The sequence below is a fragment of the Arthrobacter sp. UYCu712 genome (assembly GCF_040547005.1).
Classification (GTDB): domain Bacteria; phylum Actinomycetota; class Actinomycetes; order Actinomycetales; family Micrococcaceae; genus Arthrobacter.
The window spans coordinates 1-101,637 of the sequence record NZ_JBEPOZ010000015.1; the positions used below are offsets into that span (position 1 = coordinate 1).

Annotated in this window: 93 protein-coding genes, 5 pseudogenes and 2 riboswitches; of the genes and pseudogenes, 59 read left to right on the forward strand and 39 right to left on the reverse strand. The window is 66.7% G+C overall.

What is annotated here, in order from left to right:
* The first annotated feature begins 421 nt into the window (after positions 1-421).
* On the forward strand, positions 422-1,882 hold the full coding sequence (locus ABIB51_RS14610; RefSeq protein ID WP_354189217.1) for an HNH endonuclease: 1,461 nt from the start codon (positions 422-424) through the stop codon (positions 1,880-1,882).
* A gap of 73 nt (positions 1,883-1,955) precedes the next feature.
* On the opposite strand, the gene ABIB51_RS14615 is transcribed toward ABIB51_RS14610, so the two are convergent.
* Genes ABIB51_RS14615 through ABIB51_RS14625 form a run of 3 tightly spaced genes read right to left on the reverse strand, consistent with a single transcriptional unit; the run spans position 1,956 to position 5,627 of the window.
* Positions 1,956-4,505 carry an MMPL family transporter gene (locus ABIB51_RS14615; protein WP_354189219.1) on the reverse strand — a complete coding sequence of 850 codons (2,550 nt, stop codon included), beginning with the start codon at positions 4,503-4,505 and terminating at the stop codon, positions 1,956-1,958.
* A 1-nt stretch (position 4,506) separates the two neighbouring features.
* Positions 4,507-5,199: a TetR/AcrR family transcriptional regulator gene (locus ABIB51_RS14620; protein ID WP_354189221.1), complete on the reverse strand. Its 693-nt coding sequence runs from the start codon at positions 5,197-5,199 to the stop codon at positions 4,507-4,509.
* A 38-nt stretch (positions 5,200-5,237) separates the two neighbouring features.
* Positions 5,238-5,627 (reverse strand): YbjQ family protein, encoded by a 390-nt coding sequence (locus tag ABIB51_RS14625; RefSeq protein ID WP_354189223.1) that lies wholly within the window; start codon positions 5,625-5,627, stop codon positions 5,238-5,240.
* Positions 5,628-5,794: 167 nt separating this feature from the next.
* Here ABIB51_RS14625 and ABIB51_RS14630 point away from each other — a divergent pair, with 167 nt between their 5' ends.
* Complete coding sequence (locus ABIB51_RS14630) at positions 5,795-6,364, forward strand: hypothetical protein (protein ID WP_354189225.1); 570 nt, start codon at positions 5,795-5,797, stop codon at positions 6,362-6,364.
* Between the two features lie 99 nt (positions 6,365-6,463).
* On the opposite strand, the gene ABIB51_RS14635 is transcribed toward ABIB51_RS14630, so the two are convergent.
* From ABIB51_RS14635 to ABIB51_RS14655, 5 genes are all read right to left on the reverse strand, one after another.
* Positions 6,464-7,912, reverse strand: a complete 1,449-nt coding sequence (locus tag ABIB51_RS14635) for a dicarboxylate/amino acid:cation symporter (protein ID WP_354189227.1) — start codon at positions 7,910-7,912, stop codon at positions 6,464-6,466.
* A gap of 183 nt (positions 7,913-8,095) precedes the next feature.
* On the reverse strand, positions 8,096-9,133 hold the full coding sequence (locus ABIB51_RS14640; RefSeq protein ID WP_354189229.1) for an endo-1,3-alpha-glucanase family glycosylhydrolase: 1,038 nt from the start codon (positions 9,131-9,133) through the stop codon (positions 8,096-8,098).
* A 164-nt stretch (positions 9,134-9,297) separates the two neighbouring features.
* Positions 9,298-10,992 (reverse strand): DUF885 domain-containing protein, encoded by a 1,695-nt coding sequence (locus tag ABIB51_RS14645; protein WP_354189231.1) that lies wholly within the window; start codon positions 10,990-10,992, stop codon positions 9,298-9,300.
* A gap of 74 nt (positions 10,993-11,066) precedes the next feature.
* Positions 11,067-11,312, reverse strand: coding sequence for an acyl-CoA carboxylase subunit epsilon (locus ABIB51_RS14650; protein WP_354189233.1), 246 nt, complete (start codon positions 11,310-11,312; stop codon positions 11,067-11,069).
* The gene (locus ABIB51_RS14655) at positions 11,309-12,892 is read right to left on the reverse strand and encodes an acyl-CoA carboxylase subunit beta (protein WP_354189235.1); all 1,584 of its coding nucleotides are present in this window, start codon (positions 12,890-12,892) and stop codon (positions 11,309-11,311) included. Before ABIB51_RS14655 ends, ABIB51_RS14650 begins: the two co-directional genes overlap by 4 nt.
* Positions 12,893-13,130: 238 nt before the next feature.
* Here ABIB51_RS14655 and ABIB51_RS14660 point away from each other — a divergent pair, with 238 nt between their 5' ends.
* From ABIB51_RS14660 to ABIB51_RS14695, 9 genes and pseudogenes are all read left to right on the forward strand, one after another.
* Complete coding sequence (locus ABIB51_RS14660; protein WP_354189237.1) at positions 13,131-14,021, forward strand: SDR family oxidoreductase; 891 nt, start codon at positions 13,131-13,133, stop codon at positions 14,019-14,021.
* Positions 14,022-14,094: 73 nt separating this feature from the next.
* Positions 14,095-15,036, forward strand: a complete 942-nt coding sequence (locus ABIB51_RS14665) for a biotin--[acetyl-CoA-carboxylase] ligase (RefSeq protein WP_354189239.1) — start codon at positions 14,095-14,097, stop codon at positions 15,034-15,036.
* Positions 15,029-15,640 (forward strand): PH domain-containing protein, encoded by a 612-nt coding sequence (locus ABIB51_RS14670; RefSeq protein WP_354189241.1) that lies wholly within the window; start codon positions 15,029-15,031, stop codon positions 15,638-15,640. The genes ABIB51_RS14665 and ABIB51_RS14670 overlap by 8 nt, the downstream gene beginning before the upstream one ends.
* Positions 15,630-16,949: an adenylate/guanylate cyclase domain-containing protein gene (locus ABIB51_RS14675; protein WP_354189243.1), complete on the forward strand. Its 1,320-nt coding sequence runs from the start codon at positions 15,630-15,632 to the stop codon at positions 16,947-16,949. Before ABIB51_RS14670 ends, ABIB51_RS14675 begins: the two co-directional genes overlap by 11 nt.
* A gap of 103 nt (positions 16,950-17,052) precedes the next feature.
* Positions 17,053-17,871 (forward strand): annotated as a pseudogene (locus ABIB51_RS14680) (transglutaminase domain-containing protein); the annotation flags it as partial.
* Entirely contained in the window at positions 17,868-18,203 is a 336-nt protein-coding gene (locus tag ABIB51_RS23255; protein WP_502916140.1) for a zinc-ribbon domain-containing protein, read from the forward strand. The pseudogene ABIB51_RS14680 and the gene ABIB51_RS23255, both read left to right, overlap by 4 nt.
* Complete coding sequence (locus ABIB51_RS14685) at positions 18,119-19,276, forward strand: RDD family protein (protein ID WP_354189245.1); 1,158 nt, start codon at positions 18,119-18,121, stop codon at positions 19,274-19,276. Before ABIB51_RS23255 ends, ABIB51_RS14685 begins: the two co-directional genes overlap by 85 nt.
* Positions 19,273-20,226 carry a PP2C family protein-serine/threonine phosphatase gene (locus tag ABIB51_RS14690; protein WP_354189247.1) on the forward strand — a complete coding sequence of 318 codons (954 nt, stop codon included), beginning with the start codon at positions 19,273-19,275 and terminating at the stop codon, positions 20,224-20,226. The genes ABIB51_RS14685 and ABIB51_RS14690 overlap by 4 nt, the downstream gene beginning before the upstream one ends.
* Complete coding sequence (locus ABIB51_RS14695; RefSeq protein ID WP_354189249.1) at positions 20,213-21,562, forward strand: hypothetical protein; 1,350 nt, start codon at positions 20,213-20,215, stop codon at positions 21,560-21,562. The genes ABIB51_RS14690 and ABIB51_RS14695 overlap by 14 nt, the downstream gene beginning before the upstream one ends.
* 125 nt (positions 21,563-21,687) lie before the next feature.
* Here the strand turns inward: ABIB51_RS14695 and ABIB51_RS14700 are convergent, their stop codons facing one another.
* The 3 genes from ABIB51_RS14700 to ABIB51_RS14710 form a co-directional block, all read right to left on the reverse strand.
* Positions 21,688-23,175: a gamma-aminobutyraldehyde dehydrogenase gene (locus tag ABIB51_RS14700; protein ID WP_354189251.1), complete on the reverse strand. Its 1,488-nt coding sequence runs from the start codon at positions 23,173-23,175 to the stop codon at positions 21,688-21,690.
* 11 nt (positions 23,176-23,186) lie between these two features.
* A complete protein-coding gene (locus ABIB51_RS14705; protein ID WP_354189253.1) occupies positions 23,187-23,612 on the reverse strand; it encodes a cupin domain-containing protein in 426 nt (141 codons plus the stop codon).
* Positions 23,613-23,861: 249 nt separating this feature from the next.
* On the reverse strand, positions 23,862-24,542 hold the full coding sequence (locus tag ABIB51_RS14710; protein ID WP_354189255.1) for a TetR/AcrR family transcriptional regulator: 681 nt from the start codon (positions 24,540-24,542) through the stop codon (positions 23,862-23,864).
* Positions 24,543-24,718: 176 nt separating this feature from the next.
* Here ABIB51_RS14710 and ABIB51_RS14715 point away from each other — a divergent pair, with 176 nt between their 5' ends.
* The 6 genes from ABIB51_RS14715 to ABIB51_RS14740 all read left to right on the forward strand — a co-directional run bounded on the left by ABIB51_RS14715 (position 24,719) and on the right by ABIB51_RS14740 (position 33,119).
* Positions 24,719-26,416 carry an amidohydrolase gene (locus ABIB51_RS14715; protein WP_354189257.1) on the forward strand — a complete coding sequence of 566 codons (1,698 nt, stop codon included), beginning with the start codon at positions 24,719-24,721 and terminating at the stop codon, positions 26,414-26,416.
* Positions 26,413-28,128: an ABC transporter substrate-binding protein gene (locus ABIB51_RS14720; protein ID WP_354189259.1), complete on the forward strand. Its 1,716-nt coding sequence runs from the start codon at positions 26,413-26,415 to the stop codon at positions 28,126-28,128. Before ABIB51_RS14715 ends, ABIB51_RS14720 begins: the two co-directional genes overlap by 4 nt.
* Before the next feature lies 1 nt (position 28,129).
* Positions 28,130-29,161: an ABC transporter permease gene (locus ABIB51_RS14725; protein WP_354189261.1), complete on the forward strand. Its 1,032-nt coding sequence runs from the start codon at positions 28,130-28,132 to the stop codon at positions 29,159-29,161.
* A complete protein-coding gene (locus ABIB51_RS14730; protein WP_354189263.1) occupies positions 29,158-30,015 on the forward strand; it encodes an ABC transporter permease in 858 nt (285 codons plus the stop codon). The genes ABIB51_RS14725 and ABIB51_RS14730 overlap by 4 nt, the downstream gene beginning before the upstream one ends.
* A complete protein-coding gene (locus ABIB51_RS14735) occupies positions 30,012-31,616 on the forward strand; it encodes a dipeptide ABC transporter ATP-binding protein (RefSeq protein ID WP_354189265.1) in 1,605 nt (534 codons plus the stop codon). Before ABIB51_RS14730 ends, ABIB51_RS14735 begins: the two co-directional genes overlap by 4 nt.
* Before the next feature lie 84 nt (positions 31,617-31,700).
* Positions 31,701-33,119 (forward strand): NAD(P)/FAD-dependent oxidoreductase, encoded by a 1,419-nt coding sequence (locus ABIB51_RS14740; protein WP_354189267.1) that lies wholly within the window; start codon positions 31,701-31,703, stop codon positions 33,117-33,119.
* Position 33,120: 1 nt separating this feature from the next.
* Here the strand turns inward: ABIB51_RS14740 and ABIB51_RS14745 are convergent, their stop codons facing one another.
* Both ABIB51_RS14745 and ABIB51_RS14750 read right to left on the reverse strand, forming a co-directional pair.
* Entirely contained in the window at positions 33,121-33,303 is a 183-nt protein-coding gene (locus tag ABIB51_RS14745) for a hypothetical protein (RefSeq protein WP_354189269.1), read from the reverse strand.
* A 439-nt stretch (positions 33,304-33,742) separates the two neighbouring features.
* Positions 33,743-36,382 carry a non-ribosomal peptide synthetase gene (locus ABIB51_RS14750; protein WP_354189271.1) on the reverse strand — a complete coding sequence of 880 codons (2,640 nt, stop codon included), beginning with the start codon at positions 36,380-36,382 and terminating at the stop codon, positions 33,743-33,745.
* A gap of 36 nt (positions 36,383-36,418) precedes the next feature.
* On the opposite strand from ABIB51_RS14750, the gene ABIB51_RS14755 reads away from it, so the two are divergent.
* Positions 36,419-36,625: a hypothetical protein gene (locus tag ABIB51_RS14755; protein WP_354189273.1), complete on the forward strand. Its 207-nt coding sequence runs from the start codon at positions 36,419-36,421 to the stop codon at positions 36,623-36,625.
* Between the two features lie 153 nt (positions 36,626-36,778).
* On the opposite strand, the gene ABIB51_RS14760 is transcribed toward ABIB51_RS14755, so the two are convergent.
* From ABIB51_RS14760 to mmuM, 4 genes are all read right to left on the reverse strand, one after another.
* Positions 36,779-36,988, reverse strand: coding sequence for a type II toxin-antitoxin system RelE family toxin (locus tag ABIB51_RS14760; protein WP_354189275.1), 210 nt, complete (start codon positions 36,986-36,988; stop codon positions 36,779-36,781).
* Positions 36,989-37,393: 405 nt separating this feature from the next.
* Positions 37,394-37,546: a DUF8462 domain-containing protein gene (locus ABIB51_RS23260; protein WP_502916143.1), complete on the reverse strand. Its 153-nt coding sequence runs from the start codon at positions 37,544-37,546 to the stop codon at positions 37,394-37,396.
* Entirely contained in the window at positions 37,547-37,846 is a 300-nt protein-coding gene (locus ABIB51_RS14765) for a hypothetical protein (RefSeq protein WP_354189277.1), read from the reverse strand. It lies immediately after the preceding gene.
* Positions 37,846-38,892, reverse strand: a complete 1,047-nt coding sequence (mmuM, locus tag ABIB51_RS14770) for a homocysteine S-methyltransferase (RefSeq protein WP_354189279.1) — start codon at positions 38,890-38,892, stop codon at positions 37,846-37,848. The genes ABIB51_RS14765 and mmuM overlap by 1 nt, the downstream gene beginning before the upstream one ends.
* Before the next feature lie 114 nt (positions 38,893-39,006).
* On the opposite strand from mmuM, the gene ABIB51_RS14775 reads away from it, so the two are divergent.
* From ABIB51_RS14775 to ABIB51_RS14785, 3 genes are read left to right on the forward strand one after another with little or no spacing between them, the layout of a single operon-like run.
* The gene (locus tag ABIB51_RS14775) at positions 39,007-39,477 is read left to right on the forward strand and encodes a YqfO family protein (RefSeq protein ID WP_354189281.1); all 471 of its coding nucleotides are present in this window, start codon (positions 39,007-39,009) and stop codon (positions 39,475-39,477) included.
* The gene (locus tag ABIB51_RS14780; protein WP_354189283.1) at positions 39,474-40,226 is read left to right on the forward strand and encodes a cyclase family protein; all 753 of its coding nucleotides are present in this window, start codon (positions 39,474-39,476) and stop codon (positions 40,224-40,226) included. The genes ABIB51_RS14775 and ABIB51_RS14780 overlap by 4 nt, the downstream gene beginning before the upstream one ends.
* A gap of 32 nt (positions 40,227-40,258) precedes the next feature.
* Entirely contained in the window at positions 40,259-41,023 is a 765-nt protein-coding gene (locus ABIB51_RS14785; protein WP_354189285.1) for an IclR family transcriptional regulator, read from the forward strand.
* A gap of 8 nt (positions 41,024-41,031) precedes the next feature.
* Here the strand turns inward: ABIB51_RS14785 and ABIB51_RS14790 are convergent, their stop codons facing one another.
* Positions 41,032-41,832 (reverse strand): IclR family transcriptional regulator, encoded by an 801-nt coding sequence (locus ABIB51_RS14790; RefSeq protein WP_354189286.1) that lies wholly within the window; start codon positions 41,830-41,832, stop codon positions 41,032-41,034.
* A gap of 70 nt (positions 41,833-41,902) precedes the next feature.
* On the opposite strand from ABIB51_RS14790, the pseudogene ABIB51_RS14795 reads away from it, so the two are divergent.
* A pseudogene (locus ABIB51_RS14795) lies at positions 41,903-42,425 on the forward strand (IS21 family transposase); the annotation flags it as partial.
* 2 nt (positions 42,426-42,427) lie between these two features.
* Entirely contained in the window at positions 42,428-43,216 is a 789-nt protein-coding gene (istB, locus tag ABIB51_RS14800) for an IS21-like element helper ATPase IstB (RefSeq protein ID WP_354189381.1), read from the forward strand.
* A gap of 43 nt (positions 43,217-43,259) precedes the next feature.
* On the opposite strand, the gene ABIB51_RS14805 is transcribed toward istB, so the two are convergent.
* The 3 genes from ABIB51_RS14805 to ABIB51_RS14815 all read right to left on the reverse strand — a co-directional run bounded on the left by ABIB51_RS14805 (position 43,260) and on the right by ABIB51_RS14815 (position 46,559).
* Positions 43,260-44,438 (reverse strand): MFS transporter, encoded by a 1,179-nt coding sequence (locus ABIB51_RS14805; protein ID WP_354189288.1) that lies wholly within the window; start codon positions 44,436-44,438, stop codon positions 43,260-43,262.
* Positions 44,435-44,959 (reverse strand): Chromate resistance protein ChrB, encoded by a 525-nt coding sequence (locus tag ABIB51_RS14810; protein WP_354189290.1) that lies wholly within the window; start codon positions 44,957-44,959, stop codon positions 44,435-44,437. Before ABIB51_RS14810 ends, ABIB51_RS14805 begins: the two co-directional genes overlap by 4 nt.
* A gap of 160 nt (positions 44,960-45,119) precedes the next feature.
* On the reverse strand, positions 45,120-46,559 hold the full coding sequence (locus tag ABIB51_RS14815) for an amino acid permease (protein WP_354189292.1): 1,440 nt from the start codon (positions 46,557-46,559) through the stop codon (positions 45,120-45,122).
* Between the two features lie 298 nt (positions 46,560-46,857).
* Between ABIB51_RS14815 and ABIB51_RS14820 the strand changes: the two genes are divergently transcribed.
* From ABIB51_RS14820 to ABIB51_RS14830, 3 genes are all read left to right on the forward strand, one after another.
* Positions 46,858-47,907: a homoserine dehydrogenase gene (locus tag ABIB51_RS14820; RefSeq protein ID WP_354189294.1), complete on the forward strand. Its 1,050-nt coding sequence runs from the start codon at positions 46,858-46,860 to the stop codon at positions 47,905-47,907.
* Positions 47,900-49,315: an aldehyde dehydrogenase family protein gene (locus tag ABIB51_RS14825; protein WP_354189296.1), complete on the forward strand. Its 1,416-nt coding sequence runs from the start codon at positions 47,900-47,902 to the stop codon at positions 49,313-49,315. Before ABIB51_RS14820 ends, ABIB51_RS14825 begins: the two co-directional genes overlap by 8 nt.
* 101 nt (positions 49,316-49,416) lie before the next feature.
* Positions 49,417-50,826, forward strand: coding sequence for an aspartate ammonia-lyase (locus ABIB51_RS14830; RefSeq protein ID WP_354189298.1), 1,410 nt, complete (start codon positions 49,417-49,419; stop codon positions 50,824-50,826).
* A 4-nt stretch (positions 50,827-50,830) separates the two neighbouring features.
* Here the strand turns inward: ABIB51_RS14830 and ABIB51_RS14835 are convergent, their stop codons facing one another.
* Positions 50,831-51,298, reverse strand: a complete 468-nt coding sequence (locus ABIB51_RS14835; RefSeq protein ID WP_354189300.1) for an Lrp/AsnC family transcriptional regulator — start codon at positions 51,296-51,298, stop codon at positions 50,831-50,833.
* 74 nt (positions 51,299-51,372) lie between these two features.
* Here ABIB51_RS14835 and ABIB51_RS14840 point away from each other — a divergent pair, with 74 nt between their 5' ends.
* Positions 51,373-52,116: an HAD hydrolase-like protein gene (locus tag ABIB51_RS14840; RefSeq protein ID WP_354189302.1), complete on the forward strand. Its 744-nt coding sequence runs from the start codon at positions 51,373-51,375 to the stop codon at positions 52,114-52,116.
* Between the two features lie 128 nt (positions 52,117-52,244).
* Here the strand turns inward: ABIB51_RS14840 and ABIB51_RS14845 are convergent.
* A pseudogene (locus ABIB51_RS14845) lies at positions 52,245-52,367 on the reverse strand (PDDEXK nuclease domain-containing protein); the annotation flags it as partial.
* Between the two features lie 520 nt (positions 52,368-52,887).
* Between ABIB51_RS14845 and ABIB51_RS14850 the strand changes: the two are divergent.
* The 9 genes and pseudogenes from ABIB51_RS14850 to ABIB51_RS14890 form a co-directional block, all read left to right on the forward strand.
* Entirely contained in the window at positions 52,888-53,736 is an 849-nt protein-coding gene (locus ABIB51_RS14850) for a hypothetical protein (RefSeq protein WP_354189304.1), read from the forward strand.
* A 339-nt stretch (positions 53,737-54,075) separates the two neighbouring features.
* Positions 54,076-54,459, forward strand: coding sequence for a hypothetical protein (locus tag ABIB51_RS14855; protein WP_354189306.1), 384 nt, complete (start codon positions 54,076-54,078; stop codon positions 54,457-54,459).
* 277 nt (positions 54,460-54,736) lie between these two features.
* A complete protein-coding gene (locus ABIB51_RS14860; RefSeq protein WP_354189308.1) occupies positions 54,737-54,934 on the forward strand; it encodes a hypothetical protein in 198 nt (65 codons plus the stop codon).
* Between the two features lie 156 nt (positions 54,935-55,090).
* The gene (locus tag ABIB51_RS14865) at positions 55,091-55,354 is read left to right on the forward strand and encodes a hypothetical protein (RefSeq protein WP_354189309.1); all 264 of its coding nucleotides are present in this window, start codon (positions 55,091-55,093) and stop codon (positions 55,352-55,354) included.
* 106 nt (positions 55,355-55,460) lie between these two features.
* Positions 55,461-57,776: an NAD-dependent DNA ligase LigA gene (gene ligA / locus ABIB51_RS14870; RefSeq protein WP_354189311.1), complete on the forward strand. Its 2,316-nt coding sequence runs from the start codon at positions 55,461-55,463 to the stop codon at positions 57,774-57,776.
* Positions 57,773-58,600 (forward strand): inositol monophosphatase family protein, encoded by an 828-nt coding sequence (locus tag ABIB51_RS14875; RefSeq protein ID WP_354189313.1) that lies wholly within the window; start codon positions 57,773-57,775, stop codon positions 58,598-58,600. The genes ligA and ABIB51_RS14875 overlap by 4 nt, the downstream gene beginning before the upstream one ends.
* Before the next feature lie 96 nt (positions 58,601-58,696).
* Positions 58,697-59,200 (forward strand): GNAT family N-acetyltransferase, encoded by a 504-nt coding sequence (locus tag ABIB51_RS14880; RefSeq protein ID WP_354189315.1) that lies wholly within the window; start codon positions 58,697-58,699, stop codon positions 59,198-59,200.
* A gap of 88 nt (positions 59,201-59,288) precedes the next feature.
* On the forward strand, positions 59,289-59,810 hold the full coding sequence (locus ABIB51_RS14885; protein WP_354189317.1) for a hypothetical protein: 522 nt from the start codon (positions 59,289-59,291) through the stop codon (positions 59,808-59,810).
* A 78-nt stretch (positions 59,811-59,888) separates the two neighbouring features.
* A pseudogene (locus ABIB51_RS14890) lies at positions 59,889-60,118 on the forward strand (RidA family protein); the annotation flags it as partial.
* A gap of 23 nt (positions 60,119-60,141) precedes the next feature.
* Here the strand turns inward: ABIB51_RS14890 and ABIB51_RS14895 are convergent.
* Entirely contained in the window at positions 60,142-60,813 is a 672-nt protein-coding gene (locus ABIB51_RS14895; RefSeq protein ID WP_354189319.1) for a response regulator, read from the reverse strand.
* Entirely contained in the window at positions 60,806-62,533 is a 1,728-nt protein-coding gene (locus tag ABIB51_RS14900; RefSeq protein ID WP_354189321.1) for a sensor histidine kinase, read from the reverse strand. Before ABIB51_RS14900 ends, ABIB51_RS14895 begins: the two co-directional genes overlap by 8 nt.
* A gap of 171 nt (positions 62,534-62,704) precedes the next feature.
* Between ABIB51_RS14900 and ABIB51_RS14905 the strand changes: the two genes are divergently transcribed.
* From ABIB51_RS14905 to gatB, 4 genes are all read left to right on the forward strand, one after another.
* Positions 62,705-64,132, forward strand: a complete 1,428-nt coding sequence (locus tag ABIB51_RS14905) for a CitMHS family transporter (RefSeq protein WP_354189323.1) — start codon at positions 62,705-62,707, stop codon at positions 64,130-64,132.
* 240 nt (positions 64,133-64,372) lie between these two features.
* The gene (gatC, locus tag ABIB51_RS14910) at positions 64,373-64,669 is read left to right on the forward strand and encodes an Asp-tRNA(Asn)/Glu-tRNA(Gln) amidotransferase subunit GatC (protein ID WP_264356623.1); all 297 of its coding nucleotides are present in this window, start codon (positions 64,373-64,375) and stop codon (positions 64,667-64,669) included.
* A gap of 4 nt (positions 64,670-64,673) precedes the next feature.
* Complete coding sequence (gene gatA / locus ABIB51_RS14915; protein ID WP_354189325.1) at positions 64,674-66,266, forward strand: Asp-tRNA(Asn)/Glu-tRNA(Gln) amidotransferase subunit GatA; 1,593 nt, start codon at positions 64,674-64,676, stop codon at positions 66,264-66,266.
* The gene (gene gatB / locus ABIB51_RS14920) at positions 66,266-67,771 is read left to right on the forward strand and encodes an Asp-tRNA(Asn)/Glu-tRNA(Gln) amidotransferase subunit GatB (protein WP_354189327.1); all 1,506 of its coding nucleotides are present in this window, start codon (positions 66,266-66,268) and stop codon (positions 67,769-67,771) included. Before gatA ends, gatB begins: the two co-directional genes overlap by 1 nt.
* Before the next feature lie 3 nt (positions 67,772-67,774).
* Here gatB and ABIB51_RS14925 read toward each other — a convergent pair whose 3' ends face one another.
* Entirely contained in the window at positions 67,775-68,683 is a 909-nt protein-coding gene (locus ABIB51_RS14925) for a LysR family transcriptional regulator (protein WP_354189329.1), read from the reverse strand.
* Positions 68,684-68,860: 177 nt separating this feature from the next.
* Between ABIB51_RS14925 and tdh the strand changes: the two genes are divergently transcribed.
* The 7 genes from tdh to ABIB51_RS14960 all read left to right on the forward strand — a co-directional run bounded on the left by tdh (position 68,861) and on the right by ABIB51_RS14960 (position 76,996).
* A complete protein-coding gene (gene tdh / locus ABIB51_RS14930; RefSeq protein ID WP_354189331.1) occupies positions 68,861-69,907 on the forward strand; it encodes an L-threonine 3-dehydrogenase in 1,047 nt (348 codons plus the stop codon).
* 75 nt (positions 69,908-69,982) lie between these two features.
* Positions 69,983-71,194, forward strand: a complete 1,212-nt coding sequence (locus ABIB51_RS14935) for a glycine C-acetyltransferase (RefSeq protein ID WP_354189333.1) — start codon at positions 69,983-69,985, stop codon at positions 71,192-71,194.
* A gap of 806 nt (positions 71,195-72,000) precedes the next feature.
* Positions 72,001-72,528: a SulP family inorganic anion transporter gene (locus ABIB51_RS14940; protein ID WP_354189335.1), complete on the forward strand. Its 528-nt coding sequence runs from the start codon at positions 72,001-72,003 to the stop codon at positions 72,526-72,528.
* Positions 72,453-73,940 carry a carbonic anhydrase gene (locus ABIB51_RS14945; RefSeq protein WP_354189337.1) on the forward strand — a complete coding sequence of 496 codons (1,488 nt, stop codon included), beginning with the start codon at positions 72,453-72,455 and terminating at the stop codon, positions 73,938-73,940. Before ABIB51_RS14940 ends, ABIB51_RS14945 begins: the two co-directional genes overlap by 76 nt.
* A gap of 2 nt (positions 73,941-73,942) precedes the next feature.
* A complete protein-coding gene (locus ABIB51_RS14950; RefSeq protein ID WP_354189339.1) occupies positions 73,943-75,064 on the forward strand; it encodes an NAD(P)/FAD-dependent oxidoreductase in 1,122 nt (373 codons plus the stop codon).
* Between the two features lie 11 nt (positions 75,065-75,075).
* On the forward strand, positions 75,076-76,287 hold the full coding sequence (hutI, locus tag ABIB51_RS14955; protein WP_354189341.1) for an imidazolonepropionase: 1,212 nt from the start codon (positions 75,076-75,078) through the stop codon (positions 76,285-76,287).
* Positions 76,288-76,354: 67 nt separating this feature from the next.
* Positions 76,355-76,996, forward strand: a complete 642-nt coding sequence (locus ABIB51_RS14960) for a TetR family transcriptional regulator (protein ID WP_354189343.1) — start codon at positions 76,355-76,357, stop codon at positions 76,994-76,996.
* A 48-nt stretch (positions 76,997-77,044) separates the two neighbouring features.
* Here the strand turns inward: ABIB51_RS14960 and ABIB51_RS14965 are convergent, their stop codons facing one another.
* Entirely contained in the window at positions 77,045-77,725 is a 681-nt protein-coding gene (locus tag ABIB51_RS14965; RefSeq protein ID WP_354189345.1) for a histidine phosphatase family protein, read from the reverse strand.
* A gap of 98 nt (positions 77,726-77,823) precedes the next feature.
* Here ABIB51_RS14965 and ABIB51_RS14970 point away from each other — a divergent pair, with 98 nt between their 5' ends.
* Positions 77,824-78,591, forward strand: coding sequence for a CPBP family intramembrane glutamic endopeptidase (locus tag ABIB51_RS14970; protein ID WP_354189347.1), 768 nt, complete (start codon positions 77,824-77,826; stop codon positions 78,589-78,591).
* Between the two features lie 127 nt (positions 78,592-78,718).
* Here the strand turns inward: ABIB51_RS14970 and ABIB51_RS14975 are convergent, their stop codons facing one another.
* Positions 78,719-79,357 (reverse strand): VOC family protein, encoded by a 639-nt coding sequence (locus tag ABIB51_RS14975; protein WP_354189349.1) that lies wholly within the window; start codon positions 79,355-79,357, stop codon positions 78,719-78,721.
* Positions 79,358-79,550: 193 nt separating this feature from the next.
* A riboswitch (SAM riboswitch) is annotated at positions 79,551-79,666 on the forward strand.
* A 59-nt stretch (positions 79,667-79,725) separates the two neighbouring features.
* Between ABIB51_RS14975 and ABIB51_RS14980 the strand changes: the two genes are divergently transcribed.
* The 3 genes from ABIB51_RS14980 (at position 79,726) to ABIB51_RS14990 (ending at position 84,061) form a co-directional block, all read left to right on the forward strand.
* Positions 79,726-81,042: a bifunctional o-acetylhomoserine/o-acetylserine sulfhydrylase gene (locus tag ABIB51_RS14980; protein ID WP_354189351.1), complete on the forward strand. Its 1,317-nt coding sequence runs from the start codon at positions 79,726-79,728 to the stop codon at positions 81,040-81,042.
* A 117-nt stretch (positions 81,043-81,159) separates the two neighbouring features.
* A riboswitch (SAM riboswitch) is annotated at positions 81,160-81,275 on the forward strand.
* Between the two features lie 11 nt (positions 81,276-81,286).
* Positions 81,287-82,477 (forward strand): homoserine O-acetyltransferase MetX, encoded by a 1,191-nt coding sequence (metX, locus tag ABIB51_RS14985; protein WP_354189353.1) that lies wholly within the window; start codon positions 81,287-81,289, stop codon positions 82,475-82,477.
* A gap of 201 nt (positions 82,478-82,678) precedes the next feature.
* Entirely contained in the window at positions 82,679-84,061 is a 1,383-nt protein-coding gene (locus tag ABIB51_RS14990; RefSeq protein ID WP_354189355.1) for an MFS transporter, read from the forward strand.
* A gap of 127 nt (positions 84,062-84,188) precedes the next feature.
* Here the strand turns inward: ABIB51_RS14990 and ABIB51_RS14995 are convergent, their stop codons facing one another.
* A complete protein-coding gene (locus ABIB51_RS14995; protein ID WP_354189383.1) occupies positions 84,189-85,088 on the reverse strand; it encodes a LysR family transcriptional regulator in 900 nt (299 codons plus the stop codon).
* A 202-nt stretch (positions 85,089-85,290) separates the two neighbouring features.
* Here ABIB51_RS14995 and mmsB point away from each other — a divergent pair, with 202 nt between their 5' ends.
* Together mmsB and ABIB51_RS15005 are read left to right on the forward strand one after the other, a co-directional pair.
* On the forward strand, positions 85,291-86,193 hold the full coding sequence (gene mmsB / locus ABIB51_RS15000) for a 3-hydroxyisobutyrate dehydrogenase (protein ID WP_354189357.1): 903 nt from the start codon (positions 85,291-85,293) through the stop codon (positions 86,191-86,193).
* A gap of 60 nt (positions 86,194-86,253) precedes the next feature.
* Positions 86,254-87,738: a CoA-acylating methylmalonate-semialdehyde dehydrogenase gene (locus tag ABIB51_RS15005; RefSeq protein ID WP_354189359.1), complete on the forward strand. Its 1,485-nt coding sequence runs from the start codon at positions 86,254-86,256 to the stop codon at positions 87,736-87,738.
* A 90-nt stretch (positions 87,739-87,828) separates the two neighbouring features.
* On the opposite strand, the gene ABIB51_RS15010 is transcribed toward ABIB51_RS15005, so the two are convergent.
* The 4 genes and pseudogenes from ABIB51_RS15010 to ABIB51_RS15025 all read right to left on the reverse strand — a co-directional run bounded on the left by ABIB51_RS15010 (position 87,829) and on the right by ABIB51_RS15025 (position 90,078).
* Positions 87,829-88,413, reverse strand: coding sequence for a hypothetical protein (locus ABIB51_RS15010; protein WP_354189361.1), 585 nt, complete (start codon positions 88,411-88,413; stop codon positions 87,829-87,831).
* 58 nt (positions 88,414-88,471) lie between these two features.
* Positions 88,472-88,720 carry a hypothetical protein gene (locus ABIB51_RS15015; protein ID WP_354189391.1) on the reverse strand — a complete coding sequence of 83 codons (249 nt, stop codon included), beginning with the start codon at positions 88,718-88,720 and terminating at the stop codon, positions 88,472-88,474.
* A gap of 185 nt (positions 88,721-88,905) precedes the next feature.
* Positions 88,906-89,178 (reverse strand): annotated as a pseudogene (locus ABIB51_RS15020) (DNA glycosylase AlkZ-like family protein); the annotation flags it as partial.
* A gap of 24 nt (positions 89,179-89,202) precedes the next feature.
* Positions 89,203-90,078: an SGNH/GDSL hydrolase family protein gene (locus tag ABIB51_RS15025; RefSeq protein ID WP_502916142.1), complete on the reverse strand. Its 876-nt coding sequence runs from the start codon at positions 90,076-90,078 to the stop codon at positions 89,203-89,205.
* A gap of 70 nt (positions 90,079-90,148) precedes the next feature.
* Between ABIB51_RS15025 and ABIB51_RS15030 the strand changes: the two genes are divergently transcribed.
* Complete coding sequence (locus tag ABIB51_RS15030) at positions 90,149-90,799, forward strand: alpha/beta hydrolase (protein ID WP_354189363.1); 651 nt, start codon at positions 90,149-90,151, stop codon at positions 90,797-90,799.
* A 21-nt stretch (positions 90,800-90,820) separates the two neighbouring features.
* Here the strand turns inward: ABIB51_RS15030 and ABIB51_RS15035 are convergent, their stop codons facing one another.
* Positions 90,821-91,057 (reverse strand): RNA-binding S4 domain-containing protein, encoded by a 237-nt coding sequence (locus ABIB51_RS15035; RefSeq protein ID WP_354189365.1) that lies wholly within the window; start codon positions 91,055-91,057, stop codon positions 90,821-90,823.
* Positions 91,058-91,090: 33 nt separating this feature from the next.
* Between ABIB51_RS15035 and ABIB51_RS15040 the strand changes: the two genes are divergently transcribed.
* From ABIB51_RS15040 to ABIB51_RS15050, 3 genes are all read left to right on the forward strand, one after another.
* Entirely contained in the window at positions 91,091-92,065 is a 975-nt protein-coding gene (locus ABIB51_RS15040; protein ID WP_354189367.1) for a DMT family transporter, read from the forward strand.
* Positions 92,066-92,231: 166 nt separating this feature from the next.
* Complete coding sequence (locus ABIB51_RS15045) at positions 92,232-93,617, forward strand: glycine--tRNA ligase (RefSeq protein WP_354189369.1); 1,386 nt, start codon at positions 92,232-92,234, stop codon at positions 93,615-93,617.
* A 2-nt stretch (positions 93,618-93,619) separates the two neighbouring features.
* Positions 93,620-94,621, forward strand: a complete 1,002-nt coding sequence (locus tag ABIB51_RS15050; RefSeq protein ID WP_354189371.1) for a GNAT family N-acetyltransferase — start codon at positions 93,620-93,622, stop codon at positions 94,619-94,621.
* A 73-nt stretch (positions 94,622-94,694) separates the two neighbouring features.
* Here the strand turns inward: ABIB51_RS15050 and ABIB51_RS15055 are convergent, their stop codons facing one another.
* The 5 genes from ABIB51_RS15055 to ABIB51_RS15075 all read right to left on the reverse strand — a co-directional run bounded on the left by ABIB51_RS15055 (position 94,695) and on the right by ABIB51_RS15075 (position 98,284).
* Positions 94,695-94,943, reverse strand: coding sequence for a TIGR00366 family protein (locus ABIB51_RS15055; RefSeq protein ID WP_354189387.1), 249 nt, complete (start codon positions 94,941-94,943; stop codon positions 94,695-94,697).
* Positions 94,943-95,611, reverse strand: coding sequence for a TIGR00366 family protein (locus ABIB51_RS15060; protein ID WP_354189389.1), 669 nt, complete (start codon positions 95,609-95,611; stop codon positions 94,943-94,945). Before ABIB51_RS15060 ends, ABIB51_RS15055 begins: the two co-directional genes overlap by 1 nt.
* A 173-nt stretch (positions 95,612-95,784) precedes the next feature.
* A complete protein-coding gene (locus tag ABIB51_RS15065) occupies positions 95,785-96,660 on the reverse strand; it encodes a lysophospholipid acyltransferase family protein (RefSeq protein WP_354189373.1) in 876 nt (291 codons plus the stop codon).
* A 2-nt stretch (positions 96,661-96,662) separates the two neighbouring features.
* Positions 96,663-97,532: a DUF1295 domain-containing protein gene (locus ABIB51_RS15070; RefSeq protein ID WP_354189375.1), complete on the reverse strand. Its 870-nt coding sequence runs from the start codon at positions 97,530-97,532 to the stop codon at positions 96,663-96,665.
* The gene (locus ABIB51_RS15075) at positions 97,532-98,284 is read right to left on the reverse strand and encodes an alpha/beta hydrolase (protein ID WP_354189390.1); all 753 of its coding nucleotides are present in this window, start codon (positions 98,282-98,284) and stop codon (positions 97,532-97,534) included. The genes ABIB51_RS15070 and ABIB51_RS15075 overlap by 1 nt, the downstream gene beginning before the upstream one ends.
* Before the next feature lie 403 nt (positions 98,285-98,687).
* Here ABIB51_RS15075 and ABIB51_RS15080 point away from each other — a divergent pair, with 403 nt between their 5' ends.
* Entirely contained in the window at positions 98,688-100,061 is a 1,374-nt protein-coding gene (locus tag ABIB51_RS15080; RefSeq protein WP_354189377.1) for an FAD-binding oxidoreductase, read from the forward strand.
* 168 nt (positions 100,062-100,229) lie between these two features.
* Positions 100,230-101,637: YibE/F family protein (locus ABIB51_RS15085; protein ID WP_354189379.1), on the forward strand; the 1,408-nt coding region annotated here is incomplete at its 3' end.

The window sequence follows — 101,637 nt, forward strand, 5'->3', positions numbered from 1 at the left end:
GTGAATTTACGTCTTGTCGTGCTCACAAGAACACCTTCCCGCAGAATCCAAGGATCCCGCTACTTCAGGTGTCCACCAACAGAGGTTAACCCCAATTGTCGTAGGTCGCTGGGAGAGTTGGGTTATGGACGGAAACCACGGACCGGAAGACGAACTCCGCAGCGTGATAGGCATGTGCAGCCGCGCGCTTGAGGGGTTCACTCTGCCCGAGAGTAGCGCGGGGCTCCTTGAAGCCTGGCGGCGGTTGGACGAGCTGGGTTCCGCATTGGCCACTCTCAAGACCCGCCTTGAAGTGGCGGTGGTCCTTACGCGTGTGCCGTTGTCTACCTCCGGATTGGGGACCTCCCCAATGGCTTCCGAGGCGGTTGACCGGCTTATTCTGGCCGTCAATAATGTCATAGCTCTCCGGGAGACTTGAGCTATGGACGGTACTCAGTCGGCCGGGGCAGCAGTGGGGTGCAATTGCGCCTGTAGGTGCGGGAAGAGTCTGACCACTAAAGATGAAGGCATAGCGCTGTGCGGCGACGTGCCCGAGGTGGACGATGCGCGTTTGATTGCTGAAATCCGGACCCTGGAAGACAGAAAGTCTGCCTTGGCTGCCCGCCAGGCCCGCCTGTCCGTCGCCTTCGATCTGCTCCAGCGTCGTGGACAGGCCGCCGCCGGGATGCCCGCGGCCGAGTGCGGGACCGGGGTCGCCGCGCAGATCGCCCTGGCCCGGCGCGAATCCCCGGCCCGCGGCGGACGGCTCCTGGGCCTGGCGAAGGCGCTGGTCACCGAAATGCCCCACACCCTCACCGCACTGGACACCGGCCAGCTCAACGAATGGCGTGCCACCCAGCTCGTGCGCGAAACGGCCTGCCTGACCGCGGCGGACCGGTCCGCCGTGGATGCCGAACTCGCCGCCGACACCGGCACGTTCACCGGCGCGGGCGACCGTGCCCTGGTCGCCGCGGCCCGCGCCGCCGCGTACCGGCGGGACCCCCGCACCGTCACCGAACGGGCCAGCCACGCAGGGACCGACCGGCACGTCAGCCTCCGGCCCGCCCCCGACACCATGACCTACCTCACCGCCCTGCTCCCCGTCGCACAAGGCGTCGCCGCCTACGCCGCCCTCACCCGGCACGCCGACACCGCCCGCGCCGCCGGCGACCCACGAGGCCGCGCCCAGCTCATGGCCGACACCCTGATCGAACGGCTCACCGGCACCCCGCACGGGATCGCCGGGATCGAAATCCAGCTCGTCATGACCGACCGGACCCTGCTCCAGGGCGACAGTGAACCCGCCCGGCTCCCCGGCTACGGCACCGTCCCCGCCGGCTGGGCCCGCCAACTCCTCAAAGGAGGCGAGAACCAGGCAGCCGAGAACCCCCTGTCCGTCTGGGTCCGGCGGCTCTACACCGCCCCCGGCACCGGCGACCTCACCGCGCTGGACTCCCGCGCCCGGCTCTTCCCCGCCGGGCTCCGCCGCTTCCTGCAAACCCGCGACGACACCTGCCGCACCCCCTACTGCGACGCCCCCATCCGCCACCACGACCACATCATCCCCTGGCACCACGGCGGACCCACCACCCACACCAACGGCGCCGGACTCTGCGAAGCCTGCAACCACACCAAAGAAACCCCCGGCTGGACCGCCACCCCACGCCCCGGACCGGCCGGCACCCAAAAATACAGACACACCATCGAACTCACCACCCCCACCGGCCACACCTACCACTCCACCGCCCCACCACTACCCGGCACGTCATTCGATGACACCCCGGGCCGGGACGCCCTGACCCCGGACGCCCTGACCCCGGACGCCCGCCATCACCGACGGATACAGCGACACCACGCCAAAACGCTCAAACGGGTGCGCGCCCACCAACCACTGGCGGCCTGAACGCACGAAAAAGCCGCCCGCCGATCGGAATGATCAGCGGGCGGCCCAGAAAAACTGCTGCAGGCCGCAACAGTCAGCGCGCGCCGACCTCTTCGGGCTCAGGCTCGGCCTCGGCTTCGGCCGAAGCTGCTGACGCCGCGGGCCGGAGCTTCGTGCCTTCGACATCCACGTCGGGCAGGATCCGGCCGAGCCAGCGCGGAAGCCACCAGGCCTTATCACCCAGCAGGTACATCACGGCCGGGACGATCGTCATGCGGACCACGAACGCGTCCACCAGCACACCGAACGCCATCGCGAAGCCCAGCGGCCGGACCATGTTCAGGTGCGAGAATACGAAGCCGGAGAACACGCTCACCATGATGATGGCGGCCGCGGTGACCACGGCAGCGGCATGGCTGAAGCCGGAGCGGACCGCGTGTTTGGCGGATTCGCCGTGCATAAAGGACTCGCGCATGCCGGCGGCGATGAACACCTGGTAGTCCATGGCCAGCCCGAACAGCACTCCGATCAGGATGATCGGCAGGAAGCTCAGCACGGCGCCAGGGTTCTCGACGCCGAAGACGGCCCCCAGCCAGCCCCACTGGTACACCGCCACCACACCGCCGAAGGCCGCGGCGAGTGAGAGCAGGAAGCCGCCGGTTGCCAGGAGCGGCACCACGATCGAGCGGAACACGAGCAGCAGGAGGATCAGGGAGAGTCCCACCACGATTGCCAGGTATGGCGGCAGTGCATCGCCGAGCTTGCTGGAGACGTCCACGTTGCCGGCGGTCTGGCCGGTGAGTCCGATGCTGACGCCGGTGGAGTCCTTGATAGCGCCCTTTTCGGCTCGCAGTTCGGAGACCACCTCGACGGTGCTGGCGCTGGCCGGCCCTTGCTTCGGGATTACCTGGAACACCGCGGTCCGGCGGTCTTCGCTCAGGGCTACGGGCAGCGCCGCGGTGACGTTGTCGGTGCGGCGCAGGATGTCGGCGACGTCGAGCTGTTTGGCCTCCGCTTCGGCGTCGCTGAGCCCGTCGGGGAGATCGCCGACGACGACGATCGGGCCGGTCATGCCGGCGCCGAAGCTGCGGCCGGTGACGTCGTAGGCCTTGAAGGCCTGCGACTCGACCGGTTCGGACCCGCCGTCGGGCAGGGCGAGCCTGAGCTGGCTGGCGGGCAGTGCCACGATCCCGAGGAGCAGGACGCCGGCGAGCGTGGCCATTACGGGGTGCCGGGTGACGAGGCCGCCCCAGCCGTGGCTGCCGCGGTATTCGTCCCGGGCGCGGTCTTCCGTCTCGTGGCCGGCCTCGGTGTTGTGCTTCTCAGCCTTGGCCCAGGCCCGCTTGGAGATCAGCTTCCGGCCCACCAGGGAGAGGATGGCCGGGGTCAGGGTGAGGGCGACGACGACGGCGACGGCCACCGTGGCGGCCGCGGACAAGCCCATCACGGCCAGGAAGGGCAGGCCCGGGATGACGAGGGCGGCGAGGGCGATGATGACGGTCAGGCCGGCGAACAGCACCGCGTTGCCCGACGTGCCGGTGGCGAGGGCCACGGATTCCTCGGGGTCCATGCCGGCGAGAAGCTGCCCGCGGTGCCGGTTGACGATGAACAGCGAGTAGTCAATGCCCACGGCGAGGCCCAGCATAAGCGCCAGCATGGGGGAGATGGAGCTCATGTCCACAAGGCCGCTGAGGGCAAACGTGCCGCCCACGCCCACCGCCACGCCCACGACTGCCATCAGGAGCGGCAGCCCGGCCGCAATGAGGGTGCCGAGCATAACGATCAGGACGAGGGCGGCGATGGCGATGCCGAGGATCTCGGAGATGCCGAAGAGTTCGGACACGTCCTCGGTGATGTCCTTGCTGGCCAGGGCGGTGACACCCGCGGAGGAAACTTCCTGGGCGATGTCCTGGACCTCCTCACGGACCTTGGGATCCAGGCCGTTGATCGAAGTCTTGAACTGGACCTGGGCGATCGCGGCCTTGCCGTCCACTGAGACGAAGCGCATGTCCTGCGACGCTTCGAGCTGGCGTTTGCCGAGGGCGAGCTTGGCGTTGCCTTCCGCGAGTTCCTTGGTGCCGGCGTCGAACTCTGCCTGTCCCTCGGCCAGGACTGCCTTCTGCTGGCCCAACCGGGCCGCGATGGCCTCCGGCGACATGCCGGCGGCAGTCATCTGTTGCTCGGCACCGTCCAGCTGGGCCTTGCCCGCCGCCAGCTGCGCGGCGGACGCGTCCAGCTGCGCCTTTCCTGCGGCGGCCTGCTGCCCGCCGGCGGTGAGGTCCGCGGCGGCCTGGTCGAGCCGGGCCTGGGTGGCGAACGGATCAACCGTCCCCTGGACGTCCGGGAGGGTCGCCAGCTTGGCCAGCGCTGCGGAGACCGCGTCCTTGCCGGCCTGGCTGAACCGGGCGTCGTTTGCCTCGAAGACGATGCTCGCGGAGCCGCCCGAGGAGGCGGGAAGTTCTTTCTTGAGCTTGTCCGCCATCTGCTGGGTTTCGGTACCCGGGATCTGGAAGTTGTTCGACATGGTGCCGTGGAAGGCTGCGGCGGCGCCTCCGACGGCCAGCATGACGGCCAGCCACAGGGAGATGACCAGCCAGCGGTGGCGGTAGGAGAACTTGCCGAGGCGGTATAGCAGAAGTGCCATGTCAGTGCCGATCTGGGGAAGGGGCGGAAGGGGAGCGGGCGGCGTCGAATCCGGAACCCAGGAGGCTCAAGGAGTCGATCAGGAGTTGGCGCAAAATGGTCAGGGAGGCCGGGCTGAGGTCTGCGCCGCAGCGGGCAAACCACACGTCCATGGCGGCCTTGCCGCAGGAAATGACGGAGCCGGCGAGGGCGCGGAGATATAGCTCGTCGACCTCGCCGCCGCCGGACAGGGCGACGCGCTCCCGGGCTGCGTCGATGATCTGGACGGCGCAGTGGTCCCACGCCTCGAGTTCGGACCTGACGAGCTGCGGGTTGGCCTGGCTCAGGCTGTAAAGCTCGGCCATCGGGGCGACAGTCATGGGGTCAGCGAGTTCCATCAGCGCGGCTCGGGCCGATTCCAGGATGGGCTCGCCGGGCGGACGGAGCCGGAACTGCTGCAAGGCGGTGTCGAGGAACCCGTAGGTCAGCGACCCGATGGCTGCCTCGGTGCTGCCGAAGTAGTTGAAGAACGTCCGGCGCGAGATTCCGGCGGCGTCGGCAATGTCCTCGACGGTGAAATTGCCGAGTCCTTTGCTGCGGAGCAGGTGCACGGCGGCGTCAGTGATGGCCTGGCGCGTGGCTGCCTTGTTGAGCTCGCGGCGGGAGGGTATGGGACTCTCCGCAGGCGGAGCAGCGGGAATGGCTGGGGCGGGCATGCGCTTACACTACGTGCATGTTTGCACTCCGGGCAAGTTTATTCGGGTTGCAGTTTTCCCGCGCCGGCGAGGTAGATGGACTGGCCTGTCGCGCCGGGTTCCCCCTCGGCCAGCGGGATCGCGAAAACTGCCGTGCCGTAGGCACATACTTCCGTCCAGTTCGGCCCGAGCTCCGAGGTGTCGAAGCGCATGGCAACGATGGCGTTGGCGCCGCGCTGCTCGGCCTCGGTGACCATCCGGGCCATGACCTGCTGCCTGCTCTCGTAGAGGGCCCGGGTCATTTCGGGCAGCTCCCCGCCGCCCAGTGAGCGGAAGCCGGCCATCATCTGGGCGCCGATGTCCCGGGAACGCACAGTCAGCCCCATCACCTCGCCGAACACGGCGTCGATCCGGTGGCCGGGGATCTTGTTGGACGTGACGATCAGCATGCCCTGAGCCTACCCATACCGGGCGCCGCGGGGCCGGAAATCTTCACAGGAAGATGAAAGCTTCCCGACAGCTCCCGCTGGAGCGTCCGGGGCAGACTGGAACTACGCCTTGGAAGAGACCCAAGCAGACGGAGCCGTCAGTGCACGGCAGATCCAGGAGACAGTACATGTCAAGCACAAAGAGAATTACTCTCGGCATTTCCGCCGCGGCTCTGGCCCTCGGCGCGGGCCTTGGAGTCACCGGGATGGCCTCCGCGGCTACCACCCCGACTCCCAGCCCCAGCTCGACCGCCTCGCCCGACAGCTCCACCGGCACCGCCGATGGCCAGGGCATGCGCGGCGGCCGCGGCCATGGCGGAGAGCGCGGCGGCCCCGGCGGTGTCCGGGCAGCTGAGCTCGCCACCAAGCTCGGCGTGGACGAGGCAAAGGTGACCGATGCCGTGAAGGCATACCGTGACGCCAACAAGCCGACCACCCCGCCGGCAGAAAGTACCAAGCCGGACCGCGCCACCATGGAGGCGGCCCTCGCGAAGTCCCTGGCGTCGTCGCTCGGGATCGAGGAGTCCAAGGTCACCGCGGCCCTCGAGGAACTCCGCACCTCGGCCCAGGCCGACCGCGCCGCTGCCCTGAAGACCAAGCTGGACAAGGCCGTCACCGACGGTACCTTGAGCCAGGCCGAAGCCGACGCAGTTACCAAGGCCGTCGAAAAGGGCGTCATCGGCGGCGGCGGCCGCTAGGTCCCGCAGGATTCGCGCCGACGTCTAAGCCGACGTCGCTTAACCAGAGAAGTCCCCGGGATTCCCGGGGACTTCTCCTGTAAACGCTCGTTGCAGCCGTTACGCTTTCGCGTCCGCCAGCTCGTGCTCGTCCCGTCCAGTCGCGGGAACGGCGGCAGCCGAGGGATCGACGGCGGCAGGGCCGTCGGCGTCGTCGTCGCTGAACGGGTCACCGTTGCGCGGTGCGTTGTAGAGCGACTCGTCCAGGATGCCCTGGCGCTTGGCCACGATGGTCGGGACCAGCGCCTGCCCGGCCACGTTGACGGCCGTGCGGCCCATGTCAAGGATGGGGTCGATCGCGAGCAGGAGTCCGACGCCGGCCAGCGGAAGTCCCAGCGTGGAGAGCGTCAGGGTCAGCATGACCACTGCGCCCGTGGTGCCCGCGGTCGCGGCGGAGCCCAGCACGGACACGAGGGCGATCAGCAGGTACTGGGTGAAGTCGAGCTGGATGCCGAAGAACTGGGCCACGAAGATCGCCGAGATGGCCGGGTAGATCGCGGCGCAGCCGTCCATCTTGGTGGTGGCGCCGAGCGGCACGGCGAAGGCGGCGTAGGCGCGGGGGACACCCAGGCTGCGCTCGGTCACACGCTGGGTCAGCGGCAAGGTGCCCACCGAGGAACGCGAGACGAACGCCAGCTGCACGGCCGGCCAGACGCCGGAGAAGTACTGCCTGACGGACAGGCCGTGGGTGCGGACCAGGACCGGGTAGACGACGAACAGCACGAGGGCCAGGCCCACATAGATGGCTAAGGTGAACTTGCCGAGCGAGCCGATGGTGTCCCAGCCGTAGACGGCCACGGCATTGCCGATCAGGCCGACGGTGCCGATCGGGGCGATCCGGATGATCCACCACAGGACCTTCTGGATCACGGCGAGGGCGGAGGCGTTGAGGTTCAGGAACGGCTCGGCGGCCTTGCCCACCTTAAGCGCGGCGATGCCGACGGCGATCGCGATTACCAGGATCTGCAGGACGTTGAAGCTTACGGCGGTGGTGGCGACGCCGTCGGTGACGGTGGTGCTGGCACCCAGGCCCAGGAAGTTCTTCGGGAACAGGCCGGTCAGGAATGCCCACCAGTCACCGGACTTGCCGGCGTACTTGGCTTCCTGCGTGATGCCGGTTCCGGCGCCGGGCTGCAGCAGCACACCCAGGCCGATGCCGATCAGCACGGCAATCAGCGAGGTGATCGCGAACCAGAGCAGCGTATTCCAGGCCAGCCGGGCGGCGTTCGAAACAGCGCGCAGATTGGAGATGGAGCTGACGACGGCGGTGAAGATGAGGGGGACCACGGCGGTCTGCAGCAGCGAGACGTAGCTCGAGCCGATGGTCTGCAGCGTGGTGCCGAGGGCGTTGGGGCTTGCCTTGGTGCTGCCGGTGTACTTGGCCAGCAGGCCGAGGCCCAGGCCGACGATCAGGGCGGCGATGATCTGGAAGCCGAACGAGCCGGCCCATCTGGGCAGCTGGAAGCCGGTCTTTCCGGCGGGGGCGGGGGTGCTTGTCTGAGTGCTCACCCGAACACGCTAGGACTGGGGTGTTTATCACGGCGAACGGATGTTGAGAAATGTTACGCCGCTTCATTTCCCTCGACGGGACCGGATGCGCCTGATTCCGGCGCCAGATATGGGGAATGTGAAGTTATTCCTGCCGCCGATGTGGCGATTATCTCGCGCCGGGAAGGACGCCCCGGCAAGGACCTAGCGGGCGCAGGTGGCCGCGACGCCGCCGCCTGCACGGTAGATCATGTCCTGGTACACCACGGAGGAGCGCACCGGGGTGTTGCTGGTGACGGTCTGGACCGTCGCCCCGCTGCGGGCGAGCTTGAAGGACGGCGTGATGCCGGCCACGAGCGGTACCTTGAAGGACGTCAGCCCGGCCGGGGCGTCCATGGTCTTGACGTTGCTTCCCTGCGTGATGGTCAGGCGTCCCGGCGACTTCAGTACGGCCACGAGCTCCACCTCGTTCTTCGCGGCGTCACCGTTCGGGATGGACATGGGCATGGGTTCGCCGTTGCGGCCGATCGGCAGCTTCGAGTATGGCGCGTTCGTGGTCTGCGAGCGGTGGCTCCAGTACAGGGCGTCCTGGGTAATTGTGGGTTTTACCCCGCTCTTGAACCACGAGATGTAGTAGGCAGCCATGTCCAGCACCGCATAGCCGCGCTGTTTGGAGGACGCCACCCAGGACTCGGTGTAGTCGTTCCAGGTCACTAGGGCGATGGAATCGGCATTGCTGCTGATCGCCGTTGCCAGGGAGTCCCGCAGGGTGGAGCTGTTGGATGACTCCCAGTAGCGCCCGTCGTACGACCGTGAATCCTTGAATGCCACCGGCTGCATATACGTCTTGCCGCGGCGGTGGGCCTCGGCGCTTTCCTTGGCAAGCGTCGGAACGCCGCTGGCGATGCGCGTGCCCCATTGCGAATACCCGGACACCGAGTTGTTCCAGTCCGTCTTCTGTGTTCCGCCGCCCCAGGAAATGAAGATCGGAACGAGGTTGGTTTTGACGCCGGCTGACGCGAGGCGGTTCCAGAGCCCGTCCCACCACGAGGGAGTCTTGCGCTCGGGAAAGAAGGGGGCCAGCACAATGCCGGCACTGTTCCGGTAAATTGAAGCGTCGTCCTTCACCTTCATGACGTTGTTGTAGACGCTGTCAGAGGTGGCGCCGGCCGCCGTGTTGAAGTCCGGGCTGAGCATGATCTTGAAGCCCGGGTCCACTGCCTTGGCCGCCGACGCGGGCATTCAAAAGCCCAGCAAATGTGTCCCCCAGAGAATAGTCGACTATTTGGCCAAGGTCCATTTGGCGCGGAGCGCACAAACGGCCAGCTGCGGCGAGTTCGCTATGCGAATTATCGCCCCAGCTGGCCGTTTTGGCACTGAATGCGCAGGTCAGTTCCGGGAAGGGCCTAGCCGAGCAGTGCCCGCTTGAGGGTGTCCAGGCCCACCGAACCAATGTTGAGTGCCTTGGTGTGGAAGGCCTTGAGGTCGAAGCCGGCCCGGGACTCCAGCTCGGCGCGGATCTGCTCCCAGAGCCGCTGGCCCACTTTGTACGACGGTGCCTGTCCCGGCCAACCGAGGTACCGGGTGAACTCGAACTTCAGCTGGCCCTCGCTGATCGGCAGGTTGGCCTTGAGGAACCCGTAGCCTTTGTCCGCCGTCCAGGTCCCGGCCCCCCAGCGCTCCGGGATCTCCAGCTCCAAGTGCACGCCGATGTCGAACACCACGCGGGCCGCCCGCATCCGCTGCATGTCCAGCATCCCCATGTGGTCGCCCGGATCCTTCAGGTAGCCCAGTTCCTGCATAAGCTTCTCGGCGTAGAGGGCCCAGCCTTCGCCGTGCCCGGAGGTCCAGCAGACGTTGCGGCGCCATTTGTTGAGCAGCTCGCGGCGGTAGGTGGCGGTCGCGACCTGCAGGTGGTGCCCGGGCACGCCCTCGTGGAACACGGTGGTGGTCTCGGCCCAGGTGGTGAAGGTGTCCTCGCCGGCAGGCACGGACCACCACATGCGGCCCGGACGGCTGAAGTCGTCCGAGGGCCCGGTGTAATAGATGCCGCCTTCGTCGGTCGGGGCAATCCGGCACTCCAGGGTCTTCATGACCTCCGGGATGTCGAAGTGCACGCCGGCGAGCTCTGCCACGGCCTTGTCGGAGAGTTCCTGCATCCAGGCCTGGAGGGCGTCGGTGCCCTTGAGCTGGCGGGCAGGATCGTTGTTCAGGAGTTCCTTGGCTTCCTCGACGGAGGCGCCCGGGCGGATTTCCCCGGCCACGCGTTCCTGCTCGGCGATCAGGCGGTCCAGCTCCTGGACACCCCAGGCGTAGGTCTCCTCGAGGTCCACCTCGGCGCCGAGGAAGGAACGTGAGGCCAGGGCGTAGCGCTCGCGGCCGACGGCATCCCTGGCCGGGGCCACGGGCAGCAGCTCGGACTCCAGGAAGCCGGCCAGCCGGGAGTAGGCCACTCGCGCGGCGGCGGCACCGGCGTCGAGCTTCGACTGAACGTCCTCGGACAGCGGGCCGTCCGCGGTTTTGGCGTTGGCGGCGAGTTTCGCGAAGAAGCCGTCCCCGGCGGCGTACTTGGTGGTCTGCTCAATCACGATCGCGACCTGGCGCGCGGCGGAAACCTTGCCGTCCTCCTTGGCCGAGCGCAGCGACTCGATGTAGCCGTCGATCGCGGCCGGGACGTTGTGGGCGCGGCCCGCGATGTGGTCCCACTGGCCGGCGGTGTCCGTGGGCATGAGGTCGAAGATCGCGCGGATCTCCTGCGCCGGGGACGCGATGTTGTTCAGCTCGGCCGCGTCCCAGCCCGATTCGTGGATTTCGAGCTGCAGTCCCAGCCGCTCGCGCATGGCGTCGAGGGTGACGGCGTCGACGTCGTCTGCCGGTTCCAGCCTGTCCAGGCCGGCGAGGGCCTCCCGTGCCGCAGCAGCGAATGCCTCGTGTCCCGCAGGTGAGAAGTCCTGGTACTCGGTCTCGTGGCCGGGCAGGCCGAGTTCCGTGGCGAAACTCGGGTTAAGCCGGATCAGGGTGTCCGTGAAGGCGTCGGCGACGGCGTCGATGGCAGTCTGCGGACGCGCGGTGGAAGTGTGTTCAGTGGTTTCGGTAGTCACCCGATGAGACTAGCCGGGGCAGGGCAGTTATGAAAGGGTTACTGAACTTTTTCTGCCCGGCCCGCGGCCCGCGTTCAGCCCCGGCTGCGCTTCCACGCCCCGGGACCGGGCTGCGGCGCCAGCTGCAGCTGCTGCCGCCGGACCCAGTGCCGGACGCCGGGCTTCTCCGGCGCCGCTTCCTGACCGCTGCCGAGCGAGAGGACGACGGCGGTCAGGGCCGCCAGTTCCTCCGCCGTCGGCTCGCCTTTGACGACGGAGAGCAGGCTTTCCGCCCGGGCAGCGGCCGGCCCTGCCGGGTCCACAGGATCGAGCCCGGTCACAGCGGGATGTTCCCGTGCTTCTTGGCGGGCAGGCTGGCGCGTTTGTCCCGCAGCGCGCGCAGGCCCTTGATGATTTGCAGCCGGGTCTCGGACGGGGCGATGACGGCGTCGACGTAGCCGAGCTGGGCGGCCTGGTACGGGTTGAGCAGCTCTTCCTCGTACTGTCGGATGACCTCGGCGCGTTTGGCCGCGACGTCCCCGCCGTTTTCTGCCACCGTGGCGAGTTCGCGGCGGTACAGGATGTTGACGGCGCCCTGGGCGCCCATGACGCCGATCTGCGCGGTGGGCCAGGCCAGGTTGAGGTCCGCGCCGAGCTTCTTCGAGCCCATCACGATGTACGCTCCGCCGTAGGCCTTGCGCGTGATGACGGTCAGCTTGGGCACGGTGGCCTCGGCGTAGGCGTAGAGCAGCTTGGCGCCGCGGCGGATGATGCCCTGGAACTCCTGGTCCTTGCCCGGCAGGAAGCCGGGCACATCCACGAGGGTGATGATGGGGACGTTGAAGGCATCGCAGTGCCGGACGAAGCGGGCGGCCTTCTCCGAGGCCGAAATGTCCAGCGTGCCGGCGAACTGCATGGGCTGGTTGGCCACGATGCCCACCGTGTGGCCCTCGACCCGGCCGTAGCCGATGATCACGTTCGGGGCGTAGAGCGCCTGCATCTCGAGGAAGTGCGCGTCGTCGACGATCTGCTCGATGACCTTGCGCATGTCGTAGGGCTGGTTGGCCGAGTCCGGGATCAGCGCGTCGAGGGCGAGGTCGTCGTCGTCGAGCTCCAGCTCCTGGGAGTGATCCAGGACCGGGGCCTCCGCGAGGTTGTTGGAGGGCAGGAAGTCCAGCAGTTCGCGGACGAACTCGATGGCGTCCGCCTCATCGGCGGCGAGGTAGGTGGACGTGCCCGTGGTGGCGTTGTGCTGGCGGGCGCCGCCGAGGGTTTCCATGTCCACGTCTTCGCCGGTGACGGTTTTGATGACGTCCGGGCCGGTGATGAACATGTGCGAGGTCTTGTCCACCATGACGACGTAGTCGGTCAGGGCGGGGGAGTAGGCGGCGCCGCCGGCGGAGGGGCCCATGATGAGGGAAATCTGCGGGACGACGCCGGAAGCGTGGACGTTGTTGCGGAAGATGTCCGCGAACATGGCCAGTGAGGCGACGCCTTCCTGGATGCGGGCGCCGCCGCCGTCGAGGATGCCGACGACGGGGCAGCCGTTGCGCAGCGCGAATTCCTGGACCTTGACGATCTTTTCGCCGTTGACCTGGCTCAGCGAGCCGCCGTAGACGGAGAAGTCCTGGCTGTAGACCGCCACGGGGCGGCCGTCCACGGTGCCGTAGCCGGAGACGAGCCCGTCGCCGAGCGGCTTCTTCTTCTCCATGCCGAAGGCGGTGGAGCGGTGCACGGCCAGCGCGTCGAATTCGACGAAGGATCCGGCGTCCAGCAGCAGGTCGATGCGCTCGCGGGCGGTGTTCTTGCCGCGGGCGTGCTGCTTCTCGATCGCTTCCGGGCCGGAGGGCTGCTCGGCACGGGCCTGGCGGTCGCGGAAATCTGCAATCTTTCCCGCAGTCGTGGTCAGATCGTGGCTCATCAAGTGTCTCCGGCTCTGTCGCTGATAGTTCTGGCGCTGGTGGTTCTGAAGTTCCTGGCCCCTACCGCACGGCGGTTTGGCTGGATTCCACAAATATGGAAAACCCCACGGGGCCCTGCTGGCAAGTCTAGTGACGCAACGGAGCCATGCCGCTGTAGAAAACCTACAATTTTCCCGCCGCTCCCCGCCGTGACCGCAATGTTACTCGTCAGTAACATAACTCCGCTAGAGTGTCCTCATGACTTCGAGCAACGACGCTTCGGGCACCGCTGAAGGGCCGTACCAGGCCGCCGGTACCCTCCAGGGCCGCACCGTCCTCATCTCCGGGGGCAGCCGCGGCATCGGCCTGGCCATCGCCACCCGGGCTGCGCGGGACGGCGCGAACATCGTCCTGATGGCCAAGACCGGCCAGCCCCACGCCAAGCTGGAAGGCACGGTCTACTCCGCCGCCGAACAGATCGAGGCAGCCGGCGGGCAGGCGCTGCCGCTGGTCGGTGATGTGCGCAATGACAACGACGTCGCCGGTGCCGTTGCCGCCGCCGTCGAACGCTTCGGCGGGATCGACATCGTCATCAACAACGCGTCCGCGATCGACCTTTCCAAGACCGACGCCGTGGACATGAAGCGCTACGACCTGATGCAGGACATCAATGTCCGCGGCACGTTCCTGCTGTCCAAGCTCGCACTGCCGGCCCTCCGCGAATCCGACGCCGGCCACATCCTCACGCTCTCCCCGCCGCTGAACCTGGACCCCAAGTGGGCGGGCATGCACCTGGCTTACACCATGGCCAAGTACGGCATGAGCCTGACCACCCTCGGGCTCGCGGAAGAGCTCAAGACGGACGGGATCAGCGTCAACTCGCTGTGGCCGTGCACCCTCATCAACACGGCGGCGATCCGGAACATGCCCGGCGGGGAAAAGATCGTCAAGGGGGCGCGCGGCCCCGGAATCATGGCCGACGCGGCCCACGCCGTGCTGACCGGCAGCAACGCCACGCCGGCATCCGGCAGCCGGAGCGGGAACTTCTACACCGACGAAGAAGTCCTGGCCGCCGCCGGCGTCACCGATTTCACGCCGTACAGCCTTGGCGCCCCGGAGAACCTGCTGGTCCCTGACATTTTCCTCTGAGTTTCCTGCAGGTCCCGGTTCCCACGGCGCGGGAGCCGGAGCCGGAGGACCCGCAACTCGGTAGGATTCAAGCATGGAAGCCGCACAGGAAGCCCCGAAACGTCCGCCCCTCGACGTGATCGCCCTCAGCGATGAGCCGTTCCTGGCTGCCCACGGCATCCCGCAACTCACCGTGGTGGAGTCCACCGGTTCCACGAACGCGGACCTGCTGCGCGGCGCGAGCGAGAATCCGGCCGCCTATCCGGACCTGACCGTGCTCGCCGCCGAACACCAGACGGCTGCCCGCGGACGGCTGGACCGCCGCTGGGAAGCGCCGGCCCGCAGCTCGGTCTCGGTGTCCCTCGTGCTCCGGCCGGTCAATGCCGACGGCCGCCCGCTGCCGACCCAGAGCTACTCCTGGCTGTCGCTGCTCGGCGCCCTGGCCCTTCGCGAGGCGCTGCTGGAAACGGCCGGCATCCCGGCCGAACTCAAATGGCCCAATGACGTCCTGGTGCGTGGCCGGAAAGTCGCCGGCATCCTGGCCCAGCTGGGACCGATGCACGGCGGGGCGGTGCCGCCGGTGATCCTCGGCACCGGGCTGAACGTCTCCCTCACGACGGCCGAGCTGCCGGTTCCCAACGCCACCTCCGTGCTGCTGGAGGGCCCGGCCACGGTGGACCGGACCGTCCTGTTGAAGAGCTACCTCTCCCGATTCGCCCTCCTGTACCGCAGCTTCTGCAACGCCGACGGCGACCCCGCGGCCGGGATGGCCGGCGGCCACTCGCTGCACAAGCGGGTCGAGGCCGTGCTGACGACGCTCGGCAAGCAGGTGCGCGCGCACCTGCCCGGCGACCACGAGATCATCGGCCATGCCTCGCGCCTGGATGACTATGGATCCCTCATGGTGGTGGACTCCGGAGGCCACGAGCACGTGGTGACGGCCGGTGACGTGGTGCACCTGCGGCCCTGGACCCCGCCGGGCCAGGAGCCCGAGGGCGGCGGCAGGCGAGGCAGCGCCGAAAGCGGATATGCGTAAAGAGCTTCTCCCGGGTGAGCAAGTGATTGTGGTGACCCGGCCCCAGCCGAGGGCGCTCATTGCCCCGGCGCTGTTGTTCATTGTTGTTCCCGCACTGGCTGCCTATGCCAGTGCCTGGATCGTGAAAGGCGGCCCCGCAAAACTGGTTCCGCTGGTGACGCAGGAGTGGTCGACCTGGCTCATCGGCGTGTGCGTGGCGCTGGCGGCCTGGGTGTTGCTGGGCTACTGCCTGCCGAGGGCGCTGACGTGGCATTCCACCCGGTACATCCTGACCAGCCAGCGCTTAGTAGCCCGTTACGGCATGTTACGGCGGCGGGATCAGCAGGTTTATTTGGCCGCCGTCCGGAATGTCGAGATCAGCCAGTCGTTGCTCCAACGCGTAGTGCGGTCCGGGAATATATCCTTGGATACCGGGTACCCCGCCAGTACGGTGGTCCCCGACGTCCCGGAGGTGGTGACGTTCCGAAACTTCATGCTTGACGCCATCAATGAACTCCCGCAGGGTGGGAGTTTTGGGGCCGAGGGCGCAATGCACAACCCCGACGGCCCCCGGTACGGTGCCTGGCCATGGGAGACGAGAGAAGGTGGAAGAGATGAGCGCTGAGAACGCCCACCAGGAAACCGGTCTCCTGGCCGAGGAACCGTCAGGGGTCCAGGACGCGGTGGTCGAGGCCGCCACGCTCGAAGCGGCCATCCTCGAGTCCGTTCCGTCCAAGGCCGGCGAGTCTGCTCCTTCCGAGGCGCACGCCGACACTGATTCCGTTGACACCGAGGCCGACGCCGCCGATTCCCTGGACCCGGACTCCGATCCCTCCGAGGCCGACGCCGAGACGGACTCCGATCCTTCCGCCGCGCCTCCCACCGGGACCATGTCCGCCGAGCGCCTCGCGCTGAAGGCCCTGGAACACCGCCTGCTCGGCGGGGATCGCAAGCTCCGCCGTCGTGAAGTCGCGGCCGGCGCCGGACTCTCCCTGCTGTCCGCCCGGAAACTCTGGCGGGCGCTGGGCTTCCCCAACCTCGGTGATGAGGACGTCGCCTTCACCGAACGCGACCAGTCCGCGCTCAACACCATCGTGGACCTGGTCCGCGCCGGCAAACTGACCGAGGAAGCCGCCATCTCGGTCACCCGCGCCATCGGCCAGATGACGGACCGCATGGTGGTGTGGCAGATCGAGGCGCTGGTGGAGGACATGGTCCACCAGCAGGGCGTTCCGGACTCCGTGGCCCGCAAGCGGCTCGTCAACGAACTGCCCACCCTCGTGGACGCGCTGGAGGAAATGCTGCTCTACTCCTGGCGCCGGCAGCTCAACGCCGGCGTGCAACGCCTGGCCGTGCGGGCCGAAGCCGGCCTCCAGTCCAGCGAGGAGGGCCGCGAGGGCGACGAGGACGACACCCCGCTGCCGCTGGCCCGCGCCGTCGGCTTCGCTGACCTGGTTTCCTACACCAGCCTGTCCCGCCGGATGAACGAAAAGACGCTCGCCCAGCTGGTGCAGCGCTTTGAGAACAAATGCGCTGAAATCATCTCGGTCGGCGGCGGACGCCTGGTCAAGACGGTCGGCGACGAAGTCCTCTACATTGCCGAAACACCCGCCGCCGGAGCCGAAATCTCGCTGGCCCTGTGCCAGGCCTTCACCGAGGACGAGATCCTGCCGCAGGCCCGGGTGGCCATGGTCTGGGGCCGCATCCTGTCCCGGCTCGGGGACATCTACGGCCCCACGGTCAACCTCGCGGCCCGGCTGACCGCCCTGGCCGATCCGGGAACTGTGCTCGTCGATTCGATGACCGCCGCCGCCCTGGAGCAGGACGAGCGCTTCGTGCTGCTCCCGCGCCCGGCCGAGGACGTCCGCGGCTTCGGCGAAATCCACCCGGTGCAGCTGCAGCGCGGCAGCGGCCACGGACTCGTCCTCGACTGAGTCCCGGGCCGGGGGTTCAGGACCGGGGTTCAGGGCCGCGTCCGGGACCGTTTTCGGTCCGCGGACATCCCGCCATCTGGTTTCTCAATTCGATAGACAATATGACGTCCACGCCTGGGTGGAAGTGGCGTTCGACCGGGTGGGCTGGGTCTCCTTTGACCCCACACCGCCCAAGGACAACGTCCCGATCCCGCCGGACCCGGAAAGCAAGCCCAAGCCGCAGGTGCTGCAGCCGCCGCCCCCGCCGCAGGAACCGGCCGACCTCCCGCCGGACTCCTCGCCGGATGCGCTGGACGCGGACCAGAAAAAGGACAACCCCTGGCTGTTCTGGGGACCGCTCCTCAGCGCGATCGGGATCGCCCTGATTCCGGTCGGGATCCTGGCGTTGCCACTGCTGCTCATTGCCCTGCTCAAATCCCGCCGCCGGAAGACCCGCCTCACCGAAGGCCACCCCGCGCAACGCGTCGGCGGCGGCTGGAACGAGGTCCTGAGCCTGGCGACGGACCTGGGAGCCGGCGTGGACCACCGCGCCACCCGGCGGGAGTCCGCCGTCGTGCTCGCGGACGCCTTCCCGGGCACGCAGGGCACCACCACCCTGCTGGCCCAGCGGGCCGACGCCGCGATCTTCGGCGCCGGCCAGCCCAGCGAGGACCAGGTGCGGACGTACTGGGAGATCGTGGACGGCTCGCTGACGGAAATGACCGGAACGCTCGGGTACTGGGGGCGGCAGCGGGCCCGGTTCTCCCCGCGTTCCCTGCTCGCGGACGGCCGCAACGCGCTCAAGCTGCGCGGGCTGCGGCCGGTTCCGCCGGCCGCAGCCCGGCCCGCAGGTACAGTGGACACCGGTCCGGATGCCTCCGAGGCCACCGGCCCGGACCACCGTCCGGCGAGAACTGCCAGGAAGAACCGCAAGGAGCCATGACCGACGACGTCGAGCGCTGCCCGCGCTGCCAGCAGCCGATCCGCGCGGGGGCTGCCTTCTGCACCTCGTGTGCCGCGCCCCTGAGCAACCGTTCCGCCCGGAACGCCCGGAACCTGGGCCGGCCAGCCGGGGCCGGGGACCCGGCCGGTGCGGAACCCGTGACCGGGCACGGCGCCCCGGTCCCCGGTAGGATCCCGGTAATGCAGGCCCGCGTACCGCGGGCCACGGACAAGTGGGAGGTCCTGCCATGCCGAACAAGCTTGAACTGGTGCCCGCGGATCCCGGAAAACGGCTCGGGGCGGCCGTGCTGGACTGGCTGGCGCCGGCGGTGATTTTCACAGTGACCCTGGCTGCCGGGTTCGCCGGAGTGACGCGCCGTCAAAGCGCGGGCTTCATCGTGTACGACACGTCTTCGCTGGTGCTCCTCGGCGGCATCGGAGCAGGCCTGACCCTCGCCTACATGGTCGTCCTCGCAATCATCGAGGGCCGCTCCGGAGCCACGCCGGGCAACCGGCTGATGGGGATCCGCAGCACCGACCCCGACGGCTTCGCCCCGGGCGGCGGAGCAGTCTTCCTGCGCGGCCTCATCACCGGCGCCGGCATCCTGCTGGCCGTCATCGCCGCCGCCGTGCTGGTCATCTTCCAGTGGTTCGGGGCCGCGCTGCCCGTTCTGGCACCGGCTGTGCTCCTGGGCACCGGCTGGGCCGTCCTTGTGGCGCTGTCCAGTGCCTGGGACCGCAACGGCAAACTCCGCGGCTGGCACGACACCGCCGCCAAGACCCTTGTCTTCGATGTGAAGGCCGGCCGCAACCCGGTCACCACGGGCGGCATCCAGGGCCCGTATAGCTTCGCGCCGCTGGATCTTCCCCCGGTCCAGCAGGTCGCCTCGCCGCTCGCCGCAGCCGCCGGGGCAGCAGCCGCCGCGGCAGGCGCCGCGGCCGTGCACAATCCCAACCAGTGGCAGCCGCCCGCCGTTTCCCACGCTCCCGCCGCCGTCGTGGCTGCCGCCCCGCATCCCGACGACGACCTGGACCGCACCCGGGTCCGCGGAGACAGCCAGGCTCCGGTCACCGTGGCCATGCTCCGGATCCGGCTGGACGACGGCCGGGACATCGGGCTGGACCGCGCCGTGCTGATCGGCCGCAACCCCTCGGGCCACCCGGGCGAGGAGTCCGTGCAGCTCATCCCGGTCGCCGATCCGGGCCGCTCCATCTCCAAGACCCACCTCCAGCTGCTGGCAGGAAACGGGGGCGTCTGGGTGACGGACCGGAATTCCACCAACGGCAGCGCCGTGACCACCGCGGACGGCCTCCGCACCGCATTGGCGCCAGGCGAACCCACGCTCGTCAGCCCAGGCTCCACCGTCCACTTCGGTGACCGATCCTTCTACCTAGGACAAGCATGAAATCCCAGCCGGACGCCGTTCCCCCCTCCAGCAGTACCCCCAGCGGTACCCCCAGCCTGCGGCTGAGTTGCGGCTACGGCACCGACCGCGGCCTTCGCCGTGAGATGAACGAGGACTCCTTTATCGCCGCTGATCCCGTCTTCGCCGTCGCGGACGGCATGGGCGGGCACGAGGCCGGCGAGATCGCCAGCGGCATCTGTGTGCGGACCCTCGCCGGGATCCCCGAGCTGGCCACCGGAGGCCGCGCCGCCACTGCCGGTGTTGTGCAGGAGTACCTGCTCAGCGCCGATAGGAACATCCGCGAGGCCACAGGTTCCCGCGCCGGCACAACGTTGTCCGGCGTCGTGGTGGTTGAACAGATGGGCATCCCGTACTGGCTGGTCCTGAACATCGGTGACTCCCGGACCTACCGGCTCAGCCAGGGCGGGCTCAGCCAGGTCAGCGTGGACCACTCCGAAGTGCAGGAACTCGTCGACGCCGGCCAGATCAGCCGGGCCGAGGCCGCCATCCACCCGCGCCGGCACGTGGTCACGCGTGCCCTCGGAACCGGGGACGATACCGAGGCCGACTACTGGCTGCTGCCCGTGGAGGAGGGGGACCGGATCCTGGTCTGCTCCGACGGCCTCAACGGCGAGCTCGACGACGAGCAGATCGCCGCCATCCTGGTGGCGCAGGCGGATCCGCAGGCGGCCGTCGACGCGCTCATCCAGGCGGCCCTGCGCCGCGGCGGTCGGGACAACGTCACTTGCATCGTGGTTGACGCCTCGGACGTCACGAACGACGACGGCGCCGCCCAGACGGCTCCGCGCAGCCTCGCGACGGGGGAAGCGGCGAGCGCGACGGAAGACGAAGACACCCTCCCGCGGACCGACGTCCTGGACCTGGCCGCCGACGGCGGGCCGCTGTCCGGGGACGGACGGGACAAGGACGCGGATCATGGCGGGCAGTAAGTCCCGGGCCGGCACGCGCTACACGCCCGGCAGCTGGATCGGCGTGATCCGGTCCGGCACCGTGGTGCTGCTGCGCCCGGACGCCGCACCCGGCCTGGTCGAATCCCTGTGGGAGCTCCTGGCCACGGGCCCGGAAGTGCATGAGGTCCTGGACGCCGTGACGTCGGCCTCGGGCGGCTCGCTCACCCGGCTGCCATGGTTCGGAATCGTGGACGTCCGGGATGCCATGCAGGTGTTCCTGCGCGGCGAAATTGATCTCGAAGTCCGCCACGACGGCGGCGACGTCGCCCTGAGCGGGCGGGACGTCACCACCTGGACGGAACGGCGCTTCACCGCGCCCGAGCGCTTCAGCCTGAGCATTCCAGGCGCCACGGGCGGAGCGGCCGCGACAGGCCCCGCCCCCGAACTGCCGTTGGCCGACGGTGTGGTCCTGCTGCAGGGACTGAGCGCGAATTTCGCCGGGCAGTCCGCCCCCGCTAAATCCGCAGAAGTACCGTCCGCCGAATGGCAGTCGACAGGTGTGCAGTCCGTGCCTGCGGCGGCGGCCGATCCGGCCGTTGAGGAAGAAGTGCTGGCGGCCGCCGAGGCCGACATTGCAGCAGACGACGCGGCCGGGCGGGGCGATGACGACCCGGCCGAGCTCGGCGATGACGACGTTTCGGCGGAAACCATGGTGGAACTGCCGGAAGACCTCGACGATGCCGGCGCAGGGACCGAATCCGCCCCGGAAGCACCCCGGTCCGGTCCGGAGCTGACCGGCAACTACGACCACCTCTGGGAACAGACGGTGATGCGCAGCATCGAAGATGCCGCCGTGCGGGAAGACCCGGACGCGGACCCCGAGCCCGCCACCGGATCCTCCACCCCCAAGGAAGCGCGTGACGATGCCGACGCGCCCGCACCCGGCGAGGCCCCGGAGCCCGCGCCGGACGAGGCACCGGCCGCCGCCCCGGCCGCCCCGTCTCCCGTAGCCCCCGCGTCCGGGCTGATTGACTCGGTGCCGTGGCACACCGGCGGCGACGGCCAGTCCGCAGCGCGGCCCGCCCCCGCACCTGTACCTGCACCCGCGCCACAGCGGGGCATGCCGCTGCCGCCGTCGTTCAGCCGGCGGCCCGACACAGTTCCGGCACCGGCGCTGCCGGCGGAACCTGACGCCAACCATGACGGCCAGACGATCATCAAGGGCGATCTCGCCGCCCAGCCAACCCGGCCCGCCAGGACCGGAAACTCGGGTGCGGGCACCGCCGCTGACCCCGGGACCGGCCCGATGGTGCTGGCCCGAGTCGACGACCGTCAATGGGGGACAGCACCCAGAGAATCCTTCCGTCCGTCGTGACGCCATCAACGATCCCGGCGCACACAACGTTTCCCTGCTGGCGGATTGCCACCTCGGCGCCGTCGAGCGTGCACCAGTCACTAATACAGGGGTCGTGCATGGCTTCTCCTTTCATTCCATATTTTCTAGCTATCCAGGGTGAATATGGTGCGGTGCCAGTCCTTGGCCTTGTCTGCGGTGAGGTCGAACATGACGTGCTTGACCACGGTGTATTCGTCGAAGGAGTAGGTGGACATGTCCTTGCCGAAGCCGGACTGTTTGAAGCCGCCGTGGGGCATTTCGCTGATGATCGGGATGTGGTCGTTGACCCAGATGGCGCCGGCACGGATTTCACGGGTGGCGCGTAGGGCGCGATAGACGTCCTTGGTCCAGGCTGAGGCGGCGAGGCCGTAGGGGGTGTCGTTGGCGAGGGTGATGGCTTCATCGTCGGTGTCGAAGGGGGTGACGGCCAGGACCGGTCCGAAGACTTCGTCGCGGAAGATCTCGGAGTCCGGGGTGGCGTCGGCTACCAGGGTGGGGCGGTAGTAGGAGCCGTTGGCGAGATTGCCGTCTTGCTCGTTGTTGGGGATGCCGCCGCCGATGACCCGGGCGTAACCGCGGGCGCGCTCCACCATCCCAGCTACCTTGTCCCGGTGGACCTCGGAGACGAGGGGTCCCAGGTCGGTAGTGGGGTCCTGGGTGGGGCCGAGTTTGACCTTGGCGTAGAGGTCCGCGACGCCTTCGATGAAGTCCTCGTAGAGGGAGCGGTGCACGATCGCGCGGGTGGCGGCGGTGCAGTCCTGTCCGCTGTTTATCAGGGATCCGGCCACGGCGCCGTGAATCGCGGCTTCGAGGTCGGCGTCCTCGAACACTACGAACGGGGCCTTGCCGCCGAGTTCCAGGTGGACGCGCTTGGCGGTGGTCGCCGCTGCCTCGAGGACGGTGCGGCCCACAACGGTGGAGCCTGTGAAGGAGAGCATGTCCACGTCGGGGTGGCGCAGCAACTCCGCGCCAACGGTGGAGCCGCGGCCGGTGAGGACGTTGATGACACCGTCCGGGACGCCGGCTTCGGTGGCGACTTCGGCGAACAGCAGGGAACTCAGCGGGGTGATCTCGGCGGGCTTGAGCACGATGGTGTTGCCGGCGGCGATGGCGGGGAGGATCTTCCACGCGGCCATCTGCAGCGGGTAGTTCCACGGGGAAATGGAGCCGATGACGCCGATTGCTTCGCGACGGATGGAGGACGTGTGGTCCGCGGAGTATTCACCGGTGGCTTTGCCCTCAAGGTTCCGGGCAGCTCCGGCGAAGAAGGCGATGGTGTCGATGGTGCCCGGGACGTCGAACTCACGGGTCAGGCGGATCGGCTTGCCGGCCTGGCGGGATTCGAGCTGCGCGAATTCCTCGGCACGCTCTTCCATCAGAGCAGCGAACTTGGTCAACACTGCTGAACGCTCAGCCGGGGTCGTCGTGGACCAGGCCGGGAACGCGTCACGGGCAGCCTGCACAGCTTGTTGGACGTCGTCGCTTCCGGCCAACGTCATGGTCGCCACAGTCTCGCCATTGGAGGGGTCTATGACGTTCAAGGTTTCCCCGGTGCTGCCTTCGAGGGCTTTTCCGTTGATGTACTGGCTCACGGATCCTGCTTTCAAATGATTGGGTGGGAGTCGGGGCTGACAATGGCCCCGGCAGGAGGACTTACGTTGTTCCTTGACCCGGGAATACGGGGTGCGAGGTAAACCTTGCGGAGCTTCCTGTGTACGGTCCAGGTGGTCTGCATGCCCTGCGAAAGACGACATACGATGCCCGGGGCGAGGTGTAGTTCCGTGCCTGGGAAGTCTCCGCGCAAATGGATGCGCACAGTGGCCGTGCCTGCCAGAACGATGAAGATTTCATCTTCTTCGATGTCATCGGTTGTACCTTCGTTCATTTCCCATACGCCCAGTTTCATGCCAAAGGAATCCCCTAATGGGTACGAGGCGGTAAGGGCGGGGAGATTACCGGTGCCGGTCAGCTGGAAGGAGAGGGCGTCTATGCACCAGGATGAGGACTCATGTCCGGCATTAGGAGTCACGAGTCGAATCCCAGGCCCATAGAGTCCAGAGCACGAAGCGGTGTACCCCGTCCTCGGGCGTGGCCGGAATGATGCCATGGTGGGTGTCTGAAGAAGTGCCGGGACAGCAAATCTTCGTTGATGAACTGGCGCATTTGGGTGCCGTGCTTTCCCTGCCGGACGTCACTGTCCGGGCAGCGGTGACTGGACGACGTCGGGTCGTGACGCCATGCGATGAAGTATTGGGTTGCGTTAGTGGCAAGCAGGCTCTCAGGCCTGCCGCCCCGTGCTTTCGCGTTCTGCGCTGTCCAAAATTGCCGCGAGACCGGCCTGGAATGCCTTGAGCGAATCGAGGTTTTGCAGTGCCGCTTGGTGTTTTTCAAGGAGCGGGTACCCGGTGATGCGCGTGAAAACTCGTGGATTGAGCCAGGGGTCGTGGCCTTCAGAGTCGGGGAGCCGCTGAATCTCCACCGCAATCCCGGCGCCGAGAGCCAGGGTGTAGCTTTCCAGCGCCGCGTAATAGTGGACCACGCGGTCTTCAGCCAGTCCTGCGTCCGTGAGACATTGCAGGACGAAATCGATGGCCTTCAGCTCGCCTGGGCCGTATGTATCGGTGGCGAAGGACTCGCTGCCCAAAGACGGGTGCTGCATGAAGACCCTGAGGAGTTCGTCGAGATAGGCCTCGAGCCGGGAGCGCCAGTCCTGGTGTTGTTCCGAGGCGTGGATGCGGTCCACGGACAGCATGAACAACTGGTCCAGTGCTGCCCTGACAATCGCGTCCCGGTTGCGGAAATGCCGATACACGGCTGTGGCGTCAACTTCGAGCTCCTGCCCCAGCCTGCGGACAGTCAACCGCTCGGTGGGCTCTTGGCTGGAAATCCGCAGGACGGCATCAATGATGGTGGCTGGGTCCAGCCGGGTGCGGCGGTCCATCGATTTTGCTGACTGCACCAACTCTTGTCCGCCTTCCTGCTATCCCGGATTGATATCAACCTACATGATTCATGGTTTCCTCCTTTCGAGGACAAGTCAATATCTTTGTCAGCAATGATGTCAACAGCGTTGACTTTTTGTGATCCGGCTCATAGTGTGTCTCGCAGAGTTGATTCCCACGAAAGGACTCGAAGGTGCTCGCAGAGATATTGTTTGAGAACGGATGGGTGTATACCGGCAATGAGGCCGGCCCCGTTCAGGCAAACCTTGCAGTAACGGACGGACGTATCATCGCCGTCGGCAGCCCCGAGGAACTCGAAGTTTCGGTAACACCGGACACTCGCCGGGTGGATCTCGACGGGCAATTGGTGGTTCCCGGATTTCAGGACGCCCACATCCACCCGATCTTCGCAGGCGTCGAGCTGCTCCAATGCGACCTGACGGGAGCCAACACAGCAGAAGAAGCCGTCAGCATCGTGGCCCGATACGCCGAGGGGAACCCGGACGAAGCGTGGATCCTAGGCGCTGGCTGGTCCATGGATTTCTTCCCTAGCGGCACTCCGGGACGGGAGCTGCTGGATGCAGTGGTGCCGGACCGGCCGGTCTATCTGGTGAACCGTGACCACCACGGGGCCTGGGCCAACACTGCTGCGTTCGCGGCCGCGGGGATCAGCCGGGATACTCCGGACCCTGAGAGTGGACGCCTTGAACGTGAACCGGACGGAACACCAGCTGGAACGGTCCACGAAGGTGCCATGGACCTGTTCAACGAGGTCAAGCCGGCATTGCCCTACAACCTTGCCTACCAAGGCCTGCTCGCCTCGCAGGAGTTGCTGCTCTCGCAGGGCATCACGGCCTGGCAGGACGCCTGGGTGCCCATCCCGGAGGGTGGTCACGCGGACAACCTCACCGTCTACATGGATGCCGCGCGAGTTGGCGACCTCAAAGTGCGGGTCACCGCATGCCAGTGGTGGGACCGGACAGCGGGCATGTCGCAGCTGGATGCGATCCTGGAACGCCGCCACACTGTCAGCGAATCGTTCGACCCCCTCGTACTCAACGCCAACACGGTCAAGGTGATGGTTGATGGAGTAGCGGAGAACTTCACGGCGGCGATGCATCACGTGTACCTGGACCACCACGGCCATAACACGGACAACCGCGGGATCGAGTTCTTTGAGCCCGGTGAGCTGAAGGAGTTCGTCACCGCGATCGACGCAGCTGGAATGCAACTCCACTTTCATGCCCTCGGCGACCGGGCAGTCACCGATGCCTTGGACGCCCTCCAAGCTGCCCGCGATGTCAACGGCACCAACGACCAACGTCACCACCTGGCACATCTCCAAATGGTCCGCCGCGAGGACGTGCCGCGCTTCGCGGAGCTCGGAGCGGCCGCCAATGTCCAAGCTCTGTGGGCCTGCCATGAAGAGCAACTGGACACTCTGACCTTGCCTTTCCTGGAGCCGGGCGCCGAGGACCGGCACTACCCCTTTGGCGAACTTGCTGCTGCGGGTGCGCGCCTTGTGGCCGGGAGCGACTGGCCCGTTTCAACCGCGGATCCGATCGCAGCGATCCATGTCGGGGTCAACCGCACAGCACCAGAGGAGGACCTGCCGCCGCTCGGCCGTCAATTACAGAAGCTCAGCCTCAAGCAGATCCTCGACGCCTACACGCAGGGTTCGGCGTGGATCAACCATCTCAACGCGCAGACAGGAACCCTGGAACCCGGGAAGCTTGCGGACCTTGCCGTGCTGGACACCAACCTCTTCGACCTCCCCAATAAGGAACTCCACCGTGCAGTCGTCACGCAGACCTGGATCGGCGGGGAGTGCGTCTATGACCGCTCAACACAAGGCAACCGGTCCGCGCGGAGCGCCGAGGTGATGCAATGAAGCCGCACAGAGCGAAACTGCTCAGAACGCAGCGGCACAATGCGCAAGGTGCCGGGCGCCTCGAACAGCGGACGATGCCGTCGCGCATCACAGCGGTTGGCGTGGCCGCCGTCGTGGCCGGCTTGGTCCTGGGCGGCTGCGCCGTGAGGCCCACCGGCGTGACTGATGCCGCGGGCGGAGCCAAGTTCACGATGTCCGACTCAACGCCGGCCCCCACCAAGGAGATCGGTAACTTCAACTGGGCCATGTACGCGGAGCCGTTCTCCCTGGACTACGCCTACGCCTTCGACTACCCGGACAACACTGTCCTGTCCAACGTCTGCGAGTCACTGTTCCGCTGGAATACAGACCTTTCCACGTCGCCCGGCTTGGCCACCGCAGTGGAGAACCCGGATCCCTTGACCTGGGTCTACACTATCCGCCAGGGCGTGAAATTCCATGACGGCAGCGAGATGACGGCGGACGACGTCGTCGCCTCCCTGAGGCGCCATATTGACCCGGAAGTTGGCTCCTTCTGGGCGTCCGCCTACCAGAACGTGGGATCGATCGAAAAGACCGGCGACTACGAGGTCACGGTCACCACCACCCAGCCGGATTACGTGCTCAACGCCTCCTTAGTGGGAGCTACGGGTGTGGTGGAGTCGGCCAAGACGCTGGAATCTGCCGGCAAAGACTACGGAAACTCCAGCACAGGAGTGAACTGCACCGGACCTTTCCAATTCGAACAATGGGAGGCCGGCGAAAGCATCACGCTCACGCGCTACGACGACTATTGGGATCCTGACCTCAAAGCCAAGTCACAGCAAGTTACCTTCAAGATGCTCCCCGACGCCACCTCCCGAATCAACGCACTTCAAACAGGCGAAATAGATGGCGGCTTCGCCATCCCGTCCAACGCTATCGACATCTTGAAAGCCAACGACGACGCCGGCTCGCTGTACTTCGGCAAAGACACCTCGGTGCAAAGCATGGTCTTCACCAACCTTGGGGGCACCTTCCAGGACGTTCGGGTCCGCAAGGCGCTCATGATGGCCATTAACCGGGAAGCTTTGATCAAGGCTGCGGAGCAGGGCTATGCGGGCAAGACCGACGCCCTGACCACCCGGAGTGTGTGGAAGGACGCCTCGTCAGAAACGGCAGATGAGGCGTTCGGTGGCCTCCTGTCTACACCGTATGACGTGGAGGAAGCCAAAAGGCTCGTCAAGGAAGCCGGTGCTGAAGGCAGCAAGTTCGTCTTCGCCACGGCCTCGCTGAATGCGGCCTTTGACATCGCGGCACGGGCGATCGCGTCCGCAGCCAAGGAAATAGGCCTGGATCCGGAGATCCAAACGATGTCCAACGACAAATACACCACCCTCTTCTCCGACCCCGAGGCACGCAAAAACGTGGATCTCATGGTGACCTCCTGGTACCTCTCCAGCACTGAACCCCTGGAAATGTACAGCGTGCTGCGAACCGGCGACTTCAGCAACTACGGGGGCTGGAGCAACCCTGAATTCGACGAACTGGTCAACACGGCCTACGGCGTGCAGGACCCTGACGCCCGCGGCAAGCTCACCGGTGAGGCCGCCAAACTGGCCAGCGATGAAGTGGTGTGGGGGCCACTCTACGAGACCGTGACCACCATGTGGCTGGGCAAGCGCATTACAGGCGCGGATCCGTCCATAAATTACATGTACTTCCCGTGGGCAGCCAAGATTGGAGGTCACTAGCATGACCGCAACAGATCAAATGCTGACGCCCGCGATGCCGCAGGGCAAGCCCGTCGGCAAGCAAGTGAAGGTCAGTGCTGCCCGTCCAGCGGTGTTCATCGCGAAGAAGGTACTTGCCCTGCTGGCCACGTTATTCGTCGCGTCGCTGGCAGTGTTCTTTTCACGATTCCTGGTCCCCGGCGACCCGGCACGCTTCCTGCTCAGGGGTCGCAGTCCCAAACCCGAAGCCTTGGAAGAAATCACCCGGCAGTTCGGCCTGGACAAGCCCGCCTGGGAACAGTACTTGAACTGGCTCGGCGGCATCCTGCAGGGGGACTGGGGCCGTTCGCTGACCTACCGGCAGGACGTTTCGGACGTGCTGCTCGGACGGTTGCCCACCACCCTCCAGCTCGTGGCCCTGGCCGCGGTCTTCATCACCGTCCTCGGCTTGTTCGCCGGGATTGTCGCTAGCCTGAACAAGGGTTTCGGCGACCGCTTCATCCTGATCACCCTCACCGCTGCAGGCGCCGTGCCGCCATTCGTCGCGGCCATCGCCCTGGTAGCTCTCTTCTCGGTGGGGTTGGGGTGGTTCCCCTCCTTTGGAAGCGGCGACGGCGGATGGGACCGGATCTGGCATCTCACCCTCCCGGCGCTCGCGTTGGGCATCACCTACATTGCCATGGTGGCGAGGGTAACCCGCTCGTCTATGAACGAGCAACTGCTCCGCGAACACGTGGAAGTGGCAACCAGCCGCGGACTTACCCGCGGATCTGTGGTGGCACGCCATGTCCTGCGCAACGCCTTGGGACCCATCCTCACCGTGAGCGCTGTCCTGGTGGCGGGCCTCCTGGTCTCAAGCGCCATCATCGAGCGGACGTTCGGCCTGTCCGGCATAGGGCAGCTCCTGGTGCAATCCATCGACAGGCTGGACTTCACCGTCGTCCAGGCAATCGTCATGGTGGTGGTCGCGGCCTTCGTCCTGGTGAACACCGTCGTTGACCTCATCCAGCCCCTCATTGATCCGCGTATCGCGGCCGGAACGGAGTCCCGGTGACTTTAGCCATCCAACTGCCGCAGGCAGGCCTTCGCCGTTACGGCAGCCTCCTCTCACCGTTGGTGTGGGGCGCGCTCGCCGTTGCCGCCGCCGTCGTACTCCTCTCACTGCTTGCCCCGGCGCTCGCGCCTTACGACCCGGACTATGTGGACCTAAACAATGTGCTTGCCGGCCCAAGCGGCCAACACCTGCTGGGAACAGACGCTCTGGGACGCGACCTCCTCAGCCGGCTCATGCATGGTGGACGGACCTCGCTGCTGGGACCCACCATCGTGGTGGTCGGGTCAACGGTTCTGGGCCTACTGCTGGGTCTGGTCGCCGGCTGGTCGGAAGGCTGGCTGGGCAAAATACTTGGCAGGCTCTTTGATCTGCTGTTCGCCTTCCCCGCACTGCTGATGGCCATGCTCGCCATCGCCCTGTTCGGTAAGGGACTTTTCGCTCCCATTCTGGCAATGACCATCGCCTACGTCCCGTATGTGGCCCGGCTGGTGCAGTCGCTGGTGGTGGCGGAGCGTGGACGGCCCTACGTCCAGGCATACCGGGTGCTCGGATTCCGGACGCCGTGGGTGGTGCTGGGCAGGGTCCTTCCCAACCTCATTCCCACAGTGGGCGCTCAATCGACTTTGAATTTCGGCTACGTGCTGGCCGACCTCGCGGCGCTCTCGTTCATCGGGCTGGGGGTCCAGCCGCCTACCAGCGACTGGGGCGCCATGATCGAGGAGTCCCGCGGCGCCCTGCTGGGCGGTTACCTTCTCCCCGCCTTCTGGCCCGCCCTGGTAGTTGTGCTGGTGGTGGTGGCAGTGAATGTCATCGGCGAGGAACTTTCAGACCGCATCGGAGGAAAACTGTCATGAGCCAGCTTCTGCAGATTGAAGACTTTACCCTCGGCTTTCCGGACAGGCCGCCGCTGTTGGACAGCGTCTCACTGTATGTGAACGACGGCGAAGCGGTCGCCTTGGTGGGGGAGTCAGGCTCGGGTAAGTCCCTGATCACCCGTGCGGCGCTGGGGTTGTTTCCGGGTGGCTCGGAGTATTCCGGAACGGTGGCCGTGCATGGTCTCGATACACTGACGGCCAGCAGGCAGCGCCTGATGGAACTGCGTCGTGGACACGCCTCCATGGTTTTCCAGGACCCCAGGGCAGGCATCAACCCCGTCCGGACTGTGGGGGACTTTCTGACGGAAACACTGCTGCGGTTTGATGGGCTGTCCCGCGCCGAGGCCACCGAACGCGCCGTGAATCAGCTTGAGCAAGTGGGCCTGCGGCGGGCCAAGGAACTGATGGACCAACACCCACACCAGCTCTCGGGCGGCATGCTGCAGCGCGTAATGATTGCCGCTGCACTCCTGAATTCCCCGGAGCTGTTGCTCTGCGACGAGCCCACCACGGCACTCGATGTCACTACCGAGGCCGGGATCGTGGGGCTCCTGCGCGAGGAACAGCAGTCCCGGGGGATGGGCATGCTGTTCATTACCCATGACCTGAACCTGGCAGCCAGCCTGTGTGAACGCGTCTACGTGCTCAGGCGCGGCCAAGTGGTGGAGCACGGTCCTACGCAGACGGTGTTCCTGAGGCCGCAGGAGGACTACACGCGGCAGTTGGTGGAGGCGACCCCCGTCATCGAGTTGGGCGAGGTGCCCGGACCGAAGGCTGCCGCGTCACCTCTGCTCCAGGTATCCGGGGTATCCAAAACGTACCAACTGCCCCGCGGCGAAATCATCACCGCCTTGGACGGCGCCGGTTTCACTCTTCCGGAAGGCGGCTCCTTGGGAGTGGTGGGTGAATCGGGCTCAGGGAAGTCCACGCTTGCCCGGCTGGTGGTGGCTTTGGAAACTCCCACGGAAGGCGAACTCAGCCTGAACGGAGTCCCAAGGCCGCGCCGGTCACTCAAGGCCTCCGAGCGCAAAGTCTTGGCCAAGGACGTGCAGATTGTTTTCCAGGATCCTTACCTGTCCCTGGATCCGCGGATTCCGGTGGGCAACGCCGTGGCGGATGTGTTCCGCCTTCACCAGAGGCAAGGGCGCAAGGAAGCCAAAGCCAGTGCCGCCGAACTCCTGGGCAGGGTGGGAATCGGGTCTGAACGGCTCGACGCAAAGCCCCGCGCCCTCTCGGGTGGCCAGCGGCAGCGCGTTGCGTTGGCCAAGGCGCTCGCCGCCCGCCCCCGGCTCCTGGTTTTGGACGAGGCCACCAGTGCCTTGGACGTCTCGGTCCAGGCACAGGTTCTGGAACTCGTGGAGGAACTGCGGGACCAGTTCGGGCTGACCATTCTCTTCGTCACCCATGACCTGGCCGTCGTCTCGCGCCTGTGCTCCGAGCTCATTGTGATGCATCAAGGACGGATCGTGGAACAGGGCCCCACGGCCCGCATCCTGGAAGACCCCGGCGACGACTACACCAAGAACCTCATCGGCTCACGTCCCCGGCCATTGTGGGACGCCGAACCGGTCACTGCCTGAGCAGTCCCGGCCATGAACATCACCCAGGCGTCGTTCGCAGGCAAAACGCACACACGAACGCGCCGAGAAACAGGAGAACTTCCCGTGAATACCACCGTTTTCGAACGGAACGTCCCGCAGGCCGCCGTCGTAGCTAATGCGCTGGAAGGTGCCGCCCACCGGCCCTTCTGGATCGATGACCTCGCGGAAACCGCCACTCGATACCCACAACTCGACGGCGACGCTGCCGCCGACCTCGTGATTGTCGGCGGGGGCTACACCGGGCTCTGGACGGCCCTCCGCGCCAAGGAACGCGACCCCGGCCGGACAGTGATCCTGCTGGAAGCCGAGCAGGTGGCTTGGGCGGCGTCAGGCCGCAACGGCGGCTTCTGCGAAGCGAGCCTGACCCACGGCCACGAGAACGGTAAGAACCGCTGGCTTGAGGAGCTGAAGACCCTGGACCGGTTGGGCATGGAGAACCTAGACCGCATGCAGGAGACCGTGGAGAAGTACGCCATGGACTGCGACTGGGAGCGCACCGGTCAGCTCGACGTTGCCGTCGAACCTCATCAGGTTGCCTGGCTCCAGGAGGACGACAGCGCCGGGAGCGTCTATCTGGATCAGGATGCCATCCGCGCCGAGGTCAATTCGGCCACGTACTTGGCTGGCCGTTGGCATAAGGACTCCGTGGCCATGATCCACCCGTACAAACTCGGCCTTGAGCTCGCGCGGGTGGCAACGGAGTTGGGTGTCCACATTTATGAGGGCACGCGCGTGCGTGACCTGAACGACCACGAATACGGCGTCAGCATCGTTACGGAAAGGGGCAACGTGGAAGCCGCCCATGTTGTCCTCGGCACCAACGTGTTTCCCTCATTGCTGAAGCGGAACCAGCTGATGACGGTGCCCGTGTACGACTACGCGCTCATGACCGAACCTCTCAGCGCGGAACAGTTGGCATCCATCGGGTGGGACAAACGGCAGGGGATCGGGGATGTTGCCAACCAGTTCCATTACTACAGGATCACCAAGGACCACAGGATTCTGTTCGGCGGCTACGATGCCCTCTACTTTTGGGGCCGGCGCGTGGACGAGCGTCACGAGTACCAGCCCGGCACCTGGGAGAAGATCGCTTCCCACTTCTTCACCACATTCCCGCAATTGGAAGGGTTGAAGTTCACGCACAAGTGGGCCGGCCCCATCGATTCGAGCACGCAGTTCTGCGCCTTCTTCGGCACTGCGCGCAAGGGCAGGGTGGCGTACGCGGGGGGTTTCACGGGTCTCGGAGTTGGCGCCACGGCGTTTGCGGCCGATGTGCTCCTGGACCTGCTGGCGGGCCTTGATACCGAGCGCACGAGGGTGGAGATGGTGAGGAAACGGCCGCTGCCCTTCCCACCCGAACCACTGGCTTCCCTGGGCATCAACCTGACACGCTGGTCCATGGACCGGGCGGATCACAACCAGGGGAAACGGAACCTCATCCTCAAAGCGCTCGACGCCGTAGGGTTGGGCTTCGACTCCTGACTCACCTCCCGCACCCCGCCCCAACTACGTCACAGCCGGCACCGAATCCGTCGGTTCCGTCCATGATGGCCTCTTCCGGGTCAGTGTCGGCGAAGTTGATGGCCATGGCGCCGATTTCAGTGGCCGGGCCGGCCCGGCCCGGTTCCTCGTCGACAACAAAGACCCGGGAAGCTCCTTCGAACACGGCAACGTACTTACCGGGGGAAGAACGTTGCTCTCGGCTACGTAGTATCCGGTGTGAATGATGTTCGAGAGCAAGGTGAAGTCGTTCTCGTGCCGGTACAGGAGAGCGGCTTCCCGCCTGAGTCCGTATCGACATCGGTAGAATCACACCCTCTACTGAATACGAAGGGCGTTGAGTACAGCGTCTTCAGGCTGATAGGCCTCTCGCCGGACCGCGCGGGCCAGCGAGGAATTCCCTAACATCCGCGGGGAGCCATTGCGACGGGAATCACCCGTGAAGTCCTGGAACCGTTCCAGCAGCTGGCAGCGCTGCTCGATCGTCGGCGTTGTAAGTCCATGGGCCGGCATCTGCGCCCGCCAGCCATCCAGCTGCCGAAGGAAGGTCCGCTTGACGAAAGCACCGCATATCGGCCTGTGAAAAATCCCCGAAACCGCGGGGACTATTCACGCATCGATGCCGCCGGCGATCGGTCCCTGTCTTCAAGGGTGGCCCCGGAGGCTGCTTGCCTTCGGTGACGGCGGGTGGCCAGCCGTTTCCGAAGCCAGCGCTCGGAGGCGCCCGTGACCCGGGTAGCCACTGCCCAGTAGGCGATGCCGACCGCAAGGGAGGCTACGACCGCCAGTCCCTTGCTGGCTTGATCGAAAAGTGGATAAACGAGCCAGTGCGTCACGTAGGCGTAGAGCGAGGCGCTGGCCAGGAGGCCTGTAATCCAGTGGAGGGCGCGGGGCACTGGCACTGTCGGGAGCCAGAGCAGGATGAGGAATCCGGCGAGGACCGTGGCGTTTCGGAGTTCGTCGTCGAACGCCCCGGGGATGGTCAGCACGGCAAGGACGGTCACGATGGTCCGCTTCGTCAGTGTTCGGGACGCGGCTGCTGCCCAACCAAGCGCAAACAGCCACAGCACCGGACCCTGACCCGGGTACGGGAGGTCGACGACGCGGAAACGCAGCAGAAGGTCCGCGCCGAGAAGAGCAAGCGGGACGGCCCATGGCCACCGGCGTTCCGCGCGCCCGACTGCGGGTATCGCCAAGAGGACAGTCACGCCGAGCAGGATGTGCACCAGCGCCTCCACGAACCAGAAACGGGAGAAGTCCGTCCATCCTTCCGGGCCGAGGAGTGAGTTGAGCAGGAACACATTTGCCCAGCTGTACGTGTCAGTCACCGCAAACGCGAAGCCAATCACCGCGACGCTTGGCACCACGATCCGGGCGACTGTCCTCAACTGCCGCCGCAACCGCACACGGGGCGGGCCACTTAGCTGGAACCGGGCAAAGTTGAATCCGGCGACGGCCACCAGCACGTGCGCCATGCCTTCCCACGAGAACCAACGGATATGAGTAGAGATGATGAAGATGATGCCCAGGGCGCGCAGCACGATTCCTGTGTCCATGGGTGCGAGCAGCCGCCTCCGCCATTTCTGGAAGACCGCCCCCACGGGACCTGCAGCTTCAGTATTTTCATCGACGATGCCGGCCCGTGCAAGCTCACCCACCGGCATCAGATGCCAATCGAGGGGAAGGCCTCCGAGCGCACGCTCGAGCCGGACTGATGCGGCAACATAGGACAGCGAATCGCCACCCAGTGAAACGAACGTGTCCGTCTCACGGATGTCGTCCCGTTCGAGGACGTCCGCGAAAATGCTCCGTGCATCATTTGACGCCCCCTCCGGGTCGCCGTCCCGGCCCTTTGCCCTTTCTTCTTCTCCTTCCGCGTACAGGGCCAGGATCGCGGGATAGTCGGGCTTCCCGCTGCTTAATCGCGGGATAGCCGCCACGGAGTGAAGGTGGATGGCTGCGCGCGGCAAACCCATGTCCTGAGCGACCGATTTGGCAATCAGGGAAAGGTCATGCCCGGACTCGACGGCAGCGATCACCTGGCCGTCTGTGCCCGCAACCGCCGCGGAAAGGCCCAAGTCTGAGAGGATCCGCTCGATCTGGCCAAGGTCCACCCGAAGACCGACGATCTTCACGAATCGGCTGCGGCGGCCAACAATCTCATAGAGACCCTCGACGGTCCGGCGGGCCAAATCGCCGGTGTGAAGTTCCGTGACCGTGCGTCCCAGCACCAAATCCTCGGGCTTTTCTGCATAGCCGAGCATGACATTGGGTCCGGAGTAGACAAGTTCGCGGTCATCCAGCCCAGGGACCGGGGCGAGGCGGAACCGGCCGCCCGGAATCGGGATGCCAACAGCGTGTGGGTGTTCCGCCGCGACGTCAGGAGGCAGATAAGCCATCCGGGCCGTGGCTTCCGTCTGCCCGTACATGACGAACAGGTCCCAGCCCCGGCGCCGGCCCAACTGCGCGTAGCCACGTACCCGGTCCGGGTCCAGGCGGCCACCCGCCTGGGTGATGTAGCGCAGGCTTGGCAGGTCCTTGTCCGCGAAGCCCACCCGCTCCAGCAGATCGAACGTGTAGGGCACTGCGGCGAAGGAAGTCACCCGCTCCTTGCGGAACAGCTCCCAGAAACACGGGTCGACTACCGAAAGGTCGGTGAGCACCACCGAGGCCCCTGCGCACAAGTGGCTGTTCACGACCGACATGCCGTAGCAGTAGGACAAGGGAAGAGTGGTGGCGGCCCGGTCATCGGGGCGCAACTGCAGGTACTCGGCTATCGCGGCCGCGTTGGCCTGGACAGCCTCGGCGGAGAGCCGGACAAGCTTCGGCGAGCCAGTAGAACCGGAGGTACTCACCAAGAGCGCCAGTTCCGGGTGCAAGGCGTGGCGGGTCCCTTCCCGCCGCACCTCAAACATGGCTTCGCCACCTTGAACGCGTGCCAGAACGTCCGGGTCGTACGCAGAAACAAGCGCTTCAGAAGCCCGCCCGCCACCGGTTGGCAGAATGAGCAACGGATGTCCGGATGACAGGGCCGCCAGATACACCACAAGGGAGGGCAGGGAATTGTCTGCCTCAAGGGCCACCAGGCGGCGTACCGTCCCCAAGGACCGGGCGGCAGCGTCCACCCGGTCGGCGAGTTCGCCGTAACTCACGGATTCGCCCTGAACGTGTACAGCGGCCCGGTCTCCGAATGCAGCCAGGCCAGCGGCAAACGAGACACCCGCCAAAACTGGCTCTATAGTCACCAATGCACTTTAGAAGGCAAACCTTACCTAACTCAAATGGACAATGCTGAGCTGGTGGCCAAGCTGGCGGCCGTGCGGGTTCTCTGCTGGAACGACGGCTCCCTCGCCACCGAACCCATCGCCCTGGCAGAGGTACAGGGCTACGCCTGTGCAACCGCCGTCAATGCCGCGGCCATCCTCGGTGCCTTCGGCCGGCCGGGCTCAGCTGAGTGGCGGGACTATGAAGGGGGACCTGGCCGGTAAATGCCGGGCGTCATTCTGCTGCCGTAGTCGTTGAGGGTACGTTTTGCGTCCGCGTTTTCCTTCGGCAGTCATCTCCAGTCCCATGCTGTGGGCCAGATCAATCGTTCAGGACCACCAGAGCCGGGTGAGCGCGGGGGTGCGGGTCCGCTGTCCCTAGTGCTGGTAGATCTCCCTGAGGTGTCCCATGGCGACGAATAGGACGATGAGCTGTGCGCCCCGGATCTCATAGATGATCCGGTGGTCGCCCGTGCGGACCCGCCAGTCTCCGCTGCTGCCGGAGAGTTTCTTGGCAACAGGGGGTCGTGGTGTTTCAGCGAGGAGTTCAATGGCCGCCTGGATGCGGCGCCGCCGGCACGCAGACAACGGGCAAGACCCACACTATGAAATGCCCGGATCGAGCCCGACGCGCTGGAAGAACTCCGGATGTGCTCGCGGTCGCACCATCTGCCTTTCCATGTCGACCCGTTCCAGTCCGCCTATCAGCTGAGCATCCTTGCCCCGACAATGCTGCGCCCCGTAAAGTAACGGCCGCCCAGGCGGCCTGACCCACACCCTCACCTCCAACGTTCAGGCCATCCCCAGTCCGTGGTGCAGACCGTTGAGCTGGCTGCCCCACGTGGGATTCTCGGTCGAAAAGATCACGGCCCGCCGGGCAACACAGGAGCCCAATACCGGCGGCGGTGGCATGGACAATTTTCGAACACCGGCCTGCCGCTACGCGGCATCACGGAGTAACTTTCGCCACCTCAGCTCATCAGATCGTGACTTTCAGTCCGCTGTCTGTCGCGCGATGAATGCGGCCATGCCCGGGACGGTGAATTGGATGGAGCCGTACCCGGGTGCGTACACCACTCCATTGCTGATGAGGAGGGAGGGGATGACGCCAGGTTTGCTGGTCGATTTCCCTAGCCGGGCGGCAATTTAGCCGGTCGAAGAGGGGCTGTCGCAGTTCTGGGCCTCGGCCCGTAGGTAGAGGCGTTCGGCGTTCGTGGCGCGCTGCCATCGGGCTTCGAAGAAGCCGCGGTCAAGGTCGCTCCTGCCGTGGCGGACCGCGACGGTGGCATCCTCGGCGCTGATGACCTTGTCGGATGCTGCTTCCCAGACGGAGCGCCCGTAGATCCGGAGGAAGAACAGGTACCCGTTCGCGGCAGGCAGCAGCATCGACTGGGCCTCCGGCGTCAGGGAGACGCCGAGCCGGCTGATTAGCCCGTTGACCTGCACTAAAACGCGGTGGTGCGGCTCTCGCCCGAGTTTTGAGAAGAGGGAGCCCCTGACGAGCTGCCGCGTAAGCCGGCACCCCGGTGGTTCGCCCCCAGCCTGGCCACGGCAGCAATATCCCGCGGTGTCGTCCGGCAGCATCCTCCAACAAGCTGGGCCCCGAGTTTATGCCAGGCAGCGGTTCCTTCCGCAAGGCTTGGAGGCTGCTTGGCACGGGATGCCGCGGCGTCATCGATCGCCAGGGCATCGCCCCACGTCTTGCTAACCGGGTCATAGCATTCGCCGGAGTTCGGATACGCGATCAGTGGCGTGCGGGTGGCTTTACCCAGGGCCTCAAGGGATGGGGAAACCAAATCCAACGGCACGCAATTCACGCCGATGGCTGCCACGTGCGGATGCTCTCCACAGAGCCTAGCGACGTCGGCCAGCGGCGTACCGTCGCTGATATGTCCACCATCCCGGAGCGTAAAGGAGAACCAGGCTTCGACGTCGAACTCTTCCACTAATGCCAGTAGGGCCGCGGCTTCCGAAAGTGACGGCAGCGTCTCACAGGCCAGAAAATCGACTCCGGCCTCCACCAGCGCCGCAATCCGGGGCCGGTGGAAATCCATGAACTCGCTCTTTCCGAGGATGTAGTCGCCCCGGTATTCCGATCCGTCCGCGAGGTAGGCACCGTATGGGCCCACAGACCCGGCTATCAGCAACGGACCAGCGTCCGGGTTCTCGTCCAGGTGCTCGCGCCGCGCCTCATCGGCCAGGCGCACACTCAACGCCACCAGCTCCAGAGCTTTGGCCTCGCCAATGCCGCGCTGGATAAATCCTTGGGGCGTGGCCTGATAGCTCGCCGTGATGGCGACTGCAGCGCCGGCGCGGAAGTAATCGCGATGCACCTGCCTGATCAAGTTCGGCTGTTCCAAAAGGACTTTGGCTGACCACAGGGGGTCTGCCAGATCACAACCGCGCGCTTCAAGCTCAGTGGCTAGTGCACCGTCTGCCACCAGGTTTTCGCCGGCATTGAGCATGCGGGACAGCGTTGCGTTACGCGGCAAGTTCAATCCTTACATTTGATCGTAATAAGCATTTTTAGATGCTTGTAATGATCATCACTATATGCCACGATGGCAGCCAAGCAATCCGCGAGAACCGCAAGGAAGAGGCATCCCTTGAACATTGAGATGAAGTCCGTACGCAAGCTGCGGGTGCATTGGCCCATAGCATCAGAGATGTTCGCCAGGCTCGCGAAGGGCGAAGCCGGGGCGCTTCAGGATGACCAGGGCATCGTGGCCCTGCTCCAGGCATTAGCGGAATCTCCGGAATTGGGCGATTTCGGAAACTACAGGCACGTCTTTGAGTCTGGTGTAGGTTTCGAAGGATTCACCGTAACGGAGGGAGCCAACCCCACACTGGGGCGGGTGGGACAGCGGACCATTTCGACGACCTTTGTCTTCACGACCTATTTCGACGCGGCCCTGGACGACGCTGCAGTGGACCGATTCATGCGCCGCATTGTGGAAATCCACCCTTGGGAAGTGCCGGTCATCGAACTCTCCGGCCCTGTCAGCGTCTCCAGCACCGAAATGGCGGCAGTCTACGAGAACGAGGCCGCATCCTACGAGAACGAGGCCGCATCATGATTGAAACCACCACGACCGGACTTTGGGACGATCTTAAGCCGCTACTTGCAGGAAGGACATTTACAGACCTAACGCACGCTTTCCACCCTGGCCAGCCGCATTTCCCGGCGTTCCCCGACGAGATCAGGGAGGCTGCGTACGACCTTGAGAAGGGCGACGGTTTCACCGCCCACCGATATTCGATCATCGGGCAATGGGGAACGCATGTTGATCCCCCCTCGCACTTCATCCGCGGGGGTCGGACTCTGGACCAGATTCCGGTTAAGGAAATGGTCCTTCCGCTGGTCATCCTGGACATCACCGATCGGGTCAGCGCTGATGCCGATGCCAGCCCCAGGGTGGAAGACGTGCAAGCTTGGGAGAGTCGCAACGGCACCGTCCCGGCGGGCTCCTTTGTCGCCTTGCGGACCGGGTGGGGCCGTCGCTGGCCTGACGCGGACGCCATGGCAAACAGAGACGGCGAGGGCGTCAGCCACACGCCGGGCTGGTCGCAGGAAGTCCTCACCTTCTTGATTGAACAGCGGTCCGTTGCGGCTGTCGGCCATGAACAGACGGACACGGATCCGGGATTGGCCACTTCCCGCCAGGATTTCAGCCTGGAGACCTACGTTCTGGCGAAGAACCGCTGGCAGATCGAGCTACTGGCGAACCTGGACGGACTTCCCGAAGCGGGAGCTGCACTCATTGCAACATGGCCGAAGCCTCTGCAGGGCAGCGGCTTTCCTGCCAGGGTCTTTGCCATCCACTAATACGGATCCGTCTGGCGACTAGAATCGGATCCATGTCTAAGACATCCAGCATGGGGCGCGGAATCATGGCCGTCCTAGCGGTTGGCTCCCGCAACGCAAGAGGCCTTTCCGGCGGAACAGTCGCTGACATCGCGGCCGATCTGGGCAAGGACCGCAGCCAGGTTTCGCGGAGTCTGCGGGGAGCGCAACAGGAAGGCTTTCTGGAACGTAGAGGACAGCGGTCCTACTCGCTGGACTGGTCGCTCTTTACGGACGCCCAGCTGTTGACAAAGCAGCGGCTGCAGACCGACGGCGCAACTGCACTGGAAGGCCTTGCCGGCGAGACGGACGAAGGATGCTTCCTGGGAGTGCTGAGCGGGGACAGTACGGTGACCATCGGCGAACGCGTTCCGGAAAGCAGCAATATGGTCGGTTCCTGGCTGGGCCGGCCCTACCCTGCCTACTGCAGTGATGCCGGCCAGGCATTGCTGTGGGAGGCGCCGGACGCCGAGATCCGAACCGTTTTCGCTGCCGCTGCTTTCGTTCGCCATGGCCCCAACACGCCTGTGGATGTCGAGGACTTCCTGACCCGACTGCGTGAGGCGCGGGCGCGGGGGTACTCCATCGTCGATGAGGAAGCCGAGCCCGGCCTCTATTCCCTGGCCGTTCCGATCCGGGATTTCAAGGGCGACGTAGTGGCTGCGCTGCAGGTCGTAGGGCCCAAAACGCGTCTGGAGCCGCGGCATGAGCTCTGCGCTGCGGCTCTTGTGGCGTGGGGAAAGTGGCTAGAGTCAGAGCTTGGTCATTCGTTGCCGTAGGAGCAGGTCTAGCCGGGACGGCTTTCTTGGCCGGCACCGTCCCGTATATTGCCGTCGTAGGACCCGAGCCGTTCGGCGGCTTCCGTCAGGGCCTTGACGATGCGCTTGGTACGGGCTTCGATCTCGCGCCGGGTGCCTAGGACGCTGAGCGAGGCAAGAATGGTGCCATCAGGATCGCGGACGGGGACGGCTAGTTCATGGACGCCATGCTCGAATTCTTCCGCCGCCACGATGAAGCCGCGAGGCCTGTCCCGGTCCATCAGTTCGCAGACTTCAGCTGGCGAATGGGCCGCGCCCGGGCCGCCGACGCCGATGAAGTTGACGTCGCTGAGCAGGTCTTGAATGGTTGCCTGCTCGTGGTCCCAGAGCAGGGCCCGGCCGGATCCGGTACACCATACGGGTGTCACCATGCCGGGCTTCACGAAGCTTCCGGGGAGCGCGTCGTTGGTGGAAGCCCGCAGGAGACTGACGCGGAAGCCGTCGCGGACGGAAATTCTGAATCTGAGTCTGAATGTCGCCACCAAAGCCTCTAGCTCGGTTCCTGACTCGCGAACCCAGCCGGTGTTAAGCGAGGCAGCCAGGGCAAAGAATCGCGGGCCTGTTCGGAACGGACCCCGTTCGACACGTTCCAGCAGTCCCAGATCACACAATTCCTGGGTCAGCCGGGATACACGGCTCTGTTCCATATCGAGCTCGGCGGCGAGCTGCGAAACGCCGAGAAGCTGCCTGCCCCACTTTTCCCGGTCCGCGACCAGGCGAACAAGCCGAAGTCCTTGTGTCATGGACGACGATTCCGTGGAAGAATCCACTGTCAAAGCTCCTTCCACCCGATAGCCACGCCTATTCTTACATGTCTTCAGGGCCGACAAGGATGCGGTGGCGTCCGGGGTCGTGGTGTTCGACGGCCGCACAGTGGCTGCCAGGCATCAAAGGGTCGCGGCCCGGTCCGGGTGCTCGGTCCAGCTGGACCACTACCTCGAGGTCCTCAAAACCAAACCCGGCGCCCTGCCCGGCTCCACCGCCCTGGCCCGGGCCCGCCAGTTCCGGGGCGTTCACCTCCGCCCACGAGGCGTTCTGGGCCGATTCCCGCCGGGTCAACGGAAACGCCGACGGCACCCGGGAACTCATCGACGTGCTCCTGCTCCACCGATCCATGGACGCATCCGACATCCAGGCCGGGATCACCGCGGCGCTGGAAGTCGGTGCTGTCAGTGCCGACGTCGTTGCCGTCGAAGCCCGCCGACACGCCACCGTTTCTTCCGGGGGTGGGTCCGGTTCGGACCGTCATCCCGGTGCTCACGATCGCGTGCAAGTACAACGGATTGTCAGTCTCACCCAGCGCCCGCTCCTGGATCCCGCCGCGGTCATCGCCGGGCTCCCGGCCGATACCCGGCCGCTGCCACCATCACCCCGACCCTGCGCCGGCGGCGCGGACTGACCGAGCAAGCCGCGGTGGCGGCCCTGGACCAGGCCTGCCGGCGGCTGCGCCTGCCCACGGTGAGGGCGGTCCTGGACGAAGCCCTCACCGTCGCCGCGAAGGAACAGCTCTCATACCAGGGCTTCTTGGCCGAACTTCTCCTGGCCGAGTGCGATGACCGGGACCGGAGCTCCTCGATCCGCCGGGTCAAAGCCGCGAACTTTCCCCGTGACAAATGGCTCGGGGACTTCGATTTCGACGCGAACCCGAACATCAACCCCGCCTCCATCCACACCCTCGCCACCGGGGACTGGATCCGCAAAGGCGCACCCCTGTGCCTGATCGGGGACTCCGGCACCGGAAAATCCCACCTGCTCATCGGCCTCGGCACCGCCGCGGCGGAGAAGGGCCACTGGGGCAAATACACCCTCGCGACCCGGCTCGTGAACGAACTCGTCGAAGCCGCCGATGAGAAAGTCCTGGCCAAAACCATCGCCCGCTACGGACGGGTCGACCTGCTGTGCATTGACGAGCTTGGCTATATGGAACTGGACCGCCGCGGCGCCGAGCTCCTCTTCCAGGTCCTGACCGAACGCGAAGAGAAAAACTCCATTGCGATTGCAAGCAACGAATCGTTCTCCGGCTGGACCAAAACCTTCACCGACCCGCGCCTCGGCGCCGCCATCGTGGACCGTCTCACGTTCAACGGCGCCATCATGGAAACCGGCACCGATTCCTACCGTCTGGTACAGAGCATCGCCCGAAGAACTGGATGAGTAGCCCGGCGGATTATGCAGTGGCGACGGCAGGATGCACTGTTCAGGGTTGTGGAGGCAGGTCGCGTCTTAGGCGTGGTGCGCTGGCTGCACTTATGAGCAGGGCCAGCGCGCCAAGGCCCAGCGGCAGTCCGGCCAGCGTGGCAAGGCCTCCGACGATCAAGGGTCCCCCCGCGTCTCCTAGTTCTCTGCCGAGTTCGGCGGAGCCCATGGTCCTGCCCATTCGGTCATGGGGTGTCGTGTCGGCCAGATGGGCGAAAGCCAAAGGTGTAGCCATGCCAACACCTGCCCCAATCAAAAGAGCCGCGATGAACACAGTGATGCTTCCCGGGGCGACGGCCACGGTTCCGATGCCAGCAGCGGTGAGCAGCAGCCCTGCCCTCATCCCTGCTGCATCACTGATCCCTTGCAGGTCACGCCGCTTCCCGACCCATGGTTGGGTGATAACCGAAGCGATGGCCAAAACGCTGACGACGGCAGTCCCAGCGAGGGTATCAAGCCCGTGCCGGGTCGCCAGGGCCGGCAGGAAACCGATCGCCGCACCCAGGGCTCCGGTCGAAGCGGCAAGTACCATCGTCGGCACCAGAAACCGCCGCTCGGTGATTTGCTGGGCCAGGTCCAGGACCGTGTATCTGACACGCTCGACAGGCTCCAAACGCGGCAGACGCAAGAGAACCCACCCTGCAGTGGCAGCCGCCAGGACTGATAACGCCGTAAACAGCAGGGCGAACCCGCCGACATGGATCAAACCGGCACCCAGTAGCGGGCCGATCACATAGCCAAGGCTTTTCCACGACCCGTAACGCCCAAAGTACTTCCCTGAGTTCTTCCCTCCGGCCAGCCTGGCGACGGTGGCAGACGATGCGGGAGAGAACGCCGATGCCGCCGCGCCCTGGCCCAGGCGGGTCAGGCCCAGCATCAACGGATCCGCGGCCCACAACCCGATCAGCGAGAAGCCCGCGAACGCCAGCAGACCCCCAACAATGACCGGTTTGGCGCCGATCCGGTCACTCAGGGCACCAAACACCGGCTTGAGGAAAACCTCCGCCAGATCATAAACGGCCAGCAGCATGCCCAGGTTCAGAAGCGTCAGGCCGATGTTCTCGCTCTGGGCACCCATTCCTGCAGCAATGCTGTGGGCCCCGAACGCAGTCACGAAACCCGCCGCATACAGGGGTCTGGTCGACCCGGGGATGATTCGCGCCGGGCTTGCGGCCCTCACTGGTGCACCTCGCCGTAGACGAGTTCTGAGAATTCCTCGAGAACACTCGCGCACTGAGACAGTTCGGTCTCCGCTTCATCGGCCAACGAGCTACCGAAGACGCACTTGGCCCGGTTGGCCCGGAACCACCTGCGCAGCCTTTCCAGACTCTGTTCTTCTTCCTCCAACTCGGCGAGGGTAAATTTACGCTTCTCGATTTCCCTGGAGATTTCCGCCTTGAATTTGCCGCAGTCCGCCATGAACTCAACCCAGTCATCGGCCCTGGCGACATCGAAGAGCCTGCGCAGCTCGACCGCGCCAGCGTCGCCGGCGTTCGTTGTCAGCAAAACCATCTGTCCATCGCCGGCAACGGCAAGCTCACGCGCCTTCTCGGCGCCCGCCCGGCACACCGGGACGTCCGGGGCGGTCCATGCACCCTGCCCCACGGGAACCGCGCCGAATCGGCGAAGCTCCCTCCAGACCGCTACCCGGTGTCTGGAAGGTTGAGAGGGAACCTGGACGAGCATGACAAGCCAGGACACATTCGGATCATTAGTCACAAGCATAATTGTAACGAATGTTACATATCATGCCCAATCGGACCTTCACCCGGGGTCACCTATGATCGTCATTCCGGGGCCAGAACTAGTTGACATACTCACCCAGGCCGCGAAGCTGCGTAGACGATGGTGAACGATGCAACTAGGCCGGCTCGGCCATGCTTGCCTGGCGCCCGTACTTGAAGTAGAAGTAGGCGTAGCAGGCGCCCACGAAGGGAACTCCGAAGTAGAGTGCCGCTATCTGGTTCGGGTCAAAGGCAATGCCGATGAGCGAGATGAGGCACAGCGAGAAGGCCAGGATCGGCACCAGCGGGAACAGCGGGGCCCGGTAGGGAAGGGCAGCTACATCGCCGCCGTTCTTGACGAAGGACCTCCTGTGGAAGAAGTGAGAGGCGGCGATCGACATCCAGACTCCGACGACGGCGAAGCCAGCCACCGAAACGAGGGCCAGGTACACCGTTTCAGGTGCAATGACGCTACTGATGAGTGAAGCCAGGCCGCCGAGCATGCTGACCGAGAGCGCGATCATGGGGATGCCGCGACGGGTCAACTTCTTTAGCGCACGGGGGGCGTGTCCCTCATCGGCGAGGGAGTACAGCATCCGGGCGCAGGAGAAGAGGCCGCTGTTGCCGGCTGACAGAAGTGCGGTGATGATGACGAAGTTCATGATGTCGGCAGCAAAAGGAATGCCGATGGATGAGAAGACTGTCACGAACGGACTTTCGTCCAGTCCGACCTGGTCAAATGGGACGGTTGCAGCGATGACGGCGATCGCGCCAACGAAGAAGATCAGCAGGCGCACGACCGTGCTGCGCATTGCTTTCGGGATGCTGGTGGCGGGATCCGCTGTTTCGCCTGCAGCCACGCCGATGAGCTCGGATCCGGAGAAGGCGTAGAACACCGCAAGCGCCGTGACGAGGACACCCGTGAAGCCATTCGGGAAGAGGCCTCCGGAGGTGTTGAAGTTCTCGAACATGGTGGGGTGGTTGCTTCCCTCGCTGAGCGGGTGGAAGCCGAACAATGCCGCGCCGCCAAGAACAATGAGGCCTATGATCGCCGCGACCTTAACGATGGCGAACCAGAACTCGGATTCGCCGAAGAACTTCGAAGAAACTGCGTTGAAGCCAAACAAAATGGAGGCGAAGATGACGCACCAGACCCACACGTCAACGCCCGGGAACCAGCGTTGCATAAGGAGACCGGCGGCGGTGAACTCCGACCCGATGGCTACCGCCCAGCAAAGCCAGTACAGCCAGGCCGTGGCGAACCCGGTGGCGGGCCCGATCGACCTCGCGGCGTAGATGTGGAAGGCACCCGAGACCGGGTAAGCGATGGCTAGTTCGCCGAGGCACGCCATCACCAGGTACACCACGACGGAGCCGATCAGATAGGCGATGACCGCACCGAGCGGCCCGGCCTGGGAAATCGTGTAACCCGAGCTCAGGAAGAGTCCGGATCCGATCACGCCGCCCATGGCGATCATGACCAGATGCCGAGATCCCATGGACCGGCGGAGTCCAGGTTCGGCCGACGGCGGGGCTGTGGGCTGTGGTTCTAGCTTGATGGGTGATGAGGTTTCCATGGTGTCTCCCAGGTGAGTGGTCAGATGCGATCGGTGCGCGTGAGCCTCGGGCCGAGGGGGCCGTCGGGTGGCTGGAGCTGCACAAGAGGATGGTGATGAAGGTAACACGGAATGATCGCTCTGGTCATTAAAAACATCTAGACATGCATATGTTGCACGTATGTTACCTGTGGTGGTACATGTCGAATCGACATACGGATGGTCATTTCGCCCCGTTCTTCGGTCAGAATCACATGCCCTGACTGACATGGAATGCGGTCACCATTGGGGGACCAATGTAATTGATTGAAGGAGCACCATGACCACCTATGACATTGCGCTGATCGGCTTCGGCGGCGTTAACAGGACCCTGGCCGAACTGATCGCAACACGCGGCGAGGGCCTTCGCTCCGATCTGGGCTTTGGCCTGCGGGTAGTGGCCATCACCGACCTTCGCCTCGGATCGCTGGTCCAGCCCGAGGGTATTGACCTCTCCATGGCCCTGAACCTAGGCGGGAGTGAAACCTTTGCCGTGCACGGCGGATCCGCGGATACCAACAACGAATCAGTCATCCATACGTGCACCGCCGACATCATCTGCGAGGCCACCTACACGAACCCCGAAGACGGCGAACCTGCCGTGTCCCACGTACGATGGGCGCTCGAATCCGGCAAGAGCGTCTGCACGACGAACAAAGGCCCAGTTGCTCTCCGCGGTGCCGAGCTGACTTCACTGGCCGAACAGAATGGCGTGCACTTCGAGTTCGAAGGCGCCGTCATGAGCGGCACGCCCGTCATCCGCTTGGCCAAGAAGATGTTCTCGGGCCTCAAGCTGAACGGTTTCGAAGGCATCCTCAACGGCACCAGCAACTACGTGCTCGGGCGGATGGAAGCCGGCTTGGACTACGATGCGGCTATTCGCGAGGCACAGGAACTCGGCTACGCCGAGGCAAACCCCGCAGCAGATGTCGAGGGCTACGACGTTCAGCTCAAGGTCCTGATCCTCGCCAACGAGCTGCTCGACGCCGGCATCGAACTCAAGGATGTTAAGCGGCAGGGGATCTCGACGGTGACGCCGGAAGATATCAATAAGGCGTCCCGGGCGGGACGCCGCTGGAAGCTCGTCGGCTCAGCACAGCGGAACCCTGACGGGACCGTGACAGCAGGCGTGACCCCCGTCGAGCTCCCCCTCGACCACGGACTGGCCGGGGTTTCGGGCGCAACGAACGCCGTCGCCTTCGACACCGACCTCCTGGGCCACGTCACCGTCTCGGGACCGGGAGCCGGTCGCGTGGAGACTGCCTACGCTTTGCTCTCTGACATCATCGCCATGCACGCAGCCAAGACGGGAGCCGTTGCACATGTCTGAGTCCACGCTGTGCCGCATGGAAACGGCGCTGTCGCAGCATGTCCGTGAAGTGACAAGCCCCTACGACGGCAGGGTCGTCGGTTCGGTTCCGCTGACCGCCTCCACCGCCGGCGAAGCCGTGCTCGAAGTGGCCCGCTCCGGGGCACGGAAGGCACAGGCGTTGTCCCGCAACGCACGCGGGAAGATTCTCGACGCCGCCGCAACGGACATCGAACACCGGAACGAAGAGTTCGCCCGGACCATTGTGGCCGAGTCCGGGAAAACCATCCGGCAGGCGCGGAAGGAAGTGCTGCGCGCAGTCAATACCCTCCGCCTCTCCGCAGCCGAGGCCCGCAGGAACGCCGGCGAAGTCATCCCGTTTGACTCGTATGAGGGCTCGGAGGGCCGCACCGGCTGGTTCTCGCGGGAGCCGCTGGGCATAATTGCAGCGATCACGCCCTTCAACGACCCGCTGAACTTGGTGGCACACAAGATCGGGCCGGCCATCGCCGGAGGAAACGCCGTAATCCTCAAGCCCTCCGCCCTGACTCCGTTGTCGGCACAGCTGCTCACGGACGCCCTTGTGGACGCAGGGCTCCCGTCCGAAGTCCTCATTGTTGTGCACGGCGACCGGGAGGTGGCCGAAACCATCATTGCGTCCCGCGAGGTACGAATGGTGTCCTTCACTGGCGGGTTTTCCACTGGTGAAAGCATCGCCCGTGCCGCCGGCTTGAAGAAGCTTTCGATGGATCTTGGCGGAAACGCGCCGGTCATCGTCCTGGACGACGCTGACATTGCGGACGCCGTGGAATCCTGCGTCTCCGGAGCGTTCTGGGCCGCTGGCCAGAACTGCGTGGGGGTGCAGCGGATTCTCGTGGCTACCCCGTTGTACGCCGAGTTCCGCCAGCGTTTCCTGGATGCAGCGGCGCTCTTGGTTGCCGGCGACCCGTCGGACGAGCGGACGGATGTCGGGCCGATGATCAGCGCCGCTGCATTGAACGAACTCCGGGCCAAGCTGGATGAGGCCATCGACGCCGGCGCTGTACTTCTCACTGGCAACGTGGCGGACGGCAATGTGCTTCAGCCGACCGTCCTGGAAGCCGTCCCGGAGGACAGCAGACTTTGGAAGGAAGAAGTGTTCGGGCCCGTTGTCATGCTCCATGCCTTCAACACCTTTGAGGAAGCCATCGAAGTGGCGAATGCCATCGAGTTCAGCCTCCACGCAGGCATTTTCACGGACTCCTTGAGCAACGCCATGGACGCTGCCCGTCGGCTGGAAGCAGGCGGCGTCATGATCAACGATTCCTCGGACTACCGGTTCGACGGCATGCCGTTCGGGGGGTCCAAATACGGAAGCATGGGCCGGGAAGGCGTCCGCTTCGCCTATGAAGAAATGACCCAGCCGAAGGTCATCTGCATCAAGAACTAAGGGCCTGGAGGGGCGCGACCGGACGTTGCGCTCCTCCAATTTCGCCCGGTGCAGCACCATCAGCATCGCCAAGCAACGATTCCCCACAAGGATGGAAAATCATGACCACCCGTATCGAGACTGATTCGCTCGGGAGCATTCCCGTGCCGGCTGCTGTCTATTGGGGAGCACACACGGCCCGTGCCTTGGAAAACTTCCCCATCAGCCGTATTCCTATCTCCCGCCACCCGCATCTGGTACGCGCATTGGCGATGATCAAGAGCGCCGCGGCTCAGGCCAACTGCGAACTCGGAGTCCTCACGCCGCCGCAAACCGAAGCAATCCGCGAGTCGTGCCAGGAAATCCAGGACGGTCGGCACCACGAGCAGTTCTGTGTGGACGTCATTCAGGGTGGAGCGGGCACAAGCACGAACATGAATGCGAACGAAGTGATCGCGAACCTTGCCCTGGAAAAACTGGGCCACCGCCGCGGAGAATACGAGCACCTGCATCCGATCGATCATGTTAACCGGTGCCAGTCAACCAATGACACATATCCAACCGCGATCAAGCTGGCCCTGATTTTCGCCACCGCAGAACTCAGCCACGAACTGGGCAAGCTCGCCGAAGCCGCCAGAAGCAAGGGCGCCGAATTCGCCGCCGTCATGAAGATGGGCAGGACCCAGCTTCAGGACGCTGTCCCGATGACCCTCGGGCAGGAATTCAATGCGTTCGCCGCAACATTGGAGGAAGACCGCTCCAGGCTCCTGGAGTCCACGAGGCTGATGCTCGAGTGCAGTCTGGGCGCCACCGCCATCGGCACCGGTATCACCGCCGAACCGGGATATCAGCAGCGTGTACTGCGGGCACTGTCTGAAGTCTCCGGCGTCCAGGTCGTTCCTGCCCCTGACCTCGTCGAGGCGACGTCCGACGTCGGCGTTTTCATGCATATGTCGGGAATGCTAAAACGGACGGCGATAAAGCTGTCCAAGATCAGCAGTGACCTCCGCTTGCTGTCCAGCGGACCGCAGAACGGCTTTGGTGAGATCACCCTGCCTCCCCGTCAGGCCGGGTCATCAATCATGCCGGGAAAGGTTAACCCAGTGATTCCGGAGGCGATGAACCAGATCGCCTTCGCGGTCGCCGGAGCAGACACGACAGTAACGATGGCGGCAGACAACGGCCAGCTCCAGCTCAATGCCTTCGAACCTGTCATTGCCCACGTACTTCTCCAGAGCATTTCATGGCTCGAACAAGGAGTACGCGTTCTCCGGACACACTGCATGGAAGGCATCGAAGCGAACACCGAACGGCTCGCCCGCCAGACGGCAGCCTCGGTGGGCCTTGCGACGGCGCTGATTCCGGCCATCGGATACGCAGCCGCAGCAGCCGTTGCCAAGGAGGCCCTCCGAAACGGATCAACGATTCTCGACGTCGTCACCAGCAGGAACCTCCTGGACCGGGCCGCAGCTCAGACACTCCTTGAATCCGCCGTACTGCCCGTCGACCACCCGGACTTGTCCGCGGTCTGATCGCTCACTCCGTCTCGCCGACTCCTCCGGCGCCACGCCGGATGACACTGGATAGCGTCATCGCCGTCACTGTGTCCGTGACGCCCGGAAGCGCCGCGATCTGCTCCCAGATCTCCTGGATTCTCTCCAACGACCGAGCTTCAATTCTCACCAAAAGATCAAAGTCACCGCTTACGACATCACACAACACCACTTCCGGAATCGTCCGCAAAACGGTGATGACGTCCGAACCCCGCACGCGGTCCTTCCTGTAAACCATCAGGAAGGCCGATACGGGACTCTGGCCGGGCGGGCCTGAGACAACTGTGTACCCCTGGATATACCCGTGCCGTTCCATCCGGTCGATCCGCTGGCGCACGGCATTCCGTGAAAGCAAAACCCTCGTTGCCAGCTCGGCGTGACTAATGCGTGCGTTCTTCGTGAGCTCCGCAAAGATCCTCTGGTCTATCTGATCAAGACTCACTCGATCCATGCCCACCCTTCACAGCAATCAATCCCGGGTACAACCCGAGCTGAACCAACCCCAAGACCGAAAGCTCCAGAAAAATGATACTTCCGCATCAAACCCGTCCGACGCTCATCGACATCACCTGCGTCCTGTTCGACATGGACGGAACGCTCCTCGACTCAGCACCCGGCGTTACATCAAGTGCTGCCCAAGCCCTGGCGGCTGTGGGCGCACCAGTCCCGTCACAGGATGAACTGCGCCGGTTTGTCGGCCCGCCGATGATCGAGTCCTTCAGAACAGTCGCAGGGCTGGATGAACCAACCGCCCAAAGAGCCCTCCAACACTATCGCAAAGCGTACGCGGATCATGGCGCCGAGCAGTCCAGCCTTTACGACGGAATCATCGAACTGCTGGAGCAGCTCCACTCAGCCGGTGTTCCCCTGGCTGTGGCCACCTCCAAAGTGGAAGATCAAGCAGTACGACTCGCGCGACGGTTTGGAATAGAAGGCCACTTCATCAACGTATGCGGGGCATCGGACAGCGAGGGACGGGCCACCAAAGCGGAAGTCATTGCCGAACTGCTGCTCCGTCTCCAATCCCAAGGCATCGACATCTCCCATCCGGCAATGGTCGGAGACCGAAGCCACGATGTCGCGGGAGCCGCGGAGCACGGAATCCCCACGATCTTCGCGCCCTGGGGCTACGGAGAGGCAAACGAAGCGTCGCACGCGGCCGCCATGGCCCCCTCACCTGCGGCTCTGCTGCCAGTGATCCTGAATAATAGCCGGCGCCCCGCCCATCACGAAGACTCCACCCTGCATGAGTCCACGAATCGGGATTAGCTCACTAGCGGTGTATCCGGCAACTCCTTTAGAAGCCTCTACAGGACCCCGGCCCATAGGACGAGCCCGGCCAGTCCGCCCCCGAAGCCCGCTCTGAGGAAATCGGCTGCAATGATCAGATGTCTTCTGCGGTCGTTCTTGCTGCCGCAGATCAGGATCCCTATGGTTTCGTTGTGGTGCCCGCGCCGGAGCACGTCGTCGACGAGCGCGACGTAGAAATTGAGCTTCCCGGCATATTCGGGCTGGAACTTTCGATCAGGCTCAATTGATTATTGCGTCGATGCCTGGCCTTGTCACGATGTCGCTCTCGCGTTCAATCGAGTCGCCCAACACCCACTTACTGCTCGTGCAGTGGGATCGTCTGGAGGATCACACCGTGGGTTTCAGAGGCGTAGGCCGCGACATTCACCTCACCACACCCAGTGCACTCAACGACATGGAACCGCATGTAGGCTCCGACGATTAGTCCTTCGGAGTACGGAAAACAGGCTGTGGGACAAACGCGTTCGGCGGGCAACTTCCTAGAGGTAGCCCAAGTGGTGCCCATTGTTCAGCAGGGCGCCCGGGCACTCAGACGCCCCCTCGTCGGGATGGTTCTCACCCTCGGCGGATGGTGACGCATATCGTGCGCCCGAGAGGGGTAGGAATTTGCTCAACGAACCGGTCATTCGTCGTGGATAGCCGTGTCTGCAGCTGCCCTCACGCCGGTCTGGCAAACGGCTGGACTTCAGGTGACAATGAGTGTACCGGTTTCTGGGTGGTGATGGTGTCGTGTCTTTGATGATTGTGGTGGCCTGCACGCTGCTGCTGGTCATCGGCGCGGGGCTGGTCGTTACCTTTGGAAACCGTCCTGTACGCATGCCCGCCGTCCTTGCCCGGCATGCGACCGGATTGCAGACTCCTACTGGGCCGTTCCGCCGATATCTGTGGTGGGCGAACGTGGCGACTATAGCCGCAATCGCGTCCGCGTTCCTGGTTGCGTGGCCCGGCGGACGGGTTGTAATGCGCATCCTGGCCCTCACGTCACCGGCGTCCGCGCAAGGAAGAGTTACCGAGGCTCAGGCAATCGTGGGCATTCCCACGCTCGAGGGCACGCTGGCTTTGTTGATCTTCGCGGGCCTCCCGGCGGGCTTCGCAGCAGCATTCATCTATGTGCTGATACGCCGGTGGCTGCCCGCCGGCCGGTGGGCGGGTCCGGCGCTGGGTGCAGTGCTTCTGCTGGGCTTCGGAGCTTCCGTGGATCCGCTGCGGCCGGAGAACGTTGACTTCGATATTGTCGAACCCGGGTGGCTGACGGTCGTCCTCTTCGCAGCCCTCGCCGTGTTCCACGGTGCGCTCGTCGTGGCAGTGGCAGGGGCGGTCAGTGACCGACTTCTGCCCTTGGACAGAACGACCTGGAAATCCTACCTGCCGCTGCTCGGGGCGGTCCTTTTCCCGCCGGCGGGGCTCCTGCTCGGACTCGGCGCGCTGCTGGTGATGGCTTGGGCCAAAATCGTCCCTGCCACCCGTTCGCGGCATCCGCGGGCCGCCCTCTGGACGGGGCGCGGCATGCTCCTTCTGGCGTCGCTGGCTTTGTTGCCGACGTTTGTTGGGGCGGTGACTTCGATCGCCTTACGGTGAACCGCTCCGCAACCGGGGATGAGGGCGGCTGGCCGACGGCCGCGGGGCACGGTCCACGCCGGACCGTCTAAACGGCTCCCCCGTCAGGAGTTTCCCGCTCCGCCGTGTACTGAGAGCGCTATACACGGAGGGTTACCCGTAACGGCGCTGTTGGCCTGCGCCGCGGATACCCAGCCGCGTCCGGCCGCCGCTACTTCCAGCCGGCATGGCCCGTTGCCGCGATTACGCGGCGAAGCCCGTTCCCGAGTCGACTAGAGATACCTTTTTAGTGTTTTTTCGGTGGTCATTTCGGTGCTTTTCGTTCGACTTGTGTGACGAAGTGGAAGGAGCGTGGTGTTTATGAGCATCTCCATCGACGTGGGTGCCGCCCACGGTGGAACCGCGCGCCTGGGCATCCGGGAGATCGTCCGGCAGCTTAACAGCGCTCTCGGCGCGACGCTGGTAGCCGCACTCTCGGGCAGCAGGGACCCGAAGATCAGCTACCGCTGGGCCCGCACGGACGGGCCTGAGCCGCGGGCCGAGGCGCAGGCCAGGCTCCAGCTGGCGCACCGCGCCTGGACGGCAGTGGCCGGCGTGGAAGGTGAACACGTGGCCGGGTTGTGGTTTGTCGGTGCGAACCCCTGGCTGGGTGAGGTATCCCCGATCGAGGCTACCCGGGACATGCGCGCCAAGGACGTCATGGGCGCTGCTGCCGCGATGACCGAGGACAGGTCCTCCGCTTGACGCAGGTCTGCTCCGCCACGGGCCTGGCCTTCGTGGAGGGGCCGGTGATCGGCTACGGGATCGCCAAATCCTCCTACGGTCCGTTAAACCCGTTGCCGCGCACGGCCGGCTCCGCCGACCGGTCCTCGTGGTCGCCTTTCGACACCCCGGGATCCACCGTGTATCTGGCAGGGGACAAGAGGACCGCATATGCCGGGGCTCTGGCGATGGCGCGGGGGCCAAGGACTTGCGCAACAGCCCGAGGATTATCCAGGACGACTGGCCCCGGAACGGAAACATGGTTCCGGGTTGGTTGCCGGGCAACTGGCGCGACGGACGCCTGATGTACAGCCTGCAGATCAATGGCCCCAAGCGCTGGGTCGATCTCACCGCCGCGGAATCGATCGCCGACTTGAACCGCCACCCCGGCCAGCAGCTAGTCCCGTTGCCCTATCAGTTGTGGCTGCTTCCGGGCCGGCATGGGGACCGCGAGTGATAGGGCAACTGGGCGGATCGGGTGCGATGGGGAGGGGTGCCCATCGACAGGTTTTCGCGGGGCAGGGTAGCTTGGGGGCAATGGATCTTCCGGAGCAGCCTGGGGCCGCCGGGGATGCCGAGAGTGGTCGGGTCCGTTGAACTAAGGAGTTTTTCAATGGCCATTTGGGGTGCAGACATTGCTCAGCTCAAGAACCTTGGGACGAAGCTGCAGGCTGGTTCGTCGGAGATCGACAAGCAGAAGTCGACGCTGACCAAGGTGCTGGAGAGCACCGACTGGAAGGGCCCGGACGCCGATAAGTTCCGCAGTGAGTGGAACGGCCAGCACGCGACGGCGCTGGCTCGGGTTTCCCAGGCGCTGCAGGAGGCCGGCAAGCAGGCCTGCCGCAACGCCACCGAGCAGGAGAGCGCTTCCCGCTAGGCAGCCCCTGCACGTGAGACCGGCCCGGACGCATCAGCGTCCGGGCCGGTCCGTTTAAGCCCCGACCTGACCGGACATTGGCGGCGATCTAAGGCAGGATAGGTCTGTGAGCACAGGGAAGACTGCAGCAGAAACCGACACCGAAACTCCTGCCGGGGAGCTGGTCCCGTCCGACGCCGTCCGCGACGAGTACGAGGACCTCGTTGAACAGGTCCGCAAGCACCGCTTCGCGTACTACCAGGAAGACGCGCCGACTATATCCGACGCCGAGTTCGACGAACTCTTCCGGCGCCTGGAAACCATCGAGGCGATGCACCCCGAGCTCGTCGCCAATGATTCGCCCACCCAGGAGGTGGGCGGCGAAGTGTCCGCGGCATTTACCGCCGTCGAACACCTGCAGCGCATGTACAGCCTCGAGGATGTCTTTTCCCTCGGCGAGCTGGAAGCCTGGATCGCCAAGGCCGAGGCCAGCGTTACCAAGCTGGGCAACGGCAGTGCCGCGCCGTCCTGGCTGACCGAACTGAAGATCGACGGCCTGGCCGTCAACCTGCTCTACCGCGGCGGTGTGCTGATCCGGGCCGCCACCCGCGGCGACGGCACCACCGGGGAGGACATCACGCACAACGTCCTCACCATCAAGGAAATCCCGCAACAGCTCAGCGGCAGCGGCTTCCCGGCCGAAATGGAAATCCGCGGCGAGGTCTTCATCCCCTCCAAAGCATTCGCGGAATTCAACGAGGCCCTGATCGAGGCCGGCAAGGCGCCGCTGGCGAACCCCCGCAACGCCGCGGCCGGCTCGCTCCGCCAGAAGGACCCCGCGGAAACCGCCAAGCGCCCGCTCCGGATGTACGTGCACGGCATCGGCGCCCGGGAAGGGCTCGACACGGTCAGCCAATCGGACACCTACCGCCAATTGGCCGAGTGGGGGCTGCCCACCAGCCCGTACTTCGAGGTCCTGCCCACCCTCAAGGACGTGCTGGCGTTCATCACCCGCTATGGCGACAAACGGCACAGCCTCACCCACGAGATCGACGGCATTGTGATCAAGGTGGACGACTTCGCCACGCAGCGGGCGCTCGGCTACACGTCCCGCGTCCCGCGCTGGGCCGTCGCCTACAAATACCCGCCGGAGGAAGTCCACACCAAACTGCTGGACATCGCCGTCAACGTCGGCCGCACCGGCCGCGTCACCCCGTACGGCGTGATGGAACCGGTCAAGGTGGCCGGGTCCACGGTGGAAATGGCCACCCTGCACAACCAGGAAGTCGTCAAGGCCAAGGGCGTCAAGATCGGCGACATCGTGGTGCTGCGCAAGGCCGGGGACGTCATACCGGAGATCGTCGGGCCGGTCCTTGCCCTCCGGGACGCCCAGGACCCGCCGGTGCGGGACTTCGTGATGCCCACCGAATGCCCCGCATGCTGCACACCCCTGGCTCCGGCCAAGGAGGGGGACGTGGACATCCGCTGCCCCAACTCCCGCTCCTGCCCGGCCCAGCTGCGCGAACGCGTCTTCCACCTCGCCGGCCGCGGAGCCTTCGACATCGAGGCCCTTGGCTGGGAAGCCGCCATCGCCCTGACCCAGCCGGCCGAGCCCGAGACCCCGCCGCTGACCACCGAGGCGACCCTGTTCCGGCTCACGTCCGACGACCTCGCCACTGTCCGCATCCGGCGCGAAAAGCGGTCCAAGGCGGTGGCCACCGGCGAGTTCGAACTCGTCCCGTACTTCTTCAGCAAAGGCACGTCCAAGGCCCCGTCCAAGCCCACGGCGACCACGGACAAGCTGTTCCGGGAACTGGAAAAGGCCAAGACCCAGCCGCTCTGGCGTGTCCTCGTGGCCCTGTCCATCCGGCACGTCGGACCGCGGGCATCCCGCGCCCTCGCGACGGCGTTCGGCACCATGGACGCGATCCGGCGGGCCTCCGAGGAGGAACTCGCCAACGTCGACGGCGTCGGCCCGGTGATCGCCCAGGCCCTCACCGAATGGTTCGCCGAGGACTGGCACCGCGAAATCGTCGACAGCTGGGCGGCGGACGGTGTGCGGATGGAGGACGAACGCGATGAGTCCATGCCGCGGACCCTGGAGGGACTGACCATCGTGGTCACGGGCAGCCTCGAGGGCTTCAGCCGGGATGAGGCCAAGGAGGCCATCCTGATCCGCGGCGGCAAGGCCGCCGGCTCGGTCTCCAAGAACACCAGCTATGTGGTGGCCGGCGAAAGCGCCGGCACCAAGTTGGACAAGGCAGAACAGCTCGGTGTGCCGGTCCTGGACGAGGACGGGTTCCGAGCCCTGCTGGCCAACGGCCCGGCTGCGGGCACCGGCGGCGCCACTGAGGCCTCAGACGCCTCTGACGCCTCTGACGCCTCTGACGCCTCCGACGAAGACGAAGACGAGGACGAAGTCCAGGCAGTTGCGGCCGAATGAGCGCCGATCCCGCCACCCCGGAACTGGAAGTGCTGCTCGACCTGGCCAAGGCGGCTGCGGCAGCCGGGGCCGCTGTCCTGGCCGGCCGGAACGCTGCTGAACTCGACGTCAGCAACAAAGGCGATTCGGGGGACTGGGTGACAGCCTTCGACCTCGCCGCGGAATCAGCCGTCCGCCACGTCCTCACCGCGGCACGGCCGCGGGACACCATCACGGGGGAGGAGGGCGGCACCGTCCTGCCGGATGCCCCCAGCGGCTACCGCTGGTCCATCGACCCGCTCGACGGCACCACCAACTTCATCCGCAACATCGTCTACTACGGCACTTCCGTCGCCGTGGCGGACGCCGACGGCGTCTGGCTGGCCGGTGTCGTCAACGCCCCGGCGCTGGGCCGGACGTACTACGCCTCCCGCGGCCACGGCGCCTGGCTGGAATACAACGGCAGGACGACGCAGCTCTTCGGCCCCGTCCCGGGACGCCGCGGGCAGATCCTGGCCACCGGATTCAGCTACGACCCCGCCGTCCGCGCGGAGCAGGCCGGTGTGCTGGGCGGCCTGATGGATGGTTTCGCCGACGTCCGCCGGCTCGGCTCGGCGGCCCTCGACCTTTGCCTCGTCGCGGACGGCACCCACGATGCGTTCGGTGAACGCGGGCTGAACGAACACGACTTTGCCGCCGGCGCCCTGATCGCGGAGGAGGCAGGCTGCTGGGTACGGCGGCCGCGGCTGACCAGCCCGCTGGCCGGCGGACCCTCCGACGTCGAACGCCTGTCCGCGTGGACGTGCGCCGGGACCCTGGAACTCTCCGGCACCTTCCCGCCCTGACCCGGGACCAGGAGGCCCGGGCGCCGTACTGATAGTTCAATCACGGAAACCGCCGTTCCGCGGCCCGTCCGGCGCGCCCGCCCGTACCATGGACAGGTGCCTTCGCAGATCCTCATTCGCCCCGCCGTTCCGGCTGACTTCGACGCCATAGCGCGCATCACCCGGGAGGCCTACCTGGCTGCCGGCTACTTTGCCAGCGCCGAGCATCCCTACATGCAGCAGATCCAGAACGTCGCCCAGCGGGCGGCGAAAGCCACCATCTGGGTTGCCGAGCGGGAGGGCCGGATCGTGGGCTCCGTAACGCTGGCCGTCGCTGGTGAACCGTACGCCGACATCGCCCTGAGCGACGAGCTGGAGTTCCGGATGCTGGTGGTGGACCCTGCCGTCCAGCGCAGCGGAGCCGGCAAGGCCATGGTCCAGGCCATCATCGCCCACGGACGTTCCCTGCCCGGCATCCACGCCGTGGCCCTCACCACGGGCATGACCTGGGAAAGCGCCCACGGCCTCTACCAGAAGACGGGGTTCGTCCGGGTTCCCGACCGGGACTGGCTGGTGCCGGACACGGACATCAAACTGCTCGTTTACCGCCAGCAGCTCTAATCCCGAAGGCATCCGAGGGCGGCCGACCGGCGTGCGGTATGGTTTTTCAACCGACACGCTCAGGAAACAGGCACACCCTGGAGGCTCCATGGCACCGCACATCCCCGGCTCGATCGACGCAAAACTGCTGGGCCTCTACATGTCCGACCATTTGACCGGTGCCACGGCGGGACTGGCCCGGATCGAGCGGATGGCCGAGGCCTTCGCCGACACCCCGGTGTCCGCCGACATCGCACGCGTCAGCGCGGAAATCCGCCAGGAGCGGGACTTCCTGCACGGGCTGATCCATGACCTTGGCGTACGGCAGCGTCCGCACCGGCAAGCGGCAGCCTGGCTGGCCGAACGTGCCGGCCGGCTGAAACTCAACGGCCGCATTGTCCGGCGTTCACCGATGACCATGGTCCTGGAGTCGGAGCTGATGCGCGCGGCGATCCTCGGGAAACTCGGCGGCTGGCAGACCCTGGAAGAGCTGGCTCCCGACCTCGGGCTGGACCGGGGCGCCTTCGTGAAGCTGGGCGACGAGGCCCGCTCCCAGATTGAGGCGTTGAGCCGCGTCCACGGGCACGCCCGCCGCAACGCCTTCCGCCGGCACGGAGACATCACCTCCTGACCCGGCAGCCGGTACCCGGCAGCTCAGCCCCGGCAGCCCGCCCGACACATTTGCGCCGGGTTTCCGGCAGCGGCTCCCCACACGCTCTTCATCTCCGCCACTGCCGCAAGCGGCCCGGACGGCGTGGTGGGCGATGACTTCTACAGCTGTACCTGACGGACATCAGCCAGTGGGAGGAAGCCGGACGCGCCCACGTCGAAGTCTTCGGCGAGATCCGCCCCACGCTCGCCCTCGTCCACGTGCTGCCGTTCCTGGACCCGAAGATGCTGGTCGAGATCGAACTCCTCGCCCAGAAGAGCGCCAGCTAGCCCAGCGGCATTCCGGTAGGGCCTCAGCTGCCAGGTGCCGGGGCGAGGCCGTAGCGGTGCTCCGGCCGCCCGGTGGTGCCGTAGCGCAGTTGGATGTCGACGGCGCCGTCGTCCGCGAGCGCGGACAGGTACCGCTGGGCCGTGGCCCGGGAAACCCCGACCCGTACCGCGACCTCGGCGGCAGAATACTGCTCACCCGGAACAAGGGACTCAAGCACGGCCGCCTCGGTGGCGGACCGGGGCCGGGCCGAGGTGGTGACGTCGCCCGGGATCAGGGCGCGTTTGGCCCGTTCCACCGTCTCCTGGTTGGCGGATCCGGGCTGGGCCAGGATCCGGCGGTAGCGCGCGTAGGACCGCAGCTGCTGGGAGAGCGATTCGGCCGTGAAGGGCTTGAGCAGGTACCCGAGTGCCCCGCGGCGGAAGGCGAGCCGCAGCGAGGCCGTATCCGAGGCCGCGCTGAGGATCACGGTGTCCACGTCCAGCTGGTGCAGCAGGTCCAGCCCGGACGCGTCCGGCAGGTAGACGTCCAGCAGCACCAGGTCCGGGCGCAGGCTGTGGATGGCCTGCAGGGCCTGGGATGCCGAGCCCGCCGGCGGCAGCGCCAGGAACCCGGCCACCGAATCCACGTACGCCGCATGCAGCTTGGCCACGTGGAAGTCATCATCCACAATCAACACCCGGAAATCCTCAGACATCGCTGTCCCTTTCGTTTGGCTGCGTCGTGCCCGGCAGGGTGGCCACGAACACGGCTCCCGGTCCGCCGGGGGAGCCCGGGTCCACCACCCGCACATCCCCGCCGCGGCGCCGCGCGAGCTGCCGGGACAACGCCAGGCCCAGTCCTTGCCCCCCGCCCGCCCGGGCGGGCCGTTCCGACGTCGTAAATCCCTCCGCGAAGACCGCCTCGGCCTCCGCTCCGGCCGCCTCGGCCGCACCCGCCGCACCGGCGGCCAGGCCGTCGCCGGAATCGCCGACGACGATATGCAGCGTTCCGGCCCCGCCGTGCGCGCCGGGTTCGTCCAGCACCTCCACTTCAACCCAGCGTTCGGCCGAGGAACCGGCGACGGCGGCGTTCACGGCGTTGTCTATCAGGTTTCCGAGGACGGTGGTGACTTCCTGCGGCTCGGTGACATGGCCGCGGACGAGGGACTCCGGACCAAGCCGCAGGACCACGCCGCGCTCGTCCGCCTCGACGCCCTTGGCGCCGAGGAAAGCCTGCAGATACGGGTCCTGGAGCAGCTCGGCCTGGTCCACCGGGAACTTCAGCGGCCCCGTCGCCGCCAGCCGGGCCAGGTAGTCGCGGGCCTGCTGGTGCTGGCCGATGCTCATGAAGCCGGCAATAGTGTGGATCTGGTTGGCGAACTCGTGGCGCTGGGCCCGGAGCGCGGCGGACATGGTGCCGACGGCGTCGAGCTGGCGGGTGAGCTGCTGGAGTTCGGTGCGGTCCCGGAGCATGACCACCCAGCCGAGGTCCTCCCGGCCGTGCAGCGCCTTGCGGGCGCTTGCCACCAGGACCCGGCCGCCGGCGAGGAACTCCACCGCATCGCCTTCCGCCGCGTCGGCCCGGGTGAGGGCCTTCAGCTGGCCGGGCACGGGCGCCGCGGCCCACGGTGTGCCGGCCAGGTCGGGCTGGCCGAGCAGACGCTGCGCGGCGGTGTTGAAGACGCTGATTCGGCCGTCCGCGGAGACACCGATCACGCCGTCGTCGACGCCCTGCAGCACGGCCACCTGGTCGTGGACCAGGGTGCTGATCTCCTCCGGTTCCAGCCCCAGCGTCAGCCGCTGCAGCCGCCGGCGCAACAGGACGGACCCCAGCACGCCCACAAGGAGGGCGCCGGCGGCCGTCAGCGCGATGGGGACGATGTCGCGGACCAGGCTCTGGCCGATGGATTCGGTGGAATAGCCCACGCTCACCTCGCCCACCACGCTCTCCGACCCCGGCGCGAACACCGGGACCTTGGCGCCGGCGGAGGGGCCCAGGGTGCCGGTATTCCGGGTGGTGACTTCCTTGCCGGCCAGTGCCTCGGAGGGGTCGGTGCTGACCCGTTCACCCAGCCGCTCGGCGTCGGGGTGGGCCAGCCGCAGGCCCGTCTCATCCGTGATGACCACAAACAGCGCCCCGGTCCGGGCCCGTGCGCCCTCGGCGGCGGCCATCAGCGGACCGGCCAGCAGATCGGCCGGCGGGGGAGTGCCCGGGAGGGCGCTGATGGACTGGACCTCAGCCCGCACCCCGGGGTCCGAGGCGACCGTCCGGGCCAGGGTGAGGGCCTGGTTCTCGGCCTCCCGGCCCAGGCGCTCGTAGGTCAGCCAGGCGTGGACGGCACTGCTGAGCAGCACCACCAGCGCCACGACGGCCAGCTGCAGGAAAAGGGTCTGGGTGGAAAAGCGCAAGGGAGCCCGGCCCGGTCTGGTCTTCACGGCGGCCTCCTTCTTCGGGTCTATGAAGCGGTGAGCAAAATGAGCAAAATGCTTCCAATAAGCAGTATGCCAATCAAATGAGCCAAAGACCCAGCCGTGACGCGCGCCACTCTAACGTCTGTAGTACGCATCACACCGGGGTGGTGCCATTCAACGAAGAAGGAGCCGGCCGTGCTGGTATTACTAGGATTCGCCATGATTGCGGTATTCATGGTGCTGATCATGACGAAGAAACTGACGCCAGTGCTGGCGCTCATCATCGTCCCCACAGTCTTCGGGCTCTTCGCCGGCGCAGGCCTCGGCATCGGCCCCATGGTCATGGACTCCATGAAATCGATGACGTCCACTGCGGCCCTGCTCATGTTCGCCATCATCTACTTCGGCCTGATGATCGACGTCGGGCTCTTTGACCCCCTGGTCCGGTTCATCCTGCGCAAGCTCGGCAACGACCCCGCCAAGGTGGTCCTCGGCACGGCCATCCTCGCAGCGGCTGTGTCCCTCGACGGCGACGGCTCCACCACCTTCATCCTCACCACCGCGGCCATGCTGCCGGTCTACCTGCGCCTCAAGATGAGCCCCGTGGTCCTGACCTGCGTGGCGGGCCTCGCCAACGGCACCATGAACATCCTGCCGTGGGGCGGCCCCACCGCCCGGGCAGCAACCGCGCTGAAGCTCGACGTCAACGACGTCTTTGTTCCCATGATCCCGTCCCTCATCGCCGGCCTCATTGTGGTCTTCGTCTTCAGCTGGCTCCTGGGCCTGCAGGAACGCAACCGGCTCCGCGCCCTGGCCCCCGAAATCTGGGCTTCTGCTGACACGAACGACGGCGGCACCGGCGGCCGGCGCAAGAGCACCCGCCCCTCCGGCGGAACCCCCGCCGGCAACGGCTCGGTGGCTGTCCTGGAACGCACCGACGTGCTCGTGGATGACCGCGATTCCGCTATGGCGGACACCGCGCTGGACCCCAACCGCGCCACGCTGCGTCCCAAACTGTTCTGGTTCAACCTCGGCCTGACGGTTGCTGTCATGGTGACGCTCGTCGCCAACATCATTCCGCTGCCGTTCGTCTTCATGGTTGGTTCCGCCATCGCCCTGCTGGTCAACTTCCCGAAGGTCAAGGACCAGGGTGCCCAGCTGATCGCCCACGCACCGTCGATCGTCGCGGTCGTCAGCATGGTTATGGCCGCCGCTGTCCTCACCGGTGTCCTCAACGGCACGGGCATGGTCAAGGCGATGTCGGAATGGCTCGTCGCCGTCATCCCCACCGACATGGGCCCGTTCATGGCCATCATCACCGGCGTGCTGAGCATCCCGATGACGTTCTTCATGAGCAACGACGCCTTCTACTTCGGCGTCCTGCCGGTACTCAGCGAGACGGCGGCCCACTACGGCGTCAGCGCCGCCGACATGGCACACGCCTCCATCACCGGCCAGCCCTTCCACCTGCAGAGCCCGCTGGTCCCCGCGATCCTGCTCCTCGTGTCCCTCGCCAAGGTGGATCTGGGGGACCACCACAAAAAGGTCCTCTGGCGCACCGCCGTGATCTCCCTGGTCATGCTCGCCACCGGAGTCCTGACCGGAGCCATCGGAATCGGCTAAGAAGCCAAGGAACACCACAAAAAATAACAACGAGACAGCAGAGTGCGGAAATTATCCGCACTCTGCTGTCTCGTTTGGTGTGGGAAGCAATACGGCGACGGGACGGACATCCTGCCGGCTGCGTCTAAGCGAGGAACGAGCGAGCAGCCAAAGGATCGTCCGGCCTGGCGCCGGACGGCGGCAGGGCATTCAGACACGTAGACTGGGACGGAAAATAATCCGAACTTGCAGGGGAGATCCATGGCTGCGATCAACCGCGACGACGTCGCGCATCTCGCGCATCTCGCGCACATCGAGATGAGTGCTGAAGAGCTGGACAGGATGGCCGGCGAGCTCGCCGTCATCGTGGATTCAGTGAAGTCCGTCAGTGAAGCCGCCGGTGACGACGTCCCCGCTACGTCCCACCCGATTCCGCTGACGAATGTGTTCCGCGAAGACGTCGTGGGCCACACCTTCACGGCCGAGCAGGCACTCTCCGGCGCTCCCGACGCGTACGAAGGCCGTTTCAAGGTCCCGGCAATCCTGGATGAGGACTAAGAACATGACTGAAACCAACTCCGACCTGATCCGCTCCTCCGCCGCGCAGCTGGCCGACAAGCTCGCCGCCCGCGAAGTCTCCGCCGTCGAGGTCACCCAGGCGCACCTCGACCGTATCGCCGCCGTCGACGGCAAGGTCCACGCCTTCCTGCACGTCAACACGGACGAGGCGCTCGCCGTCGCCGCCGAAGTGGACGCCATCCGTGCCGCCGGTGGCGCCGCCGCCGAGGATCTGCACGCCCTCGCCGGCGTGCCGATCGCGGTCAAGGACCTCATCGTCACCATCGGCCAGCCCACCACGGCCGGCTCGAAAATCCTCGAAGGCTGGCACAGCCCCTACGACGCCACCGTGGTCAAGCGCCTGCGCGCCGCGAAGATGCCGATCCTGGGCAAGACCAACCTGGACGAATTCGCGATGGGCTCCTCCACCGAGCACTCCGCGTTCGGCCCCACCCACAACCCGTGGGACCTGGACAGGATCCCGGGTGGCTCCGGCGGCGGTTCAGCTGCCGCCGTCGCGGCCTTCGAGGCCCCGCTGGCCCTCGGCACCGACACCGGCGGCTCCATCCGCCAGCCCGGCGCCGTCACCGGCACGGTCGGCGTGAAGCCCACCTACGGCGGCGTCTCCCGCTACGGCGCCATCGCCATGGCCTCCTCGCTGGACCAGATCGGCCCGGTCTCCCGCACCGTGCTGGACTCGGCACTGCTGCACCAGGTCATCGGCGGCCACGATCCGCACGACTCCACCTCGTTGCAGGACCCGCTGGAGGACCTCGTCGCCGCCGCCCGGACCGGCAACGTAGACGGTATGAAGATCGGCATCATCAAGGAACTCCACGGCGAGGGCTACCAGGCCGGCGTCGAGAACCGCTTCAATGAGTCCCTTGAGCTGCTCAAGGCCGCCGGAGCCGAGATCGTTGAGGTCTCCTGCCCCAACTTCAAGTACGCGCTCGGCGCCTACTACCTGATCATGCCCTCCGAGGCGTCCTCCAACCTCGCCAAGTTCGACGGCGTCCGGTACGGCCTGCGGGTCCTGCCCGAACACGGACCGATGACGATCGAACGCGTCATGGGAGCCACCCGCGCCGCCGGCTTCGGCGATGAGGTCAAGCGCCGCATCATCCTCGGCACCTACGCCCTGAGCGCCGGCTACTACGACGCGTACTACGGATCGGCCCAGAAAGTGCGCACCTTGATCCAGCGCGACTTCGAGGCCGCGTTCGCCAAGGCCGACGTGCTGATCTCCCCGACGGCCCCCACCACGGCCTTCAAGCTCGGCGAGAAGCTCAACGACCCGCTCGCCATGTACCTCAACGACGTCGCCACCATCCCCGCCAACATGGCAGGCGTCCCCGGGCTCTCCCTGCCCGGCGGCCTCGCCGACGAGGACGGGCTGCCGGTCGGCATCCAGCTGCTGGCCCCGGCCCGCCAGGACGCCCGGCTGTACCGCGTCGGCGCGGTCCTGGAATCCCTGCTCGAGGCGCAGTGGGGCGGCCCGCTGCTGGACCGTGCTCCTTCACTGACGGCGCCGTCGCTGACGGCCGCCTCCGGCACTTCCCTTAATGACGCCGTCGCGAGCCACGGAGGTTCACACTAATGACTGACGCAACCCTCAGCTTCGAAGAGGCGATGGAGAAGTACGATCCCGTCCTGGGCTTCGAGGTCCACGTGGAGCTCAACACCAAGACCAAGATGTTCTCCTCCGCACCGAACGTCTTCGGCGACGAGCCGAACACCAACGTCAACGAGGTGGACCTCGGCATGCCCGGCGTGCTGCCGGTGGTGAACAAGACCGCGATCGAGTCCTCGATCAAGATCGGCCTGGCACTCAACTGCACGATCGCCGAGAGGTGCCGCTTCGCCCGGAAGAACTACTTCTACCCGGACACCCCGAAGAACTTCCAGACCTCCCAGTACGACGAGCCCATCGCGTACGACGGCTACCTGGACATCGAGCTTTCCGACGGCACCATCTTCCGCGTCGAGATCGAACGCGCGCACATGGAGGAGGACGCCGGCAAGCTGACCCACATGGGCGGCGCCACCGGCCGCATCCAGGGCGCGGACTACTCCCTGGTGGACTACAACCGCTCCGGTGTGCCGCTGGTCGAGATCGTCACCAAGCCGATCGAGGGCGCCGGCAGCCGCGCCCCCGAACTCGCCAAGGCCTACGTGGCCGCCGTTCGCGAAATCGTCAAGAACCTCGGGGTCTCGGACGCCAAGATGGAACGCGGCAACGTCCGCTGCGACGCCAACGTCTCGCTGCGCCCGCACGGCCGCGAACGCTTCGGCATCCGGTCCGAGACCAAGAACGTCAACTCGCTGCGCGCCGTCGAACACGCCGTCCGCTACGAGATCCAGCGGCACGCCGCCGTGCTGGACTCCGGCGAGCCGATCGTCCAGGAGACCCGCCACTGGCACGAGGACACGCGGACCACGACGTCGGGACGGCCCAAGTCCGACGCCGACGACTACCGCTACTTCCCGGAGCCTGACCTGGTCCCGATCACCGCGTCCCGCGAATGGGTCGAGGAGCTCCGGGCCACGCTGCCCGAGCCGCCGGCCGCCCGCCGCAAGCGCCTGCAGGCCGACTGGGGGTACTCCGACCTGGAGTTCCGCGACGTCGTCAACGCCGGCGTCATGGACGAGATCGAGGAAACCATCGCCGCCGGAGCCACCTCCACGGTGGCCCGCAAGTGGTGGATGGGCGAGATCGTCGGGCGTGCCAAGAACGCCGACGTCGACCCCGGCCAGCTCGGCGTCGCACCGGCCACCATCGTGGAACTGAACCAGATGGTCGAGGACGGCAAGATCAACAACAAGATGGCCACCGAGGTCCTCGACGGCGTGCTCGCCGGCGAAGGCGCCCCGGCGGAAATCGTCGCGAAGCGCGGCCTCGCCGTGGTCTCCGACGACGCACCCCTCCTGGAAGCGATCGACGCGGCCCTCGCCGCGCAGCCAGGCGTCGCGGACAAGATCCGCGCCGGCAAGCTCCAGGCGATCGGCGCGATCGTCGGCGCCGTCATGAAGGCGACCCGCGGCCAGGCCGACGCCGGCCGCGTCAAGGAGCTGATCCTGGAGCGCCTCGGCGTCGAAGGCTAGATCCTAGCCGCCCACCAAATCGGTCATGATGGTCTGCAGTGCTTCGCAGACCATCATGACCGATTTGCGTTTAAGGTTCTCCGGCCGGGCCAGGATGTCGATCCGGCGCCGGGTGCTGATGCCCGCCAGCGGCCGCAGCACGATCTCCGGGTTCAGCACGGGCCGTGCGGTGTGCCGCGGCAGCAACCCGATCACACTGCCCGTCGCCACGAGCGCCGCGACCGTGGAGTAGTCGTTGATCCGGTGGACGATGTTCAGTTCCTTGCTGGAGACGGCCGCGACGGCGGACAGCACGTCCGCGGGGGAGTATCCGGCGTGGCTGGTCACCCAGGGTTCGCCGACGACGTCGTCCGCGGTCACCGCCCGCTGGCCGGCGAGCCGGTGCCCGGCAGGGAGCGCCACATCCAGCGGCTCGTGCGCGAGCGGGATCACCGCTACGCGCTCCTGCGGCCAGCGCGGACTGTGGTCCATCCGGTGCGCGAGCACCAGGTCGTAGCGGGCCGTCAGGGCCGGGAAGTCCTGCTGGGCCACATCCTCGTCGGAGAGCAGGATCCGCGGCTGGTCCGGGGCGGCCAGCAGCCGCGCAAGCGGCGCAAACAGCGCCTGGCCGGCGCTGTGGAAGCCGCTGAGCGTCACCGGCGCCACGGTCGAGCCGTGGTAGGTGCCGATCGCGGTCCGGGCATCCGCCATGGCGCTGACGACGGCGGCACCGGCATCCGCGAGCACCTGGCCGGCCTCGGTCAGGACCAGGTTCCGGCCCTCCTTCCGCGTCAGCGGAACCTGCACGGTCTTCTGCAGGGCGGCGAGCTGCTGGGAGACCGCGGAAGGGGTGACGAGCAGGGTTTCGGCGACGGCCTTGACGCTGCCGAGGGCCCCCAGTTCCCGGAGCATCTCAAGCTGGTGGATTTCCATGCCGACCAGTCTATGCACAAGACAAATCTAAATCGTCGATTGAGAAAAATCCGGTTGTGCTAATGCTTTGTGCCCGGTGTAATGGGGTGAGTTGACGCACACCCCCTTGTCCCGCACCGCAGGGCACCCCGTTCGGCGGAGTCCACAGCACAGTCCACAGCACAGTTAGGAAGGCCCATGAAGGCTCTCTACAAGGCCGGCGCCCACGCAGGATTCGAACTGGTGGACCGCCCTGAGCCGGAAACCGGCGCAGGTGATGTCAAGATCCGCGTCATGACCACCGGAATCTGCGGCACTGACCTGCACATCCAGTCTTGGGACGCTTGGGCGCAGGGCATCATCAACGCGCCGCTGATCGCCGGCCACGAGTTCTACGGCGAGGTCGTGGAGATCGGCGAGGACGTCCTGGACGTCAAGGTGGGGGACCGCGTCTCCGGCGAGGGCCACATCGTCTGCGGCATCTGCCGCAACTGCCGTGCCGGCCGCAAGCAGATGTGCATCAACACCGTCAGCGTCGGCGTCCAGCGCGACGGCGCCTTCGCCGAGTACGTCGTCATCCCCGAGACCAACGTCTGGGTCCACCAGGACCCCTCCGTGACCCCGGAACTTGGCGCAATTTTTGACCCGTTCGGCAACGCCGTCCACACCGCCCTCAGTTTCCCGCTGGTCGGCGAGGACGTGCTGATCACCGGCGCCGGTCCGATCGGGCTGATGGCCATCGCCGTCGCCCGGCACGCCGGGGCGCGGAAGATCGCGATCACCGACGTCTCGGCCCCGCGGCTGGAACTCGCCCGGAGCCTCGGCGTGGACCTCGCGATCGACGTCTCGAAGATGCGCGTCAAGGACGCCCAGCGCGAGCTCGGCATGCGTGAGGGATTCGACATCGGCATGGAAATGTCCGGGCACCCCACCGCGCTGCCTGAGATGATCGACAACATGAACCACGGCGGCCGGATCGCGATGCTGGGACTGCCCAGCCAGTCCATCGACATCAACTGGGGCAAGGTGGTCACGCATATGCTGACCATGAAGGGCATCTACGGCCGCGAAATGTTCGAGACCTGGTACGCCATGAGCGCCATGCTCTCCTCCAGCCCGGTCCTGCACGCGAACATCTCCGCCGTCGTCACGGACGTGCTGCCTGCCGCGGACTGGGAAAAAGGCTTCGAGATCGCCCGCGCCGGTGTGGGCGGCAAAGTGGTCCTGGACTGGACCGGCTTCTAGGTTTTTCGCATTCCGGACCCCCACCCGCCGCCGACATCCGGCACACCGCACACATCCAGCCGAGGAGCACAACCCATGTATTCAGCCATCAAGGACCAGTTGCAGCGCGAGCTCGACGAGATCCGCACGGCCGGCCTGTTCAAGACCGAACGGCACATTGACTCGCCCCAGGCCAACCGCATCAAGGCCGGGCAGATCGGCGAGTCCGGCGCGGACGTGCTGAACTTCTGTGCCAACAACTACCTGGGCCTGGCGGACCACCCGGAGATCATCGCCGCCGCCAAGTCCGCCATGGACGAGCGCGGCTTCGGCATGGCCAGCGTGCGCTTCATCTGCGGCACCCAGGACCTGCACCTGGCCCTGGAGGAGCGCGTCTCGAAGTTCCTCGGCACCGAGGACACCATCCTGTTCTCCAGCTGCTTCGACGCCAACGGCGGCGTGTTCGAGTCGCTCTTCGGCCCGGAAGACGCCGTCATCTCCGATGCCCTGAACCACGCCTCGATCATCGACGGCATCCGGCTCTGCAAGGCCCAGCGCTTCCGCTACGCCAACCAGGACATGGCCGACCTCGAAGCCAAGCTGATCGAGGCCACCACGCAGTCGAACCCGGCCCGCCGGAAGATCATCGTCACGGACGGTGTCTTCTCCATGGACGGCTTCCTCGCACCGCTCGAAGCGATCTGCGACCTCGCCGATAAGTACGACGCCATGGTCATGGTGGACGACTCGCACGCTGTGGGCTTCATGGGCTCCACCGGCGCCGGCACCCCGGAACATGCCGGCGTCTCGGACCGGGTGGACATCTACACCGGAACCTTCGGCAAGGCCCTCGGCGGCGCATCCGGCGGCTATGTCTCCGGCCGCGGCGAGGTGGTTGCGATGCTGCGCCAGAAGGCCCGCCCCTACCTGTTCTCCAACTCGCTGGCCCCGGCCATCGTCGCGGCCACGCTCACGGCGCTGGACCTCGTGGAAAGCTCCGGGGAACTCCGCAGCAAGCTCTTCGCCAACGCCGGGCTCTTCCGGAACCGGATGAGCGAGGAAGGCTTCGACCTGCTCCCCGGCGAACACGCGATCGTCCCGGTCATGTTCGGCGACGCCGTCATGGCGGCCAAGGTCGCCGATGCCATGCTGCACAACGGCGTCTTCGTCACCGCGTTCAGCTACCCGGTGGTGCCCAAGGGTGCCGCCCGGATCCGCGTCCAGCTCTCCGCCGCGCACAGCGCCGACGACGTCGAGGCCTGCGTCCAGGCCTTCGTCCGCAGCCGGGCGGCAGTGGCCGCGGCCTAGGGCGGATGCCTGGGCCGGGCCCCGCTTTCAGCACGGGGTCCGGCCCGGCCCGGCCGCGCTCGTTCATCACGGCTTCCTGCACTTGCTTGTCCGCGGGACATGCTCAGCCCCGGCAGCGAGGACTGGACATAATGCCACTATGTCCAACGGCCACGACCAACGAGGGGCATGTCCGGGGCCGGCCCGCCGCAACGGAGGGCATGTCCAGTGGTGCGGACCAGGGAGGGGCATGTCCAGCGGTGCGAAGCGTGGATATGGCACGTCGGCGATCTTCGAACCATCCACTGGCGCTTTTGCCGGTTACTGCGGCGTCGTCAGCGCGCCGGACCGGGACTTTGCTGAACTGATTTACGCCTTTCACCAGGAGTTCCGGGGCTAAGGCTACGTAACCGAAATCGGGCGGGGAAATGCTCGCCCACGTCTTCAAAATCTCCGCACTCCGGTCAATCTCCACGATGATTGATCCAGGCAACCGGCAGTCCAAGCAGGTCGCGGCAGAACTCGGAATGGCGGAGACGCCGTTTGCCGACAACACCGGTAGCCTCCGGACTCTTCAACGCCCTGGAACCCAACAACATCGCCGGATGACTGCGGGACCCGCTGCATGCGCCATGGGCCCTGCGTAGGGTCCGCCCTGCTCATTTCCGGGAAGCGGCCGCCGCACGGGCAAATTCTTTTTGCGGCTTAGCCCCTGCATAGGGGCTCAAAATCTCATATGACTTGGATTTGTCCCGGATTTCTTCGGGGCCGCGGCGGCCCCCGGAGACCCGTACGGGGGCGGTTGCCGGGACGGTGCAAAAGGCTCTGTGACGCGGATTCTTACGGCGCTCCGGACAGTCCTGACCTCCGGGCTCCGCCGGGATTTACCTGCGTCCCTGGTGGTGTTCCTCGTTGCGGTCCCGCTGTCGCTTGGCATCGCGGCGGCGTCCGGGGCACCGGTCATGGCCGGGCTGATGGCAGCGGCCGTCGGGGGCATTGTCGCCGGAAGCCTCGGCGGTTCGCCCCTGCAGGTGAGCGGTCCGGCCGCCGGGCTGACCGTCATTGTCGCCGGCCTGATCGACCAGTTCGGCTGGCCGGCCACCTGCGCCATCACCGCCGCCGCAGTTGTCCTGCAGGCACTCCTCGGCTTCGCCCGGGTTGGCCGCGTCGCGCTGGCCATCGCCCCCGTCGTCGTCCACGCCATGCTTGCCGGAATCGGCATCATCATCGTCCTGCAGCAGACCCACGTGCTGCTCGGCGCCGAGGCCGGGGAATCGGCGTGGCAGAACGTCGTGGCCTCCCGGCGGGCATCGCCGCGCTGGACCCAGAAGCCGCGGTTCTGGGCGTCGCCGTGATCCTCCTGCTGCTGGGCTGGAAGTACGTGCCGGCGACCCTGCAGCGCGTCCCGGCACCCCTGGTGGCGGTCGTCGCCGCCACGGCGCTGTCGCTCCCGTTCGGGTCCGACGTCGACCGGATCACCTTCGACGGGTCCCTGCTGGGCGCGCTGTCCCTCCCGCAACTGCCGCAAGGAAACTGGGGCGCCATAGCCGTCGGCATCGTGACCCTCGCCCTGGTGGCCAGCGTCGATTCACAGCTCTCCGAAGGTCGCGGACTTCGCCACTGCCCGCGTCACCGGAAACCTGGCCGTCTATGCCGTCACACTGCTCGCCGTGGTGTTCGTGAACCTCCTGGCCTGCGTGGTCACCGGGCTCGCCCTGGCCATACAGCGCTGGCGGGTGGTCATCGACGGGTCCTGCAGCTTCCTCGCTCTTCAAGCCTCAGCCACGTGCTGGCCTCCGTACTGTCGGGAGCGCACGTGACCGTCGCGCTGGAGGTGGACTTCCTCGATCACCCGGTCCACGACACCCTGGACGCCTGGCGCCGGCGCCACGTCGGCAATGGCGGCACCGTGGAGGTCGAGGAAAGCGGCACCGCCACCCTTCGCGGGGCCCAGGACCGCCCGCCGGCCCGCGGCAGTTCACGGACGGCCCATGCGGGCCCGGAAGCCGAGAGGCAGGCTCCGTCGCGTCCCGTGCTTGCCGGGGTGGACAACTACCACCGCCGCCACGCGCACCTGCTCCGTCCCCATGTGCAGGAACTGTCCGCCGGCCAGAATCCGGATACGCTGTTCCTGACCTGCGCCGATTCCCGGCTGGTGCCGAACCTGATCACCAGCAGCGGCCCCGGCGACCTCTTTACCGTCCGCAATGTGGGCAATGTTGTCGGTAACGCCGTGGGAAACGACCGGCTCGATCCGTCGGTGGAGGCAGCCCTCGACTTCGCGCTCAACGAGTTTTCCACTAAGTCCGTGGTCATCTGCGGACACTCAGGCTGCGGAGCGATGTCTGCCCTGACGGCCGAAGCGGGGGGCGGAGCGCACGGCCGGGGCCGGACGGAGCCCCGTCGACGTGTGGCTCGACCACGCCCGGCCGAGCATGGCCGCGTTCCGCGCAGGCCATCCGGTGCAGGCCGACTCGGGAGACGCCGGATACGGGGGGTTGATCAACTGGCGATGGTCAACGTCGCCGTCCAGCTGGAGCGCCTGCAGCGGCATCACAGCCTGCAGGAGGCGCTGCGGGCGGGCAGGCTGCACCTGACGGGGCTGTTCTATGACATCGCCACGGCGCAGGTCCTGCAGGTGATAACTGCCCGCATCAGCCACTTGGATCCTGTCCCGCGAAACGCCGGCAACGCCTACGACGCCGGAACCGCCGGCAACGCCGGACCCGCCCCCAGCGGCGCAGCCGGGCAATCTGCAAGGATGTAACCATGTCAGCCCATTACGACGTCGTGATCGTCGGCGGCGGTATCGCCGGCCTGTCCCTTGCCTCCGCCCTCGCCGGGAAATGCAGTGTGGCCCTGGTCGAAGCCGAGCAGACCCTGGCCTACCACACGTCCGCGCGCTCGGCGCGGCAGCTGATCCCCAGCTACGGTCCCGCCGTGGTCCAGGAGCTCACCCTCCGCAGCCTGGAACTCATCGCCGCCCAGGACGCCGCCCGGCCCGAACCGGTGCTCACGCCGCGCAGCTTCATGCTGATCGGGGACGACGCCACCGTCCGTGCCGAAGCCAGCGGCCGCATGCACCGCATCACGCCCGCGGAGGCGCTGCGGCTCTGCCCGGCGCTGCTGCGCAATTCCTTCACCGCCGCCGGCCTGGACACCGGCTCCTTCGGCTGCAACGCCCCCCTGCTCCTGGCGGACCACCGGGAACGTGCCCAGGCCGGCGGGGTGGACATCATCACCGGAGCCAGGGTCCATTCGGCCCAGCGCCTCGGCTCGGGCTGGGAACTCGGCGCCGGGCAGGAGGGCTTCCAGGCGGCCGTTGTGGTCAACGCCGCCGGCGCCTGGGCGGACGAGCTCGCCGTCATCAGCGGCGTCGAGAAGCTCGGCCTCCAGCCGTACCGGCGGACCGCGGCGATCGTGGACGTCGAGCATCCCCTCCCGGTGGACTGCCCCATGGTGGCCGCCGCCGACGAGACCTTCTATTTCCGCCGCGACGGCGACCAGGTCCTCATTTCCCCCGCCGAAGCCGTTCCCAGCGGTCCCGAAGACGCGCAACCCTACCCGGGCGACGTCGAGGCCCTGGTGGCCCGGCTCAACACCGTCACCACCCTCGGCATCCGAAGCGTCCGCAAGGCCTGGACGGGGCTGCGCACCGAGGCGGCCGACGGCGTCCCCGTGGTGGGGTTCGATGCCGAGGCCACCGGATTCTTCTGGCTCGCCGGCCAGGGCGGCTACGGTTTCCAGACCTCCTCCGGCATCGCCGAACTGGCCGCCGGCCTGATCCTGGCCGGCCAGGGCGCCGGTTCCGCAGGCGGCACCACGGCCGCGAGTCCGGCATCCCGGACAGCGGAGGCGCTGGCGGCAACGCGCTGGTCCATCCGGCGCTGAAGAATGTACACATGAGCACCCTCGTCACCAACATCGCCGAACTGATGACCCAGGACGCGGAGCACCGCGTCCTGACAAACGCGGCCGTGGTGATCGATGGGGAGCGGATCGCCTGGCTCGGCGCCGCGACGGATGCGCCGGCCGCGGACGAGGCCCTCGATGCCGGCGGCCGGGCCCTGCTGCCCGGCTGGGTCGATTCGCACACCCACCTGGTCTTCGCCGGGGACCGGACCGCCGAGTTCGAGGCCCGGATGGCGGGGGAGAGCTACAGCGCAGGCGGCATCGCCGTCACCACGGGCGCCACCCGGGAAATGAGCGACTTCGACCTCACCCGGCTGGCCATGGGGCGGGTGGCCGAGGCCGTCTCCCAGGGCACCACCTACCTGGAGACCAAGACCGGCTACGGCCTGGACGTGGAGAACGAAGCCCGCAGCGCCCGCATCGCGTCCACCGTGGTGGACGAGGTCACCTACCTCGGCGCGCACCTCGTGCCCGCCGGCATGGATTCCGAGGAGTACACGGACCTCGTCTGCGGGCCCATGCTCGCCGCCGTCCGCCCCTATGCCCGCTGGGCCGACGTCTTCTGCGAACGGGGCGCCTTCACCGAGGAACAGTCCCGCCGGGTCCTCCAGGCCTGCAAGGAGGCCGGCCTGGGGCTGCGCGTCCATGGCAACCAACTCGGCGAAGGTCCCGGCGTGCGGCTCGCCGTCGAGTTCGGCGCCGCCAGCGTGGACCACGTGAACTACCTCTCCCGCGCCGACGTCGATGCCCTCGCCGCGAGCTGGTCCGGCTGGGACGCCGCCGGCGGCAGCGGTACGCGGGGAACCGTCGCCACCTGCCTGCCGGCCTGCGACCTCTCCACCCGACAGCCGCTGGCTCCGGGCCGGGAACTGCTCGACGCCGGGGTGGAGCTGGCACTGGCCTCCAACTGCAACCCGGGGACCTCCTACACGAGCTCCATGGCGTTCTGCGTCACCACCGCGGTGCTGCAGATGCACCTGAGCGTCCACGAGGCCGTACGTGCCGCGACGTACGGCGGTGCGCTCGCGCTCGGCCGGGAGTCAGGGAACGACGCCGACGGCGAACGCGCCGTCGGCTCGATCGCCGTCGGGCACCGCGCCGACCTGCACCTCCTCAACGCGCCCTCCGCCACGCACCTGGCCTACCGGCCCGGCATGCCGCTCACCCACGCCGTCTGGCGGGCAGGCGTCCGCGCCCGCTGACGGGCATCCGGCCCGGTTCCCCGCAGTGTCGGCGCGAGCGCCCTGCACTGGTGCATATGCTGGAACCATGGCAACTTCCGAACCATCCCTCCGCGAACGCAACCGGCAGGAGGCGTGGACCGCGATCCATGAGGCCGCGTCCGCCGCTGCCCTGGAGGGCGGGCTGGCCGCGGCCACCGTCGACGTGATCGTTACGCGCGCCGGGGTTTCGCGGCGCACGTTCTTCAACTACTTCCACACCAAGGAAGACGCCATCCTGGGCCTCCGGGAACCCGTCCTGGCCGACGACGCCGTCGCAGCCTTCCGGGCCGCCGGCCGCGAAGTGGTCGGCGACGCCGTGCACTTGATGGCGGCAGTCATGCGGACGGCGGGACCGGCCGGCATGGCCGATCAGCGGCCGCGCACCGTCCTGCAACGTGTCCCGGAACTCCTGACCCGCCTCAAGCAGCACGTCACCGACGTGCAGCAGCTCGTGGAGCCGCTGATCGCCGAGCGGCTGCGCAGCCGACCGGGGGAGAACGGCGAACCGGGCGAGGGCGGCGTGGAGTCGGCGGCCCTGCAGGAACGCGTCACGATCGTGAAAATGCTCGCGGGCTCCATCCTGCAGTACGCCTACGCCACGGAGCTGGCCGCCGTCGTCGCCGGCGATTCCGCCGCCATCGATCGGGCCATCGACGCCTTCAGGACGGTCAGCAGAACCGCCCTGTGACTGAGGCGCACACGGCCGGACCGGCACGTGTGAAGCAGGCGGACCGGCCTAGAAGAACATCGGCGGGGCGTCCAGGACGGTCTCGTCGACGCGCCGTGGCTCCCACTGGCTGAAGGGCTTGTCCAGCTCATACTTGCCGCGGTCGGTCCGCAGCAGCGTGCGGACCTCGGCGTTGTCCGGGTTGTTCAGTGACTCGAAGTACTCCACGGACCAGTGGAACCAGCGCATGCAGAACAGCCTCATCGTGAGTCCGTGCGTCACGAACAGGGCGTTCGGGGCATAGGTGGGCTTGGACCAGTGCCGGTGCAGCGTCTCCATGAACGAGGAGATCCTGTCGTACACATCCGAGCCCGACTCGCCCTCCCGGAAACGGTAGAAGAAGTGGCCGTAGGCGTTCCGGAGTTCCTTCTGGTCCTCGATTTCGCCGGCAATCTGGAAGTTCGCCCAGTCCTGCTCCCGCAGCCGGGGCTCCTCGATGACCCGTTCGGTCAAGGGACCAAGGTTGAGTGCCTCGAGGGTCTGGTAGGCCCGGAGGTAGGGGGAGACGTAGACGCAGACCTGGCGGCCGTCCAGGAGGCGCCTGACCTGCTCGCCTGCGGCCCGGGCCTGCTCCAGGCCCAGCTCCGTCAGCGGAATGCGGTAGTCCGGCACCCGGTTGTAAATGGAGGTGTCGGCGTTGGCCGCGGACTGGCCGTGCCGGATCATGATGATTTTCCCGGGCGCACTCATAAATCCCAAGCATAGGGCCGCCCGGCGGTTCCTCAGCTTCGGAGCCCCGTCGGGGGCCGGAGCAGGCAACTGCCAGCAACTGCGGGCAAGATAGGAGCATGTTGGTTCCTTCCCGCCGCCGGCTGCGGATAGAAATGTGGATTGTCCTGGGTCTGTCCCTCGGGCAGTCGGCCGTGTACTCCGTGGTGCAGCTCCTGGACAAGATGACCAGGGCACCGCTGGCCGAGGGCACGTCCACCCTGAACCAATCGCAAAGCAGCCGCGAGTACTTCGACCTCACCTACCAGCTGCTGGACATCTTCTTCGCCCTGGTACCGGTGGCGCTGGTGATCTATTTCCTCACCGAACACCGTCCCGCGGGCGCGCACGGCGACACGGCGTTCGGCAAGATCGGCTTCAATTTCGCCCGGCCCGGCAAGGACCTGCTGCAGGGCCTGGGCCTGGCGGCGCTCATCGGGATTCCCTCGCTGGGCCTCTACGCCGCCGGCCGGGCGCTGGGGATCACGACGGCGATCATCCCGAGTGCGCTGGACTCGTACTGGTGGACGGTGCCTGTGCTGATCCTCTCCGCTATCCGGCACGGGATCGTGGAGGAAGTGATCGTGGTGGGCTACCTGCTGGACCGGCTCGGCAAGCTCGGCTGGAGCGTGCCCCTGGCAATCTTTGCCAGCTCCATGCTGCGCGGCAGCTACCACCTGTACCAGGGCTTCGGGCCGTTCATCGGCAATGCGGTCATGGGTGTGGTGTTCGCGCTGGTCTACACCCGGACCCGCAGGGTGATGCCGCTGGTCATTGCCCACGCACTGCTGGACATCGTGGCGTTCGTCGGCTTCAGCCTGTTCGGCAAGGCCATCGGCCTGGGCTGAGCGCGGACCGGCCACAGCGGACCGGTCCCTCAGCGGACCGGCCCTTTAATAGAATTCGGCCGCCATCGGTGGGTGACGTCATTGGCACCCGCTGATGGCGGCCGAAGTGTTAGGGCGGTGTAGGACCTTAGATGATGACGGCTCCGGAAGTCGTCTCGAAGGTGACGGACAGGATGCCGGGCGTGCCGTGCGGGGCAAGCCAATTGACGGCGACATCTTCCAGCGGCTTCTCCACCGGTTCGCCCAGCCACTCCGTGACGCGGTCCGCCGAGCCGGCGATGGTCAGCGCCGTCATCTTGACGTCGCTCGGGTAGGCGTTGGACGGGTGAAGTTCCGGATCGCCCTCCCACTTGAGCATGTACGGAACCTGGGGATCGGCGATGAGCCCCAGGATGCCGATCTGCTTCCAGACAAGCTCGCGGCCGTCCGGGAACTTCCGGTTGCCGTTGACGGCGGCGCGGCCCAGCCGCTCCTCGAACGGTGCCAGGTCGTCCACCTCGACGCACCAGCCCATCCAGCCGCCGCCCGCTTCGGAGCGGGCGCGTACGGCCTGGCCGAACGGAGCCTTGTCCGAGGCCGGGTGGTTCAGGACCTCGACGACTTCGAGGTATTTGTGTCCCGCGAGGGGGATGATCATGTTGCGGGTCCCGAAACGGGGATGCACTCCGCCCTTAACGGCATCGACGCCGAGGGCAGTTGCAATACGTTCGGTGGTGGCTGCCAAGCCATCTCGTTCACAGGCGTAAGAGACGTGATCCATGCGCATGCCATCATCTTGGCACTTTGTGATGGAGCTCTCAGCTTAGGTAAACCTAACCGAGATGGGATGTCATTTAATGGTGGCCGTGACGCCATGGCGGGGACCGCGATCCGGGCTCCCGGCCGGAATCCCGCAGCGCGGGCTTCATGTTCGTCACAAAGCTATCCAAGGCCCGGACGGCGTTCCTACACTGAAGCCAGGTCATGAGTGCCAGCACACAGCCCCGGCTTGCTGGCCGGCAACCCTCGTATCGCGGTGGGGTGCCCCGGGTGAAGACCTGGCCGTCCGGCGCCCGCCGGAGGGCAAGCGCGGCGCCTGTCCCGTCCGAGCCCAGCGGCCCGGCGGCCTGTGCCCGGTCCTTGAGGAGCATTCCGATGTCCAACGCCTGGTCCTTTGAAACCCGCCAGATCCACGCCGGCCAGGAGCCGGACAGCGCCACCGGCGCGCGTGCCCTTCCCATCTACCAGACGACGTCGTTCGTCTTCCCGAGCGCCGAAAGCGCCGCCAACCGCTTTGCGCTCGCCGAACTCGCACCGATCTACACCCGGATCGGCAACCCCACCCAGGACGCGGTGGAGCAGCGGGTGGCGAGCCTGGAAGGCGGACTCGGGGCCCTGCTGCTCAGTTCCGGCCAGGCCGCCGAGACCTTTGCGGTCCTCAACATCGCCGAGGCCGGCGACCACGTGGTGGCCAGCCCCAGCCTGTACGGCGGCACCTACAACCTGCTGGCCCACACGCTGAAGAAGTTCGGCATCTCCGTGACGTTCGTGGAGGACCCGGACAACCTGGAGCAGTGGCGCGACGCCGTCCGGCCCAACACCAAACTGTTCTTCGGCGAAGTGGTCTCCAACCCCCGCCAGGACGTCCTCGACATCGAGGGCATCTCCCGAGTGGCGCACGAGGCCGGTGTGCCCCTGATCGTCGACAACACACTCTCCACCCCGTACCTGATCCGGCCGATCGAGTGGGGCGCGGACATCGTGGTCCACTCCGCCACCAAGTACCTTGGCGGGCACGGCGCCGCGATCGCCGGTGTGATTGTCGACTCCGGCAACTTCGACTTCGGCAAGGACCCGGCACGGTTCCCCGGCTTCAACACCCCGGACCCCACCTACAACGGGCTCGTCTACGCCCGGGACCTCGGCGCGGACGGCGCCCTCGGCGCGAACCTTTCCTACATCCTCAAGGCCCGCGTCCAGCTCCTGCGCGACCTCGGCTCCGCGGTGTCCCCGTTCAACGCCTTCCTCATCGCCCAGGGCATCGAGACCCTGAGCCTGCGGGTCGAGCGCCATGTATCCAACGCCACCCGGGTGGCCGAATGGCTCGAAGCCCGGGCCGACGTCGAATCGGTGGCCTACGCCGGGCTGCCGTCCAGCCCCTGGTACGAGCGCGGCCGCAAGTACGGGCCCAAGGGCACGGGCGCCGTCGTGGCCTTCAACCTCGCCGGGGGAGCGGAGGCCGGCAAGCGCTTCGTGGACGCCCTTGAACTGCACTCGCACGTGGCCAACATCGGCGACGTGCGCTCGCTGGTCATCCACCCGGCGTCGACCACCCACAGCCAGCTCTCCCCGGAACAGCAGACGGTGGCCGGCGTCAACCCGGGACTCGTGCGGCTGTCGGTGGGCCTGGAGCACATTGACGACATCATCGCCGACCTCGAGGCAGGCTTCCGGGCGGCCAAGGGCGCCTGAATCCGCCGGTTTCCGGTGCCCCTGCCGTGTGCAGGGGCACACCGGCGGCCACGCCCGGAGTCACACAGCCGTCACAATTTTCGCCACAACGGCGCCTCCTTTCGTAAACTCAAGGCAGGTCATGAGTGCCAGTGACAGCCCCGGCTTGCTGGCCGGCAACCCTCCTTTTGCGGCGGGGTGCCCCGGGTGAAGACCTGGCCTGCCGGTCTGCCGACGGCGGGCAAGCGCGAAGTTAGGTCCTCAGATGACGATTGCCGCCACCCGCACGGGTGTACCCGGAAGTAAAACCGCCGAAACGCCGGCCGCCGGCCCCGCCGCCGCGGAACCCGACACCGCCTCCGGCCGGACCGTTCCCGACGGAACCGTCCGGCACCTCCGGATCGGTGACCTCGACCTCGAGTCCGGAGCCCGGCTGCCCGCTGCCACGCTCGGCTATGAGACGTGGGGGACGCTCAACGCGGACCGTTCCAATGCGGTCCTGATCGAACATGCGCTCACCGGCGACACCCACGTCACCCGCGGTGCCAGCGAGGAGCCCGGCTGGTGGGAGCAACTGGCCGGCCCCGGCGCCCCGGTGGACACGGACAAATACTTCGTTGTCTCCATCAACATCCTCGGCGGCTGCTACGGCTCCACCGGACCCTCGACGCCGGCTCCGGACGGGGCACCGTGGGGCTCCCGTTTCCCGCTGGTCACCTTGCGGGACACCACAGCAGCCGAGGCACGGCTGGCCGACGCCCTTGGCATCCGCAGCTGGTATGCCGTACTGGGCGGATCCCTCGGCGGTGCCCGCGCCCTGGAATGGGCCGTGTCCTTCCCGGAACGAGTCCGGCGCTGCGCCGTGATTTCCATCGGCGCCAGCAGCACCGCCGAACAGATCGCCTTCGCCCAGGCGCAGACACTCGCCATCCGGCAGGACCCGAGCTTCAACGGCGGGGACTACTACGGCGGCCCGGAACCTGAAGCGGGCCTCGCCCTCGCGCGCCGCATCGCCCACATCACCTACCGCTCCGCCGCCGAACTGGACGTGCGCTTCGGCCGGAATGCGCAGGACTCCGAGGCTCCGCTGGGCGCAGCCTCGCTGGCAGGCCGCGGACGCTACCAGGTGGAGAGCTACCTGGACCATCAAGGCAACAAGCTGGTCCGGCGCTTCGACGCGAACAGCTACATCGCGATCACCGAGGCCCTTATGAGCCACGACGTCAGCCGCGGCCGCGGGGCCCTCGGGGAGGCCCTGGCCCCGGCCACTGCCGACTTCCTCGTCGCGGCCGTGGACTCGGACCGGCTGTACTTTCCGGCCCAGTCCCGGGCCCTCGCCGAAGCCTTGCCCGGCGACGTGGAAGTGCACCTGATCGAGGCGCCGATCGGGCACGACGGCTTCCTGACCGAGATCGGCCAGCTCAGCAGTCAGCTCCGGGAAAACTTCTTCGGCTAGGCCCAGCCTTTAAACCGTCATCGCTGCAGCCGAAACGGCCGCCCCTTGTGCATATTTGCAGATGCGCTCTGCACTAATGGCCGTTGAGGCTGCGGCCGGGAGGGACCATACTCATTGAGAATGACGGCGCGTGTCACAAATCACAGCCGCCCTCCGCCCAATGGTCCATAGGGTGTCGACGGAGACACCAGAGGAGTCGAAATGAGTACGCACAACGCAGCCGCGAGGCGCCCGGAAGAGCCCGAAGTCAAGTCGTCCGGACTGAAGAAGGTGGTGACGGCCTCCATGGCCGGCACCGTCGTGGAATGGTATGAGTTCTTCCTCTACGCCTCCGCCGCCACCCTGGTCTTCGGCAAGCTGTTCTTCCCGAACTCCGGCACGGAGCTCGATGGTATCATTGCCGCCTTCGTGACCTACGCTGTCGGCTTTATCGCCCGCCCGATCGGCGGCATCGTCTTTGGCCACTTCGGCGACAAGTTCGGCCGCAAGCAGCTCCTCCAGCTCAGCATCATCCTGGTGGGCGTCGCGACCTTCGCGATGGGCTGCCTCCCGACCTTCCAGCAGATCGGCTACTGGGCACCGGCCCTGCTGGTCTTCCTCCGCTTCGTCCAGGGCTTCGCCGTCGGCGGCGAATGGGGCGGCGCCGTCCTCCTCGTGGCCGAGCACAGCCCGAGCAAGTCCCGCGGTTTCTGGGCCAGCTGGCCGCAGTCCGCAGTCCCGATGGGCAACCTGCTCGCCACCGGCGTGCTGTTCACCCTCTCCTCGCTGCTCTCCCCGGCCGAATTCCTCAGCTGGGGCTGGCGTGTGGCCTTCTGGCTCTCCGCCGTGATCGTGATCGTCGGTTACTACATCCGCACCAAGGTCCAGGACGCCCCGATCTTCCTCGAGGCCCGCAAGGAAGTCACCGTCGAGAACAAGGGCTACGGCGTCGCCGAAGTCTTCCGCCGCTACCCGCGTGGCGTCTTCACCGCCATGGGCCTGCGCTTCGCGGAAAACATCCTCTACTACCTGGTGGTCACGTTCTCCATCACCTACCTGAAGATCGTGGTCCAGACGGACACCTCGCGCATCCTGCTCCTGCTGCTGGTGGCGCACTTCATCCACTTCTGCGCAGTGCCCATGGTCGGAAAGCTCTCGGATGCCTACGGCCGCAAGCCCGTCTACATGGCCGGCGCGCTCCTGGGCGGCACCTGGGGCTTCTTCGCCTTCCCGATGATGGACACCAAGAACGACCTCATCATCCTCGCGGCCATCACCATCGGCCTTCTCTTCCACGCGCTGATGTACGCCGGGCAGCCGGCCATCATGGCCGAGATGTTCCCGACCCGGATGCGCTACTCCGGCGTCTCCCTGGGCTACCAGGTCACCTCGATCGTGGCCGGTTCCCTGGCCCCGATCATCGCGACCGCACTCCTGAGCCAGTACAAGTCGTCCACCCCGGTGGCGATCTACCTCCTCGGTGCCTGCCTCGTGACGGTATTCGCGGTGTTCATGCTCAAGGAAACCCGCGGGATCTCGCTCCACGACGTCGACGCTGCCGACGCCCGGGGCACGGCGGACCTGCTTGCCGCAGGCAAGAAATAACAGGCAAGAAATAACAGGCAAGAGAGATAGCAACAACGCCAACAGCCACTGTTCCCGTTTCCGCGGGGACAGGGGCTGCTGGCGCTAACCGCCCCGGGCTTGGCCCGCCCGACCGCCTGCCGGCTTCTCAGCCGGCCAGGACATCCTGGCGGGCGGAGATCTCGGTCCGGATCGCCTCGAGCACTGCCTGCACCGGCGCCGAGCGCAGTGATTCGGAACGTGCCACCGCCCAGATGGGCAGCTGGCGCTGGAAGTCATCCGGCAGGACCGGCAGGAAGTCCGGGTTCCCGACGACCAGGAAGTTCGGCAGCAGCCCGATCCCGCCGCCGCGGCGCACGGCCTCGAGCTGGGCGAAGATGCTGGTGGCCTGGAAGCTGGACCGCGGCACGGGCAGCTGGGTGGAGCGGTGGCCCAGTTCCGCAACCTGCAGCGCCGACTCCACGTAGGAGACAAAGCCGTGCTGCCGGACGTCGTCGAGGGTCAGGGGCAGGCCACGGTCCTGCGCGTACTGCGGGCTGGCGTAAAGCCGCAGGAAGTAGTTGCTGAGGAAAATGGTCTGCGCATTGCTGACGTCTAGGTTCCCGACCACCACCTCAAGGTCCACCCCGGAGCGGTTCTGGCTGACTTTGCGCGTGGCGCTGAGCATCTCGACGTTGAGCAGCGGATGTTCCCGCTGCAGCCGCACGAGTGCCGGGGCAACGAACCCGGCGCCGAAGCCGTCCGGCGTCGAGATCCGGACCAGTCCGGAGAGCAGGTCCCCGGTCCGGGTGATTCGGCTCGACAGGGCGCCGAGGGTGCCCTCGATGGCCTCCGCCGCGGAGACCGCCTGGCTGCCGAGCTCGGTCAGCTCCCAGCCGTGCGGGCTCCGTTCCAGGGTCCGGCCGCCGAGCTGTTTGTCCAGGGCGACGATCCGGCGGGAGATGGTGGTGTGGGTGGTGCCAAGCGTCTCGGCGACTGCATTGAACCGGCCCAGCCGCGCCACGGTCAACAGGATCAGCAGGTCATCCGGGCTCGGGAGCCGCCTCAAGTCCACAATGACCTTCCTCCAACTTCCATGTGCAGCGCCATGTGCATCCATGCACATGGCATCTGTGGTTTTTTACCTTGATTGCACTGTAACAGGGTGTGATGCTGGACACGGACCATCCGGCGTCGAGGCCGGACCACGCGCACAGCGCACAGCAACTGCGCAAAGACACTGTGCAGCACAAAGCAAAGGAGCTTATGCCATGGCAGTAATCGCTTGGATCGGACTGGGGAACATGGGCGGGTCCATGTCGGTGAACCTGGCCAAGGCCGGTCATGACGTCCGCGGCTTCGACCTCAACACCGAGGCAGTCGCCGCCGCCGAAGCCGGCGGCGTGAAGCCCGCCAGCAGCATCGCCGAGGCCGTTAACGGCGTCGACGTCGTCTTCACGATGCTCCCCAAGGGCGAGCACGCCCGCGCCGTCTACCTCGGCGAGGACGGCGTCCTGGCGCACGCAGACACCCGCACGCTCCTCGTGGATTCCTCCACGATCGACATCGCCTCAGCCCAGGCCCTGCACGACGCCGCCGCTGCCGCCGGCTTCCGCTTCGTCGACGCCCCGGTCTCCGGCGGCATGAGCGGCGCCAAGGCTGCCACTCTGACCTTCATGATCGGCGGCGAGGCCGGCGCCGTGGCCGAGGCGAGCGAATACATCAAGCCGATGTCCGCGAACATCATCCCGACCGGCGGTGCCACCACCGGCCAGGCCGCAAAGATCTGCAACAACCTCATGCTCTTCATCAACCTGGCCTCGACGGCCGAGGGTGCCGTGCTGGCCGACCGGCTCGGCCTGGACAAGCAGGTGTTCTGGGACATCGCCTCCGTCTCGTCCGGGGACAGCTGGGCGCTGCGCACCTGGTACCCGGTGGCCGGCGTCGTCCCGACCGCGGCCTCCAACAACGACTTCGCGCCCACCTTCACCACCGAGCTGGCCAACAAGGACATCGGCCTCGCGATCAGCGCTGCGCGCGACACCGGCACCCCGCTGGAACTCGGCGAGCACGTCCAGACGCTCTTCCAGCGCCTCATCGACGCCGGCCAGTCCGGGATGGACTGCTCCGCGATCGTCAAGCTCGTCGACGGCTCGCTCGAGTCCGCCAACTGACCTCCTGCCTGCCGGCAAGCTGTATCCCCGAACCTGCACCATACGAAAGAGACCCACTCCATGGAACGCATTCCGCACTTCATCAACGGCGCCCTGATTTCCGACGCCGACCGCTTCGGCCCCGTCTTCAACCCCGCCACCGGCGAGCAGGAAAAGGAAGTCGCCCTGGCCTCCGCCGCCCGGGTCGAGGAGGCCGTCCAGGCCGCCCGCGCCGCCCTGCCGGGCTGGCGCGCCACAAGCCTGGCCAAGCGCACCGCCATCTTCTTCAAGGTCCGTGAACTGATGATGCAGCGCCGTCCCGAGCTGGCGGCCCTGCTGACCAGCGAGCACGGCAAGGTCCTCTCCGACGCGGAGGGCGAGATCACCCGCGGCCTGGAGAACATCGAATTCGCCACCGGGCTGTCCCACATGCTCAAGGGCGAGCGCTCCGAACAGGTCGCCGGCGGCGTCGATGTCCACTCGGTGCGCCAGCCGGTGGGCGTCGTCGCCTGCATCACCCCGTTCAACTTCCCCGCCATGGTGCCCTTGTGGATGATCGGCAGCGCCCTGGCCTGTGGCAACACCGTGCTGCTCAAGCCCAGCGAAAAGGACCCGTCCTCCGCCATCTTCATCGCCCAGGTCTTCGCCGAGGCAGGGCTTCCGGCCGGCGTGCTCAACGTGGTGAACGGCGACAAGGAAGCCGTTGACGTCCTGCTCGAACACCCGGACGTCAAGGCCATCAGCTTCGTCGGATCCACGCCGATCGCGCAGTCCATCTACAAGCGTGCCGCCGACCACGGCAAGCGCGTGCAGGCCCTCGGAGGTGCCAAGAACCACATGGTGGTCCTGCCGGATGCGGACCTCAACATGGCCGCGGACGCCGCGATCTCCGCCGCCTACGGCTCCGCCGGCGAACGCTGCATGGCCGTCAGCGTCCTGGTGGCCGTCGGCAACATCGCCGACGAACTCGTCGACGCGATCACCACCCGGATGGCCACTCTCAAGATCGGCCCCGGAACCGACCCCTCGTCCCAGATGGGCCCGCTCATCACCGCCGAGCACCGCGACAAGGTGGCCTCCTACGTCGCTGGCGCCGAAAGCGAAGGCGCCACTGTGGTGGTGGACGGCCGGGACCACCAGTTCGACTCCAAGGGCTTCTTCATCGGCGTCAGCCTGATCGACCACGTCAAGCCGGGCATGAAGGTCTACGACGACGAGATCTTCGGCCCGGTCCTCTCGGTGGTCCGGGTCGAGACGTACACCGACGCCGTCCAGCTCGTCAACGAGAACGAGTTCGGCAACGGCGTGGCGATCTTCACCCGCGACGGCGGCGCCGCGCGGCAGTTCGAGTTCGACGTCGAGGCCGGCATGGTGGGCGTCAATGTGCCGATCCCGGTGCCGGTCGGCACCTTCTCCTTCGGCGGCTGGAAGAACTCGCTCTTCGGCGACACCCACATGTACGGTCCCGAGAGCATCCGCTTCTACACCCGCGGGAAGGTGGTCACCACCCGCTGGCCGGATCCGTCCACCTCGGTGATCGACCTCGGCTTCCCGCAGGTCGACTGACCCCTGCCGGCCCGGCGCCGGCGCACGAACGAGGAGAGGCCCCGCAGCTGCGGGGCCTCTCCTCGTTCGTGCCTGGCAAAGTGTGCGGAACTAGCCCTTCATGATCTCCGCGCGCTGGGTCATGTAATCCTCCATGGCGAGCTCACCGTTGCTGTACCGCTGGTCCAGTTCGGCGAGCTTGCGCGCCCGGAAGCCCTGCGGAGCCGACGGCACCGGCGGCACCTCGGGCTGGCTCTGCTGCCAGGCCGGCTGCTGCGGCTGCTGCTGCTGTTCCGGGCGCGGCTGCGGCGCGTTGTTCAGGTACTCGGGGCTGTCCTCATAGGGCACCGGGGGCTGGTGGCCCGGCTGCCCGGGGTAGCCCTGCTGTCCGGGGTGGCCCTGCTGTACGGGGTGGCCCTGCTGTCCGGGGTACGGCTGGTTCGCGGGCGGCTGCGGGGCGCCCAGCTGGCCGAACCCGCCGAAGTAGTCCCGCTGCGTGAAACCGTCCCGAGGCTGGTTGCTCTGCTGACCGGGGAACTGGCCGAACTGGCCGGGGAACGGGCCGCCCTGCTGGTCCGGGTACCCGCCGGTCATGCCCTGGTCCTGGTTCCGGCGGCGCACGGATTTTTTGTACAGGCGCATCGCCATCGGGATCAGGAATGACAAAACGATGATCCAAAAGAACAAACTGTTCACGGTGCCGCGCCTTTCAAAGGGTGTCCTTTCAGCTTATCCCCATCCCGCCGCTCCGGGCTCAGCGCAGGATTGCCGGCATCCCGAGAAACCTGCCGTACGCTGCCACCGCGGTGCCGACCGGCTTCCCGTGGTCCGTTCCGGAGCCCGGCTCCAGCCGGAAGTCCACCTCGCAGCTGCCACGGACGAAGCTGTGCCGCCACACCCCGGCGAGCCGGCCGTCCCGCAGCACCAGGTGCATGGGCTCGCCGGCAACGGGCGCAAAGGGAGCCCTGCCGGCCAGGAAATGCCGCGAACTCGAATAGCCCATGACGTATTCGTCGTAGCACTGGATGAGGTCGATCTGCCCCGGTTCCGCTTCAGAGCCCCGCCGGTGCTGCGTACCGGCGCCCCGCTGACCAGCACACCGTTGCTCGTCGCGCCCTCGGCGGGGCCGATCCCGCTCTGGCGGTACATGCCGGCATTGAGCTGATGGAGCCTGGGCGCGGAGAGTGCCTGCAGCCAGCGCAGATCGTTGCGGTGTACGAAGTGCCAGGTGGGCCGCAGGATATGGGTGCGGAGGATGGTGCCGTCGGACACCGCCTGTTCGACGTCTGCGGCTGAGGCGCCCGCGGTGGGCTGGGCCAGCGTCCAGCGCGCGTAAGCGAACTCCTGGGACTGGACGGCCAGGAGGTTCCGCAGTGCTTCCTCCGCCGTAGCGGCGAAGGGCTCGCGCAGCTGCTGCCGCCGCAGCCGCAGCCGCAGCCGCACGACGTCGTCGGCGTCCATTCCTGCTGCCGGTCCGTCGGGCCGCTACGACCGCACGGGATCCTGGGCGCCCGGGGGGCCTTCCCCCGAGCCCAGCGGAACGCCGGGGCCGAACACTGGTCCCGGCAGGGGACGTTTCGCCGTGATGCCGTCCCCGGAGGAACGGTGCCGGAGCCTGCGGACCACCCAAGGCACAAAGTACTCCCGGGCCCACACAAGGTCGCCGGAGCGGGCCTCCCGCCAGCTGCGTTGCGGCAGGGGTTTGGGGGAGAGGGGCTCCAGGGTGTGCTGGATGTTGAGCGAATCCAGCACCATGGCCGCGATGGTGTGGTGGCCCAGCGGGGAGAAATGCAGGCGGTCCGCGTCCCACATCTGCGGATCGTTCAGCTGGCGCAACGCCCACATGTCCGCGATGACGGCATCGTGGCGTGCGGCGATGGTGCGGAGGTTCTCGTTGTAGATGGCCACTTTGCTGCGGATCCGGCCCAGCACGGAGGAGCCGGTGTCCGGGCCGTTGAACAGGACCACCGTGGCGCCGCCCAGGCTCAGGATCTGCACCACCGAGTCCAGCCTTTCGGCCAGCAGATCGGGATCGCCGCCGGGCCGGATCAGGTCGTTGCCGCCGGCGGAGAGCGTCACGAGGTCCGGCTTGAGGGAGAGGCAGTGCGCCAGCTGCTGGTCCACGATCTGCTGCAGTAGCCGGCCGCGGACCGCCAGGTTGGCGTACGCGAAGTCGATATGCCCGCGGCTGAGTTCCTCGGCCACCCGGTCCGCCCAGCCGCGGTGTCCGCCGGGGCTGGCAGGCTCGGGATCGCCGATGCCTTCCGTGAAGGAATCTCCCATGGCCACGTAGCGGGTCCAGGGGTGGGTTACGACGCTGTCTGGCGAATTCTCCATGGCTTCGGTTTCGCTCACCTTCATATCCTGCACTGTTTCTGCAAAGCTACGCCACCGCAGCTTGTTACTTCGGGGTAACTGCAAGAATGGACCCATGACTGAAGCCGCTGCCTTTCCCGCCCCCGTTGTCCTATGGTCCAAGCCCGAGGAGGAGCGCGCCGGCAAGCCGCTCCTGGTCCTGCTGCACGGCTACGGCGCCAACGAGCAGGACCTGCTCAGCCTGGCGGACATGCTTCCCGGGGACTTCGCGGTGGCCTCGGTGCGGGCACCCCTTGTCACCGGCCCCGGCTTCACTTGGTTCCCGCTGACGGCCTCCATCGACTATTCGCTCGACGCCGTCAAGGCGGCTTCGGAGTACGTCCTGGACTGGATCGACTCGGTCAAGGCGAACCATTCCTCAGTGACGCTGCTGGGCTTCTCCATGGGCATGGCCATGGCCACCACGCTGCTGCGGCAGCGGCCCGCCGACTTCGCCGCCGTCGTCGGGCTGTCCGGTTTTGCCGTCGACGCCGACTCGGACCCCAGCTTCCACGACGCCGAACTCGACGGAACCGTGCCGATGTTCTGGGGCCGGGACCAGCAGGATCCGGTGATAACACCGGACAAGATCGAGTTCACCATGGGCTGGGTGCGCCGGCACGTGAAGCTGACGAAGGTGCTCTACACAGGCATGTGGCACGGCATCAACCAGCAGGAAGTGGGCCACGTGTCTGAGTTCCTCACGCACGAGGTCCTGACGAAGTAGCGGCCCGCCGCGCCCCCGCGGTTAAGCCCCGGCCGGGGTGGTGATCCGCACGGTCTGCCCGTTCACCGTAACGGTGTCGCCGTGATGGAGCTGGCGGCCGCGGCGGTCATCGATCTCGTCGTTGACCTTGACGAGCCCGCTCTTGATCAGTTCAGCCGCCTCCACACCGTCCTCGACCAGGTTGGCGAGCTTCAGCAGCTGCCCCAGGCGGATCATGTCGTCGCGGATGGGGATTTCTTCAATTTCCGGGTTGCTCATACAAGCAATAATGCCTGACGTAAGGTGACAGCAATGACCCACACATCCCGCCCGCCGATCCTCGCAGGGCTTCCCCTTGCCGTGGCGGCCGGCCTCCTCATGCCGGTCCAGGGCAGGATCAACGGCGCGCTGGGCGTCGCGCTCGCGGACGGCATCGCCGCCGCGGTGGTGAGTTTCAGCACGGGGCTGGTGCTGATCATCGCCATTTCGCTCGGGCTCCCGAAGGGCCGGGCGGGCCTGGCCCGGGTCCTGCCGGCCGTCCGGAACCGTGAGTTCCCGCCGTACTACGTCCTGGCGGGCTGCATCGGCGCGTTCTTCGTGTTCACGCAGTCCTTCACCGTCGGCCTGCTGGGCGTAGCCCTTTTCACCGTGGCGGCCGTGACCGGCCAGACCCTCAGTGGGCTGCTGGTGGACCGGATGGGGATCGGCCCGGCCGGCAAGAAGCCCATCACCGGCATCCGGGTGCTGGGAAGCGTCCTGACCGTCGCCGCCGTCGCCTGGGCCGTGTCCCCGCGGCTTGGCGGAGCAGGCGAACAGCTCCTGCAGTTGCTGGTGCCCGTGCTGCTACCCGTGCTGGCCGGGTTCCTCATGAGCTTCCAGCAGGCCATGAACGGGACCGCCACGGTTCACTACGGCACCCCCATCACGGCCACCCTGGTGAACTTCATCTCCGGAACAGCCGTGCTGTGGATCGCCTGGCTGGTCAAGCTGGCGGTGGCCGGCGCGGGCAACCCCCTCCCGGGGCAGTGGTGGTACTACCTCGGCGGCCCGCTGGGCTGCATCTTCATCGGAGTGGGTGCCCTGCTGGTGCGCAGCCTGGGCGTGCTCGTCACGGGGCTCGGCATGATTTCCGGCCAGCTGCTGGGCTCGCTCGGCCTGGACCTCGCCTTTCCGGCACCCGGCACCGTGGTGGCGCTTCCCACGGTGCTCGGGACGGTGCTGACACTTGCCGCCATCATCTTGGCCACGCTGCCCTGGCCCCGGGGTGCGCTGAAGGGGTCACGCTGAGGTGTCAGCCCGGTAGGCTAGGAGGCGCAGCTTCCTGCACCGCAATCATTCCCGTGCCTTGTCGGCATATTGTTTTGCGTCTTAGTGCCCTGTCCGGCAACCAGCCGGGGTTCCAGGGCTGAAACCGCGGACCGCACCCAGCGGCCCTGTAGAAATTGGAGTTCCCATGGCAGCAAAATCCGTCCTCGACCAGATCATTTCCCTCGCCAAGCGCAGGGGTTTCGTTTTCCAGGCCGGTGAAATCTATGGTGGCTCCCGTTCTGCCTGGGACTACGGACCCCTCGGCGCGGAGCTGAAGGAAAACATCAAGCGCCAGTGGTGGCAGTCCGTGGTCCGCGGCCGCGAAGACGTGGTGGGCCTGGACTCGTCCGTCATCCTTCCCCGCCAGGTCTGGGAAGCCTCCGGACACGTCGATGTCTTCTCCGATCCCCTGGTCGAGTGCCTCTCCTGCCACAAGCGCTACCGCGCGGACCACCTCCTGGAGGAATTCGAAGAAAAGAAGGGCCGTCCCGCCGAGAACGGCCTCAAGGACATCGCCTGCGCCAACTGCGGCACCCGCGGCGAATGGACCGAGCCCCAGGAATTCTCCGGCCTGCTCAAGACCTACCTCGGCCCCGTCGCCAGCGAAGAGGGCCTGCACTACCTGCGCCCCGAAACCGCCCAGGGCATCTTCGTCAACTTCAGCAACGTGCTCACCACCTCCCGCAAGAAGCCGCCGTTCGGCATCGGCCAGATCGGCAAGTCCTTCCGCAACGAGATCACGCCGGGCAACTTCATCTTCCGCACCCGCGAGTTCGAACAGATGGAAATGGAATTCTTCGTCGAGCCCGGCACGGATGAGCAGTGGCACGAGTACTGGATGAAGGAGCGGATGTCCTGGTACACCGGCCTGGGCATCCGGGAAGACAACCTGCGGTTCTTCGAGCACCCGCTGGACAAGCTCAGCCACTACTCCAAGGGCACCACGGACATCGAATACCGCTTCGGCTTCCAGGGCTCGGAGTGGGGCGAGCTCGAAGGCATCGCCAACCGCACCGACTTCGACCTCTCCACGCACGCCAAGGCCTCCGGAACGGACCTGAGCTACTTCAACCAGGCCACCAACGAGCGCTACACGCCCTACGTGATCGAACCCGCCGCCGGCCTCACCCGCTCCTTCATGGCCTTCATGATCGATGCGTACACCGAGGACGAGGCACCCAACGCCAAGGGCGGCGTCGACATCCGCACCGTGCTCAAGCTCGATCCGCGGCTGGCCCCGGTCAAGGCCGCCGTGCTGCCGCTGAGCCGTAACGAGGACCTGTCGCCGAAGGCCAAGGACCTCGCCGCCCAGCTGCGGAAGAACTGGAACATCGAGTTCGACGACGCCGGCGCCATCGGCCGCCGCTACCGCCGCCAGGACGAGATCGGTACGCCGTTCTGCATCACGGTGGACTTCGAGACCCTGGACGACCAGGCCGTCACCATCCGCGAACGCGACACCATGAGCCAGGAACGCGTTTCCCTGGACAAGGTGGAGGGTTACCTGGCCGCACGGCTGATCGGCGCCTGATCATGGCGATCGAATACCGTGAATGGCGCGACGGCGACGACCTCGCCCTCCTCGAGATGTGGGGCGGCCCGGAAACCGTCCAGGCCGGGCAGTTCCGCGGCACGCTGGCACCCTCGGGCAACTCCCCGTGGCGCCGCTGCATTGTGGCTGAGGACGTCGTCGACGGCGTGGCCATCCCGGTCGCGGCCGGCGTGGTCCACGAGGCCTCACTGCACCCGGAACGGCTGTGGGCCTACATCGAGGTCGACCGGCAGCACCGCCGCACCGGCGTCGGCTCCACGCTGCTGAGCATGCTCCGGCACGAAGCCGGGCAGGCGCCGTCGGGCGTCACCAGGCTCCGCTGCAAGGTGGAACCCGGCACACCCGGTGCCGCCTTCGCGGAGGCAGCGGGCCTGGCACCGATCCAGCGCTCCCGCCTGGTGGTCCTGGAGCCGGGAGCGCTTAAGCTGCCGGTCTTCGGCGACGGGTCCGAGGCCGCCGCCGCCGAGCAGGTCGAGGACCTCGCTACCGGTTCGGTGGAGCTGAGCGACGTCGTGGGCCGGTACTACACGGCCGTGCACGGCTGGGACAGCCCTGGGGACCTCAGCATCGCCACGGTGCAGCGCGTGTTCCTGGCCGAGCTCAGCGGCGCCCACGGCGCGATCGTCCTCCGTGCCCCGAGGGCCAGTGCCTTCGGCCCGGGCGTGCCGGCCAGCCGGAAGGGCCGGCTCGAGGCGTTTGCGATCAGCTACGCGGAGCTTGCCCCCGTCGGCGGGGAGGAGCCGGCGCAGGCGACGTCCGGCCAGCCCACCGAGGTGTTCCTGGGCCACGATCCGGCGCTCTCGCTGGAGGAGGCACGCGCCGCGGTCCGTGACCTCCTGGCGCTGATCGCGTTCCAGCACCCCGTGCTGCTGGAACTGGACGGCGCCATGGCGGCCGTGACCGGCGTCGTCGAACCGCTGCTGGAAAGCGGCAAGGCCCGCGTCCAGGGTGCGGAGACCCTGGTCGTGTCTGACCCCGAGTAGTGACTTAAACCCAAACGACCCGCAGTTGTCCACAACTGCGGGTCGTTTTGGTTTAACGAGGTGCCGGCCGGTCCTACTTGGGCATCACCGGGGGGACGAAGTCGAAAGTCATGCCCAGCAGCCACACCAGCAGCAGCACCACCGGGAGGTGGGAGATGAACTGCAGGAACGTGAAGCCCACCAGATCGCGGGCCCGCAGCCGCAGCACGGCAAGGAGCGGCAGCATAAAGAACGGGTTGATCAGGTTCGGCAGGGCCTCGGCGATGTTGTAGATCTGCACGGTCCAGCCGAGGTTCATGTTGACGTGGGTCGCGGACTGCATCACGTACGGCACTTCCACGAGCCACTTGCCGCCGCCGGACGGCACCAGGGCCGCCGATGTCGGAGAAGAACTCGGCCAGGTGCGCGGAGCCGCCCTGGGGGGGCGGAGAAGTGCGCAATCACGGTGGTCAGGGCCAGCAGGATGGCCAGGGTCAGCAGTGACTGCCAGGTGAAGATGGTGGTGCCGAAGTCCAGGATGCCGGTGATCTTCAGCAGCGCCGGAGGCAGCGACGCGGCGGCGGCCTGCAGCTGCGCCGCGGAGGAGGACAGTCCAAGCGCCCAGACGGCGCCGAGTCCCATGAATGCGGCCGCGCCGAGTGCGCGGTAATCCACGGTCAGGTCCTTGCGGCGGGCAATGGCCCGCGCCAGCAGGCCGCCGAAGATCAGGCTGAGGCCCCAGTTGAGGAACGAGACGGACATCGACATCAGTGCCACGAAGCTCACGGCCGTGCGGGCCGTGGACGGCATCAGCGCCAGCCGGTTGATGAGCTTCGCCGCGGGCGGGGAGGTCGCCACGACGTAGCCGGTGAGGACCACCATGGCCATCTGCAGGGTGAAGGCGGTCAGGTCCCAGAAACCGTTGCCGAAGGAATCGGCGATCGACTGGGGCGAGGCGCCGATGGCCAGGGCGGCCACGGCGATGATGACGACGCCGGCGAGGGCGAAGATGTAGGCGTCCGGGAACCATGTCTCGGTCCAAGTTGGGCTTACGGGCGAGACCGCGTTCTTCGATTCCGCTTTTCGTCAGGACTGTGTTTGCCGCAGAGGAGTACTTCTCCATTGAGTGCGAGTGTGATTTTGTTCTCGTTGGAGTTTAGTCAGGGCGCGCGCGGTAACCGGGCTTATCGGCGGCGGCCGCCTGCGCGCCGCGGGCCCTCGGCCTTGTCCAGCTGCTGCCGCTCCTCTTCGCTGGGGGCACCGCCGCCGAGGTCCGCCGGCATCCACCACGCGCCGGGGGCCGGGTCCAGCGGGAAGTCCGCGATGCCGGCGTCGATCCCGGCCTGCAGGACGCTCCGCAAGCTGGCAGTGGCGGCCTGGACATCCGCCGAGGGGTCAACGCGGATCGGCTTCCCGATGTGGATCCGGACCGGGGCACGCCAGGCCCGGCGCGGGGAGAAGCCGCCCCCGCCGGTAAGCAACCCGCGGGTCGACAGGCGGCGGTTCACGACGCGGCGGGTCATCAGCCGGTGGGAGCCCCAGATGGAGACCGGGATAATCGGCACTCCGGCCTCGGCTGCCATCCGCACCGCGCCGGTCTTGCATTCACGGACCCGGAAGCTGCGGCTGACCCCGGCCTCGGGCAGGATGGCGATGTATTCGCCGTCCCGGAGTTTCTGCACGGCGGCATCGTAGGCGTGGGAGCCCGACTCGTAGCCCACCACAACATGGCCGGCGGCGCTGATGGCGGGTCCGGCGAACCAGTGGTCGGCCGCGCCCTGGGTGACCAGGAACCGCATCTGGGCCCGGCTGTGCCACCACAGCAGCAGTTCCGCGAAGGCGAAGTCGAGGTAGCCGAAGTGGGTGATCGCGACGACGGCGCCCTGGCCCGGGATCGCGCGTCGGGACGAGCCTGCGGGGGACCCGGCAGGGGGCTCCGGTGCCGGGAGGTTCTCCCGCCCGGTGACGATGACGCGGATCCGGAACAGCCGGCGCAGCGCCAGGCCGGTGCGGACGATGACGCGGTAGAAACGGTCGTTGGGCTCGGGCCGCCAGGCCATGGTCAGCGCCCGCCCTGGTGTCCGTCGGCTTCGGGCCCGTCGGCTTCGGGCCCGGCGGGGCGTCCGCCGTTTCGCGGCCGGCGGGGCGGCCAGGGAAGGAAACCGGACGTGGACTCGATGTATTCCTTGTAGCCGGGGCGGGCGGACATCGCTTTTTCGGTCAGCGGCTTGCCGGTCTTGCCGGCGAGAGTCCAGATCATCAGGGCGGGGGAGAGGATGGTCAGCACACCGGGCCAGGAATCGGCGGCGACGAGGAAGAGGCCGGCCCAGACGGCCGCGTCACCGAAGTAGTTGGGGTGGCGGGTGTAGCGCCAGAGGCCGGTGTTGAGCACAGTACCGCGCTTCGCGGGGTCGGCCTTGAACTGTGCCAGCTGGCAGTCGCCGACTGTCTCGAAGACGAAGCCCACGATCCAGAGCAGGGCGCCGAGGATGGCGAGCCGGCCGAGGCCCCCGGTGCTGAACATGCCGACCTGCACGGTGAGCGAGACGAAGAACAGCACAACGGACTGGGGGAGGTAGACGCGGCGCAGCGCATAGACGTTCCGCGAGCCGGGGGCCGTGGAGAGCATGTCCACATACCTCGGGTCCTCGTGCCCGCCACGGGCGCGGAGCCCGATGTGGACGGCCAGCCGGATGCCCCAAACGGCCACGAGGGCCAGGAGCAGCAGGCGGCGTCCGCCGTCGCCGTGTCCTGCGGAGAGCAGCCAGGAGATGGCTGCGACGACGACGAAGCCGAGCCCCCACACGGTGTCGATGACGGAGTGGCGGCTCTGCCGGACCGCAACGGCAAAGGTCGCCGCCAGCAGCAGCACAAGCCCGGCGGCAGCCCACGGGAGGCTGGCGAGGAAGGCCTCAAGCGGGAAGGCGGGCATCACAACACCACCGGCAGGGCCGCGCCGGCGGCGGGCAGCAGGCTCCGCAAAGCCTCGGTGCTGCCCCGGAAGTCGGTCCCCGCACTGTTGCCGAACGCGTCCAAAACGAACCCGTTGGCGAGCGAGTTCCACAGGCCCACCCGGGTCAGCATGAAATGCCCGGCACTCTTGAGTGAAACATAGTCCACGGACTCCGCGACGGCCTCGGCGCGCCGGGCGTAGGCGAGCGAGTTGGCGGGACTTGTCCAGTGGTCCTCGGCGCCGTGCACGATCAGCACGCGGCGGCCGGCGACGGGCGCCACCGGGGTTTTGCCGTCGAGCCAGGGCGCGAGCGCCACCACGGCTTCCACCTGCGGATCATCGGCAACGCAGAGCGCGGTCAGTCCGCCCATGGAATGGCCCAACAGGTAGACGGGCACGCCCGGATGGTCCCGGCGGATGTGCGAGAGGGCCCAGCGCGCATCCTGGACGGGGGACATGTCCGCCCCGTTCCAGCCGCGGTAGCGGTTCCGCAGCGTCCACACCGCCAGCCCGTGGGGGCCGCCGCGGGTGCGGAGGGCCCGGGCGAAAGGCAGCATCCGGGCCGGGCTGAGATGCCGGGCGCTGACCGATTCGTAGCTGTCCGCCCGGCCGCCGTGCAGGACCAGGGCCACGCCGCGGGTCTCCCCGGCGGCTTCGGCAATGGTCAGGACCGCCTGCGGGGTACCGGCCTGGCCAGCCACCCCGGTCTCGCGGTCGTCTATCTTGCGTATCGCCACGCCGGTGTCCTCCACTTCATCCGTCAATTACCAACCATAAGGCGCCGTGTCCGCAGTTCAAGGTCTGCGGCTGGGCCGCTGACCGGCCGGGTCCTCCCGGGTTCCGGGGGGACATGCCCATTGACCATTCGGAGCGGCACCGCGCAAAGATGGGCCGGGCGGACGCCGCCGGCCGCGGGCTCCCTGGGCCCCGTCACGGTCACGGGCCTTGGGCGGGGACCGGATCCTCTTGACCCCGGATCCTCTTGGCCCCGGATCCTATTGACGGGGCAGGGCCGGAGGAGTAGGCCTTTGCTGGTAAACCTCCGGACCCCACGCCGGCTGGGAGCACAGTCACCGTCCGGATCGGGTTTCATCACACATTTTCCCCGATACAGAACATGAGACGGTACAGAAAATGAACGGAATCAGCTTCGACAGCCTCCGCGAACAGGTCCGCGGGCAGATCATCACGTCTGCCGATGCGGACTACGACGCCGCGCGTGCGGTGTACAACGGCATGATCGACAAACGGCCGGCCGCGGTGGTCCGGGTATCCCAAGTGGCAGATGTCATTGCCTGCGTCAACTTCGCCCGGGACAACTCCTTGGACCTGGCCGTCCGCGGGGGAGGCCACAGCGCCCCGGGTTTTGGAACCTCGGATGACGCCCTGGTGATCGACTTCGTCAACACCAGGGGTGTCCGGGTGGATCCGGCACGCGGGACAGCCCGATCCGAGGCCGGGGCAACCTGGGCCGATTTCAATCACGCCACGCACGCCTTCGGGCTGGCGACCACCGGCGGCATCGTCGGTTCGACCGGCGTTTCCGGGCTGACACTCGGCGGCGGAATCGGTTACCTGAACCGGAAGTTCGGGCTCAGCTGCGACAACCTGCTCTCCGCCGACGTCGTCACAGCGGAGGGGAAATTCCTCACCGCGACCGAGAGCGAGAATGAGGACCTCTTCTGGGCGCTGCGTGGCGGCGGCGGGAACTTCGGCGTCGTGACGTCGCTGGAATATCGGCTGCATCCCGTGGACGTGGTCCACACCGGCATCATCATCTACCCGGTGGAGCACGCCGAGACCGTCGCGGATTTCTACCGCGAGACCATGAACTCCGCCCCGGAGGAGTTCGGGGCCTTCCTCGGGTTCCACCAAGGGCCGCCGGTCCCGTTCCTGCCCGAGGAGTGGCATGGCAAGCCGGTGTGCGTGGTGGTGGGCATGTGGACCGGTGACATGGCAGAGGGCCCGGCCCGCTGGCAGCCATTCCTGGATGTCGCGCCGGTGGCGGGCTCCATGGTGGCGCCGATGCCTTACACGTTCCTGAACTCGGCCTTCGACCCGCTGCTGCCCAAAGGCATGCAGGCCTACTGGAAGGCGGCCTTCCTGGCGGAACTCAACGACGGAGCCATCAAGGCCCACCTCGAATACGGGAGCCGGGTGCCCAGCGTGCAGACATCGGTGCACATCTACCCCATCGACGGCGCGGTGCACCGCGTCGGCGCCATGGAGACCGCCTTCCCCAACCGGACGGCGAAATTCTCGCCCGTCATCGCCTGTATGTGGGATGACCCGGCGGACAACACAGCGAACATCGCCTGGGTGCGGGACTACGCCGCCGCGCTCCAGCCGTTCTCCGACACCGCGGGCTACATCAACTTCATGGACGGCGATGACCTGCCCAAGGTCGCTGAAAACTACGGGCCGAACTTCCGCAGGCTGACGGAAATCAAAGCCAAATACGATCCGCAGAACCTCTTCCACGTCAACCAGAACATTCCGTCCGCCTGACCGGCTCGTCCCGCCTGACGTCGTCCGGCCGGCTCATCGCTCCCGGCACCGGGTGTCCGGCCCCGACGGGCATGCCGCGCATGCCGCGCATGCCCGTCGGGCCTCCGTCATGCGTCCGGCCGCGAGCCGCCGACGCCGTAAGGTTTTCCCCATGAGGTTGAACTGCTGATGGGCGCCGGACATTCACATGGCTTGGCCGAACCTGCGGAGCTGACGCCGCAGGCGCTCGCCGCCCGGAAAAAGGCGAACTGGATCCTGGCCGCGGTCCTGATCCCGTTGACCCTGCTGACGCTCGCGGCGATGGTGATGCTCTGGCCTTCGGGCAGCAAAGAGGGCATCAAACTCGCCAGTCCCTACGCTGCCGCGCCGGGCGTCACCTTCGATACCGGCAAGATCCAGCGGGTCGTCACGGCCAGCTGCACGGATGGTGCCCAGCCCGGCACGGACGCGTCAGGCCAGCCGCCGCAGCAGGGCTCGGAATGCACCTTCGCCTTCACCGAACCGGACAAGGGCGGCAACCCGGTCAAGGTGGTCATCAACCCCGACGTCGCCAAATCCCACGGCGTCAAGGCGGGGGACAACATCCGCTACCTGAACCTCTCCAAAGCCCAGGGATCCGCCGAGGCCCAGGGCACGCCGGCCTACGTCTTCGTCGACTTCGTCCGGACCCTGCCCATCATCTTCCTGGCCGTGCTCTACGCCGCCGTCGTGATTGCCGTGGCCCGCTGGCGCGGCCTGCGGGCGCTCATCGGGCTGGTCGGTGCCTACGCCGTGCTGGTGACCTTCATGCTCCCCGGACTCGTGGAGGGCAAACCGCCGCTGCTGCTCGCGCTCGTGGGTTCGACCGTGATCATGATTGGCGTGCTCTACTTCGCGCACGGCTTCTCCGCCCGGACCTCGACGGCGCTGCTGGGCACCATGTTCGGGCTTGGCATCACCGCCTTCCTTGCGGCCTGGGCCACTGACGCCGCCAACCTGGCCGGGGTGGGCAGCCACGACGCAGCCACGCTGACAAACATCTCGGACAACATCTCCATCTCCGGCATCATCCTGTGCGGCCTCATCATCTCCGGCCTTGGTGTCCTCAACGACGTCACCATCACGCAGTCCTCCGCCGTGTGGGAACTGTGGGAACTCGCGCCGGAAACGAGCGCCCGGCAGCTGTTCACCTCCGCCATGCGGATCGGCCGGGACCATATCGCCTCCACCGTCTACACCATCGCCTTCGCCTACGCCGGCGCGGCCCTGCCGGTTCTCATCCTGGTGATGCTCTATGAACGGCCCCTCGGCGACGCCCTCACCAGCGCCGAGCTCTCCGAGGAAGTCATCCGCACGCTCGTCGGGTCCGTCGGACTGGTGCTGGCGATTCCGGTCACCACCCTGATCGCGGTGCTCGTGGTCAAGGCCACCGGTATCCGCGGCGGCGGCACGGGACCCGGCGTCAGGACCCCCGTCCGCGTGCCCGCCGTCGTCGGGGGGGGGGGGGGGGGGGCGGGGGGGGGGGGGGCGGGGGGGCGGGGGGGGGGGGGGGGGGGCCCCGGGGGGGGGGGGGGGGGCGGGGGGGGGGGCCGGCCGC

Bases quoted from the DNA above. Each gene is read 5' to 3' on its own strand.
- ABIB51_RS14610 (WP_354189217.1), top strand. From the start codon at position 422: ATGGACGGTACTCAGTCGGCCGGGGCAGCAGTGGGGTGCAATTGCGCC.
- ABIB51_RS14615 (WP_354189219.1), bottom strand. From the start codon at position 4,505: ATGGCACTTCTGCTATACCGCCTCGGCAAGTTCTCCTACCGCCACCGC.
- ABIB51_RS14620 (WP_354189221.1), bottom strand. From the start codon at position 5,199: ATGCCCGCCCCAGCCATTCCCGCTGCTCCGCCTGCGGAGAGTCCCATA.
- ABIB51_RS14625 (WP_354189223.1), bottom strand. From the start codon at position 5,627: ATGCTGATCGTCACGTCCAACAAGATCCCCGGCCACCGGATCGACGCC.
- ABIB51_RS14630 (WP_354189225.1), top strand. From the start codon at position 5,795: ATGTCAAGCACAAAGAGAATTACTCTCGGCATTTCCGCCGCGGCTCTG.
- ABIB51_RS14640 (WP_354189229.1), bottom strand. From the start codon at position 9,133: ATGCCCGCGTCGGCGGCCAAGGCAGTGGACCCGGGCTTCAAGATCATG.
- ABIB51_RS14655 (WP_354189235.1), bottom strand. From the start codon at position 12,892: ATGAGCCACGATCTGACCACGACTGCGGGAAAGATTGCAGATTTCCGC.
- ABIB51_RS14660 (WP_354189237.1), top strand. From the start codon at position 13,131: ATGACTTCGAGCAACGACGCTTCGGGCACCGCTGAAGGGCCGTACCAG.
- ABIB51_RS14665 (WP_354189239.1), top strand. From the start codon at position 14,095: ATGGAAGCCGCACAGGAAGCCCCGAAACGTCCGCCCCTCGACGTGATC.
- ABIB51_RS14670 (WP_354189241.1), top strand. From the start codon at position 15,029: ATGCGTAAAGAGCTTCTCCCGGGTGAGCAAGTGATTGTGGTGACCCGG.
- ABIB51_RS14675 (WP_354189243.1), top strand. From the start codon at position 15,630: ATGAGCGCTGAGAACGCCCACCAGGAAACCGGTCTCCTGGCCGAGGAA.
- ABIB51_RS23255 (WP_502916140.1), top strand. From the start codon at position 17,868: ATGACCGACGACGTCGAGCGCTGCCCGCGCTGCCAGCAGCCGATCCGC.
- ABIB51_RS14685 (WP_354189245.1), top strand. From the start codon at position 18,119: ATGCCGAACAAGCTTGAACTGGTGCCCGCGGATCCCGGAAAACGGCTC.
- ABIB51_RS14690 (WP_354189247.1), top strand. From the start codon at position 19,273: ATGAAATCCCAGCCGGACGCCGTTCCCCCCTCCAGCAGTACCCCCAGC.
- ABIB51_RS14695 (WP_354189249.1), top strand. From the start codon at position 20,213: ATGGCGGGCAGTAAGTCCCGGGCCGGCACGCGCTACACGCCCGGCAGC.
- ABIB51_RS14720 (WP_354189259.1), top strand. From the start codon at position 26,413: ATGAAGCCGCACAGAGCGAAACTGCTCAGAACGCAGCGGCACAATGCG.
- ABIB51_RS14725 (WP_354189261.1), top strand. From the start codon at position 28,130: ATGACCGCAACAGATCAAATGCTGACGCCCGCGATGCCGCAGGGCAAG.
- ABIB51_RS14735 (WP_354189265.1), top strand. From the start codon at position 30,012: ATGAGCCAGCTTCTGCAGATTGAAGACTTTACCCTCGGCTTTCCGGAC.
- ABIB51_RS14755 (WP_354189273.1), top strand. From the start codon at position 36,419: ATGGACAATGCTGAGCTGGTGGCCAAGCTGGCGGCCGTGCGGGTTCTC.
- ABIB51_RS14780 (WP_354189283.1), top strand. From the start codon at position 39,474: ATGATTGAAACCACCACGACCGGACTTTGGGACGATCTTAAGCCGCTA.
- ABIB51_RS14785 (WP_354189285.1), top strand. From the start codon at position 40,259: ATGTCTAAGACATCCAGCATGGGGCGCGGAATCATGGCCGTCCTAGCG.
- ABIB51_RS14815 (WP_354189292.1), bottom strand. From the start codon at position 46,559: ATGGAAACCTCATCACCCATCAAGCTAGAACCACAGCCCACAGCCCCG.
- ABIB51_RS14820 (WP_354189294.1), top strand. From the start codon at position 46,858: ATGACCACCTATGACATTGCGCTGATCGGCTTCGGCGGCGTTAACAGG.
- ABIB51_RS14825 (WP_354189296.1), top strand. From the start codon at position 47,900: ATGTCTGAGTCCACGCTGTGCCGCATGGAAACGGCGCTGTCGCAGCAT.
- ABIB51_RS14830 (WP_354189298.1), top strand. From the start codon at position 49,417: ATGACCACCCGTATCGAGACTGATTCGCTCGGGAGCATTCCCGTGCCG.
- ABIB51_RS14835 (WP_354189300.1), bottom strand. From the start codon at position 51,298: ATGGATCGAGTGAGTCTTGATCAGATAGACCAGAGGATCTTTGCGGAG.
- ABIB51_RS14840 (WP_354189302.1), top strand. From the start codon at position 51,373: ATGATACTTCCGCATCAAACCCGTCCGACGCTCATCGACATCACCTGC.
- ABIB51_RS14855 (WP_354189306.1), top strand. From the start codon at position 54,076: ATGAGCATCTCCATCGACGTGGGTGCCGCCCACGGTGGAACCGCGCGC.
- ABIB51_RS14860 (WP_354189308.1), top strand. From the start codon at position 54,737: ATGGTTCCGGGTTGGTTGCCGGGCAACTGGCGCGACGGACGCCTGATG.
- ABIB51_RS14865 (WP_354189309.1), top strand. From the start codon at position 55,091: ATGGCCATTTGGGGTGCAGACATTGCTCAGCTCAAGAACCTTGGGACG.
- ABIB51_RS14875 (WP_354189313.1), top strand. From the start codon at position 57,773: ATGAGCGCCGATCCCGCCACCCCGGAACTGGAAGTGCTGCTCGACCTG.
- ABIB51_RS14885 (WP_354189317.1), top strand. From the start codon at position 59,289: ATGGCACCGCACATCCCCGGCTCGATCGACGCAAAACTGCTGGGCCTC.
- ABIB51_RS14895 (WP_354189319.1), bottom strand. From the start codon at position 60,813: ATGTCTGAGGATTTCCGGGTGTTGATTGTGGATGATGACTTCCACGTG.
- gatC (WP_264356623.1), top strand. From the start codon at position 64,373: ATGGCTGCGATCAACCGCGACGACGTCGCGCATCTCGCGCATCTCGCG.
- gatA (WP_354189325.1), top strand. From the start codon at position 64,674: ATGACTGAAACCAACTCCGACCTGATCCGCTCCTCCGCCGCGCAGCTG.
- gatB (WP_354189327.1), top strand. From the start codon at position 66,266: ATGACTGACGCAACCCTCAGCTTCGAAGAGGCGATGGAGAAGTACGAT.
- ABIB51_RS14925 (WP_354189329.1), bottom strand. From the start codon at position 68,683: ATGGAAATCCACCAGCTTGAGATGCTCCGGGAACTGGGGGCCCTCGGC.
- tdh (WP_354189331.1), top strand. From the start codon at position 68,861: ATGAAGGCTCTCTACAAGGCCGGCGCCCACGCAGGATTCGAACTGGTG.
- ABIB51_RS14935 (WP_354189333.1), top strand. From the start codon at position 69,983: ATGTATTCAGCCATCAAGGACCAGTTGCAGCGCGAGCTCGACGAGATC.
- ABIB51_RS14950 (WP_354189339.1), top strand. From the start codon at position 73,943: ATGTCAGCCCATTACGACGTCGTGATCGTCGGCGGCGGTATCGCCGGC.
- hutI (WP_354189341.1), top strand. From the start codon at position 75,076: ATGAGCACCCTCGTCACCAACATCGCCGAACTGATGACCCAGGACGCG.
- ABIB51_RS14960 (WP_354189343.1), top strand. From the start codon at position 76,355: ATGGCAACTTCCGAACCATCCCTCCGCGAACGCAACCGGCAGGAGGCG.
- ABIB51_RS14965 (WP_354189345.1), bottom strand. From the start codon at position 77,725: ATGAGTGCGCCCGGGAAAATCATCATGATCCGGCACGGCCAGTCCGCG.
- ABIB51_RS14970 (WP_354189347.1), top strand. From the start codon at position 77,824: ATGTTGGTTCCTTCCCGCCGCCGGCTGCGGATAGAAATGTGGATTGTC.
- ABIB51_RS14975 (WP_354189349.1), bottom strand. From the start codon at position 79,357: ATGCGCATGGATCACGTCTCTTACGCCTGTGAACGAGATGGCTTGGCA.
- ABIB51_RS14980 (WP_354189351.1), top strand. From the start codon at position 79,726: ATGTCCAACGCCTGGTCCTTTGAAACCCGCCAGATCCACGCCGGCCAG.
- metX (WP_354189353.1), top strand. From the start codon at position 81,287: ATGACGATTGCCGCCACCCGCACGGGTGTACCCGGAAGTAAAACCGCC.
- ABIB51_RS14990 (WP_354189355.1), top strand. From the start codon at position 82,679: ATGAGTACGCACAACGCAGCCGCGAGGCGCCCGGAAGAGCCCGAAGTC.
- mmsB (WP_354189357.1), top strand. From the start codon at position 85,291: ATGGCAGTAATCGCTTGGATCGGACTGGGGAACATGGGCGGGTCCATG.
- ABIB51_RS15005 (WP_354189359.1), top strand. From the start codon at position 86,254: ATGGAACGCATTCCGCACTTCATCAACGGCGCCCTGATTTCCGACGCC.
- ABIB51_RS15015 (WP_354189391.1), bottom strand. From the start codon at position 88,720: ATGGGCTATTCGAGTTCGCGGCATTTCCTGGCCGGCAGGGCTCCCTTT.
- ABIB51_RS15025 (WP_502916142.1), bottom strand. From the start codon at position 90,078: ATGAAGGTGAGCGAAACCGAAGCCATGGAGAATTCGCCAGACAGCGTC.
- ABIB51_RS15030 (WP_354189363.1), top strand. From the start codon at position 90,149: ATGACTGAAGCCGCTGCCTTTCCCGCCCCCGTTGTCCTATGGTCCAAG.
- ABIB51_RS15035 (WP_354189365.1), bottom strand. From the start codon at position 91,057: ATGAGCAACCCGGAAATTGAAGAAATCCCCATCCGCGACGACATGATC.
- ABIB51_RS15040 (WP_354189367.1), top strand. From the start codon at position 91,091: ATGACCCACACATCCCGCCCGCCGATCCTCGCAGGGCTTCCCCTTGCC.
- ABIB51_RS15045 (WP_354189369.1), top strand. From the start codon at position 92,232: ATGGCAGCAAAATCCGTCCTCGACCAGATCATTTCCCTCGCCAAGCGC.
- ABIB51_RS15050 (WP_354189371.1), top strand. From the start codon at position 93,620: ATGGCGATCGAATACCGTGAATGGCGCGACGGCGACGACCTCGCCCTC.
- ABIB51_RS15055 (WP_354189387.1), bottom strand. From the start codon at position 94,943: ATGCAGTCCGCGACCCACGTCAACATGAACCTCGGCTGGACCGTGCAG.
- ABIB51_RS15065 (WP_354189373.1), bottom strand. From the start codon at position 96,660: ATGGCCTGGCGGCCCGAGCCCAACGACCGTTTCTACCGCGTCATCGTC.
- ABIB51_RS15070 (WP_354189375.1), bottom strand. From the start codon at position 97,532: ATGCCCGCCTTCCCGCTTGAGGCCTTCCTCGCCAGCCTCCCGTGGGCT.
- ABIB51_RS15080 (WP_354189377.1), top strand. From the start codon at position 98,688: ATGAACGGAATCAGCTTCGACAGCCTCCGCGAACAGGTCCGCGGGCAG.